89 protein-coding genes and 2 tRNA genes (1 of these 91 running past the window's edge) are annotated in these 115343 nt (G+C 66.7%); 46 read left to right on the top strand and 45 right to left on the bottom strand.

Annotation, left to right across the window (positions count from 1 at the left end):
* From AB4Z48_RS16925 to AB4Z48_RS16900, 6 genes are all read left to right on the top strand, one after another.
* Positions 1–873, top strand: partial view of a class I adenylate-forming enzyme family protein gene (locus tag AB4Z48_RS16925; protein WP_441615915.1) — the 3' portion only. It extends 705 nt beyond the left edge of the window; only the last 873 of its 1578 coding nucleotides appear in the window; its start codon lies off the left edge, out of view; it ends in the stop codon at positions 871–873.
* Positions 870–2501 carry an acyl-CoA carboxylase subunit beta gene (locus AB4Z48_RS16920; RefSeq protein WP_441615913.1) on the top strand — a complete coding sequence of 544 codons (1632 nt, stop codon included), beginning with the start codon at positions 870–872 and terminating at the stop codon, positions 2499–2501. Before AB4Z48_RS16925 ends, AB4Z48_RS16920 begins: the two co-directional genes overlap by 4 nt.
* 15 nt (positions 2502–2516) lie before the next feature.
* Positions 2517–4106, top strand: a complete 1590-nt coding sequence (locus AB4Z48_RS16915; protein ID WP_441615911.1) for an acyl-CoA carboxylase subunit beta — start codon at positions 2517–2519, stop codon at positions 4104–4106.
* Between the two features lie 41 nt (positions 4107–4147).
* Entirely contained in the window at positions 4148–5467 is a 1320-nt protein-coding gene (locus AB4Z48_RS16910; protein WP_441615909.1) for an MFS transporter, read from the top strand.
* 370 nt (positions 5468–5837) lie between these two features.
* Positions 5838–6410 carry a TetR/AcrR family transcriptional regulator gene (locus tag AB4Z48_RS16905; RefSeq protein ID WP_441615907.1) on the top strand — a complete coding sequence of 191 codons (573 nt, stop codon included), beginning with the start codon at positions 5838–5840 and terminating at the stop codon, positions 6408–6410.
* Positions 6411–6444: 34 nt separating this feature from the next.
* Positions 6445–7326, top strand: coding sequence for an NmrA family NAD(P)-binding protein (locus AB4Z48_RS16900; protein WP_441615905.1), 882 nt, complete (start codon positions 6445–6447; stop codon positions 7324–7326).
* A 207-nt stretch (positions 7327–7533) separates the two neighbouring features.
* Here AB4Z48_RS16900 and AB4Z48_RS16895 read toward each other — a convergent pair whose 3' ends face one another.
* The 10 genes from AB4Z48_RS16895 to AB4Z48_RS16850 form a co-directional block, all read right to left on the bottom strand.
* Positions 7534–8607, bottom strand: a complete 1074-nt coding sequence (locus AB4Z48_RS16895) for an acyl-CoA dehydrogenase family protein (RefSeq protein ID WP_441615903.1) — start codon at positions 8605–8607, stop codon at positions 7534–7536.
* A gap of 34 nt (positions 8608–8641) precedes the next feature.
* Positions 8642–9799: an acyl-CoA dehydrogenase family protein gene (locus AB4Z48_RS16890; RefSeq protein WP_441616498.1), complete on the bottom strand. Its 1158-nt coding sequence runs from the start codon at positions 9797–9799 to the stop codon at positions 8642–8644.
* Positions 9800–9804: 5 nt separating this feature from the next.
* Positions 9805–10578 (bottom strand): enoyl-CoA hydratase/isomerase family protein, encoded by a 774-nt coding sequence (locus AB4Z48_RS16885; RefSeq protein WP_441615901.1) that lies wholly within the window; start codon positions 10576–10578, stop codon positions 9805–9807.
* 38 nt (positions 10579–10616) lie between these two features.
* Positions 10617–11609 carry an NAD(P)H-dependent flavin oxidoreductase gene (locus AB4Z48_RS16880; protein WP_441615900.1) on the bottom strand — a complete coding sequence of 331 codons (993 nt, stop codon included), beginning with the start codon at positions 11607–11609 and terminating at the stop codon, positions 10617–10619.
* Positions 11606–13159, bottom strand: coding sequence for an acyl-CoA synthetase (locus AB4Z48_RS16875; RefSeq protein ID WP_441615898.1), 1554 nt, complete (start codon positions 13157–13159; stop codon positions 11606–11608). The genes AB4Z48_RS16880 and AB4Z48_RS16875 overlap by 4 nt, the downstream gene beginning before the upstream one ends.
* A gap of 15 nt (positions 13160–13174) precedes the next feature.
* Entirely contained in the window at positions 13175–13318 is a 144-nt protein-coding gene (locus AB4Z48_RS16870; protein ID WP_441615896.1) for a hypothetical protein, read from the bottom strand.
* 73 nt (positions 13319–13391) lie between these two features.
* Positions 13392–14372 carry a Bug family tripartite tricarboxylate transporter substrate binding protein gene (locus AB4Z48_RS16865; protein ID WP_441615894.1) on the bottom strand — a complete coding sequence of 327 codons (981 nt, stop codon included), beginning with the start codon at positions 14370–14372 and terminating at the stop codon, positions 13392–13394.
* Positions 14373–14401: 29 nt separating this feature from the next.
* A complete protein-coding gene (locus AB4Z48_RS16860) occupies positions 14402–15589 on the bottom strand; it encodes a lipid-transfer protein (protein WP_441615892.1) in 1188 nt (395 codons plus the stop codon).
* 30 nt (positions 15590–15619) lie between these two features.
* The gene (locus AB4Z48_RS16855) at positions 15620–16759 is read right to left on the bottom strand and encodes an acyl-CoA dehydrogenase family protein (protein WP_441615890.1); all 1140 of its coding nucleotides are present in this window, start codon (positions 16757–16759) and stop codon (positions 15620–15622) included.
* Positions 16760–16871: 112 nt separating this feature from the next.
* The gene (locus AB4Z48_RS16850) at positions 16872–19541 is read right to left on the bottom strand and encodes a LuxR C-terminal-related transcriptional regulator (RefSeq protein ID WP_441615888.1); all 2670 of its coding nucleotides are present in this window, start codon (positions 19539–19541) and stop codon (positions 16872–16874) included.
* 759 nt (positions 19542–20300) lie between these two features.
* On the opposite strand from AB4Z48_RS16850, the gene AB4Z48_RS16845 reads away from it, so the two are divergent.
* The 3 genes from AB4Z48_RS16845 to AB4Z48_RS16835 all read left to right on the top strand — a co-directional run bounded on the left by AB4Z48_RS16845 (position 20301) and on the right by AB4Z48_RS16835 (position 25207).
* The gene (locus tag AB4Z48_RS16845; protein WP_441615886.1) at positions 20301–23414 is read left to right on the top strand and encodes an ATP-binding protein; all 3114 of its coding nucleotides are present in this window, start codon (positions 20301–20303) and stop codon (positions 23412–23414) included.
* A gap of 121 nt (positions 23415–23535) precedes the next feature.
* Positions 23536–24921: an FAD-binding oxidoreductase gene (locus AB4Z48_RS16840; protein ID WP_441615884.1), complete on the top strand. Its 1386-nt coding sequence runs from the start codon at positions 23536–23538 to the stop codon at positions 24919–24921.
* A gap of 103 nt (positions 24922–25024) precedes the next feature.
* Positions 25025–25207 carry a hypothetical protein gene (locus AB4Z48_RS16835; RefSeq protein ID WP_441615882.1) on the top strand — a complete coding sequence of 61 codons (183 nt, stop codon included), beginning with the start codon at positions 25025–25027 and terminating at the stop codon, positions 25205–25207.
* A gap of 213 nt (positions 25208–25420) precedes the next feature.
* On the opposite strand, the gene AB4Z48_RS16830 is transcribed toward AB4Z48_RS16835, so the two are convergent.
* The gene (locus AB4Z48_RS16830; RefSeq protein WP_441615880.1) at positions 25421–26389 is read right to left on the bottom strand and encodes a LysR family transcriptional regulator; all 969 of its coding nucleotides are present in this window, start codon (positions 26387–26389) and stop codon (positions 25421–25423) included.
* 195 nt (positions 26390–26584) lie between these two features.
* Between AB4Z48_RS16830 and AB4Z48_RS16825 the strand changes: the two genes are divergently transcribed.
* On the top strand, positions 26585–27997 hold the full coding sequence (locus tag AB4Z48_RS16825) for a M20 family metallopeptidase (protein ID WP_441615878.1): 1413 nt from the start codon (positions 26585–26587) through the stop codon (positions 27995–27997).
* Positions 27998–28042: 45 nt separating this feature from the next.
* On the opposite strand, the gene AB4Z48_RS16820 is transcribed toward AB4Z48_RS16825, so the two are convergent.
* Positions 28043–28552 (bottom strand): Lrp/AsnC family transcriptional regulator, encoded by a 510-nt coding sequence (locus AB4Z48_RS16820; RefSeq protein WP_441615876.1) that lies wholly within the window; start codon positions 28550–28552, stop codon positions 28043–28045.
* A gap of 223 nt (positions 28553–28775) precedes the next feature.
* Here AB4Z48_RS16820 and AB4Z48_RS16815 point away from each other — a divergent pair, with 223 nt between their 5' ends.
* The 3 genes from AB4Z48_RS16815 to mdeB all read left to right on the top strand — a co-directional run bounded on the left by AB4Z48_RS16815 (position 28776) and on the right by mdeB (position 33666).
* A complete protein-coding gene (locus tag AB4Z48_RS16815; RefSeq protein ID WP_441615874.1) occupies positions 28776–29792 on the top strand; it encodes a 1-aminocyclopropane-1-carboxylate deaminase in 1017 nt (338 codons plus the stop codon).
* Between the two features lie 150 nt (positions 29793–29942).
* Entirely contained in the window at positions 29943–30932 is a 990-nt protein-coding gene (locus AB4Z48_RS16810) for a Bug family tripartite tricarboxylate transporter substrate binding protein (protein ID WP_441615869.1), read from the top strand.
* 31 nt (positions 30933–30963) lie between these two features.
* The gene (mdeB, locus tag AB4Z48_RS16805; RefSeq protein WP_441615867.1) at positions 30964–33666 is read left to right on the top strand and encodes an alpha-ketoglutarate dehydrogenase; all 2703 of its coding nucleotides are present in this window, start codon (positions 30964–30966) and stop codon (positions 33664–33666) included.
* 51 nt (positions 33667–33717) lie between these two features.
* Here the strand turns inward: mdeB and AB4Z48_RS16800 are convergent, their stop codons facing one another.
* From AB4Z48_RS16800 to AB4Z48_RS16770, 7 genes are all read right to left on the bottom strand, one after another.
* Positions 33718–34473: a DeoR/GlpR family DNA-binding transcription regulator gene (locus AB4Z48_RS16800; protein WP_441615865.1), complete on the bottom strand. Its 756-nt coding sequence runs from the start codon at positions 34471–34473 to the stop codon at positions 33718–33720.
* 108 nt (positions 34474–34581) lie between these two features.
* Complete coding sequence (locus tag AB4Z48_RS16795; protein WP_441615863.1) at positions 34582–35778, bottom strand: sialidase family protein; 1197 nt, start codon at positions 35776–35778, stop codon at positions 34582–34584.
* 26 nt (positions 35779–35804) lie between these two features.
* Entirely contained in the window at positions 35805–37232 is a 1428-nt protein-coding gene (locus AB4Z48_RS16790) for a sodium:solute symporter family protein (protein ID WP_441615861.1), read from the bottom strand.
* 96 nt (positions 37233–37328) lie between these two features.
* Positions 37329–39671, bottom strand: coding sequence for a 4-hydroxythreonine-4-phosphate dehydrogenase PdxA (gene pdxA / locus AB4Z48_RS16785; RefSeq protein ID WP_441615859.1), 2343 nt, complete (start codon positions 39669–39671; stop codon positions 37329–37331).
* The gene (locus AB4Z48_RS16780) at positions 39668–40837 is read right to left on the bottom strand and encodes an iron-containing alcohol dehydrogenase (RefSeq protein WP_441615857.1); all 1170 of its coding nucleotides are present in this window, start codon (positions 40835–40837) and stop codon (positions 39668–39670) included. The genes pdxA and AB4Z48_RS16780 overlap by 4 nt, the downstream gene beginning before the upstream one ends.
* A 37-nt stretch (positions 40838–40874) precedes the next feature.
* Complete coding sequence (gene dapA, locus AB4Z48_RS16775) at positions 40875–41768, bottom strand: 4-hydroxy-tetrahydrodipicolinate synthase (protein WP_441615855.1); 894 nt, start codon at positions 41766–41768, stop codon at positions 40875–40877.
* Between the two features lie 313 nt (positions 41769–42081).
* Positions 42082–42255, bottom strand: a complete 174-nt coding sequence (locus AB4Z48_RS16770) for a hypothetical protein (protein WP_441615853.1) — start codon at positions 42253–42255, stop codon at positions 42082–42084.
* A 264-nt stretch (positions 42256–42519) separates the two neighbouring features.
* Here AB4Z48_RS16770 and AB4Z48_RS16765 point away from each other — a divergent pair, with 264 nt between their 5' ends.
* Complete coding sequence (locus tag AB4Z48_RS16765; protein ID WP_441615851.1) at positions 42520–44037, top strand: CoA-acylating methylmalonate-semialdehyde dehydrogenase; 1518 nt, start codon at positions 42520–42522, stop codon at positions 44035–44037.
* Positions 44038–44136: 99 nt separating this feature from the next.
* Here AB4Z48_RS16765 and AB4Z48_RS16760 read toward each other — a convergent pair whose 3' ends face one another.
* Together AB4Z48_RS16760 and AB4Z48_RS16755 are read right to left on the bottom strand one after the other, a co-directional pair.
* Complete coding sequence (locus tag AB4Z48_RS16760; protein WP_441615849.1) at positions 44137–44610, bottom strand: VOC family protein; 474 nt, start codon at positions 44608–44610, stop codon at positions 44137–44139.
* Between the two features lie 237 nt (positions 44611–44847).
* Positions 44848–45099: a hypothetical protein gene (locus AB4Z48_RS16755; RefSeq protein ID WP_441615848.1), complete on the bottom strand. Its 252-nt coding sequence runs from the start codon at positions 45097–45099 to the stop codon at positions 44848–44850.
* Between the two features lie 36 nt (positions 45100–45135).
* Here AB4Z48_RS16755 and AB4Z48_RS16750 point away from each other — a divergent pair, with 36 nt between their 5' ends.
* A complete protein-coding gene (locus AB4Z48_RS16750; RefSeq protein ID WP_441615846.1) occupies positions 45136–45321 on the top strand; it encodes a hypothetical protein in 186 nt (61 codons plus the stop codon).
* A gap of 216 nt (positions 45322–45537) precedes the next feature.
* Here AB4Z48_RS16750 and AB4Z48_RS16745 read toward each other — a convergent pair whose 3' ends face one another.
* Positions 45538–46059 (bottom strand): universal stress protein, encoded by a 522-nt coding sequence (locus AB4Z48_RS16745; protein ID WP_441615844.1) that lies wholly within the window; start codon positions 46057–46059, stop codon positions 45538–45540.
* Between the two features lie 277 nt (positions 46060–46336).
* On the opposite strand from AB4Z48_RS16745, the gene AB4Z48_RS16740 reads away from it, so the two are divergent.
* The 4 genes from AB4Z48_RS16740 to AB4Z48_RS16725 all read left to right on the top strand — a co-directional run bounded on the left by AB4Z48_RS16740 (position 46337) and on the right by AB4Z48_RS16725 (position 50424).
* The gene (locus tag AB4Z48_RS16740) at positions 46337–48304 is read left to right on the top strand and encodes an APC family permease (protein WP_441615842.1); all 1968 of its coding nucleotides are present in this window, start codon (positions 46337–46339) and stop codon (positions 48302–48304) included.
* 118 nt (positions 48305–48422) lie between these two features.
* Positions 48423–48554: a hypothetical protein gene (locus tag AB4Z48_RS16735; protein WP_441615840.1), complete on the top strand. Its 132-nt coding sequence runs from the start codon at positions 48423–48425 to the stop codon at positions 48552–48554.
* A 121-nt stretch (positions 48555–48675) separates the two neighbouring features.
* Positions 48676–49017: a hypothetical protein gene (locus tag AB4Z48_RS16730; protein WP_441615838.1), complete on the top strand. Its 342-nt coding sequence runs from the start codon at positions 48676–48678 to the stop codon at positions 49015–49017.
* Between the two features lie 549 nt (positions 49018–49566).
* Positions 49567–50424, top strand: a complete 858-nt coding sequence (locus AB4Z48_RS16725; RefSeq protein WP_441615836.1) for a hypothetical protein — start codon at positions 49567–49569, stop codon at positions 50422–50424.
* 97 nt (positions 50425–50521) lie between these two features.
* Here the strand turns inward: AB4Z48_RS16725 and AB4Z48_RS16720 are convergent, their stop codons facing one another.
* Positions 50522–50965 (bottom strand): cupin domain-containing protein, encoded by a 444-nt coding sequence (locus AB4Z48_RS16720; protein ID WP_441615835.1) that lies wholly within the window; start codon positions 50963–50965, stop codon positions 50522–50524.
* 343 nt (positions 50966–51308) lie between these two features.
* On the opposite strand from AB4Z48_RS16720, the gene AB4Z48_RS16715 reads away from it, so the two are divergent.
* Positions 51309–52145, top strand: a complete 837-nt coding sequence (locus tag AB4Z48_RS16715) for a hypothetical protein (protein ID WP_441615833.1) — start codon at positions 51309–51311, stop codon at positions 52143–52145.
* Between the two features lie 100 nt (positions 52146–52245).
* Here AB4Z48_RS16715 and AB4Z48_RS16710 read toward each other — a convergent pair whose 3' ends face one another.
* The gene (locus AB4Z48_RS16710) at positions 52246–53415 is read right to left on the bottom strand and encodes a hypothetical protein (RefSeq protein WP_441615831.1); all 1170 of its coding nucleotides are present in this window, start codon (positions 53413–53415) and stop codon (positions 52246–52248) included.
* 399 nt (positions 53416–53814) lie between these two features.
* On the opposite strand from AB4Z48_RS16710, the gene AB4Z48_RS16705 reads away from it, so the two are divergent.
* Positions 53815–54087: a hypothetical protein gene (locus AB4Z48_RS16705; RefSeq protein ID WP_441615829.1), complete on the top strand. Its 273-nt coding sequence runs from the start codon at positions 53815–53817 to the stop codon at positions 54085–54087.
* Positions 54088–54120: 33 nt separating this feature from the next.
* Here AB4Z48_RS16705 and dinB read toward each other — a convergent pair whose 3' ends face one another.
* From dinB to AB4Z48_RS16690, 3 genes are all read right to left on the bottom strand, one after another.
* Positions 54121–55284, bottom strand: a complete 1164-nt coding sequence (gene dinB, locus AB4Z48_RS16700) for a DNA polymerase IV (protein ID WP_441615828.1) — start codon at positions 55282–55284, stop codon at positions 54121–54123.
* 290 nt (positions 55285–55574) lie between these two features.
* Positions 55575–56066 carry a hypothetical protein gene (locus tag AB4Z48_RS16695; protein WP_441615826.1) on the bottom strand — a complete coding sequence of 164 codons (492 nt, stop codon included), beginning with the start codon at positions 56064–56066 and terminating at the stop codon, positions 55575–55577.
* A gap of 375 nt (positions 56067–56441) precedes the next feature.
* Positions 56442–57299, bottom strand: a complete 858-nt coding sequence (locus AB4Z48_RS16690; RefSeq protein WP_441615824.1) for a 23S rRNA (adenine(2030)-N(6))-methyltransferase RlmJ — start codon at positions 57297–57299, stop codon at positions 56442–56444.
* A 154-nt stretch (positions 57300–57453) separates the two neighbouring features.
* On the opposite strand from AB4Z48_RS16690, the gene mnmC reads away from it, so the two are divergent.
* The 8 genes from mnmC to AB4Z48_RS16650 all read left to right on the top strand — a co-directional run bounded on the left by mnmC (position 57454) and on the right by AB4Z48_RS16650 (position 68621).
* The gene (gene mnmC / locus AB4Z48_RS16685) at positions 57454–59490 is read left to right on the top strand and encodes a bifunctional tRNA (5-methylaminomethyl-2-thiouridine)(34)-methyltransferase MnmD/FAD-dependent 5-carboxymethylaminomethyl-2-thiouridine(34) oxidoreductase MnmC (protein WP_441615822.1); all 2037 of its coding nucleotides are present in this window, start codon (positions 57454–57456) and stop codon (positions 59488–59490) included.
* Positions 59491–59718: 228 nt separating this feature from the next.
* Complete coding sequence (gene tig, locus AB4Z48_RS16680; RefSeq protein WP_441615820.1) at positions 59719–61077, top strand: trigger factor; 1359 nt, start codon at positions 59719–59721, stop codon at positions 61075–61077.
* Between the two features lie 82 nt (positions 61078–61159).
* Positions 61160–61810 carry an ATP-dependent Clp endopeptidase proteolytic subunit ClpP gene (gene clpP, locus AB4Z48_RS16675; protein WP_441615818.1) on the top strand — a complete coding sequence of 217 codons (651 nt, stop codon included), beginning with the start codon at positions 61160–61162 and terminating at the stop codon, positions 61808–61810.
* A gap of 240 nt (positions 61811–62050) precedes the next feature.
* Entirely contained in the window at positions 62051–63325 is a 1275-nt protein-coding gene (gene clpX / locus AB4Z48_RS16670) for an ATP-dependent Clp protease ATP-binding subunit ClpX (protein ID WP_441615816.1), read from the top strand.
* 247 nt (positions 63326–63572) lie between these two features.
* On the top strand, positions 63573–65984 hold the full coding sequence (gene lon / locus AB4Z48_RS16665; RefSeq protein WP_441616496.1) for an endopeptidase La: 2412 nt from the start codon (positions 63573–63575) through the stop codon (positions 65982–65984).
* 280 nt (positions 65985–66264) lie between these two features.
* Positions 66265–66340: transfer RNA gene (locus AB4Z48_RS16660), tRNA-Val, on the top strand.
* A gap of 56 nt (positions 66341–66396) precedes the next feature.
* A tRNA-Asp gene (locus AB4Z48_RS16655) sits at positions 66397–66473 on the top strand.
* Positions 66474–66671: 198 nt separating this feature from the next.
* Positions 66672–68621 (top strand): SurA N-terminal domain-containing protein, encoded by a 1950-nt coding sequence (locus AB4Z48_RS16650; protein ID WP_441615814.1) that lies wholly within the window; start codon positions 66672–66674, stop codon positions 68619–68621.
* Between the two features lie 98 nt (positions 68622–68719).
* Here the strand turns inward: AB4Z48_RS16650 and AB4Z48_RS16645 are convergent, their stop codons facing one another.
* Positions 68720–69397, bottom strand: a complete 678-nt coding sequence (locus AB4Z48_RS16645; RefSeq protein WP_441615813.1) for an arylesterase — start codon at positions 69395–69397, stop codon at positions 68720–68722.
* On the opposite strand from AB4Z48_RS16645, the gene AB4Z48_RS16640 reads away from it, so the two are divergent.
* Positions 69396–70094, top strand: a complete 699-nt coding sequence (locus tag AB4Z48_RS16640) for an ABC transporter ATP-binding protein (RefSeq protein WP_441615811.1) — start codon at positions 69396–69398, stop codon at positions 70092–70094. The genes AB4Z48_RS16645 and AB4Z48_RS16640 overlap by 2 nt on opposite strands.
* A 36-nt stretch (positions 70095–70130) precedes the next feature.
* On the opposite strand, the gene pgi is transcribed toward AB4Z48_RS16640, so the two are convergent.
* The 8 genes from pgi to AB4Z48_RS16600 all read right to left on the bottom strand — a co-directional run bounded on the left by pgi (position 70131) and on the right by AB4Z48_RS16600 (position 80521).
* Positions 70131–71762, bottom strand: coding sequence for a glucose-6-phosphate isomerase (gene pgi / locus AB4Z48_RS16635; RefSeq protein ID WP_441615809.1), 1632 nt, complete (start codon positions 71760–71762; stop codon positions 70131–70133).
* A 184-nt stretch (positions 71763–71946) separates the two neighbouring features.
* Positions 71947–72915 (bottom strand): DMT family transporter, encoded by a 969-nt coding sequence (locus AB4Z48_RS16630; protein ID WP_441615807.1) that lies wholly within the window; start codon positions 72913–72915, stop codon positions 71947–71949.
* Entirely contained in the window at positions 72912–74525 is a 1614-nt protein-coding gene (locus tag AB4Z48_RS16625) for an NAD(P)H-hydrate dehydratase (RefSeq protein WP_441615805.1), read from the bottom strand. The genes AB4Z48_RS16630 and AB4Z48_RS16625 overlap by 4 nt, the downstream gene beginning before the upstream one ends.
* A 2-nt stretch (positions 74526–74527) precedes the next feature.
* Positions 74528–75829 (bottom strand): D-amino acid dehydrogenase, encoded by a 1302-nt coding sequence (locus AB4Z48_RS16620; protein ID WP_441615803.1) that lies wholly within the window; start codon positions 75827–75829, stop codon positions 74528–74530.
* 64 nt (positions 75830–75893) lie between these two features.
* A complete protein-coding gene (locus AB4Z48_RS16615) occupies positions 75894–77204 on the bottom strand; it encodes a TRAP transporter large permease (RefSeq protein ID WP_441615801.1) in 1311 nt (436 codons plus the stop codon).
* Positions 77204–77755, bottom strand: a complete 552-nt coding sequence (locus tag AB4Z48_RS16610; protein WP_441615799.1) for a TRAP transporter small permease subunit — start codon at positions 77753–77755, stop codon at positions 77204–77206. Before AB4Z48_RS16610 ends, AB4Z48_RS16615 begins: the two co-directional genes overlap by 1 nt.
* 125 nt (positions 77756–77880) lie before the next feature.
* Entirely contained in the window at positions 77881–78843 is a 963-nt protein-coding gene (locus AB4Z48_RS16605) for a TRAP transporter substrate-binding protein (protein WP_441616494.1), read from the bottom strand.
* Positions 78844–79177: 334 nt separating this feature from the next.
* Entirely contained in the window at positions 79178–80521 is a 1344-nt protein-coding gene (locus AB4Z48_RS16600; RefSeq protein ID WP_441615797.1) for an amidase, read from the bottom strand.
* Positions 80522–80840: 319 nt separating this feature from the next.
* On the opposite strand from AB4Z48_RS16600, the gene AB4Z48_RS16595 reads away from it, so the two are divergent.
* From AB4Z48_RS16595 to purL, 3 genes are all read left to right on the top strand, one after another.
* A complete protein-coding gene (locus AB4Z48_RS16595; protein WP_441615795.1) occupies positions 80841–81443 on the top strand; it encodes a winged helix DNA-binding protein in 603 nt (200 codons plus the stop codon).
* Positions 81444–81546: 103 nt separating this feature from the next.
* Positions 81547–85191 carry a hydantoinase B/oxoprolinase family protein gene (locus tag AB4Z48_RS16590; protein WP_441615793.1) on the top strand — a complete coding sequence of 1215 codons (3645 nt, stop codon included), beginning with the start codon at positions 81547–81549 and terminating at the stop codon, positions 85189–85191.
* A 252-nt stretch (positions 85192–85443) separates the two neighbouring features.
* Positions 85444–89490, top strand: a complete 4047-nt coding sequence (gene purL, locus AB4Z48_RS16585; protein WP_441615791.1) for a phosphoribosylformylglycinamidine synthase — start codon at positions 85444–85446, stop codon at positions 89488–89490.
* 67 nt (positions 89491–89557) lie between these two features.
* On the opposite strand, the gene AB4Z48_RS16580 is transcribed toward purL, so the two are convergent.
* The 4 genes from AB4Z48_RS16580 to AB4Z48_RS16565 all read right to left on the bottom strand — a co-directional run bounded on the left by AB4Z48_RS16580 (position 89558) and on the right by AB4Z48_RS16565 (position 92290).
* Positions 89558–89800, bottom strand: a complete 243-nt coding sequence (locus AB4Z48_RS16580) for a hypothetical protein (protein ID WP_441615789.1) — start codon at positions 89798–89800, stop codon at positions 89558–89560.
* Between the two features lie 329 nt (positions 89801–90129).
* Positions 90130–90981 carry a molybdopterin-dependent oxidoreductase gene (locus AB4Z48_RS16575; protein WP_441615788.1) on the bottom strand — a complete coding sequence of 284 codons (852 nt, stop codon included), beginning with the start codon at positions 90979–90981 and terminating at the stop codon, positions 90130–90132.
* A complete protein-coding gene (locus tag AB4Z48_RS16570) occupies positions 90978–91625 on the bottom strand; it encodes a cytochrome b/b6 domain-containing protein (protein ID WP_441615786.1) in 648 nt (215 codons plus the stop codon). The genes AB4Z48_RS16575 and AB4Z48_RS16570 overlap by 4 nt, the downstream gene beginning before the upstream one ends.
* 11 nt (positions 91626–91636) lie before the next feature.
* Positions 91637–92290 carry a hypothetical protein gene (locus AB4Z48_RS16565; protein ID WP_441615784.1) on the bottom strand — a complete coding sequence of 218 codons (654 nt, stop codon included), beginning with the start codon at positions 92288–92290 and terminating at the stop codon, positions 91637–91639.
* Between the two features lie 146 nt (positions 92291–92436).
* On the opposite strand from AB4Z48_RS16565, the gene AB4Z48_RS16560 reads away from it, so the two are divergent.
* From AB4Z48_RS16560 to AB4Z48_RS16510, 11 genes are all read left to right on the top strand, one after another.
* Positions 92437–93108 (top strand): heavy metal response regulator transcription factor, encoded by a 672-nt coding sequence (locus AB4Z48_RS16560; protein ID WP_441615782.1) that lies wholly within the window; start codon positions 92437–92439, stop codon positions 93106–93108.
* On the top strand, positions 93105–94532 hold the full coding sequence (locus AB4Z48_RS16555) for a heavy metal sensor histidine kinase (protein ID WP_441615780.1): 1428 nt from the start codon (positions 93105–93107) through the stop codon (positions 94530–94532). Before AB4Z48_RS16560 ends, AB4Z48_RS16555 begins: the two co-directional genes overlap by 4 nt.
* A 575-nt stretch (positions 94533–95107) precedes the next feature.
* Positions 95108–95899, top strand: coding sequence for an ABC transporter permease (locus tag AB4Z48_RS16550; protein WP_441615778.1), 792 nt, complete (start codon positions 95108–95110; stop codon positions 95897–95899).
* The gene (locus tag AB4Z48_RS16545) at positions 95896–96558 is read left to right on the top strand and encodes an ABC transporter ATP-binding protein (protein ID WP_441615776.1); all 663 of its coding nucleotides are present in this window, start codon (positions 95896–95898) and stop codon (positions 96556–96558) included. Before AB4Z48_RS16550 ends, AB4Z48_RS16545 begins: the two co-directional genes overlap by 4 nt.
* Positions 96555–97658: a chain-length determining protein gene (locus tag AB4Z48_RS16540; protein ID WP_441615774.1), complete on the top strand. Its 1104-nt coding sequence runs from the start codon at positions 96555–96557 to the stop codon at positions 97656–97658. The genes AB4Z48_RS16545 and AB4Z48_RS16540 overlap by 4 nt, the downstream gene beginning before the upstream one ends.
* Positions 97659–97660: 2 nt before the next feature.
* Positions 97661–99382 (top strand): SLBB domain-containing protein, encoded by a 1722-nt coding sequence (locus AB4Z48_RS16535; RefSeq protein ID WP_441615772.1) that lies wholly within the window; start codon positions 97661–97663, stop codon positions 99380–99382.
* Between the two features lie 8 nt (positions 99383–99390).
* Positions 99391–100425: a galactosyltransferase-related protein gene (locus AB4Z48_RS16530; protein WP_441615770.1), complete on the top strand. Its 1035-nt coding sequence runs from the start codon at positions 99391–99393 to the stop codon at positions 100423–100425.
* A 95-nt stretch (positions 100426–100520) separates the two neighbouring features.
* Positions 100521–102587: a capsular polysaccharide biosynthesis protein gene (locus AB4Z48_RS16525; protein WP_441615768.1), complete on the top strand. Its 2067-nt coding sequence runs from the start codon at positions 100521–100523 to the stop codon at positions 102585–102587.
* Positions 102565–103983, top strand: a complete 1419-nt coding sequence (locus tag AB4Z48_RS16520) for a capsule biosynthesis protein (protein WP_441615767.1) — start codon at positions 102565–102567, stop codon at positions 103981–103983. Before AB4Z48_RS16525 ends, AB4Z48_RS16520 begins: the two co-directional genes overlap by 23 nt.
* 93 nt (positions 103984–104076) lie before the next feature.
* Complete coding sequence (locus tag AB4Z48_RS16515) at positions 104077–108606, top strand: CDP-glycerol glycerophosphotransferase family protein (protein ID WP_441615765.1); 4530 nt, start codon at positions 104077–104079, stop codon at positions 108604–108606.
* A 156-nt stretch (positions 108607–108762) separates the two neighbouring features.
* A complete protein-coding gene (locus AB4Z48_RS16510; RefSeq protein WP_441615763.1) occupies positions 108763–109998 on the top strand; it encodes a hypothetical protein in 1236 nt (411 codons plus the stop codon).
* 44 nt (positions 109999–110042) lie between these two features.
* Here the strand turns inward: AB4Z48_RS16510 and AB4Z48_RS16505 are convergent, their stop codons facing one another.
* Positions 110043–110699 carry an acyltransferase gene (locus AB4Z48_RS16505; RefSeq protein ID WP_441615761.1) on the bottom strand — a complete coding sequence of 219 codons (657 nt, stop codon included), beginning with the start codon at positions 110697–110699 and terminating at the stop codon, positions 110043–110045.
* A gap of 153 nt (positions 110700–110852) precedes the next feature.
* Positions 110853–112064, bottom strand: coding sequence for a globin domain-containing protein (locus AB4Z48_RS16500; RefSeq protein ID WP_441615759.1), 1212 nt, complete (start codon positions 112062–112064; stop codon positions 110853–110855).
* A 283-nt stretch (positions 112065–112347) separates the two neighbouring features.
* Between AB4Z48_RS16500 and AB4Z48_RS16495 the strand changes: the two genes are divergently transcribed.
* Together AB4Z48_RS16495 and AB4Z48_RS16490 are read left to right on the top strand one after the other, a co-directional pair.
* Entirely contained in the window at positions 112348–112872 is a 525-nt protein-coding gene (locus AB4Z48_RS16495; RefSeq protein WP_441615757.1) for an RrF2 family transcriptional regulator, read from the top strand.
* 160 nt (positions 112873–113032) lie between these two features.
* Positions 113033–113470, top strand: coding sequence for a carboxymuconolactone decarboxylase family protein (locus AB4Z48_RS16490; protein ID WP_441615755.1), 438 nt, complete (start codon positions 113033–113035; stop codon positions 113468–113470).
* Positions 113471–113553: 83 nt separating this feature from the next.
* On the opposite strand, the gene AB4Z48_RS16485 is transcribed toward AB4Z48_RS16490, so the two are convergent.
* The 3 genes from AB4Z48_RS16485 to AB4Z48_RS16475 form a co-directional block, all read right to left on the bottom strand.
* On the bottom strand, positions 113554–114012 hold the full coding sequence (locus AB4Z48_RS16485) for a cupin domain-containing protein (protein WP_441615754.1): 459 nt from the start codon (positions 114010–114012) through the stop codon (positions 113554–113556).
* A gap of 16 nt (positions 114013–114028) precedes the next feature.
* On the bottom strand, positions 114029–114466 hold the full coding sequence (locus AB4Z48_RS16480; protein WP_441615752.1) for a carboxymuconolactone decarboxylase family protein: 438 nt from the start codon (positions 114464–114466) through the stop codon (positions 114029–114031).
* 158 nt (positions 114467–114624) lie between these two features.
* Positions 114625–115343: aminotransferase-like domain-containing protein (locus AB4Z48_RS16475; RefSeq protein ID WP_441615750.1), on the bottom strand; the 719-nt coding region annotated here is incomplete at its 5' end.

The raw sequence follows: 115343 nt of genomic DNA, 5'->3' as shown, positions 1-115343 counted from the left end.
CGCTTCGATGCCGGGCAGGTGCTGGCGCAGATCGCCAGCGATCGCATCACCCAGTTGATGGTGGTGCCTACCATGCTGAGCCGCCTGCTTGAAGCGCTGGCCGCCAACCCCGCCGCGGACGTGTCTGCCCTGCGGCGCGTGCACTACGGCACCGCGCCGACGCCAACCAGCACGATCCATGAGGCGCTGCAGCGGCTGGGTCCGATCCTGCGCCAGCAATACGGCATGACCGAAGCGGTCCAGCCCTTGTCCGTGCTCTACCCGCACGAGCACCTGGAGCACGGCCAGCCCTCGGCGCGCATCGCCTCGTGCGGCCGGCCGACCATGAATGTCGGGATCACGGTGCGCGATGCCGACGGGCAAGCCTTGCAGACCGGTGAGGTGGGCGAGATCGCACTGGCGCACCAGGGCATCGGCGCCGTGGCGTTCTGGCGCCGGCCAGACCTGGAGCGCGAATCCATCCGTGACGGCTGGTATTACAGCGGCGACCTTGGCCGCTTCGACGACGAAGGCTTTCTCTACATCGTCGGCCGCAACAAGGACATGATGATCAGCGGCGGCTTCAACGTCTATGCGCGCGAAGTCGAGGACGCGCTGCACGCGCATCCGGCTGTAGCGGAGGTGGCGGTGCTGGGCCTGCCCGACGCCGAGTGGGGCGAGGTGGTCGCGGCATTCGTGGTGCGCCGGCCCGGACAGGGCGGCGACGCCGATGCGCTCGGCCGCCATTGCGCCGGGCTGATCGCCGGCTACAAGAAGCCACGCGTGATCGAGTTTGTCGACGCGCTGCCGCGCAACCATGCCGGCAAGGTGACCAAGAACGACTTGCGCGACGCCTACCTGGCGCGCCATGCAGAAGGAGCGATTTCCAAATGAACACGACTCAGGCAACCCAGCCCGCAACGCAGTCTCCAACCCAACCTGCAACCCAACCTGCCAATGGCGAATGGACGGACGAGCTCCATGAGCTGACACAGCGCCGCGCCATCGCGCATGCACTCGGCGGCGAGGAGCAGGTCGCGCGCCATCACGCACAAGGCAAGCTCACCGCGCGCGAACGTATCGATTACTTGCTCGACGCCGGCAGCTTCGCCGAGATCGGCGTGCTGGCCGGTTCCGTCAAATACGGCGCGGATCGCAAGCGCGAGCAGTTCACGCCCAGCAATGCGGTCGTCGGCATCGGCAAGATCGACGCGCGGCGCACGGTGGTGGCGGCCGACGACTTCACGATCCGCGCCGGCTCGTCCGAAGGCTCGGTATCGGAAAAGTGGATCTACGCTGACCGTTACGCCTGGGAGTACAAGCTGCCGATCGTGCGCATGGTCGACAGCGCCGGCGGCAGCGTCAAGCTGCTCGACAAGCTCGGCCACACCAAGATCCCGGGCTACGCCATGTTGCCGATGACGCAGCTGCTCGGCGCCGTGCCGGTCGTTGGTATCGCGCTGGGCGCCTGCGCGGGCCTTGGCGCGGTGCGGGTCGGTTCCGCCCACCTGTCCATCATGATTCGTGGCAAGAGCCAGGTCTTCGCCGGCGGGCCGCCGGTAGTGAAGCAGGCGCTGGGCCTCGACATCGACAAGGAGGGGCTGGGCGGCTACGACGCGATGCACCGATTCAGCGGCGCGGTGAGCCTGGCCGTCGAAACCGAAGAGCAGGCCCTGGAGGCCACGCGGCGTTTCCTTTCGTACCTTCCCGGCAATGTGTGGGAACAGCCGCCGCGCGTGGCCTGCGAGGATCCGGTCGATCGCTGCGACGAGTGGCTCAACCGCGCGATCCCCGCCGACAAGCGCAAGGTGTTCCAGGCGCGCAAGATCCTGAAGGCGATCTTCGATGAAGGCTCGCTGTTCGAGATGTCGCCGGACTTCGGCGGCTCGACCATCACCTGCCTGGCGCGCCTGAACGGCCATGCGGTAGGCGTGATGACCAACAACCCGATGGTGATGGGCGGCGCCCTGACGCGCGCCGCCGCGCTGAAGATGGCGCGCTTCGTCGACCTGTGCGACACCTTCCACCTGCCCATCGTCAACCTGGCCGATCAACCGGGCGTGATGACCGGCCCCGACGCCGAGCGCGAAGGCACGCTGTCCGCCGCGCTGCAGGCCATGCATGCGATCGAGCAGTCTGGCGTGCCTTGGCTGGCGATCGTGCTGCGGCGTTGCGTGGGCTTGGCCGGCGCCATGCTGAGCCCGTGGCACGGGCCGTCGGGCACCGCGCTGCCGAACCGCTATGCGTGGCCGTCGGCACGCTGGGGCTCGATCCCGGTCGAAGGCGGCGTTGCCGCGGCCTACAAGCAGGACATCGCCGCGGCCGCGGACCCGGTCGCACACCGCCTGGACCTGGAGGCGCACTACCACGCGATCTCCTCGCCGATGCGCACCGCCGAACGCTTCGGTGTGCTCGACATCATCGAACCGGCGAGCACGCGACCGCTGCTTTGCGCCTGGGTCGAAGACGCATACCGGGCCACCGCCCGCCGCCTCGGCCCGGTCGGCCGCACGATGCGCTAAGGGAGGACCACCGGCATGGACACCACGCTCGAACTTCCCGACCCGGTGACGGATACCGCAGCGGGCCCTGGCAGCTACGAGGCACAACGCGCCCGGCTCGACGCCCGTATCCGTGAGGCCCTGGCGATGGGAGGCGAAGCCAAGCTCGCCCGGCGCCGGGCCAGCGGCCATCTGAACGCGCGCGAGCGCATCGCGCAACTGTTGGACGACGGCTCGTTCAGCGAGACTGGCATGCTGGCGGTCTCGGTGCTTCCCGCCGACCGCGGCACATCGCCGGCCGACGCCAAGATCACCGGCACGGGGCGCGTCGACGGACGGCGAGTGGCGGTGGTGTCGAACGACATGACCGTCATGGGCGCGTCGTCCTCGGCGGTCAACATGCGCAAGATCGCCCGCCTGAAGGAGACGGCCACGCGCAGCGGCATGCCGCTGATCTTCCTGGGCGAGTCGAGCGGCTCGCGTGTGCCTGACAGCCTGGGCGCGGAAGCGATGGCCGGTGCCGGCCAGGACCCGCAGCAGTACTGCCGCCGGCGTGAAATTCCTTGGGTGAGCGCGGTGCTCGGGCCTTGCCTGGGCTCGTCGACCTGGTACACCTGCCTTTCCGATTTCGTGGTCATGCGCAAGGGCGCGTTCCTCGCGGTGTCGAGCGCGCGGGTCACGTCGCTGGCCATCGGCGAAGCGGTCGATCCCGGGGAACTCGGCGGCTGGAAGCTGCATGCCGAGCAGACCGGGCTGGTGGACGTGATCGTCGACAGCGACGAGGAAGCGCTGGCGGCAATCCGCCGCTTCCTCGGCTACCTGCCGTCGCACGCCGGCGTCCGCCCGCCGAGCCTCCCGGCTGCCAAGGCGACCGCGCCCGACGCGGACAGGCTCCTCGAACTCGTGCCGTCGGCGCGCAGCAAGACCTACGATATGCGCAAGGTCATCGCCGGCATCGTCGACGAAGGCAGCTTCTTCAACCTGAAGGATCGCTTCGGTCGTGCCGCGGTGACCGGCCTGGCGCGGCTGAATGGCGAGAGCGTGGGCATCGTCGCCTCGAATCCGATGTTCAAGGGCGGCGCGATGGACCCCGAGGCTTGCCGCAAGGTCACGTCGTTCCTGGTGATGTGCGATTCGTTCAACATACCGATCCTCTTCCTGGTCGACACGCCGGGCTTCCTGGTCGGCATCGAGGGCGAGCGCAAGGCTGCACCCGCGCATATCATGAACATGATTCACGCCGTGCAACTGTGCAGCGTGCCTAAGCTGTCAGTCATCCTGCGCAAGAGCTACGGCCAGGCCTACATCAACATGGGCGGCGGCCGCAACAGCGACGAGGTGGCGGCCTGGACCAGCGCCGACACCAGCTTCATGGACCCGCAGATCGGCGTCAGCGTGCTCCACGGCATCAAGCGCGAGGACGACCCGGCGCGCTTTGACCGACTGAAGGCCGAACTGGCGCGCGATACCTCGGCCTACGCACTGGCCGGCGCCTTCGGCGTACAGGCCGTGATTCCCCCGCAGCAGACCCGCGCCTGGCTGATCGAAGCATTGGCCACCCATCGCCGCGAAGGTAACGGCGGCATCGGCCAGCACGAGATGCGCGCGTGGCCGACGTACATCTGAATGCACTTCGACCAGTAGGCTTAACCCAAGGGATGCCAGACGTGAAAACCACTACCCTGTCGGCCGTAACGGCCAACACCCCCCTGAACGCGCCCGCCGGGCTGTCGCGTGCCCATGCGTGGGTCGTGTTCGCGCTCACCTTTGGCCTGATGCTGTCCGACTATCTGTCGCGCCAGCTCATCGGCGCGGTATTTCCCGCCTTGAAAGCCGAATGGGCGCTCTCCGACTCGCAACTCGGGATGCTGGTGAGCGTGGTCTCGCTTGCCGTCGGCGTGCTGTGCGTGCCGATTTCACTGGTCTCGGACCGCTGGGGACGAGTCAAGAGCATCACGCTGATGGCCTTCGTGTGGTGCCTGGCGACTATCGCCTGCGGCCTGGCGCAGAGCTATGGCCAGTTGCTGCTGGCGCGGATGTTCGTCGGCCTCGGCGAGGCGGCTTACGGTGCAGCGGGGGCCGCGTTGCTGGCCCATGTGTTTCCCGCCAGGCAGCGCGCCGCGGTGCTGGGCGCATTCCTGTCGGCCGGCTTGTTCGGGTCCGTACTCGGCGTGGTCGTCGGGGGCGCCGTGGCGGCCCAGGCGGGGTGGCGCATGGCCTTCTTTGCCGTGGGGGCGCCGGGCCTGCTGCTGGCCCTGATCTATCCCTTCGTCGTGCGCGACTACAAGACCGCCGCGTTGAGCGCCGAGGGGCAGGGGGATGCCGCGCCGGCCCGGCTGCGCCTCGGCCAGATCGCGCGCGAAGTGTTTGCCGCGCGCTCGGGCAATCTCACCTACGTCGCGAGCGGATTGCAGATGGCAATACCGGCGATCCTCATTGCATGGCTGCCGACATACCTCGGCCGCTACCAGGGCATGGACGTGAAGCAGGCAGGGCTGATGGCCGGCGTGGCCGTGCTGGCTTCCGGCATCGGCATGATCTTTGGCGGCGGTCTGGCGGACCGGCTTAGCGCCAGGCATCCGCGACGCCGGGCGCTGGTGCCCGCCGCCTATGCGGTGCTGTCGGCTCTGGTACTGATTACCGCATTCGCGCTGCCGCCCGGTCCGCTGGCCCTGGGCCTGATCTTCCTTGGCGCATTGTTCGCCGCCGCGCACGGAGGCTGTTCCGGGGCCATCGTTTGCGATGTCACCCATCCCGGCGTGCGCGCGACGGTGACGGCGATCATCTCCCTGGCCAACAACCTGATTGGCCTCGCGCCGGGCCCCCTGCTCGTCGGCGCGTTCTCGGACGTTCTCGGCCTGAAGCCGGCACTGACGCTGGCGCCCGTGTTTGCGCTGGCGGCGGCGGTCTTCTTCGTCCTGGCCTCGCGCACCTACGAGGCAGATGCCGCGCGCCATCGCACAAGCGGGACGCAAGAGCCAGCCTGACCGTATTTCGTGATCGTTCGACCCACACAGTTAGAACAGAAGACAGGGGCGGGAGGTGTGCCGCTCTTTGGCTCGCTTGTCGCCTTTCTGTCTGACCGCCGTCCCGTGCCGGGCGTTCTGGAAACGCCTGCATTGGGGGAGCGTCGGGTGTGGGCAAATCATCTGCCCTTACGCGTTGGTTTGAGACCGTCTCGATGCGACCCGCCGTGATCAACGGTCTCAAGGCCTCTGCCCAGGGCGCCACGGCCCCTGGCTTCAGGTCTACTAATCCGCACTCGCTTCGCGCAAGCTTCTCTTCTTGACTTCCATTTAGATGGTACCTACAATCTATTTAAGATTGTTAGCGACCACACACAACAGGAGCGGCGAGATGAGGAAGACGAAGGTCGAGACGGCGGAAACCCGTCGACGCATTGTCGAGGTTGCCGCGCGGGAATTCCGGCTGAACGGCATCCAGGCGACGGGGCTGAGCGACGTGATGTCTCCGTTGAACCTTACGCAGGGCGGCTTCTATCGGCATTTCGACTCGAAGGACCAGTTGGTTGCAGAAGCGTGTTCTCAGGCCATGACTGAAGTGATCGAGGGGCTGACAACGGTCGCTCGCGACAGTCAGGCTGCCAGCGGTTTCGCCGCCATGGTGGAAGCCTACGTGTCTCAGGCCCACCGCGACACACCGACCGGCGGATGCCCTCTGGCGGCAATGGGAAGCGAACTCGCCAGGGCCGATAAACAAACGCGCGCGGCCGCCGCGCAAGGTTTTGATGATCTGGTCGACGTACTGGCGAAGCAACTGGCGGACAAGCCGCCGCAGGAAGCCAGGTCGTCTGCCGTGTTCGCGCTGGCAGCCATGATCGGGGCCGTCACGATGTCAAGAGTCGTTGAAGATGCCGACGCTTCAACGGCGATTCTGGAGGATGTGAAGCAACACCTCGGGGCGATGTAAACCTGTCGGACACATTCACAGATTGGAGTAATTAATGGAACAGCGCAAATTCCTCATCACGGGCGCCACGGGCAAGACCGGCGTCTACACCGTCCGGTTCCTGCTGAAGGCGGGGCACGCGGTTCGCGCCTTCGTACACCAGGAGGATGAGCGGAGCGCAGCCCTGCGCGAAGAAGGGGCAGAGATTTTCGTCGGCGACCTCCTCGAGCACGACGACGTGATTCGCGCCATGGACGGAGTGGACGGCGCGTACCTGTGCTATCCGGTTCGTCCCGGCTACATCCAGGCCACCTCGTACTTCGCTGATGCCGCACGGCGTGCCGGCGTCGAGGTCGTGGTCGAGATGTCGCAAATCTCGGCGCGGGAAGATTCCAGGAGCCATGCCGCGCGCGATCACTGGATTGCCGAGCGCGTTCTCGACTGGTCCGACGTTCCGGCAGTCCATATTCGCCCGACGTACTTCTCCGAATGGCTGACATTTCCGTGGGTGCTCGATCCTTTGGTGCAGGAAGGCAAGATCACGCTGCCCTACGGGGAAGGGCGTCATGCGCCGATCGCAGCCGAGGACCAGGCGCGTCTGATCGCCAACATTCTCGCGGAACCCGCAGGCCATATTGGCAAGACTTACTCTCTATTCGGCCCCGTCGAGCTGAATCAGCAGGAGATCGCCAGCGAGATCAGCAAGGTGCTGGGACGCGAGATCACCTATGTGCCATCGACCCTCGAGCAATATCGCGAACATCTGGAGAAGTACAAGCTGCCTGAGTTCGTGATCCAGCATTTCCTTGAAACCGCCATCGACTATCAGAACGGAATCTTCTCCGGTACGGATGGCGTTATCGAAGAAATCACGGGCAAGGCGCCGCAGACCGTGGCTGCGTTTGTACAGGCCAATCGCCAGGTGTTCCAGGCGTAATTTCGCCAGGAACCTGCCGCCCACACAGTCCAATGATCGTGTGGGCGGACGGGCGGGGGCGCAGGTTCATGAAAGGCGGTGGTAGCACGAAATCCAATTCGAACGGTACATCCGGCATTGGCCTTGAACCGATCAGGAGAAAGAAGTGAGCATCCCTGTCACTATCGGTGGCTTGATTGCGCCCGATTCGGAACTGATACGCCCACGCTAGCCGCGACAAGGGACATACGCGCCGAAGCGCAGTTTCAGCAGTGCTTCGCTTACCACCTCCCGCCTCCCGCCTTGCTCCTCCAATAGCGTGGCTTTTCTCACAAACTCCACGGTGCCTGCTTCACTGGCCAGGAGGGCTTCCCCGACCTGGACAGACCAACACGCCTCCGATCCGTGCGCGGCCCGCCATTCGTGCAACCGCCGCGTCAGCAATTGCAGGTCATACTCCTGCGTCACCCCGATCGCCCCATGCAGACCATGCGCGCTCGCGGCTACCAGTTGCGCCGCCTCGCTGCTGCGTGCCTTCGCAATCGCCGCCGTCAGTCGCTGCGGCTGCGTGCCGTTGGTGCCGAAGGCGAGCTCGGCGGCCACCGTGGCGGCGGCGATGTGCTCGGTCATGACCGCCAGTTGATGCTGGATCGCCTGGTACTTGCCGATCGACTTGCCGAACTGCGAGCGGTCCTGGCAGTACTGGAGCGTCATCGCGCCGACGCGCGCGGCGGCCCCCGCGATCAGCGCGGCGTGGAGTGCGGCGCCCCATGCCTGGACGTCGGCGGAGGTCGCACCGGGCAGAGGCGTGGCGACATCGCCGGGCAGCCAGCGCAATGTCGCGCGCTGGCTGCCGCGCACGCCTGTGCCGATGCGCTCGGCCCCGCGGCAGTCGAGCAGATGCAAACCGTCAGCCGTGCCGGCCAGGGTGAAGTCGGCGACCGCACCGAACGGCGTGTATGCGCACACGAGCGCGCCGTTGGCCTCGCGGCGGCACGACTGGGCCAGCGTGATCATGCCGCCCGGCGCGGCGGTATCGGTGCGTGCGAGCAGCGCGCGGGCGGCGATGCTTTGCGCGAGCGGCACCGGCACGGCGTGGCTGCCGATGGTGGTGAAAATCGAAAAGAGGTCGGACAGCGACAGTCCCGCACCGCCGGCGTCTTCGGCGGCTAGCAGTTCGAGAAATCCGGCGTCGGCGAGCGCGTTCCACGCAGGCGCGGGATCGGCCCCGGCTTCGATCGCGCGAATGGCAGCCGGCGTGAATTGGTCCTGCAGGATGGCTTCAATGGCTTCTGTGAACATGGGTGGTCTCCCGTATATGGCCTGCGGGGGCGTCTCAGCGCAGGCCTAGCGCGCGCGCGATCATGCCGCGCAGGATTTCGCGCGTGCCGCCGCGCAGCGAGAAGGTCGGCGAAATCTGGCTCAGGTATGCGACCGTGCGGTACAACTCGGGGTCGGGCGGCGAGTCCGGGTCGGCGGCCATCGCGGATTCGATATAGGCCGGAATGGCCTGTTCGATCTCCGTGCCGAGGTCTTTCACGAGCGCGGCTTCGACCACCGGGCTTTCGTGGCGTGCGAGCTTGGCCGTCACGGCGACCGACATATTGCGCAGCGTGGCGATATGCGTGACGAATCGACCGAGCGCGGCAGCCTCTTCGCGCGTGGCGCCATGGCGGCGCAGGTGGTTCGCCCACAGGTCGAGCAGCACGATGCTCGAGTAGATGCGCTCCGGCCCGCTGCGCTCGAAAGCAAGTTCGGCATTGACCTGCTCCCAGCCGCTGCCTTCTTCGCCGATCAGCGTGTCGGCGGCAAGCTCGACGTTGTCGAAGACGACTTCGCAGAAATGCGCGTCGCCTGTGAGGTCGTGGATCGGGCGGATCGTGACGCCCGGCAGCGACAGATCGACGATGAGTTGGGACAGCCCTTTCTGTTTGTCCTCCGGCGCGCCCGACGTGCGCACCAGTGCGATCATGTACTGGCAGTGATGGGCATTGGTCGTCCAGATCTTCTGCCCGTTCAGCCGCCAACCCGTCCCGGTCGGCGTGGCGCGGCTGCGTACGCTGGCGAGGTCGGAGCCGGAATTGGGCTCGCTCATGCCGATGCAGAAGAATGCCTCGCCACGGCACAGGCGCGGCAGGTAGAACTGCCGCTGCGCTTCGCTGCCATAGCGCAGGATCTGCGGACCGCTCTGGCGGTCGGCGATCCAGTGCGCGGCGACGGGTGCGCCCGCGCTCAGCAGTTCCTCAACGAGCACGAAGCGGCGGAACGCATCGATCCCCGCGCCGCCATAGGCGGGCGGCAGCGTCAGCCCGACCCAGCCGCGCGCGGCGAGGCGACGGCTGAAATCGGCGTCGAAGCCCATCCACGAGCGCGCGCGGCGCTCGGCGGACGCCGCCGGCTGGTGATCTGCGAGGAATTGCCTGACTTCGGCGCGGAAGGCCTCGGCCTCGGGCGGAAGCTCGGCGAGGCGGAAGGTTTGCAGCAACTGGTTCAGCATCACTATTTCCCCGTGAATACGGCGGCACGGCGCGCGGCCGTGGCGGCCACGCCTTCGGCGAAATCGGCAGTCTGCACCTGCCATTCCTGTTCCGACGCCTCGCGGTCCACGGCGGCAGACACGGCGTCGGCCAGGCCCTGGCGCAGCGTGGCGCGGGTCGACACCACGGCCAGCGGCGCCGATGCCGCGATTTCCTGCGCGAGCATCACGGCGTGCTCGAGCACGGCGTCGTCCGGCGCCAGCACGTCGGCCAGACCGATCTCGACCGCCTCGCGGCCGGTGATCCGGCGTCCGGTGAACAACAGCTTCGTAGCCTGCTGCATGCCGATCAGGCGAGGCAGCGTGACCGACAGCCCGAAGCCCGGATGAATGCCGAGCCGGTTGAAGTTGACCGCGAAGCGCGCGGCGTCGCTGGTCACACGGAAATCGGCCACCAGTGCGAGTCCGACGCCGCCGCCGATGGCCGGGCCATGTACCGCGGCGATGATCGGCTTGCGCGTGCGAAACAGGCGCACGGCGTGCTTGTAGATCCGGCGCGGCATCTGCGGATCGGTGGGGCCGCCCGAGAAATCGGCGCCGGCGCAGAAGGCCTTGCCTTGCGCGGCGAGCACGATGGCGCGGCACGACGCATCGTCGTCGAGGCGTTCGAAGATCGCAACGAGGTCATGGATCAACGCCTCGTCGAAATAGTTGTGTGGGGGACGTACCAGCTCGACGATCGCCACGTGGCCGTCATGGCGCACGGCGATGTCCCGGGAGTCTTGATGAGATTGCATGGAGGTCTCCTGTATCGCTTCTTTTGTACAAAGTGCCATCACGACATGGTGGCACCGAGGCGCGCGGTGGCTTGCCGCGCGTCGGCCATCAGCCGTGCGACGATGGCACCGGCCGGCTCGATGCGATCGGCGAATCCGCCGGCCGGTCCGAGTGACACGATGCCCGCTTCGACATCGCCGCCTTCGTACACGCGCTCGCGCGTGCGGGCCGAGAGAATCAGGTCGCCGAACTCGGCATGCGAGCGCGCACCCTGCGCTTCGAGTTGCTGCACCGCGCGGGCGGTGTCGTTCGCCAGTACGCGCCAGGTGTCGCCGAGCGTATCGAGGATGGCGACCGAGCAATGTTCGTCGGACGCCGCGATGCGTTCCTTTAGCGCCCGATGCGCGATGATCTCGTCGGCCACCATGAAGCGGCTGCCGAGCACCACGGCGTCGGCGCCCATCGCAAGCGCAGCGGCAATCTGGCGGCCGCTGCCAATGCCGCCGCCGATCGCCAGCGGCACGCGCACGCGTTCCAGCGCAAAGGCGCCGTTGACGAACGCCGATAGCTTGTTGGCGCCGGGATGGCCGCCTTCTTCCAGTCCGACCAGCGCCACCGCATCCACGCCCAGCCGCTCTGCCGACAGCGCATGGCGCACGCTCGGGCATTTGTGGATCAGCACGCCGCCGCCGCGCTGGATCGGGCCGACCAGCTCCGCCGGCGAATTGCCGGCGCTTTCGAAATGCCGCACGCCTTCTTCGAGCGCGATGCGGACCCAGTCCTGCACGGCAGCGTTGTGGCCGGCGCGGCGCGCCAGCGTCAGGTTGACGCCAAACGGCTTGCCGCCGGTCAGTTCACGGCAACGGCGCAGGTCCTGGCGCAGCGCGTCAGGCGTGGCGAACGAGCGCGCCGTGATGAAGCCCATCGCCCCGGCGTTGACGACAGCCGCCACCACGCCGGATTCGCCGAGATGGTGCATGCCGCCGAGCAGGAGCGGGTGACGGATGCCGAACAGGTCGGTCAGGCGCGTGCGGAACCGCGCGGCCGTCATGACGGCTTCCAGTAGCGTTCGCGCAGCGAGGTCTTGTAGAGCTTGCCGGTCGGCAGACGTGGCATCGCGTCGATAAAGTCGAGCGAGCGCGGGACCATGTACTTCGCCACCTTCGTGCGCAGGTAGGCGAGCAGTTCCTCCGCCAGTTCCGGGGTCGGGCTGACGCCTGCCGCCGGCTCCACGATGGCCTTGACCTCCTCGCCCATCTCCGGATTCGGCACCCCGATGACGGCGGCGTCGCCCACACTGGGATGGATCACCAGCGCATCCTCGATCGCCTGCGGATAGATGTTGACCCCGCCCGAAATGATCATGAACGCCTTGCGGTCGGTCAGGTACAGATAGCCGTCGGCATCGACATGCCCCACGTCGCCCACCGCGGTCCAGCTCGGATGGCGTGGGTGCTGCGCGGCGCGTGTCTTTTCCGGATCGTTGTGGTAGTGGAACGGCAGCGTGTCGCGCTCGAAGTACACCGTCCCGGTCTTGCCGGCAGGCAACTCGTTGCCGTCATCGTCGCAGATGCGGATGCGGCCGAGCAGGGCCGTGCCGACTGATCCGGGGTGGGCCAGCCATTCCTGCGTGTCGAGGCTGGTCGACCCGTTGCCTTCGGTGGCGGCGTAGTACTCGTACAGGATCGGTCCCCACCAGGCGATCATGTCGCGCTTGGTTTCCTGCGGGCATGGAGCGGCCGCATGAATGGCCACGCGATGGCTTGACAGGTCGTACGCGCCGCGCGCCGCGCCATCGAGCTTGAGCATGCGGATGAACATGGTCGGCACCCACTGGCTATGGGTGACTCGATGGCGTTCGATCATGCGCAGCGCGTCTTCGGCGTCGAACTTCTCCATGAAAATGACGGTACCGCCGCCGAACTGCGTTTCCAGCCCGTAGCCCAGTGGTGCCGTGTGGTACAGCGGCGCCGGGGACAAGTACACGGTATTGGCGTCGAAGCCGTAGCGGTCGAATTGCGGGCGGCGCGCGGAGCCGGAGCCCTCGGTGACCTTGCCTTCGGCCTGGGCGCGGAGGATACCCTTCGGGCGTCCCGTTGTGCCGGAGCTGTAGACCATCGTGGCGCCGAGCCATTCGTCGGCCAGGCGCTCGGCGGGGCAGGCAGCAACTTCTGCTTCGTAGCTGTCCCAGCCAGGAATCGTGCCATCGATCATCAGCCGCTTGCGGCAGGTCGGCATGATGTCGCGCAGGGCCGTGGCCAGGTCGCGCATGGCCCAAGAGGTCACGACGACCTGGGCATTGCTGTCTTCGATGATATAGGCGGCCTCCGGGGCGGTCAGGTAGCGGTTGACCGGCGTGATCAGCAGCCCGGAGCGCAACGCGGCCCAGCACACCTCGAAGCAGCGGATATTGTTCTCCAGCACCATGGCAAGGTGGTCGCCACGGCGCAGGCCAAGCGCGTAGAGGTACTGGGCGAAGCGGTTGGAGCGTTCGTCAAGTTCTTGGTATGTGAGCAAATCTCCCGTGGTGCCGTTGATGACGGCGGGCTTGTCGGGCGTCTGCGCGGCGTGGTCGCCGAGGTATTTCGGGGTTTTCGTCATGGCTTGGGCTCGCGATCAGCGTTGCGGAATCTCGCCGGAAACATCGGCGTTGGCGGCGGCCTGGCGCACCAGTGCCGGAATCTCGGCGACCACTTCCTGCGCAGGCGCACTGGCGGCGCCAGTGACGACGACGCGGTTTTTGCAGATCTGTTGTTGCATGGTTGCTTCTCTGAGTATTCCGATGGATGCTCGATGGTCCTTCGCGGGGCGCCGCGAAGGACCGCGCCGGTGACTAGCGCGCGCTGACGTCGTAGGTCTTGACGATCGATGCGTAGCGCCCGCGCTCCGCATCGATCATCCGGCTCATTTCCTTCCCGGGCATGCCGAGTACGCCGGCGTACAGCGTCTGTGCGGCGAAGCTCTTGAACTCGGCGGAGCCGATGGCCTTGAGCAATGCGTCCTCCAGCCTGGCGACGACCGGCTCCGGCGTTTTCGCGCTGACCGCGAAGCCCACCCAGACCGTCAGCTCGTAGCCGGGCAGACCACTTTCGGCGACCGTCGGGACATCGGGCAGTTCGGGATGGCGTGCGCGGGTCGTGACAGCCAGTGGGCGCAGCTTGCCGGCACGGATGAGCGGCAGCGCGCCGCCGAGATCGAGCAGCGCCGCGTCCACGGCGCCCCCCATCACGTCGGTCTGGGCCTGAGATGCGCCCTTGTAGAGGACGTGGTTGAACTCGACCCCGGACATCTGCTGCATCTGCAGCGCGCCGAGCCGGTAGTGGTAGCTGTAGTTCGCCAGGCTGACCGAGTTCGGCGCCTTCTTCGCGGCGGCCAGAAAGTCGCCGAACGTCTTGTACGGCGACGACGGGCCCGTCACCAGTACCGACGTGGCGCGGATCGCGGCGGCGAGCGGACGCAGGTCGCGCCTGGGATCGTAGGGCAGGTGATCGTGCACCAGCGGGTTGATGACCATCGCGCTGGGCGAGATCATCAGCACGCTGTAGCCGTCGGGCGGTGCCGTGAGGACGCTCTGCGTGGCGATGATGGTGTCGGCGCCAGGCCGGTTTTCCACCACGGCCGGCTGCCCCAGCAACTTGCCGGCGCGCTCCGCCACGAAGCGGGTTACGGTGTCGGAACCGCTGCCTTGCGTGAGCGGAACGACAAAGCGCAGCGGCCGCGAAGGGTAGCTGTCGGCGGCGCCGGCCAGTGCCGGCAGCAGTATGGCGAACGTTAGCCCAAGGCCCGCCAGCCAGGTGAGTCGTGCACGCTTCATGTTTGTCTCCTCCTGCGTTCTTGTGTCGTTCAGTTCTTGCCGTACAACGTGACCACGCAGGCGCCACCCAGTCCAAGGTTGTGCTGCAGGGCCAGCCGCGCGCCTTCCACCTGGCGCTGCTCCGCCGTGCCGCGCAACTGGTGCGTCAGCTCGAAGCACTGCGCCAGCCCGGTTGCGCCGAGCGGGTGTCCCTTCGACAGCAGCCCGCCGGACGGACCCACCACCACCTTGCCACCGTAGGTGTTGTCGCCGTCGCGCACGAATTTTTCCGCGCCGCCTTCCGGGCAGAAGCCGAGCGCTTCATAGCTGATGACTTCGTTCTGGGCGAAGCAGTCATGCAGCTCGCAGACATCGATATCCTCGGGGCCGACACCGGCCTTCTCATAGACCCGGTTGACTGCGGAGCGGGTCATATGCGTGCCGACGTAGTTCAGCATCGACGGCGGGTCGAACGAGGCGAGCGGATCCGTGGTGAGCGCCTGCGCCAGGATCTGCACGTCGGTGCGCAGGCCGTGCTTGCGGGCGAAGCGCTCCGAAACGAGGATGGCCGCCGCGCCGCCGCAGGTGGGCGGGCATGCCATCAGGCGGGTGAGCACGCCGGGCAACAGCGGGGTGTCGTTCAGCACGTCCTCGGTGGTCACCACCTTGCGGAACAGCGCCAGCGGATTGTTGGCAGCGTGGCGGCTGGCCTTGGCGCGCACCGCGGCAAAGGTCGCGAGGCTCGTGCCGTAGCGTTGCATGTGCTCGCGGCCGGCGCCGGCGAAGGTGCGCACCGCTTGCGGCAGATGGGCCATGTCGGCGGTCAGGCCATGCATGATGGGCTGGAAGCGGGCGCGCGTGACAGGACGGTCGTCCCAGTGCGATTTCAGCGCCCCGGCCTGCATCTGCTCGAAGCCGAGGGCCAGCACGCAGTCGGCGTCGCCGGTGGCGATTGCCTGGCGTGCCAGGTACAGCGCGGTCGAGCCGGTCGAGCAGTTGTTGTTGACGTTGACGATGGGGATGCCGGTCATGCCGACCTCGTACAGGGCGGTCTGGCCACACGTGGAATCGCCGTAGACGTAGCCGGCAAACGCCTGCTGCACGTCGCTGTAGGCAATGCCGGCGTCGGCCAGCGCGCGGCGTGCGGCCTCCGCGCCCATTTCGGTGTAGCTTGCGCACGCGCCCGGCTTGGCAAAGGGAATCATGCCGACGCCGGCAACCAGTACTTTTTCGCTCATGGTGATTGTTCCTCGGGAAAAATGATGAAATCAGAGCTTGCGCGAGATGAGATCGCGCAGGACCTCGCTGGTGCCGCCGAAGATGCGCGTCACGCGCATGTCGACGAACGAGCGTGCGATGGGGTATTCCAGCATGTAGCCGTATCCGCCGTGCAACTGCACCATCTCGTCGAGGCACTTCCACAGCGTCTCGGTGGCGAAGAGCTTGGCAATGGCTGCCTCCTGCAGCGTGAGCTTGCGCGCCATGTGCTGGCCGATGTAGTAGTCGATCATCGTGCGCACGGCGATGGCCTGTGCCTTGACGTCGGCCAGCTTGAACTTGGTGTTCTGGAAATCCCAGACGGTCTGGTTGAAGGCCTTGCGCGACTTGACATACTCCAGCGTCAACTCGAGCTGACGCTCCAGGCGGGCGGCACTGTAGACGCCGATGATCAGGCGCTCCTGGGGCAGCTCTTCCATCAGGTGGATGAAGCCGCTGTTCTCCACGCCGAGGAGGTTGCTCGCCGGCACCCGCACGTCATCGAAAAACAGCTCGGCGGTATCGGCCGCGTGCTGCCCGACCTTTTCCAGCTTGCGTCCACGGCGGAAGCCCGGGCGGTCGGCCTCGACCATGATCAGGCTCACTCCCTTGGCGCCGGCGCCCGGATCGGTCTTGCAGACCACGACGACCCAGTCGGCGGTCAGGCCGTTGGAGATGAAGGTCTTGCTGCCGTTGATGACCCATTCGTCGCCTTCGCGCACGGCCGTGGTGCGGATCGACTTGAGGTCGGAACCGGTGCCCGGCTCGGTCATGGCGATGGCGAGGATCTTCTCGCCCCGGCAGACGGGGGGCAGCCAGCGTTGCTTTTGCTCTTCCGTGCCAAGCCGGGCGATGTAGGGCGCGGTAATGTCGGAGTGAACCGAGAAACTCGGGCCCGACACGCTGGAGCGGTGGTACTCCTCGGCGAGCACCGCCGCGTGGCCGAAGTCACCGCCGCCGCCGCCATATTCCGTCGGGACAGTGACGCCCAGCAGCCCTTCGCGGCCAGCCTTCAGCCAGATGTCCCGGCCGGCCTGGCCGGCCTGGTCCCATTCCGCCTGGCGCGGGGCACACTCGCGTTCGAAGAAGCGGCGCGCAGTGGCGCGGAACATTTCATGGTCTTCGCGATAGACGCTGCGCTGGATCTCCACTGCAGACTCTCCCAATCCGGTTGGCGGCACCAGAGCGGCACCGCGATGAAGAGAGTGTGGACGGAGCGACGAAAAGAATCCCTACACCCGTGGTGTAGGAAGGCGTCCCGGCTTACCCCAGACGAGGCGCCTGCATCTCACGCAGCCGCGCCACGGCTTCATCGCGGCCGGTCACGCCGAGTTTGGCGTAGACATTGCGCAGGTGGTACTTCACCGTGTCGAGGGAAACATTGAGCACGCGGGCAATCTTCTTGTTCGGCATGGCCTGCGTGAGCAGCCCCAATACTTCGTTCTCACGGTCAGTGAGTGCGGCCAGTGTGCCGGGAAACGCGGGCCGTGGCGCCGTGGCGGGCTGGACGTCTCGCTCCGCCTCGTCGAGCAGTCGTTGCGCATAGAAGGCCAGGATGGGGTCGAGCGCAGGATCGTGGGCGACGTCTGCAATCGCTTCGGGAGCGCGCGGGGAGACGTCAAGCATGCTGCGAACGAGCCCAAGGCGATGACCGAGACGAAGCGCGGCCACCACATGGGTGCGTGCGGTCGCCGTGTTGAGCCGTCCGGCCTCGGCGATGGCCATCAGCATGTGCAGGCTTGCCACGCGACACCAGCGGCCGCCGGCTTCCGAAAGGCGGTGAAGCGGCGTGAGACGTGCCAGCGCCGCGTCGAAGTCATTCTGATGCAGGTGCATGGCGGTGGCAGCCAGATCGGCGCAGACACGCACTTCCCACGCCGTGCTGCGCGTGGCCTCCCGGTATCGGGTTGCCAGTGCCTCCAGGGCGCGCAATGCCGTGGCGCCATCGTGCATGTTCCCGGCTTCCAGATGGAACCTTACGCGCAGCCACCAGGCAGTGGCCAGCAAGCGGTCCGTCTGGCGACGTTGCGCGTAGCGTTCGAGCCGATCGAGGCAGGCGAGCGCTTCCTGGCGGCGTCCGGCCAGCCACCCGGCGCACGACAGTGTCTGCAGCGCGCGCAATACGGTGTCCGGAATGGAGATGCGCTCCAGCACATCGATGCGCCCGGCGAGCATCTGTGCCGCGGCGTCGAAGTCGTTCAGCTCGTACTGCGCCTCGCCCAGCAACGCTGCGGCCATGCATGCGACACCCGCGTAGGTGCGGCCCTGCTGCTCCGATTCGGCCAGCACGTCGCGCAGGATGCGCTCGGCCAGCAGGACTTCGCCTTCGGCAGCGTGCGTCATGCCCGCCATGCAGCGGCCCAGCAGGAGGCCGCGCGGCGCGCCGCCGCAGGGAGCGCCATCCTCGATCACCCGGCGTGCCTCGCCGTATTCGCCGCGATAGATGTGCATCCACGACAGGATGTTGCCGCGCCCGGTGAGCGTGAGATCGTCGGCGTCCCGGGGCACGCGGTGCAGCGTGGGCAAGAGGGCGGCGACGGCGTCGGGGTCATCGCGCACAAGCGCGATGCCGCCACGAAGGATGGCGAGCATGTAGGCCCGGCGCGCCCTGGACATCTCGGGCTGATCGGGCCACGCTTCCAGCCGCCGCAGGCTGCCTTCCAGGGCATCCGCTTCACCGGCGTACATGTGCAGGTAGGCCATCGCCAGTTCCAGGCGGAAGCGGGCGGCGATGGTGGCGGGCGGCAAGCGGCGCAGCAGCGTGGCAAGCTGGCTCAGTTCGCCAATCCTGAGCCGTTCGATGGCGCGCCGTTCCACCATGTCGGCCGCGGCTTCCAGGGCGCCCGCCCCAACGGCATGGGCTACCGCTTCTTCCACCAGTCCCTTTGCCGCAAACCAGTGCCAGGCGGCGGTGTGGATGGCCTCGCGCGCCTCCGCAGGCAGGTCCGCGGCGTGCGCATGCAGGACTTCGCGCAGCAGGGGATGCAGGCGATACCACGCGTCGTCGCCGGTGCCGTCACCGATACGGACCAGGAACAGCCCGTCCAGCGCGAGACCGGCAAGACGCCGGGCGATGTCCGGCCCGGTGTCGGGCGTGTCGAGCAGCGTCGCGCCAAGGGCGCCGCAGAAGCGGTCGCAGGCGGCCAGGCAGGTGAGCAGGTGGCGGTCGGCCGGGGCCAGTCGCACCAGCACCTCGCGCTCGAAATAGCTGGCAAAGCCTTCGGCGTCGCGCACATGGACCGGTACGTAGGCGCCGCCCTGCCGCGTCCGCATGTCCACCGCGAACAGTTGCAGGCCGGCGGGCCAGCCGTCTGTCAGCTCGTGGAGCCTGCTGGCATCCTGCGGGGTGACGGCGCCAAGCTGGTCAAGCAGGAATCGCGCTGACTCGGCTCCGGAAAAGCGCAGGTCACGCAGGTCGAAGCGCGCCGCCATCCCGCGCGCCTCCAGTCGGGCCAGCGACTGCGACACGGGTTCCGGCAGCGGCAGCCGTGAAGCCAGCGCGATATGCAATTGAGGCGGGGCATAGTCGAGCAGCCAGCGCAGTACGGCCAGCGCGCCCGGATCGCGCAGAACGTGGGCGTCGTCCAGCATCAGCACCAGTTCGCGGCGGTACATGGCAATGGCGCGTACTAGCGTGATCACGCAATGCTCGGCGGCGCCTGGCGTGCCGTCGCGGCCCGCGAGTAGCTGGGCATCGCTGACGAGGACTGGGTCCACCGCGGCCAGACTGGCGAGCAACGCATCGAAGAAGCTGACCGCATCGTCGTCATCGTGGGTCAGCGACAGCCATGCGACATCGTAGTCCAGTGACAGAAGCGACTGGCGCCAGGCGACCAGGCTGCTGGTCTTGGCGCTGCCCGCCGGCCCCTGGATTGTCACGCAACGCAGGCCGCGCGCCTCGGTCAGCCGCGCGGTGAGACGCGCACGCGGCATCAGGGGGCGGGCACTGCGCGGTGGCGTGAGCTTGCTTGGCGCAATGGGAGGCGGGACGGGAGCCGTCTGGGGCGGCGTGTCCGTCACGCATGCGGCTGGGGCCATGACAGAAAATCCTCGGGGAAAGCCGGACGGCGGTACGTGTTGCCCTGCGCGGGGCTGGGTGATTATAGGAACGGTCGGCCCCGGCCGGGGAAGCTCCTGCAGCATGCAACCCGATATGGGTGGGGAGATCAGGGAACATTGCCGGCAATACATCACAGGCTACAGGTGTCCGAAGACGGTTGCGTTCCGCGAGGCGCTGCCGCTATCCGGCGCGGGCAGATCTTGAAGCGTGAGCTGCGCGCCATTCTGATCCCATGATGCGGCGCACACACAGCGTTGGGGTTGAGGCGTCTAGCGCACCTGTCAGGCCGCGAATTCATCGGCCGATATCGCTTTCGTCCCGGTGCGACAAGCTTCGGCGGCGAGCGTAGTTCGCACTAGACTGAAGAACGCAGAACTGCCATCTGGGAAAAAATTCTTTGGGAGCGACCCTGCTGAGACGCACGACACGACGGCTGGCGCCTACCCGGAATGGCGCGCCGCCTCCGCCTCCGGAGTCCATCGACATCGCCCACGCGGAAGTCCGGTGCGTGCCTGCGCGATTACGCACGTTTGCCGGGTGCGTGCGCACCGCCATCGGCAGCCCGGCGTACCGTGACGCGTGGGCCGGCCTCCACGACGCCGCCGAAGTCGCCTGGATCACCGGTGACCAGCATGGCGCCTGAAACTCGCTACTCTGTCCGCCTGTTCGGCGAGTTCCATCTCGACGGCGCCGACGCGCCGATGCCTGACGCGAATTCTCCCCGCTTGCAGGCGCTGCTTGCCTATCTGATCTTGCATCGGGACGTGCCGCAGTCGCGCCAGCAGCTCGCCTTCCTGTTCTGGCCCGATTCCACGCAGGCGCAGGCACGCAACGCATTGCGTCAGCTCCTGTTTCATCTACGCAAGTCTTGGCCGCACGCAGCCAGTTTCGTCCACGCCGACGCGCAAATGGTGCGATGGTTGCCCGATTCCGCGTTCGATCTCGATGTTGCGCAGTTTCAGTCGGCCCTGGCCACCGCGGCGCGGGCCGCAAGCAACAACGACGCGGCCACCGAGGAGGAGTTCCTGGTGCGTGCCGCGGAACTGTATCGGGGCGACCTGCTAGCCAGTTGTTACGATGAATGGATCGCGCCGCAGCGCGAGCAGTTACGCGAAGCGTGCATCGCGGCGCTCGCGCGGCTCAGCCAGTTGAGCGAGGACAGGCGCGACTACGCCAAGGCGTTGAAGCACTCGCAGCAGTTGCAGCGGCTCGACCCGTTGCGCGAGCCCACCTATATGGCGTTGATGCGCCTGCATGCCCTGAATCACGATCATGCATCCGCGCTGCGCGCCTATCGCAACTGCGTTGAAACGTTCGCGCGCGAGCTGGGCATCGTGCCTGGTGAAGCCTTGCGCGCGGCCTATGCGCGTCTTGCTGCCCAGGCTGCGCCAACCCAGCGTCGACGCCCACGGGCCCCCATGCTATCGATGATCGGACGCCACGACGAATGGCGGCGGCTTCTCGAAGTGTGGCAGCGCGGCCAGCTTGGCGACAAGCAGTTCGCGCTGATCTCGGGCGAGGCCGGCATCGGCAAGTCGCGCCTGGCGGAGGAATTGCTCGTGCACCTTTCGGGCCAGGGCTTTACCACGGCGCACTCGCGCGCGTACGCGGCCGAGGGGCAGGTCGCGTTCGCGCCGGTCACCGGCTGCTTCTTCGAAGCGCTGGCGCGCGCCGTGCTGGCGAAAGACGGGCCGTTGCTGCTGCTGCTCGACGATTTGCAATGGTGTGACACCGAGACGCTCGAATGGCTACGCTTCCTGATGCGCTTCGACGTGAGCGCGAAGCTCCTCGTTGTCGCTACGGCGCGGCATGAGGACATCACGCCATTGCACGCCGTGAGCCGGCTGCTTGACGCCTTGCGGCGCGACGACCAGCTCACGGAGATGCTGCTGGGCGCACTGGATGCCGCCGAAACGGCGAAGATCGCGGCGCAGATCATCAATCGGCCGCTGGCCGATGCGGAGGCAACCCGCCTGTTCGAGGAAAGCGAAGGCAACCCCTTGTTCACGGTCGAGATGATGCGCGCCCGGTTCGATACCGCGACGGCTGGCGGGACGCCGCACGGCCCGGTCGCGAAGTTGCCGCCCAAGGTGTACACGGTGATCTCGAACCGGCTGGCGCAACTGTCGCCCGCCGCGCGCGATATCGTCGGCGTCGCGGCGATCATCGGGCGCGCGTTCACCGCCGATGTGCTGGCCCAGGCGAGCGACGTGCGCGAGCATGCCCTCACGGGAGCGCTGGACGAACTCTGGCAGCGAGGCATCGTGCGCCAGCCGGACAGCGGGGGCCTTGCCTTTGATTTCAGCCACGACAAGATCCGTGACGTGGCGTACGCCGAGGTCAGTCCGCTACAACGCCGCGGCCTGCATCAGCGCGTGGCACGCGCGCTCGAACAGGCGCCGGGCGATGAACTCGACGCCGCAAGCGCGCAGATTGCCGCGCATTACGAGCAGGCCGGCCTGCCAACCGACTCGGCCGCTTTCTATCGGCGCGCGGCCGGCGTTGCGCAGAGCGTGTACGCCTATGACGATGCGATTGCGCTGTTGCAGCGCGGGCTGGCGCAAGCCGATCAGATCGTCGATCCGCAGGAGCGCGCCCGGCAGTCGCTGGCATTGCAACTCGACCTTGCGCCGCCGATCCGGATTTCCCGTGGCTGGGCGGCACCGGAGCTCGACACGCCGCTGCGGCGTGCTGTGGAGCTCAGCAAACAGGCGGGCGACCTCGGCCAGCAGGCGCGCGCCCAGGTCAGCCTTGCCTTCTTTCTCGTCGTCAGTGCGGAGCTTGCCCAGGCGCGGAGCCTGAGCGAGGAACTCATCGCGGGATTGGGCACGCCGGGGTGGGGTACCTACGCGTCGATGGCATGGACCAACGTCATGGGGAGCCTGATCCAGCAGGGTGACTGGGTCGCGGCGGAGCCAGCGTATCAAAGCGCGCTCGGCGCCTATGACGAAACCCAGCACGCCGAGCATGTGTCGATGATGGGCGGCAACTTCGGCGTGCTGGCGTCGGCGTGGTCGGCCCATGGATTCTGGTTCGGCGGGCTCGCCGATCAAGCCCTGCGGCGTGGGCGCGAAGCGCTGGAGGTGGCAGACCGGCTGGCACATCCGTTCTCCCAGGCGCTGGCGCTGTCTTATCTTGCAACGCAGCATGCCCTGCGCCGGGAGCACGGGCTCACGCTTCACTACGCCCGCCAGGCTCGTTCGATCGCCGCTCAGTACCACGTCGGCTACTACCTCGCCTGGGCTGACGTGCTGCTCGCCTGGGCCAATGCAAAGCAGGCGCCCGGCGCCGACGCCGTGGCGGCCATGCAGGTGGCGATCGAGGGCTTTCATGCCACCGGCGCGCGCCTGCGGCTGCCGCTGTATCTCGGCATGCTGGCGGAATGCCTGGGTGACGTGGGCGAGACTGAGGCCGCGCTTGCGGCGTTGGATCAGGCACTCGACCATGCGCAGCACACTGGCGAGCACTGGCTGGACGCGGAGCTCTATCGCCTGCGTGGCGAATTGCTGTTGCACCGCAGCGCCAACCTGGGCGAAGCCGAATCGTCGCTGATCAAGGCGGTCGAGATCGCTGCCGCCCAGCGGGCGCGCCCGCTCGAGCTGCGCGCCGCGCTGTCGCTGGCGGCGTTGCGCGAGCCACGGGAGGGTATCGGCGCGCGCCGGGTGGTCGAGTCGCCGCTCGCCCGGTTCACCGAAGGCTTCGACCAGCCTGACATCGTGCGGGCGCGCGCGTTACTGGCGCGTTAGTCATGGTCTGGCCGGTCCGGGCCAGCCGCGCCGGAGACTGGCGCATATAACGGCGCGCCTAACGCCCTCCAAACGCCGAGGTTGATACAACTCCTGCATACCAACCGGACAGGAGGCAACCATGGAAGGGGCTCTGAGTGAAACCGTCGCCACCGCGCTGAAGCCGCATTTCCGCGGGCAACTGATTCAGCCTGGCGATGCGGCCTATGAGCAGGCACGCGCGGTGTACAACGGCATGATCGACAAGCGTCCGGCACTGATCGCGCGCTGCACCGATGTCGCGGACGTCATTGCGGCGGTGAACGCCGCGCGCGACGGCGCAATGCTGCTGGCTGTGCGTGGCGGTGCGCACAATGGCGCGGGGCTCGGTACATGCGATGGCGGACTGGTGGTCGACCTCTCGCCGATGAAAGGCGTGTTTGTCGATCCGAAGCGCAACACCATCCGGGTTGGTGGCGGCTGCACCTGGGGTGACGTGGACCACGCCGCCAGCGCCTATGGACTGGCGACGCCGAGCGGCTTCATCTCGACCACGGGCGTAGGCGGGCTGACGCTCGGCGGGGGCATCGGCTACCTTAGCCGCGCCTACGGCCTGACGATCGATAACCTGCTCAGCGCCGAGGTCGTCCTGGCCGACGGGCGACTGGTCAACGCCAGCAGCGACGAGAACGCGGACCTGTTCTGGGCGCTGCGCGGCGGTGGCGGCAACTTCGGCGTGGTCACCTCGTTCGAGTTCAAGGCCCATCCCGTCGGCACGGTCTACGGCGGCCCGATGCTGTGGCCGATGGACCAGGCGCGAGCGTTGATGAAGTGGTGGCGCGATTTCATCCTGACGGCGCCGCAGGACATCAATGGCTGGTTCGGCTTTGTGACGGTGCCGCCCGGGCCGCCGTTCCCCGAGTCCGTGCACCTGCAGAAGATGTGCGCCGTGGTGTGGTGCTACACGGGCCCGCTCGATCAGGCCGAAGCGCGCTTCAAGCCGATTCGCGACGCCATGCCGCCGGCGGTGGATTTTGCCGGGCCCATTCCATGGCCGGTCTTGCAGAGCCTGTTCGACGCCCTGTATCCGCCTGGCCTGCAGTGGTACTGGAAAGCCGACTTCGTGAGCGACCTCAGCGACAAGGCCATCGACCTGCACATCAAGTACGGGCACCAGTTGCCGTCCATGCACTCGACCATGCACCTGTATCCCATCAACGGCGCGGCGCATCGCGCGGGCCCCGGTGACACCGCGTTCAGCTACCGCGATGCGAGCTTCGCCAGCGTGATCGTCGGCGTCGATCCCGACCCGGCCAACAACGACCGCATCGTGCAGTGGGCCAGGGACTACTGGCTGGCGTTGCATCCGCACTCGGCTGGCGGCGGCTACATCAACATGATGATGGACGAAGGCAACGACAACGTGAAGGCGGCCTATCGCGACAACTATGTGCGACTGGCGGAGATCAAGCGCAAGTACGACCCGGCAAACCTGTTCCGCGTGAACCAGAACATCAGGCCCGCGTGAGGGTGGGCCGAAGGTTGCGACTGCTGAAAGCATTGTGGGACTCGCCGCCCTGATTCCCGGCGACTCCCGCTCCCTTGCCTGCCGGAATCGCGAGGAGATGTTCATGAGCAAGCTGTTTTGCGCGGGGCTCGCAGCCCTGGCGCTTCTCGCTGCCTGCACTGACGCCGGGAGGAGCGTGGACTGTGCCGGCAGCATATCGATGGGTGGCGCGAGTGCGATGATGGATGATGTTGCCGCGGCTTTCCCGATGAACGGCGGGCAGTTTTCCCTCTATCTGATGCGATAGGCCAGGCCCCGCGGGAGGCCAATAAAGAAGGCGTGCCGACCACCGCGTGCCGACCACCGCGTGCCGACCACCGGTTATGCCTCGATGAATACCGATTCTCCCGCCATCCTGTCCGGCGTCTTCGACCGCCGGAATTTCGGCGACCTCCTGCTGGCGCAAGTGACGGGGCGCCTGCTGGCCGAGGCTTCTCATCATTCGCTGCGCTCGCCGCATTTATCCGGCTTTGCCGGTTGTCAACGCACCCAGGGCTTCGCACCCGATGCCACCGGGGCTCGATAGCATCGCGATCAGGAAATCCCGGAACACGCGCACCACTTCCGCGTGGGTCCTGCCCTGCAAGGTCTGGACTTCGATGCTGCGCTCGCTCATCGCCCGGTCCCGGATGGGAATGGCGCACAAGCCGCGTTCCTCCAGCAGCAGGCGCACCGAGACTTCGCTCGCCAGCGTGACGGCATCGTTGAGCCGCGCGAAGTTCAGCAGGGTCTCGACGTAGTTGCTGGTGAGTATCGGGTCGACCGTCACGCGCTGCCGGATGCAGGCGATGTCGAACACCTGGCGCACGGTGGTATCCGTGTCGGGCAGGGCCATCGGATAACCCTGCAGCTGGGACAAGGTGACCTGCCTGGACTTCGCCAGGGGATGGTCGGCGCGCATGATGGCAAGGCCGGGGGCCGGCTGGCGATGCTCCACCTTGACATCCTTCTGCCCGATACGGCTGTAGTTGAAGACCATGCCAATATCGCATTCGCCCTGGCGCACGCGGCGGGTGACTTCGGCCGGCGCATCCACCGAGAGCTGGAAGCGGATGCCGCGATACTTTGCGCGGAACGCCTCGATGACGCTCGGCAGGAACTGGATGGCGAAGCCTTCCGAGCTGGCGATGCGGACATGGCCGGAGCCCAGTCCTTGCAACGCCAGCACGTCGGCCACGACCCGTTCTGCCTCGAAGCTGGCCTTGCGGGCATGCGCGGCCAGCAGCTCGCCCGCGGCGCTGAGGACCATGCCCCGCGGCCGGCGCTCGAACAGGACCACCTCCAGGGCTTCCTCCAGGCCGGCAATCTGGCGGCTGACGGCGGAGCCCGCGACATTCAGGTGCGACGCCGCCTCGCTGATCGAGCCGCAACGGACCACTTCCAGGAAATAGCGCAGCGCAGTGCTCTGCAAGCGATGGGACTGGGGCACGGGTTCTCCGGCTGGATGGATGGGATTGCGCGGCTTGCACGGTTTGCGCGGTTTGCATGGTTTGCGAAAAAGGCAAACCAGGCATCTGAATTCTATGCTTTTCGCAATGTTTGCAAGGCACTAGGATTCAACGTCGCCGCCCGGGAAGGCACCCGGTGCGAGCGATTCGCGCAACGTTGGAAGGAATGCACAGACATGAGCCGAACACAAGCCGTCGAACTCGCGGCCCGCTACTTTGACGACGGCAGCTTCGAGCAGGTGCTCCGCCAACGCGTGGCGATGCGCACGGAAAGCCAGAATCCCGCCAGTGCCGCCATCCTTGCGGTCTACCTGACCGATGCGATCGGGCCGCAGCTCGATCGCCTTGGCTTCACGTGGAAGCTCGTCGACAACCCCGTCCCCGGCGGGGGGCCGTTCATGCTGGCGCACCGGCTGGAACCCGAGGCCGCCTTCACCATGCTGACCTACGGCCACGGCGATGTGGTGCGCGGGCAGGATGCGCAATGGCGGCCCGGGCTTGCCCCCTGGGAGGTGACGCTTGACGGTGACCGCTGGTATGGCCGCGGCACGGCCGACAACAAAGGCCAGCACACCATCAACCTGGCCGCGCTGGCCCAGGTGCTGGCGCTGCGCGAGGGCAGGCTCGGCTACAACGTCAAGATGATCCTCGAGATGGGGGAGGAAACCGGCTCGCCTGGCTTGCGGGAAGTGTGCGCAACGTACGCGGACGAACTGGCGGCGGACGTGTTCATCGCCTCGGACGGGCCGCGCGTGGCCGCCGGGCGGCCAACGATCTTCCTGGGGTCGCGCGGGTTCTGCAACTTCCGGCTTGCCGTCAACCTGCGCGAAGGCGCGCATCACTCCGGCAACTGGGGCGGCCTGCTGAGCAACGCCGGCACGCGGCTTGCGCATGCGATCGCCAGCGTGGTGGATGCCAAGGGCAGGGTGCTGGTGCGCGGGCTGTTGCCCGACGGGCTGCCGGACAACGTCCGGGCGGCACTGTGCACCATCGAGGTTGGTGGTGGCCCGGCCGATCCCGGGATCGATCCCGGCTGGGGCGAGCCCGGCTTGTCGCCTGCCGAACGCGTGTATGGATGGAACACGTTCGAAGTGCTGGCCTTCAAGACCGGGAATCCCGATGCCCCGGTGGGGGCGATTCCCGGCCATGCGTTCGCCCTGTGCCAGATCCGTTTTGTGGTGGGCAGCGACAGTGCCGGCTTCATGCACCACCTGCGCGAGCACCTGGACGCCCATGGCTTCCAGGATGTGGAGGTCCGGCCGGATGGCGAACCGATGCAGGCAACCCGCCTGGATCCGGACGATGCCTGGGTGCGGTGGGCCCTGGCGTCCGTGCAGCGCACCACGGGCGAGCCGCCGGCGTTGCTGCCGAACTTCGGCGGGTCGCTGCCCAACGATGTGTTTGCGCACGTGCTGGGCTTGCCCACGCTCTGGTTCCCGCATTCGTATCCCGCCTGCAGCCAGCATGCGCCCAACGAGCACCTGCTGGGTAGCGTGGCCAGGCAGGCGCTGCAGGTCATGGCGGGGGTGTTCTGGGATCTTGCCGAAGGCGGCGGCGCCATTGCCGGCAGCCGGCCGCGCGGCGCGTGAGGGGACGGCGGCGGCCGGTGCGCGCCTTGCCGCGCCCGTGGCGCTTCAGATCGGAAACTGCGTTGTCGACAGCACCTGCTTGAGCACCATGAACGAGCGGATCTGGCGGACCCCCGGCAGGTAAAGCAGCTGCTCCGCATGGAGGCGATTGAAGCTCTCGCTGTCCTTGGTGCGCAGCATCATGAAGTAGTCAAACTCACCCGTGACGACATGACACTCCATGCATCCCGACACCTTCTGGGCAGCCTTCTCGAACTCCGAGAAGGATTCCGGCGTGGAGCGGTCCAGCACCACGCCGATCATCACCAGCATGCCGGCGTCCAGCGCGGCCGGGTTCAGCAGCGCCACGATGCCGCGAATCAGGCCGAGTTCCTTGAGCCGCTCCACGCGACGCAGGCAGGCCGGCGGGCTCAGGCTGACCTTGGCCGCGAGTGCCACGTTCGAGATGGACGCGTCGCGCTGAAGTGCCCGCAGGATGGCTTTATCGGTGCGATCCAATGCCTCGGAAAGTGGCACGAGATGCTCGGATTTGGTGCGCAGTTTTGTTTCGTCCATGATGGTTTACAAAAAATAAAGCGACAAAAATCGGCTGTTGATATTTTTTATCGTGCACAAATATGGCTATTTTTGCAACCACGTTTCGTGCATTTTTTTCTAGGATTGAGTCCGTCGCAGCATCAACGAAAGGTGGTTCCACATGCCCGTGTTCTTCGCCAGCCTTGATGCATGGATTCCCGCCCCTGTCCCAGGAAAACCAGAAACCCAAGGAGTTGCCAGCATGAATCTCAAGCGCTTTCCCCGCCACCAACTGACGTTCGGCCCCACGCCCATCCAACCGCTCAAGCGCCTGAGCGCGCATCTCGGCGGCAAGGTCGACCTCTATGCCAAGCGCGAAGACTGCAACAGCGGCCTGGCGTTCGGCGGCAACAAGACGCGCAAGCTCGAGTACATCATTCCGGACGCGCTTGCCCAGGGCTGCGACACGCTCGTCTCCATCGGCGGCATCCAGTCGAACCAGACGCGCCAGGTGGCGGCCGTGGCGGCGCATCTCGGCCTGAAGTGCGTGCTGGTGCAGGAAGACTGGGTGAATTACTCCGATGCCGTCTATGACCGCGTTGGCAATATCCAGATGTCTCGCATCATGGGCGCGGACGTGCGCCTGGTCAGCGATGGCTTTGATATCGGGATCCGCAAGAGCTGGGAAGAGGCCATGGAAAGCGTGCGCCAGGCGGGCGGCAAGCCCTACCCGATTCCGGCGGGGTGTTCCGAGCACCCGCTGGGCGGCCTGGGTTTCGTGGGCTTCGCGGAAGAAGTGCGCGCGCAGGAAGCGGAACTCGGCTTCAAGTTCGACTACGTCGTGGTCTGCTCGGTGACCGGCAGCACGCAGGCCGGCATGGTGGTCGGCTTCGCCGCCGATGGCCGGGCCAACCGCGTGATCGGCATCGACGCATCGGCCAAGCCGGAGCAGACCCGGGCGCAGATCCTGCGCATTGCCAGGAACACCGCGCACCTGGTGGACCTGGGCCGCGATATCACCGACGACGACGTGGTGCTCGACACGCGCTACGGCGGGCCGGAGTATGGCTTGCCCTCCGAAGAGACGCTCGAAGCCATCCGGATGAGCGCCAAGTTCGAAGGCATGATGACCGACCCGGTCTACGAAGGGAAATCGATGCAGGGCATGATCGACCTGGTCCGCCGCGGCGAATTCCCGGAAGGCTCCAAGGTGCTCTACGCCCACCTGGGTGGCGCTCCGGCGCTGAGCGCCTACAGCTTCCTGTTCCGGAACGGCTGATCCGGCACGATGGCTGCACCCTGATGCCGGTGGTGCAACGCCGGCATCAGGGGGCGCTTGTCCGGCAAAGCCCCCGGTCTCGTCTTGCTCCCTGTCAGCTTCCTGTTTGCCCCCCGTTTGCCCCCCGTCGCTCAATCACAGGAGTAGCGCATGAACGTCGTTTCACGAAGCGTTTCGATGGCGGTGAAGGCGCTGTCGCTGTTGGGCATCGCCATGTGCGCCGCGCATGCGCAGCCCCAGGGATATCCCGCCAGGCCTGTCGTGCTGGTCGTGCCGTTTCCGCCGGGCGGGGCGGTAGACATCATGGGACGACTGGTTGGCAAGAAGCTGGGCGACCGCCTCGGCCAGCCCGTGGTCATCGAGAACCGCGCGGGCGCCGGCACCATCGTTGGCGCCGGCTATGTGGCAAAGGCCGCGCCCGACGGCTACACGCTGTTCATCAGTTCAGGCTCGACCTTCACGGTCAATCCCGCCATCAATGCGAATCTGCCATACGATCCGGTGAAAAGCTTCGAGCCGATCGGCCTGGTCGCGCGGGTGCCCTTGATCCTGCTGGCCAATCGCGATGTCCCGGTGGACAACCTCAAGCAGATGATGGCGACGGTGAAGGCCGCGCCGGGGAAATACGCCTACGGCTCGTTCGGCAATGGCACCACCGGCCATTTCGCGGGCGAGATGATCCTGGGCGCCACAGGCATGCAGCTCCAGCACATCCCCTACAAGGGTAGCGCCCCGGCCATTGCCGACCTGATCGGAGGCCAGATCCCCTTCTCGGTCGACACCATCGCGGCATCGCTTCCACATATCCGCAGCGGCAAGATCAAGGCGATCGCGGTCGCGGGCGCCAGGCGCGCGACGCTGCTGCCGGAGGTGCCCACCGTCGCGGAAACCGGCTTCCCGGGCTTCGATGCGGATTCATGGGTGGCGATCGCGGCCCCGCGCGGCTTGCCGCCCGATGTCAGGTCACGGCTGGAGAAGGCCCTGGCGCAGACCATGAAAGACCACGAGATCCAGGAAAAACTGGTGGCCAACGGCCTGGAGCCCTCCTATGCAACGCCGGAGCAGGTCAGCGCCATGATCGACAAGGACCTGCCGCGCATGCGGGCCATTGCCCAGAAGGCTGGCATCCAGGCAAATTGAGCCGGGCGGTTGCCGGCGGGAGGGTTTGAAGATGGCATCTCGTAACCGATTCGGCGCCATCCTGGCGAGCGCTCCGATTGTGCAGGCGGATCCGCAGGAGCTGCAGGAGTGGTGCGACGCGCTCGATGGCGTGTTGTCGGCCTGGGGCCCGGAGCAGGGCAGGGAGCGCGCCTGCGCCATCCTGGATGCGTTGCTGGCGCATGCCGGCAAGCATCGGTTGCAGTGGCGGCCGGAACAGGCCACGCCGTACCTGAACACGATCCCGGTCGAAGCGCAACCGGCCTATCCCGGCGACCTGGCGATGGAGCGGCGCCTGTCGGCGATCCTGCGCTGGAACGCGCTTGCCATGGTGGTGCGCGCCAACCAGGCGCATGGCGAGCTCGGCGGCCACATCGCGAGCTATGCCTCGGCGGCAGACCTGTTCGAGGTGGGTTATCAGCATTTCTTCCGCGGCCCCGGTGCCGCGCAAGGCGGGGACCTCGTCTTTTTCCAGCCGCATTCGGCGCCCGGCGTCTATGCGCGTGCTTTCCTGGAAGGCCGGCTGGACGAAGCGTCGCTGTGCCACTACCGGCAAGAGATCGTTGCAGAAGGCAAAGGGATTCGCGGCCTGAGTTCTTACCCGCATCCATACCTGATGCCGGACTTCTGGCAGTTTCCGACCGGGTCGATGGGCATCGGCCCGCTCAACGCCATCTACCAGGCGCGTTTCATGCGCTACCTGGAAAACCGGGGCTTGAAAGCGACCAGCGAGCGCCGGGTCTGGGGCTTCTTCGGCGATGGCGAAATGGACGAGCCGGAGTCGATCGCAGCACTGACGCTAGCCGCCCGGGAAAAGCTGGATAACTGCACGTTCGTCATCAACTGCAATCTCCAGCGCCTGGACGGGCCGGTGCGCGGCAACGGGCGCATTGTCGATGAGCTCGAGGCCTTGTTCGCGGGGGCAGGATGGCATGTCGTCAAGTGCTTGTGGGGGTCGGAGTGGGACGCGCTGCTGGCGCGTGACCACGATCACGCCATCAGCCGCGCGTTCGCGCAGACCGTGGATGGAGAATTCCAGACGCTCTCGGCCAACGATGGCGCGTTCAATCGCGAGAACTTCTTCAGCAAGACGCCGGCGCTGCGCGCGCTGGTGGCGCATCTGTCCAACGACGAGATCGACCGCCTGCGCCGGGGCGGGCACGATCCGGTGAAGATCTACGCGGCATTTGCCGACGCCGCCAGGCGCAACGGGCGTCCCTGCGTGGTACTGGCCAAGACCATGAAAGGCTACGGCATGGGCGCCATCGCGCAAGGCCGGATGACCACGCACCAGCAAAAGAAGCTCGGCCCCGAGGATCTGCTCGCGTTCAGGGACCGCTTCCAGTTGCCGCTGACCGACGAACAGGTGGCCCAGGCCGCGTTCTACCGCCCGGCGCAGGACAGCCCCGAGATTCGCTACCTGCAAGCCAGGCGCGCCGCCCTCGGCGGCTATCTTCCCGCGCGCCATCCCGGCGCCGGCCCGTTGCCGGTGCCCGGGCTGGACAAGACCGCCGCGTTCGCCCTGCATGCCAATGGCAAGGCCATGAGCTCCACCATGGCGCTGGTGCGGTACCTCGGCGCCTTGCTCAAGGATCCTGTGCTGGGCCCGCGGATCGTCCCGATCGTCGCCGACGAAGCGCGGACGTTCGGCATGGCGAACCTGTTCCGCCAGGTCGGCATCTACGCGCCGTTCGGCCAGCTTTACCAGCCGGAGGATTCGGCATCGATGCTGTCGTACCGGGAGGTCAAGGATGGGCAGATACTGGAGGAGGGCATCACGGAGGCCGGCGCGCTGTCGTCGTGGACGGCGGCGGCCACCAGCTATTCCACGCATGGCGTCACGATGCTGCCGTTCTATATCTACTACAGCATGTTCGGCTTCCAGCGCGTGGGTGACCTGATCTGGGCCGCCGCCGACCAGCGCGCACGCGGGTTCCTGATCGGCGCCACCTCGGGGCGCACCACCCTGGGCGGCGAGGGCCTGCAGCACCAGGACGGCACGAGCCACCTGGCGGCATCGACCATTCCCAACTGCCGCGCCTACGATCCGGCCTTTGCGGGGGAACTGGCGGTCATCGTCGACCATGGCATGCGGCGCATGGCCAGCGAACAGGCCGACGAGTTCTATTACGTCACCGTCACCAATGAAAGCGTCGAGAACCCGAGCCTGCCAGCCGACGCGCATGAAGGCGTGGTGCGGGGCATGTACCTGCTGCGGCGTGGCGCAGCGTTCGACCACCGCGTGCAGTTGTTCGGCAGCGGGGCAATCATGGGCGAAGTCCTGAAGGCGGCGCGCCTGCTCGAGCAGGTGCATGGCATTGCCGCCGATGTCTGGAGCGTGACCAGCTATATCGAGCTGGCGCGCGAAGGGGTGGAACGCGAACGCCTGTGGCGCCATGGCACCATTGCCGCAGTCGATAGCTGGTTCGGGCGGCAGCTCGGGGCGGGCAGCGGTCCGATCGTCGCCGCGACCGACTATGTCCGCGCGCTGCCGGAGCTGGTGCGTGCCTTCGTGCCGCCGGGGCGCCGCTATGTGACGCTGGGCACCGATGGCTTCGGGCGAAGCGATTCGCGGGCGGCGCTGCGCCGCTATTTCGAGGTCGATGCCGCGGCCATCGTCCAGGCCAGCCTGGCGGCGATGGCGGAGATCGTCGCGGGGGAGCTGGCTCGCGAGAAGCAGCACCTGGCTGACGTGATTTCCCTGGCGTCGATCTAGCTATCGACCACGCCGGCCTTGCGCTCGGCCTCGCCCCTGGGCGGGCGACGGTCAGGCCGTCATCACCGTGACTTCGCCATGCGCCGTGAAGGCGCTCAACTGGTCCGGGGTCACGGCATCGTCGGTGATCAGCGTCCATGCGCGCTCCAGCGGCGTCCAGTGCTGCTGGCTGGCCCGCCCGACCTTGTCGGCGGTGACCAGCACGAACACCTGCGCCGACTGCCTGACCACGCATTCCTTCAGGTAGGCCTGGTCCGCCGAGGCTTCGCACAGGCCGTTGCTCGCCACCACGCCGTCCGCGCCGAGAAAGGCCTTGTCCACGCTGATCCGGCTCAGCGACAGCTGGGCCAGCGGCCCCAGGGTGCTCATGCTGGAGGGCCGCACGTCGCCGCCGACCAGCGTCACCGGCAGGCCGCTCGCGGCCAGCGCCGCGACCACCAGCAGGTTGTTGGTCACCACCTGCACGGCCTTGCCGGGGAGATGGCGCGCCAGCGCCGCGGTGGTGGTGCCGCCATCGAGGAACACGGTGTCGCCATCGGCGATCAGGGTGCAGGCCACGCGGGCAATGGCGTCCTTCTGTTCGCGGCCGCTCACGCGCCGCTCCTCCAGCGGGGCCTCGGGCTCGTGGGAGCCCACTGCCGCCGCGCCGCCATAGGTGCGCAGGATGCGGCGGTCGGACGCGAGCGCGCGCAGGTCGCGCCGCACGGTGGCCTCGGACATGCCGAAGTGCTCGCACAGCGTGGCGACATCGGTCATGCCGCTCAGCACGGCCTGGTGCATTGCCTCGCGGCGCTTGGTCACTTTCATGTCTGCTGGTCCTGGGACGGTGTCAGGGCGCATGCCAGGGTGCGGCATGCAACGAGCGCTAAATGTAGCAAAGAATGCCACGCATCTGGCGCTTGCCCGCCCGGCCCGTCAGCCGCGCACCCAGGACTCGTCCACCGTCACGTACTTGATGCGCTGGCGGAAGTACGTGAAGGCGATATGCAGCGCGCCGTCCGCACCCTGCACGATGGACGGGTAGGAGTACTCCCGGTTGCGCTGGTCGGCGGAGTTGTTGGTCATGCAGAAGCCGTCGCCGATCTCCAGGTTGCGGCGGCGGCGCCAGGTCTTGCCGCCGTCCTCGGAGATGGCCAGCGACATCGGCGCGCGCGGCGCGCCCCAGAACGCAGCGCCGCGCGCCGACGCCGGCTGGTCGCGCAGCTCGCCGCTGTCTTCGGAGTCTTCGATGTCGTCGTACAGCGACGTGCGCCGCCCGGTGCTGTGGGAGGCGTCGCTTTCGTTGTAGACCAGCGCCAGGTGCCCGTTGCGCAGCGCCACGAACTGGATCGACGAGTTGTTGTTCGGCAGCGCCGTGGGTTGCGGCGCGCTCCAGTCGCGGCCGTCGCGCGAGCGGCTGGCGTAGACCGTGTCCGCCCAGCGGCTGCGATACAGCGCCAGCAGGCTGCCGTCGGCCAGCGTCTGCACGTTCATGTGCACGCAGCCGACGCTGTCGGGCACCGTGTGCTCCTGCCAGGTCAGGCCCTGGTCGCTGGAGACCATGACCGCGCTGATGTCGTCGTTGCCGACCCAGCGCTCTCCTGGCCTGGTGCGGCACAGGAACACCGGGCACGCCCAGGCGCCGTCGGGCAACACCACGAGCGGCTGGCGCACGAAGGTCCCGGCATGGTCGAACAGGGTGTCGATCGGCCCCCAGGTGAGGCCGCCATCGCTGGAGATGCGGCGGCGCACGATGGCCGTGTTCTGGTGGCCGGACAACTGCGCCGTGTAGATCAGCCACAACTGGCCCTGTGGCGTGCTGAACAGCACGGGGTTCTGCTCGGAGCGGGTGGGGTCATCGGACAGCTTGACGGCCGGCAGCCACGCGTCGCCGCCGGCGGGCAGCCGCGACATGTAGATGGACACGTCGGGGATACCTTCCTGCGTGCCGCCGAACCACACGCACAGCAGGTCGCCGTTGGGCAGGACATGCAGGTTGGCGGCATGGTTCTGCACGCAGGGCGTGGGCAGGTAGGCTTCGCGGCGGCTGGCGTCGGTGTGCGCGGGATACACGTGCGGGTCGAAGGCGATTTGCACTGCGTCGCTGGCGGGGGCCGGTTGGGTGCTGGTCATGTCTTGTCTCTTGAAATCGGGTTGATTCAGTGCGCGGCGTGCTTGGCCGGTGCGCCGCCGGCCGGCGTGCCGCTGGCGGGCGTGCTGGACCGGAAGCACAGCTTGTCGACCACCAGCACCAGCGCCGGCGTCACCAGCGCGATGTACATGTTGTCGATGCCGAACGGATTGCCCAGCAGGTACCACGCCGTGGTGGCCACCGCCGCCGCAATCAGGCCGCTGACCGCGCCGCGGTTGCTGCCGAAGAACGGCAGGTAGATACCGATCAGCGCCACGATGGACACCGACAGGCGCAGCGCGCGGGTGAAGAACGACAGCGCCAGGATCTGCGGCACGAACAGCACGAACACCAGTGGCAGGACGCCCACAGCCAGCGAGATCCAGCGCGTGGCGCGCAATTCCTGCTCGGGAGTCGGCTGGTAGCGCGGCACGTAGAAGTCCTTGACGACCAGCGACGCGATGGCCAGCGCCACCGTGCAGACGCTCACGAAGATCGATGCCACCAGCGAGGTGGTCACCACGCCCGCCAGCAGCGGGTGCATGTGCTCGAGGAAGACCGGCAGCGCATACAGGCTCTTGATGTTCGGGTACAGGAACTTCGCCGCCACGCCGATGAAGCCGAGCGCGATCGAGATCGGCACGCAGAGCGCCGCCGCGATCAGCGAGGCCTGGCGCGCGGCAGCCGGGCTCTTGGTCGAGGAGATGGCCTGGATGATGAACTGGGTGGAGAAGATCGCGCCGGCCGAGCCGATGATCCAGGCGCCGATGGTGCCGCCGCCGAGCGCGCCCTTCCAGGTGAAATAGTGCTCGGGCATGGTCTGCACCATCGGCGCGATGCCGCCGGACAGCTTCCACGCCACCGCCACCAGGATGCCGATGCCGAGCAGCTTGACCGCGCTGTGCACGATGGTCAGGCAGGCCACGCTCTTGAGACCGCCCCAGGCGAAGTAGATCGTGCTGATGATGGCCGTGATGACCGCCGCGGTGGTCAGGTTGATGTGCATCACCGTGGAGATCGCCGCGGCGCCGCTGACGTAGTTGCCCACGTTCACGAGGAGCAGCGCATAGATCATGATGGCCGAGACCACCAGCTTGGTGGTGGGGCCGTACTTCCTGGCGATGAAGCCGGAGATGGTGAACTCCCCCGAGGCATACAGGCGCTTGGCCATGAACAGCCCGAAGAGCAGGAAGCCGATCGCGGCCGAGATCACCGACCACGAGGCAGCGATGCCCACATTGAAGGCCTCCTGCGACGTACCGACCGTCGATTTGGCGCCGATGTACTCGGACATCAGCAGGACCGCCACCACCACCGCCGGCATCGAGCGGCCGGCGACCATGAATTGTTCGGTATTGCGGCTGCGCAGCCGGATGCTGGCGATGCTGGTCACGATGATGTAGACCACCACCATGGCGATGATCGTGACGGTGTCCCAGTACGAGAACGAAGTCATCTTTGTCTCCTGATGCTTGAGCGTGATTGCCCGCGGCCAGCCCGGCGTGTATCCGCCCGGTCCGGCCCGCGCCTGTGGCGCTTTGCCTTGTGGGTGTCAGGCGGCGCGTGCCGCGGCCGGTTCGTCGCGGTGGGCGGCGAGGTCGCGCGCCTGCCGGAAGGCCTCGAGCAGGCTGCGTTCGTCGGCGATGCCCTTGCCCGCGATATCGAAGGCGGTGCCGTGGTCGACCGAGGTGCGGATCACCGGCAGGCCCACCGTGACGTTGACGCCGGCTTCCAGCCCCATCACCTTGACCGGACCGTGGCCCTGGTCGTGGTACATGGCCACCACCACGTCGAAGTCGCCGCGCCCGGCGCGGAAGAACAGCGTGTCGGCGGGCAGGGGTCCCTCCACCTGCCAGCCGCGCGCCTGCAGCAGCTCGACCGCGGGCACGATCTTTTCCTCTTCCTCGCCGTAGCCGAACAGTCCGTTCTCGCCGGCATGCGGGTTGATGCCGCAGACGCCGATGCGCGGATTGGCGATGCCCGCGCGCACCAGCGTGGCGTGCGCGCGCTCGATGGTGCGCTGGACCAGGCCAGGCTCGATGCGACGGATGGCGTCGAGCAGGCCGATGTGCGTGGTCACGTGGATCACGCGCAGGTTGGGTGCGACCAGCATCATCGAGACTTCTTCGATGCCGGTCAGGTGCGCCAGCATCTCGGTGTGGCCGGGGAAGATGTGGCCGCCGGCGTGCAGCGCTTCCTTGTTCAGCGGCGCGGTGCAGATCGCGTCCAGCTCGCCGGCCGACGCGAGCTCGACGGTGCGCGCAATGAACTGGTAGGCCGCGTCGCCCGCGATCGGGGACAGCTTGCCGTAGGGCAGGTCGGCGGGAATGAGGCCGAGGTCGATGCAGTCCACCACGCCGAAGCGGAACTCGGCCTCGGCGGGCCGGGCGATGGAGCGCACCTCCAGCTTGACGCCGGCGCGGCTGCCGGCATCGCGCAGGCGCGCGGTGTCGCCGATCACCAGCGGGCGGCATTGTTCGTAGACGTCGCGGTGCGTCAGCGCCTTCATGATGATCTCGGGACCGACACCGGCGGCATCGCCCATGGTGATGCCGATGACAGGACGATAGGACATTGCAGGGATTCCTCTAGATAGATGGCGCGGTGCGGCGCCGGCAAGTCGTTGCCAGGCGGCATGGAGGGAGCCGGGCGTGCCGAAGCCGCCGGCCTTGGTAACGACCGGCAGCATGCCGCCGGGAAGCGAGGCATGGAGCAGCGGCATGCCGGTCTCGATCTCGTCGACCAGTTGCAGCGCGCCGGCGCTGGCGGCTGCCAGCAGCGCGCGCGCCGTTTCGCCGCCGGTGGCGATCAGGCCGCCGGCGTGGGGAAGGACAGGGGCCAGCAGCGCGGCCAGGCGCTGGCAGAACAGCAGCCCGTCGGCGCTGTCGCCGCGCGTGGCCTGGCTCAGCGTGACCAGCACGTGGCGGCCGTCGCGCAGGGCGTCGGCGACGGTGCGCGTGAGCACTGGCTGCGCGGTGCCCAGCGTGGCAGTGTCCAGGTCCAGGACAAGCAGGGCGGGACCCGCCGCGGCCTTCAGGTGCTCGGCCTGGCGGTGCGACACGCTGGACATGCTGCCGACCACGGTCAGCACGGGGCCGCCCGTGCTGGCTTGCGCAATGGCCGGCAACGGCGTGGCGGTCGTTGTTGCATTGGCGTCGCACAGGCCGAGCGCGTGCAGCAGCGCGGGCGCCAGGCCGGCCGAGCCGACCCAGAACGCGTGCGCCAGCCGCGCCGAGGCGTCGGCGACACGTTCGAGGTCGGCGTCGGTCTCGCAGTCGCATACCACGGCCTGGGTGCCGCCTGCCTGCAGCGCGGCAAGCCGGGCCGCCAGCGCGGTGGCGCCGGCGCGCACGTCGGCCAGCGCCAGCAGGGCGGTATCCAGGCCGTGGCTCGATAGCATGTGGCACAGGTCGGCGCGTCCGGCGATGGACTCGTTGCGCCAGACCTCGGTTTCCTCCACGGCCACGCCGCGCAGCCACTGGCGGCCGTCGCGTGTCGTGCGGCCGGCGGCAGGGAAGGCCGGCGCGACGATGGCCAGCCCGGCAAGCGGCACCAGGGCGGCAATTTCGGCTGCCACGTTGCCGCGCAGCGTCGAATCGATCTTCTTGTACAGGCGCGTGGCGGGCCCGGCCAGCCTGCGCCAGGCGGCAACCTGCCGCGCGGCGGCATCGGCCGGGCTGGCGCGGCGGGAATCGGTGTCCACCGCCAGCAAGCCGGCATCGGCGGCATCGGCGGCATCGGCGGTATCGGCGGTGCCGGGGGCGCCGGCGTCCGCGCTCAGCATCACGGTGCTGCGCAGGCCTGCGCGCACGCCGGCCACGGCGCAGTCGGCGGCGCCGGACAGGTCGTCGGCGAGGATCAGCAGCCTGGGGCCGCGGTGGACGACGGTGTTCACGGCAGCAGGCGCTGGTAGATCGCCTTGATATCCGCCAGGCTCAACGGCTTCGGGTTGTTGCCGAGCAGCCGCTTGACCTTGGCGGCGGCCTCGGCCAGCGCGTCCAGGTGCGTTTCCGACACGCCGAACGCGCGCAGGTCCTGCGGGATCTGCAGCACGTCGGTCCATTCGGCCAGGCGGTCGATCAGCTTCTGCGCCGCGGACTCGTCATCGTCGCCGTGGCCGCAGACGTCGAGCGCGCGCGCCACGGTGGCAAGGCGGCCGACGATGGCGTCCTTGTTGAAGGCCATCACGTGGGGCAGCAGCATGGCATTGGCCACGCCGTGCGTGATATTGAACATGCCGCCGAGCGGGTAGGCCAGCGCGTGGACGGCGGCGGTGCCGGCCGCGGTCAGCGCGAGGCCGCCGTACATCGAGCCCAGCATCATGGCCTCGCGCGCCTTGACCGAGCTGCCGTTTCGGTACGCCTCGACCAGGTTGGCGCCGATCAGCCGCATCGATTCCATCGCGAACATGTCGCTGACCGGATTGGCCTTGGTCGAGATATACGATTCGAGCGAGTGGACGAACGCGTCGACGCCGGTGGCGGCGGTGATCGGCTGGGGCAGGCCGAAGGTCAGCTCGGCATCCAGGATCACCAGCTGCGGCAGCAGGTGACGGCTGACAATGCCAACCTTCAGTTCCTCGTCAGGCAGCGTGACGATGGCGTTCGGCGTCACCTCGGAGCCGGTGCCCGCCGTGGTGGGCACCAGGATCATCGGCACGCCGGGCTGCTTGATCAGGTCGATGCCCAGCCATTCGCGCAGGGGCTGGTCGTTGGTCAGCCGCACCGCGAACAGCTTGGCGGCGTCGAGCACGCTGCCGCCGCCGATCGACAGGATCGCCTGCGGGGCAAACGGCGCGATCTGCTCGCGGAACACGGTCTCCACGTTCTCGATGGTCGGCTCGGGCTCCACGCCGCGCACGATGCGCGCTTCCACGTCGCGCTCGGCCAGCGCGGCCACCACGCGGCCGATCACGCCGTTCTCTTCCATCACGGGCTGGGTGATCAGCGCGATGCGCGACACGGGACGGTCGAGCAGCGCCAGCTTCTCGGGCAGCAGGGCCAGGCTGCCGGCGCCGTGGACGATATGCTTGACGGTCTGGAAGTGGTAGGTGTTGGTCATGGGCAGCTTGCTTGGGGTGTCGATGAGGGGCGGCCGGTCACTGTTGCCCGGCGGCGCGGTAGATGGACAGCGCCTCGGCCAGCCGCTCGCGGGTCTTGGGGTCCAGCGGTTTGGCGGGCGCGCGGGCCGGGCCGGCGGGCATGCCCAGCATTTCGGCGGCGGTCTTCAGCACCACGGGCATGGTGCCGAGCGCGAAGGCGTCGCGCAGTGCGCGCAGCGATTCCTGCGCGGCGCGCGCGGCGGGCACGTTGCCGGCCTGGAACTCGTTCCAGATCGACATCACCACATGCGGCACGGCATTGGTGGTGGCGGCCACCGCGCCGTCGCCACCGGCGATCAGCGTCCACAGGATCATCGAGTCGGTGCCGGTGAACACCGCGAAGTCGTCGCGGCGCAGGTTGATCAGTTGCAGCAGGCGGTCGAAATCGCCGCCGCTGTCCTTGATGCCGCGGATATTGGGGATCTCGGCCAGGCGGCGCACGGTGTCGATGGTCAGCGTGATGCCGGCCTTCGCGGGGATCGTGTAGAGCATGACCGGCAGCGTCGTGGACTCGGCGATCTGCTTGTAGTGGGTGAACAGCTCGGCCTGGGTGGCGCCGTTGAAGTAGGGCGTGATGACCGAGACGGCATCCACGCCCAGGTCCAGCATCTTGCTGTTCAGCGCAATGACGTCGCGGGTGGCATAGGCGCCGGTACCGGCGATCACCGGTACCCGGCCGCGCGCGTGTTCCACCGTGATGCGGGCAATGCGCAGCTTCTCTTCCTCGTTCAGCGCGATGAACTCGCCGTTGGTGCCGAGCACGAACAGCGCATGGACGCCGGCGTCGATCAAGCGGTCGACCAGCGTGCGCAGGCCGTCTTCGTCTACGCCTTCGTCGGCGGTCATCGGGGTAATGAGGGCGGGGATGATGCCCTTGAACTGCACTGCCATGCTTTGCTCCTTCTTGCTGGTCGCTCGTCCCGGCGGCGCCCCCATATGGAGGCCGACGATCTGGATGACGGGGATTTTGTCTGACTGAATCAGTCAAAATAGACGGATTCATCTGATCGATTGGGTCATTATAGGGTTTGGATTGACTGATGCAGTCGATGTTTACCCTAGTTTTGATTGAATCGATCACAATAGAGTGCCGCTTGAGGCGCTCCCGGGGCGGTGCATGGGCAAGGCGACCTACCGCCTTGCTGCCGGCGTTGGCAAGAAGCCTCTTTGCAGGAATGCGGGCGCGAGGGCGGGCACGAATCCCTCAGGAGCGCAGGTGGGCGTCGCGCGCCATGCCGTTGCCGTCGGCATCCATGGCGATGAAGCCGACGACGCGGCGACCGACGACCTTCTTGCCCGCGTCATACGCTCGGATATCGCCTTGTCCTGGCCGCCATGCTTGCCTGCCGCTCTCGATGTGCACGGTGCGTTCGTACATGGATCCGGCTTCGCGTCTTTGGTCATTGCGATGTGCGGAAAATCACCGTTGAGCGCAGGCGGAGAGCCTTTCGTTAAATTGCGATTCGTTCCCGACGCGCAAGACTGTTGTGTCCGATGCGGGTGTTCGAAATTAGAGCAAAGCGCCTATATTTGCGTCTATTGGAGCCGTCGGGCCGATCGGCGTTGAAGCCGAAAAACCAATGTTCGAAGACATGAGGAGGCATGGCGCGGGCGGCACCTGCATCCCCCCATAGGAGAAGGTATGAGCGAAGCAAATCAAGGCGCTGTGCGCGAGCTGAGTCATTTCATCGACGGTGAACGCGCCGCTGGTGCGAGCGGGCGGTTCGGCAATGTATTCGATCCGGCGCTAGGCCGCGTGACGTCCCGCGTGCCGGTCGCAAGCACAGCTGAAGTCGATGCCGCCGTCGCCGCTGCGAAAGCCGCGTTCCCGGCCTGGAGCGAAACCGCGCCGCTGAAGCGCGCTCGTCTGATGTTCAAGTTCAAGGAACTGCTCGAGGCGCATCAGGACGAACTCGCCGAGCTCATTACGCGCGACCACGGCAAGCTGTTTTCGGACGCGAAGGGCGAGGTGGTGCGCGGTATCGAGATCGTCGAATTCGCGTGTGGCATTCCGAACCTGCTCAAGACCGATTTCACCGATCAGATCAGCGGCGGCATCGACAACTGGAATCTGCGTCAGCCGCTCGGTGTGGCTGCGGGCGTCACCCCGTTCAATTTCCCGATGGTGGTGCCGTGCTGGATGTTTGTGATGGCGGCCGCGTGCGGCAACACCTTCGTGCTCAAGCCCTCGGAGCGCACACCGTCGGCATCGATCCGGCTTGCCGAGCTGTTCCTCGAGGCGGGCTTTCCCAAAGGCGTCTTCAATGTCGTGCATGGCGACAAGGCCGTCGTCGATGCGCTGATCGAGCACCCCGATGTGGCCGCGATATCCGTCGTCGGCTCGACGCCGGTCGCTGAATACATCTACACCGAAAGCGCGAAGCGCGGCAAGCGCGTGCAGGCCCTGGGCAGTGCGAAGAACCATCTGGTCGTCATGCCCGATGCCAATCTCGATCAAGCGGTCGATGCGCTGATTGCCTCGTCGTATGGCTCGGCCGGCGAGCGCTGCATGGCGACCTCGGTCGCGGTGGCGGTGGGGCATATTGGCGACGAGCTGATCGAGCGTCTTGCGCCGCGCGTGCGCTCGCTCAAGATCGGCGGCGGCATGGAGCCCGACCTGGACATGGGGCCGCTCATCAGCGCCGCGCATCGCGCCAAGGTGCTGGGCTATATCGAGGCGGGCGTCGCGGCAGGTGCCAAGCTCGTGGTCGATGGTCGCGGCCATACCGTGGCCGGCCACGAAGAGGGCTTCTTTCTCGGCGGCTCGCTCTTCGATGACGTGAAGCCTGATATGAGCATCTATCGGGAAGAGATTTTCGGGCCGGTCCTGTCGGTTGTCCGCGTGCCTGATCTCGCGAGTGCGATCGCACTCGTCAACGCGCACGAACTGGGGAACTGCGTATCGCTTTTCACATCCGACGGCAGCGCGGCGCGCGCATTTTCCCGGCAGATTCAGATCGGCATGGTGGGCATCAACGTGCCGAGTCCGGTGCCGCCGGCATGGCATTCGTTCGGGGGCTGGAAGCGATCGCTGTTCGGCGATCATCACGCCTACGGCGAGGAGGCCGTCCGCTTCTACACGCACTACAAGAGCGTCATGCAGCGCTGGCCAGACAGCATCGCCAAAGGTGCGGAATTCGCGATGCCCGTGGCCAAGTAAGCCGCCCCAGGCGATTGCGCTGGTCCACGGCCCGGACGAGGCTGAGATGCGCGATTATTCGGCTGGCCACAGTGGACAGCCGAATGGGAACGGTATTGCTCAGCCGCGCACGGCCGCTTCGATGGCGGCGACGTCGATCTTTTTCATCGGCATCATCGCCTCGAACGCACGCTTGGCCGCGTCGCCACCCTTGGCGAGTGCATCGGTCAGCACGCGCGGGGTGATTTGCCAGCTAATGCCCCATTTGTCCTTGCACCAGCCGCAATGGCTTTCCTGCCCGCCATTGCCGACGATCGCGTTCCAGTACCGGTCGGTCTCTTCCTGATCGTCAGTCGCGATCTGGAAGGAAAAGGCCTCGCTGTGCTTGAACCGCGGGCCGCCATTGAGACCGATACAGGGTACGCCCACGACGGTGAATTCGACAGTCAGGGCGTCGCCCGTCTTGCCGTCGGGATAGTCGGCCGGCGCACGGTGGACAGCGCCGAGGCTGCTTTGCGGAAAGGTCTTGGCGTAGAAGCGCGCGGCCTCTTCGGCATCGTGTTCGTACCACAGGCAGATCGTGTTCTTGGCCATCTTGGCTAACTCCTTTTGCCAATCAGTGAGAAAGCGGCGCACCACTCTGGCGCGGCACGCCGACGTCGGCTGCCCATTTTGGCGAGTACGGCGAGTACGGTGCCATATCGACGGTGGTCATCGAACTTCATTTATAGGACGTAGGTTGATGGTTCGCACCGCCAACCTTGTCGGACTCGCGATGGCGAGGCAGGCGGGTGGAGCGTATGGCGTTCGCCGTGGGTGGCGGAGTTAGCGTCAGGAAACGCCATGAGGGATAGCTACCCGCATCATTGCCAATGCGTGGCGCAAGCTCTTGATTTTCGGCGTTTGCGTTTCCGCTTCATTGCGCCAGAGTCCTGCTTGGCCACTTTTCTGCGTCACCCCAATGGCATGCGTTTTCCCTTGTGCAGCAAGGCTTTCCGGGCGATTTCGGAAGCCGTTGTCTTGTATTTCTCCCGCTCGCGGACTCCTTGAGATGGCCGCTTCTCCGGTGGTGCTAAGATCCATTTGCAGTTGCCTATGACAACGTCCAAGGAGACCAGGATGGCCGAAAACGAAGAGGCGGGTTGCGATGCGGCATCGTGCGTCGCTGGCGTGGCCACTGTATTGGCTGTCGGGGTATTCCTGGCCTTGGGGTACTTCTGCCTTCGCAAGGTGCGATCAGATGAGACGCGGCCCACGACCGAGAGCACGTTTGGCGGTGACTGGGCCGAGAGGGGCAACGGCTGACGGTTGGGCGGCGGATGAGTCCGGTGGTGTCCATGCCGCCAGCGTGCCGCGTGCGCGTGGAACGGTCATGCACCTGGTGTTGTCACTGCTGAGCGCACGACACACCACTGGCCTGATACGCTCTTCGCTTTTTCCCGCCCATGTGAGCGCGATGAAATCCTGGAAAGCTGCGGTGAGCATGTATGAACGCTCTCAGCCAACAGCCAGAACGGCCACTCAGAATGCAGACGAATAGACCACAAGCCGCGGGTGAGGGTGCGTCCGCTGCGGTTGTGGCTGTGCGGGCATGCTCCCTGCGGGCTGCGCCTTGGAGGCCTTGACGGCGGTCACCGGCACGCTTGATCGCCGCATGATCTTTGCGGGCATGCCGCCTCCGAAGCAGGCCTTGAACTGCGACCAGATCGTAACGCCGAGCACAATGCCGTCACAACGGTTGGCATCTGCGGCAATGGCAATCGTGCTCGCCGTGCGGCCCAACCCGATCAAGGCCACGTATCGCACATCGGAATCATCGAGAATCTCCATCGCCCTTGAGAGTGCGGACTCTCCCAGCCTGGATTCAAGCTCCCGCAATTCGGCAAGTGAATGGAATGCGCCGGCCCGGCTGCGTTCAAGGGCGGGCTGTACGTTCAGCAGTACGACCTCCGACGCGCTTCCCTCCCGGAAAAGAAAGGCTGCATGCCGGACAGCCGCCAGAGCACACTCCGAATCATCTACCGGCACAAGTATCCTGATCATCTTGATGGCTTCCCTGGATGGTGGCTGAGGCGGCGATGCGCGCGGAGACGCGCGGCTCAGGTTCCCACGCTTCAAGACTATGCGGTGCCACATACAGCGGGCATCAAAAAGCCGCCGGCGCCGTATAAAAAAGGCATAAAAATTCTCGTGGCGATGATTCCCCCTCTCGCCTGCGCCTACATTAGTCACATGGTCGGATGTGCCGCTTCCGGGGGGGCACTATCGACGAACCTGGTGCAGGCCACCCTACACGGGGGTGGCCTGCAGGGGGATGACTATGGCGGGGCGATCAAGGTGGTTGGGATACCTGGCCGGGAAGCCACTCGATCCGCTCGCGCCGGCGACGCGCCATGCGATCGCGGTCGCCCCTGTGCTGGCTTGGGTCGGACTTGGCGCCGACGGGCTGTCGTCGTCCTGTTACGGCCCGGAGGAAGCCTTCCTGGCGCTTGGAAGCCATACGCCGCTGGCGCTGTTCCTGGCCATGGCGACTGCCAGCACGGTGTTCATCATTGCTGTCGGCTACAACCAGGTCATCGAGCTGTTTCCCACCGGCGGTGGCGGCTATCGTGTCGCCACCGCGCTGCTGGGGCCGCGCCCGGGCCTGGTATCCGGCGCGGCCTTGCTGGTGGACTACGTGTTGACCGTGGCCACTTCGCTGGCGAGCGGCGTCGACGCCTTTTTCAGTCTGCTCCCGCTGGCGGCGCAGCACTACAAGCTGGCAACCGAAGTTGCCATCGTCGTCATGATGACGACACTCAATTTCCGCGGCATGAAGGAATCCATCCTGGTGATGCTGCCAATCTTCATGGGCTTTGTAGTCCTGCATCTGGGGCTCATCACCTATGGCATCGTTGCGCATGCCGACAATCTCGCCAGCGTGGTTCCGGCCGCAACGGGCGAGGCATCGACGATGTCGCACGCGATGGGACCGGTCGTCGTCATGGCGCTGCTGATGCGTGCGTTCTCCCTTGGCGGCGGTACGTACACGGGATTGGAGGCCGTCTCCAACAACGTCAACATGCTCGCCGAGCCGCGCGTGCTGAATGGCAAGTGGACCATGTTCTATATGGCAACTTCCCTGGCCTTTACGGCAGGCGGGATCATTCTCCTCTACATGCTTTGGCACGCCGCGCCCGTGGAAGGCCAGACCTTGAATGCGGTGGTTTTCAACCACATCATCGACAGCCTCCGGCTAGGCTCGCCACTTGCCAGTGGTGCCCTGCTGGTGGCAGTGCTGGCGTTCGAGGCAGGCCTGCTCCTGGTCGGCGCGCAGACGGGCTTTCTTGATGGACCGGCTGTGTTGTCGAACATGGCGGCGGATCACTGGGTGCCACGACATTTCAGGGACCTCTCCGCCCGCCTGGTACGACAGAACGGGATTATCGTGATGGGTGTGGCGAGCGCACTGATCCTGCTTTGGACGCAAGGCAAGGTGGCGCTGCTGGTGGTGCTCTATAGCATCAACGTATTCCTGACGTTCAGCCTTTCCTTGCTCGGCCTTTGCATCTACTGGTGGCGGCACCGGGTCGAAGCGCGCTGGATCGTCCGCTTTGGGTTGTCGTTCCTGGGCCTGTCCGTGACGTCAACGATACTCGTGATCACCGTGGTCGAGAAGTTCACCTCAGGTGGCTGGCTCACCATCCTGGTTACCGGTATTGTCATCACGCTCTGCGCGCTGGTGAAGCGCCATTACTCGGCTACCCGGACCGAGCTGGCACGCGTCGACGAGACGTTCGCGGGCGCCCCTCCGCATGTCGATCCCGCGCGTATCCGTCCGGTCGACCCGGCCCAGCCGACAGCCGTCGTTCTGGTCGGGAAACATCGCGGCGTCAGCATGCACGCACTGCTCTGGGTGGAACGACTGTTTCCCGGGCACTTCAAGAACTTCATTTTCGTCGCCGTGGGCGAAGTCGATGCCCAGAGCTACGAGGGGCAGGAAACGCTGCGCCACCTTCAGACGACCGTCGGGGAGGCATTGCGCTACTACGTGGCTACGTGCCAGCGGCACGGGGCCGCGGCCGACTCCCGGGCCGCATTCGGCACCAATCCCGTCGCCGAGTTCATGCGGCTGGTCGACAGTGTGATGACCGAGTATCCCAATAGCGTCTGTTTTGCCAGCAAGCTGATTTTCCGTCACGTCAACTTCCTGACAGCGTGGCTCCACAACCAGACCCCGGCCGAAATACAAGAGCGCTTGCACCTGCAGGGCAAGCAGATGGTGTTGCTGCCAATGAACGTGCAGTGACGTAGCCGATTTCTGACCTGAGAGACTCGGCATATCCCTTGCTTCATAACGGCGTACCGAGACCTACAATCCAGACAGGGGATCGGTTCTTCGCTGCATTCGCAAAGGGGGCGCCATCATGAAGCCGTTGATCCACGATTTCCACTCCGTCCATTCGCGCCACGGCAAGGGCTACTACCTGCGTCTGGCGGCTTGCTTGCTGCTCCCCGCCGCGGCCTATCTTTGTGTCCAGTTGCTGGGCAGGCACTGAACCCAGGCGTGGCGGTTGTCGGTAGAAGACCGGATGCACGGAAGGTGTGCGATCTGTCACATTTGCTGTGAGGCCAGCGGTTCTGGCCATGGTTGTAGCTGCACTGGAAGGGAGGCTACCCATGCTGCAGATTTTGGTGCTGATTCTGGTCGTCTCTGCCCTCCGGGCGTTCTACTTGCACCACCAGGTGGCAGGCCTGGCGCTGGTGCGGCGCGAGTCCTCGGGATGGCTCACCTATGAGGTGCGCAGGCGCGTTTCGCTGGTGCCCTTGCCCACGCATGTCGCTCAATACCCGGTTCCCAGGGAAGAGCGCATGCGTGTAGTCCGGCTCACCGGCTTCGTGGTCTGGCACAAGGAACTCAGCATCGCTCTGCCAGCCGATGCCTGCTCGCACCTGGGCGATATTTCGGCGCTGGAGTTCGACGGCCGCTTTCCTGCCTGGCTGCGGCTCGATGCCGCATAGCCGGGCGACGCGTACGGCGATAAAAAACCCGCCGGATGGGCGGGTGGCGCCGTCTAGCGCTTGTGGTGAATCAATCGATTCCACCAGTAGTGGAGAGGGTGCGCGTGCTCGGGATAGAGAGGGGATTTGTGGAAGAATTCGGCCCTCACCGCGAGTACATACAAGAGCACAATTGCAACGGTGAATACGATAGCTACTGTCATGGCGCCTCCTTTTGGGATGACCACACACTCAGTGTAGGACTCGGAGGACGAACAGCAAAAAGCCCGCCGGTGCTCCGATTCGAGCGGCGTCCAGCCCCGGGCGCGGTGGGTCTTCATTTGCCCATGCAGCCGCCCGCGATAATCCCGGTTCGAACACGCGTCAGCCATCCATGAAGGCCCGGTCAGCGGCGGATCAAGCCGGTACTCTGTCCGAAACCGTGCGGGAATAAGTGGGGTATCGCACGCCTCGCGCCTGCAAGGTCATCGCAAAATACAAATCGCATCCGCGCCGGGACCACAGCGCCGGATTCTCTACCTCCTTGGGGAAGACTCGATGAAAAGGCTCGTGAGCGATCTGGCCGCCGTCATTGCATTGGGTCTTTTTTCCGCCGCCGGGGTGCAGGCGTCGGAAATCGCCTGCAAGACCATGCTGCGCTCGGACTTCATCCGCTGCGAGGAGGATCCGCTGGCAGCCGGCCAACGGTGCGTGAGCCAGGAAGATCTGCGCCCGCGAGGCGAGAGTCTGATCTGTGACTACGCGATTCTCAATATCGAGTATGAGCGCATCTACGCAGACCAGGATCGGATGCTGCTGGCGGGCGCCATCCAGCATGAAGGTGTTCTTGCGTGGCGCAGGAACCGGGATGCTTGTACGTCGGTGGAGTGCCTTGACGATGCCTTCGCCAATTGGCAGCAGGACGTGGCCAGGACGCAGCCGGAGCAAGCCGTCGCCCAGCCGGGCAAACCGCTGGCCGCATCGTTGCGTCGCACGCCGGCAGTCAAGTCCGCTCGCAGCAGGCCGAGACTTGGCAATGTGAGTTGGGTCGTGACGCCGACGCAGGATCGAACTGCGCCGCCACAGGTGATTGCCACGACGGTCTCGCAGCCGGCAGTGCTTGCGCCCATCGCTGTCGCTCCGCCAGTGGCGCAGCCTCATCGAGTCAGCGTCGCTCCCAGGCAAGAGCGGACTGCCGGCGGCTGGGGATCGCTTGGCGTGCTGGCATGGTTGGGGATCTTTTGCGGCGGCCTGGCTTACCTGTGGGACCGCAGGTTGCGCCATCGGTTTCCGGGGGCGCCAGGCATCTACGGGCGCGGACGCAGAAGCATCTACCGGCCGAGACGCAGGATACCGGTGCCGCTCCTTATCCTGAGTGGCTTGCTGGTTGCGAACGGACTCGTTCTGATCTTTATCCTCGCCAGGTGACCGGTGCGCCAGTGCTGCGCTTACCTGGGTTGACCCGGCCTGGCCCTGAACGGAAACGCCGCCATGCCAAGAAAGCAGGGTGGCGCCCCCGGGAGCATCAACCGGCGACAGTCACTCCGCATTTCCCGGCAATCGCGATCAGCGCGGGAATGTCCGGGGCTCCCGCGGGGATATCCTTGTCGATCGCCGCAAAGAGTTGAGCGGCATTGCCGGTATGGCTGGTCATCGAGATCATCTCGGCGCCGCCCGGACCAAAGCGGAAACTGTGTATCGTGCCCGCCGGCACGTGAACGAATGTGCCGGGCGTGGCGGTGATGGTGTTGTCACCATAGCGAATCTCGATCTTGCCCTTCAGGATATAGAACGATTCGTCCCAGGCATGGCTGTGCGGCGGTGGTCCGGCGCCCTCGTCGCCCTGCTGCAGGAAGACTTCATAACCTTGCGTCGCGGTATTCGAGGCGAGCACCGTTATTTTTTCTCCCACCACATCGAGCGGGCGCGCGTACGTGTCCGGGGTCACCGCAAATGGTCGTGGCGTCATGGATTCTGGCTCCCTGGAATCGGCTTCAGTCGTGAACTCAGCGTAGTGGGTGGAATCAGGAGAGTCTAGCGGCAGAGGTCGGCAGAGGTCGGCAGAGGTCGGCAGAGGTGGCCATCGCCGGCGGCGGCCTGCCGCGGAACTCCGCAGTCATCGGGGATCCTCGTCAGCATGGTCGCGATCACGCTCGTGGCCGTTCAGGACTGCATTTTGTCCGAGCGCGCACCGGGATATGTGTGGTATCGCACTCCGCATTCGCGAGGCGCGGTAGCAGAATACAGGGCTGATCCGCATAGGATCCCGGCGCCGAATTCTCTAATTCCATGAGAAGACGATGAAAAGGCTCATGAGCCATCTGGCCGCCCTCATTGCCTTGGGGCTTTTCTTCGCCTTCAGTGCGCAGGCGTCGGATATCGCCTGCAAGACGTCGCTGCGCGCGGCTTCCGTCCATTGCGAGGATGCGATGGCGGGCGGCCAGAACTGCCTGAAGCGGGCGAACAAGCGTCCGCATGCCGAGAACCTGATCTGCGACTACGCGTTGCTCAATATCGGGTATGAGCGCATTTACGCCAGCCAGCTTCGGATGTTGCGTGCGGGTCTTATCCGCAAGGCAGACATCACTGCCTGGCGCAAGACCCGGGATGCATGTGGTTCGGTGAAATGCCTTGACGAGCTTTTCGCCGGCTGGCAACAGCATGCTGCCCAGAAGAAGGCAGCACGAGATACCGTCCAGCCGAAAAAGCCGCTTGCCGCGTCTGCGGGTGACACGCCGGAGGATAAGGCGGCGCGAGGCAGGCCGAGACGCGGTGAGGCGAAGTGGTCGATGACATCGACGCGGGAACCGAGCGCGCCTCCACAACGGATCTACACGCAGACCAGTGCGCAACCGCCCGTGCTGGCCCCCATGTCCGGTGCACCTTCAGAGGCTGAGCCAAGGTGGATCAAGGCGCCTCTCGCGCAAGAGCGGACTGCCTACCGCGTGGGATCGCTTGGCGGGTTGGCATGGCTAGGGATCCTCGGCGTGGGTTCGGCCTGCTTGTTCACGCGCAGGCTGGGCCAGCGGTTCCCGGGCGTGCCGGACATTTACCGACGGATCCGCAGCATGCCTGTGACCACGCTCATCCTGAGCGGCCTGCTGGTGGTGAACGCATTGTTCATGGTCCTCATGCTATTCGAGGAATAGGCCTGCGAGCTGGGGAGGCTTGCTCGCGACGGGCCGTCTCTGGCCTCTTCCTGCCTGACGAACTGGCGGTCGGTCAATCAATGAATCCAACCCCGCGCCATCATCGGTTCATACCGTCGGCATTCGTTCGCCTGACGAAATCAAGACCGACAAGCGCCATCCCCGTCATGACGCATCCGCTCAGCAGGGAAAATGCCGCTATCGCCAGCGTCCCGTGCCCGGCGCGACGCTCGGGCACGGTTGGCCCCGAGGCGAAGTGCGTATTGACGAGGTGCTTCGTTCGGAGTTCCTCTGCGATCAGGCCGATGTCGTTGAAGACTTCCCGGATGTCGTCGTCTTTCAGATCGGCGCCGTCGAACATGTTTTTCTGCAGCGCAAGGTAGACGGCGAGCATGGCCTTGCCCGAGTTGGCAGGGTCCCTCGATGCCTCCGCGCGAGCGAAGAATGCTTCGCGCAGCGTATTCTGGGCGGCTTCCCGCTCAAGCGAATCGATCGCCGTGCGAAGATCGACGATAAGGGATTCGGTTCCGACAAGCTGCGCCACCGGCGACAGATATTTCGAGCTTCCGGCATCGGATGACAGCAGTTGCCTGGATTCGAGCTTCGATGCGCCGGGGTACCTGCCGGCTATGATCTTCAGGGACTTCATCCGCGCGGTTTCCTGGCGGAGTTCGAGCCGTTTCGAAATGAGCTGGTTGTCGATTCTCTGCTTCTTGGCCTTGAACTCGGCGGCCTTCGTGTGCACGATCTCCGTCAGTTCCTGGCGCAGCATGGTGTCCTTGAGGAAGTCTCCCAGGATTCTTACCCTTGCTGTCGCTTGCGCAGGCGATGGCGCGGCAAAGGAGATGGCGAAGCCAAGGATATCCATGTCGATGGGCGTCTTGCTGTTGTTGAGATATCCCAGTTCCGCTTTTGAATAAGGCAGCACGGGTGTCACGTGCTTGCGGAGAAAACTCTCCTGCAAGGCATTTGCCAGATATTGCCCGTTGGCGTCACCTCCCAGTTGTTCGTGGCCGAGAAAGCGGCGTAGCGCGCCTTTGTCCGCGAATGCGGAGCGCTGGGTGTTGTACTCCGTCAGTTTTCGACTTGCCCTGAGGAAGCCTTCGCTCCTGTAATTTTCGCTGGCGGCGAACAGGATGGAGAACGAGATGCCTGAGACGACGGGCACAAAGATAAGCAGCCACATCCAGTGTTTGCGCAGCCAGTGCCCCGTGGCGATGAAGGAAAAGGGTGTCGCTGATGAAGTTTCCGACGATTTTATTTCCAGCATGGAGTCTCTGCGAAACAGCCGATTGGTATGTGCCAGCCATGGAGGCCGGCAAGTCAGAATCCATCGCGGCAGTGATTCGATGGTGCGGAAACATCCCAAGATGAAATGGAAACTTCTCCATTTTCCGAGTACTTGCCGAGTACTTGCCGAGTACTTGCCGGTCGGACAGTCGGAGGAAATCGCTCATCGGCGACCCGGGCCGGCAGGCCGTCCCGGCTGTCCAGCCAATCCGCCCGGGATCCCCGCATCGCCTGGCGGCAGGAACGGCAGTTGTCCGGCACACCAGCGCGCCTGAAGCGCGGCCATGTGGCCCGGGGCGCGGGCACCCCGGGCAGGCATCGGCGCGAACTCGCACGCAATGGGCGCATACTTGGCATCGCGCGAGTCGTGGGGGATGTCATGGGAAAGCTCTTCGAAGCATTGCCGGCGGACGAGCGCGCAGACTTCGAGGCCGCTTGCAGGAAGCATGGCCGGACCCGCGAAGAATTCACGGTCGTCCTTGATGAGGAGGCCCCTCCCCGGGATGCGGTGGGTCCCATTCCCCGCAAGGTGGCGGTCCAGGCCAACCTGACCGGCGCTCGCCAGTCCTATCCCGCGGCAAGCGGCACGTCCTGGACTGCCGAGTTCGAGCGGGACCTCGCCCGGGGCTTTTTCTGGGAAACCTACGACTAGGTACGGGTACGCACCGCCGCCATCGTCCCCAGCCTATTCGCCATCCCCGAACGGCAACTCGCCCTGCACCGGGAGCACGGCAAGATCTTCCCCGCCGGCCATCGTCAAGGTGCTGACGCGCACGCCCAGCAGCCGGATCCTCCGGTCCAGCGCGACACGCTTCACGCATTCCGTCGCCGCCCGCCGCAGCAATACGGCGTCGGCCGTCGGCGCGGGCATGCTCAGGTCGCGGGTCACGGTCTGGAAGTCGTCGTAGCGCAGCTTTACCCCGATCGTGCGGCCGACGTACCCCTTGCGGCGGAGGTCCTCGGCCAGGCGCTGGCACAGGGCGGTAAAGATTTCGGAGAGGGCCTGGCGGTCCTGGCGGGGGTGGAGGTCGCGTTCGAAGGTGGTTTCGCGGCTCATGGACTTCGGTTCGGAGCTGACCACGACGGGACGGTCGTCCTGGCCCTGGGCGATTTCCGCCAGCCAGGCTGAGTAGCTGCGGCCGAAGTGGCTTTGCAGCAGCCCAAGGTCGGCGCTGGCGAGGTCGCCGACGGTGGCGATGCCGAGCGCGGCGAGCTTTTCGGTCGCCTTGGGGCCAATGCCGTTGACCTTGCGCACGGGCAGCGGCCAGATGCGACGGGGGATGTCGTCGGCGCCGAGCAGGGTGAGGCCGTCAGGCTTGTCCAGTTCGGAGCCGATCTTGGCCAGGAGCTTGTTGGGGGCGATGCAGATCGAGCAGCTTAACTGGGTGGCTTCACGTACGGCTTGCTTGATGCGCGCGCCGAGATCGGCCGGTTCACCGGCGACTTCGCTGAGATCAATGTAGATTTCGTCGATGCCGCGGTCTTCGATCTGGTCGGTGAAGGTGTGGACGGCGGCCTTGAAGAGGCGGGAGTAGTGCCGGTAGGAGTCGAAGTCGGTGGGCAGCAGGATGGCGTCGGGCGCGAGTTGGGCGGCTTTCATCATGCCCATGGCCGAGAAGACGCCGAGCGCGCGTGCTTCATAGGTGGAGGTGGTGACGACGCCGCGGCCGGCGTAGTCGCGCAGGCGGGCGAAGCGCCGGCTGCCGTCCGGCAGGATTTCGGGCACGGCGTTGCGTCCGCCGCCGATCACCACGGGCATGCCGCGCAGCTCCGGGTACCGCAGGAGTTCGACGGAAGCGTAGAACGCGTCCATGTCCAGGTGGGCGATGCGGCGAGTTGCGGAAGGCATTGTCGGCTGGCAGGGATTGGCGACGCCTCCATCCGGCCATGCCGGGGCGGGGTGTCGCGATAACTGTATGCATATACAGTATATCGAACTCTGCGCCGGGCATCGATGCCGCCGGCGAACGCGCTTTCATTTTGCCTGCAAGCGCAATGCGACGATTCTCAAGACGGTGCGCGCCACCCGCGCGGACATCGGCCGGGCCGGCGGTCGGTTGTCACAAGCGGCCAGCGGCAGCCGGCGCGCGGCTCGCCACCGCCCGCTGACAGCGGTCCGAGGCTGCGCCGGAGCGGCGCTTACCGCAGCAGGAATCCGATATCGTCGACGCTGATCTGCGCTGCCGGCACGCCCCGGCGTTGCTGGAACAGCATGTGCTGCAGCACCTGGCGGCGCTGCGCGGCGAAGACCGCCAGGTCGATGGGCGACCCGGCGCGCGCGTAGTGTTCGATCAGGAGCTTGTAGGCGCGGTGTCGCATGCGCAGGGCCTCGCCGTCGGCGCGGAGCTTGCTGGTGTCTTCCGGCGCGGGGCGCTCGACATTGCGCAGCGCTTCGAGCGCATGGGCGTGCAGGTCGCGATAGCGATCGAGTTCGGCCTGGGTGGTGCGCAGGCGTTCGCGCAGGTCCCGTACCTTGCGCTGCAATTTCAGTGTCATGCCGACACCGTGCTCGATCAGCGCGACGGTTTCCAGTGCATGGCTGGCGGCGGCGATGGTGTTCTTCCAGATACCCCGGTCGGACGTGTCGGCGTCCGTTGCCCAGCCATCGCGGGCTCCGCTCAATGTCTTCATATGACCCCTTTGACCCTTGTATCGATTTCCGGCGGCCGGTCCTGTGGTTTCCGGTCCTGTCCGTGCGCATGGTGGCCGCGCTGACCTGGCGGCCTGCCATGCCGATGCAACCTCGTGCGCTTGGGTGCATCTGAGCCGGCAGCCTTGCGTCGAGGTTTTGGGGAAAGATCGTACGGTTTTACCCCGTCCGGGCCAAGTAGAAGATGCTTAGATCTGGTCTTCCCGGCGCCTATGTCGCGTAATGTCTACGGGCCTTGGCGCGGCTGCCCTTGTCATGGTGCTGACACCGGCACAGTGCGGGCGGGGAGGGGGTCAGGCTCCGCCGCCATGCCGTTGGGGTCACACGGGCGCAGGAGGCAATGGCGGGACGGTGGCTCAGCTTTCCTGGGCTTCGAGCGTGAAGCGGGCGCCGGCGTCCTGGCCCAGCAGCGTGACCAGGGTGGGCATGGCTGCTTCCAGGTTTTCCTTGAGGCGCCACGGCGGGTTGACGATAAACATGCCGCTGCCGTGCAGGCCCAGGCCGCCCGCGACCGGCTGCTTCACGGTGAGGGAGACATGCAGCCAGCTCTTGAGCGGCAGTTTTTTCAGCTGCACCGGCAACTGCACCGATTCGCGGCGTTGCACTTCGGGGTACCAGACCGCATAGATGCCGGTGGCAAAGCGCTGCAGGCCATCCTGTACGGTCCGCACCACGCGGGCGTAGTCCTGCTTGTCTTCGTAGGAGGGGTCGATCAGCACCACGGCGCGGCGCGGCGCAGGGGGCAGGATGGCATTGATGCCGGTGAAGCCGTCGCCGTCGTACAGCATGACGCGGCGGCCGGCGCCCCGGAAGTTGTCGCGCAGCACCTGGATCTCCGTGCTGTGCATCTCGAACAGGCGCAGGCGGTCGGCCTCGCGCAGCATCTGCCAGGCAAGCCAGGGCGAGCCGGGGTAGTGCCGCAGGTTGCCGTCGGGATTGAGGGTGCGCACCTGTTCCAGGTAGTCCTCGAGTAGCGTGGGCATGGGCCGCTTGGCGGCGGCGGCCTGCCACAGGCGGGCGATGCCCGTTTCAAACTCGCCCTTTTTCTGCGCGTAGGCATGGTCCAGCGCATACAGGCCGGCGCCGGCATGCGTGTCGATGTACCAGAACGGCTTGTCCTTCTGGGTCATCTGCTCCAGCAACTGGACCACGATGGCATGTTTGAGGACATCGGCGTGGTTGCCGGCGTGGAAGGCGTGACGGTAGCTGAACATGAGAAGGGGGGAAGGCGGGAATGTGGCGTGCGGCTGCCGGCCGGCGGCGCAGGGCGCTATGCTACCATCGCCCGCGTCCGGTGCCGCCTGCCTGCCCTGGCGGTACTCCCGGGATCCTCGCTTCTCCTTCCCATTGCCGACGTCCCTTCGTTTCATGTCCCGCGCCTTAGATCCCGCCGAGCCCGTCTTTTCCGATACCGGCCCGCCTTATTCGGCGCGCTATGGCGATGTCTATCACAGCGACGAGGGCGGGCTCGCACAGGCCCGCCACGTATTCCTCGCCGGAAACCATCTGCCGCAGGCCTGGGATGGCCGCGATCAGTTCGTGATCCTGGAGACGGGCTTCGGCCTGGGCCTGAATTTCCTGGCCACGTGGCAGGCCTGGCGTGCCGATCCACAGCGCTGCGGGCGGCTGCATTTCGTTTCGATCGAGAAGCATCCGTTTACGCGCGAAGGCCTGGCTGCCGTGCACGAGAAGATGCCCGGCGCCGACGAACTGGGTCCGCTGGCTGCGCAGTTGCGCCAGGCCTGGCCGCTCGCGCTTCCGGGCCTGCACCGGATGGAGTTCGAGCAGGGCGCGGTGGTGCTGACCCTTGCCTTCGGCGATGTCGACAGCATGCTGCCGCGGCTGGTGGCGGGCGTCGATGCGTTCTACCTGGACGGCTTCGCGCCCGACCGCAATCCGGAGATGTGGCAGCCGCAGCTGATGAAGCGGCTGGCGCGCCTTGCACGGCCGGAGGCCACGCTGGCGACCTACGCCGCGGCCGGCTTTTTCCGGCGCGGACTGCAGGCGGCCGGCTTCGTGGCCAAGCGTGCCACGGGCTACGGCAGCAAATGGCATATGACGGTGGCGCGCTTCCCCGCCGAACGCGGCCAGCGCCGGCATCCGCCGCCCGCGCCGGCTGCCTGGCCCGAACGCCATGCGATCGTGATCGGTGCCGGGCTGGCTGGCTGCGCGGTGACCGAGCGCCTGGCCGCGCGCGGCTGGCAGGTGACCCTGTTCGACACGCATGACGGCCCGGCGCGGCAGACCTCGGCTCACCGCGCGGCAGCCATGCATCCGCATCTTTCCTCGGACGACAGCATCCTGTCGCGGCTGTCGCGGGCCGGCAATCTGGAGTCGCTGCGCAACTGGGCGGCGCTGGCCGCGGCAGGGCACGCACCGCGCTGGCACGGCTGCGGTGTGCTGCAGACCGGCGCGGACGCGGAGGATGCGCGTATCCAGCAGGCGGCCCTCGCCGCGCTCGGGTTTCCCGAGGCGTTCGCGCGCTGGATGCCCGCCGGGGAGGCCGCGCGCCGGCATGGCGCGGGGGTGCCCCTGGGCGGGCTATGGTTCGAGCAGGGCGGCTGGGCGGCGCCGCCCGATATCTGCGGCGCGCAGCTGGCGCGAGCCGGCGCGGCGGTGGCGCCGCGCTTCGGCTGCCGCGTGGCGCGGCTGGCGCGCGAGGGCGATGGCTGGCAGGCCCTCGACGAGGCCGGCGCGGTATTGGCGCGGGCGCCGGTGGTGGTGCTCGCCAACGCCCACGAGGCGCTGCGCCTGCTGCCGCTGCGCCATATGACGATCGACCGGGTGCGCGGCCAGCTGACCACGCTCGCGCCGGCGCAGGTGGCGCAGCTCGGCACCTGGCCCGACTGCGTGGTGACCGGGACCGGCTACCTGCTGCCACGCGCCGGGGACGGGAGCGCGCGCTTCGGATCGAGTTATGAACCTGCCGGCGAGGATGCCGGCGATCTGCGCGAGCGCACCGAAGTGCATGCCGAGAACCTGGCCAAGCTCGGTGTCCTGCTGCCCGGGCTGGCCGGGGCCGCGGCCGCGCTCGATCCGGCTGCGCTTGCGGGCTATGTCGGCGTGCGCAGCGTTTCGCACAATCGCCTGCCGCTGATCGGGCGCATTGCCGACGAGGCCCGGGCTGCGCGCGACGCATCCGCCTTGCGCGGCGCGCGCCTGCGCGACGTGCCGCGCCTGCCCGGTCTCTATGCGGCCCTTGCATATGGCTCGCGTGGCCTCACATGGGCCGCACTGGGGGCGGAATTGCTGGCCAGCCAGATCGAGGGGGAGCCATTGCCGCTCGAACTCGAGCTGGCCGAGGCCGTCGATCCGGCGCGGCTGCTGGTTCGCGCCTTGCGGCAAGGGCTGGCGGCGGACGCCGGCGCGGGCTGCACGCGCGGTTCCGAGCCCGTTACCGGGTAAAAACTGCCGGAACCGAACGAAAACCGTGCGATAATCCCCGTTTTCCGTTTGCGCGGGGCCTATGCCCGGAAGCTCCCGGGGCGCGGTTCTCAGCGCGTGCCGGCGGTTTTCATGCAGAGCTTCGCACTGGCACCGGCGCTCGCCGCTGCGCATTGCCCAAGTGATGCCGGGCACGCGAGCGGAGTGCGCTTACGAACACAACAACATCTCTGGATTGGATCAACGACCATGTCGAATGTCATTGAAAACCTTGGCAAACTGGACCGCAAGGTGACCCTGGCCATTCCCAAGGCCGAAGTCGAAAAGGAAAAGCTGGAACGTCTGGTTCGCCTGTCGAAGACGGTGAAGATGTCCGGTTTCCGTCCCGGCAAGGTGCCGATGAAGATGGTCGAAAAGCAATACGGCCAGCAAGTCGAGTTCGAAGTGCGCTACGACAAGGCTGCCCGCAAGTTCTTCGACCTCACCAAGGAACAGGACGTCAAGGTCGCTGGCCAGCCCAAGTTCGAAGTCAAGACCGACGGCATCGCCGAAGACCAGGTGGCCTTCGACGCCACCTTCGAGGTGTACCCGGAAGTCAAGCTCGGTGACCTGTCGGACGCCGAAGTGACCCGCACCAAGACCGAAATCACCGATGCCGAAGTCGACAAGACCATCGACATCCTGCGCAAGCAGCGCGTGCACTACCACACCCGCGGCGAAGCCGGCGAGCACGGCGACGGCGGCGGCGAAGTGGCGGCCCAGAACGGCGACCGCGTCACGCTGGACTTCATCGGCAAGATCGACGGCGTCGAATTCCCCGGCGGCAAGGCGGACGACTTCGCCTTCGTGCTGGGCGAAGGCCGCATGCTGCCCGAGTTCGAGGCTGCTGCGCTGGGCCTGAAGGTCGGCGAAAGCAAGACCTTCCCGCTGGCTTTCCCCGAGGACTACCACGGCAAGGAAGTGGCCGGCAAGACCGCCGAGTTCACCGTCACGCTGAAGAAGATCGAGTGGGCGCACCTGCCGGAAGTCAATGACGAGTTCGCCAAGACGCTCGGCATCGCCGACGGCAGCGTCGAGAAGATGCGTGCCGACATCCGCGAAAACCTGGAGCGTGAAGTCAAGCGCCGCACCCACGCCATGCTCAAGGACCAGGTGATGGACGCGCTGCTCAAGGCCAGCGAGCTGGACGTGCCCAAGGCACTGGTCGAGCAAGACCAGGAGCGCCTGGTCGAAATGGCCCGCCGCGACCTGGAACAACGCGGCATGCCGAACGCCAAGGACATGCCGATTCCGGCCGAGATGTTCACCCAGCAGGCCGAGCGCCGCGTCAAGCTGGGCCTGATCCTGGCCGAGATCGTCAAGGCCCACGGCCTGGACGCCAAGGCTGACCAGATCAAGGCCGAGATCGAGGACTTCGCGAAGAGCTACGAAGACCCGAAGGAAGTCATGCGCTGGTACTACGGCGACCAGCAGCGCCTGGCCGAGATGGAGGCCTACGTGCTGGAAAACAACGTGGTAAATTTCGTGTGCGACAAGGCCAAGGTCACCGACAAGACGGTGTCCTTCGAGGAACTGACTGCCGAAGGCAACCAGCCCCAGCAGGCCTGAGCCTGGCCCATGGCCGGCGCGCCGCTTCCAGCGTGCGCACCGGCCGCGGCCTTGTCTCTCACCGAACTCCAGGAGAACTTGCATGACCCGCAATGATTTGCTTGACCGTCTGGCCACCACGCAGGCCTCCGCCCTGGAAACGCAGGGACTCGGGCTGGTGCCGATGGTGGTCGAGCAGTCCGGTCGGGGCGAGCGCGCCTATGACATTTACTCGCGCCTGCTGAAGGAGCGCGTGATTTTCATGGTGGGCGAAGTCAACGACCAGACCGCTAACCTGGTAGTGGCACAGCTGCTGTTCCTGGAGAGCGAAAACCCCGACAAGGACGTCTCGCTCTACATCAACTCGCCGGGTGGCTCGGTGTCGGCTGGCCTGGCCATCTACGACACGATGCAGTTCGTGAAGCCCGACGTGTCGACGCTGTGCATGGGCATGGCCGCCAGCATGGGCGCCTTCCTGCTCGCAGCGGGCGCCAAGGGCAAGCGTTCGGCGCTGCCCAACTCGCGCATCATGATCCACCAGCCGCTGGGCGGCGCGCGCGGCCAGGCCTCGGATATCGAGATCCAGGCGCGCGAGATCCTGTACCTGCGCGAGCGGCTCAACGGCATCCTGTCGGAAGTCACTGGCCAGTCTGTCGAGAAGATTGCCCGCGATACCGATCGCGACAACTTCATGAGCGGCGACCAGGCGGTGGACTATGGCCTGATCGACAAGGTCATCGCCCGCCGTAGCTGATAAGCCGTCCCGGGCGCGCTGGCGGCCGGGCGGTGCCGGACCGGGACCTTCGGGAACCCGGGGCCGGCGGAATGACGAAGGCTATGCAGAAACGAGGCCTGGCGCCTCGTTTTTGCTTTTGCCCCACAGCGTAGGGGTTCCACCGCCGCGCCAATTGTTTTGGCGTATGATGCGTTTGAAGCGTATCCCCGCAGCGCTCTTGGCCCTGCGGCACGCACACTGCTAATGTGACTGATTCCTATGGCGGATAAAAAAGGTTCATCGAGCGAGAAGCTCCTTTACTGCTCGTTCTGCGGCAAGAGCCAGCACGAGGTAAAGAAGCTCATCGCTGGCCCGTCGGTGTTCATTTGCGACGAATGCATCGACCTGTGCAACGAGATCATCCGCGACGAGGCAGCCGCATCCGACAAGGATGCAGGTGGCGCGGCCAAGTCTGATCTCCCCACGCCGCACGAGATCCGCGAAAGCCTGGATCAATACGTGATCGGGCAGGAGCAAGCCAAGAAAATCCTGGCGGTAGCGGTCTACAACCACTACAAGCGCCTGAAGCATCTCGGCAAGAAAGACGACGTCGAACTGTCCAAGAGCAATATCCTGCTGATCGGGCCGACCGGCTCCGGCAAGACGCTGCTGGCGCAGACGCTGGCGCGCCTGCTCAACGTGCCGTTCGTGATCGCCGACGCCACCACGCTGACCGAGGCCGGCTATGTCGGCGAGGACGTGGAAAACATCATCCAGAAGTTGCTGCAGAACTGCAACTACGAGGTGGAGAAGGCGCAGCGCGGCATCGTCTACATCGATGAGATCGACAAGATCTCGCGCAAGTCGGACAACCCGTCCATCACGCGCGATGTGTCGGGCGAGGGCGTGCAGCAGGCGCTGCTCAAGCTGATCGAGGGCACCATGGCCTCGGTGCCGCCGCAGGGTGGCCGCAAGCATCCGAACCAGGACTTCCTGCAGGTGGATACCACCAATATCCTGTTCATCTGCGGCGGTGCATTCGATGGCCTGGAAAAGGTCATCATGCAGCGCTCGGACAAGACCGGCATCGGTTTTGCCGCGCAGGTGCAGAGCAAGGAAGAACGCGACGCCAGCGAAGTGCTGCCGCAGACCGAGCCGGAAGACCTGATCAAGTTCGGCCTGATCCCGGAACTGATCGGCCGCCTGCCGGTGGTCGCCACGCTGGCCAAGCTGGACGAGGCCGCGCTGATGCAGATCCTGGTCGAGCCCAAGAATGCGCTGATCAAGCAATACCAGAAGCTGCTGGCGATGGAAGGCGTCGAGCTGGAAATCCGCCCGGCGGCGCTGTCGGCGATCGCCCGCAAGGCCATCCGCCGCAAGACCGGTGCGCGCGGCCTGCGTTCGATTCTCGAGCAGTCGCTGATGGATGTGATGTATGACCTGCCCAACTACAAGGGCGTGCAGAAGGTGGTGATCGACGAGAACACCATCACCGGGGATGCTCCGCCGCTGCTGATGTACGAGGATCAGCCGAAGGTGGCTGGTTCGAACTGACGCGGACGCCGGCTTGATGTTGAATCACAGGCCGGCAGCGAGTCCGAAAGGCCGCTCGCGAAAAGCGAGCGGCTTTTTTTCTTCATTTTCGTAAAACGAAGGGGAGGAAACGGGGGTATGCTGTTTGGACGGGTCCTGCAAGTGAGGCAAGCAGCATTTGCACGGGGTCATGAATCGTTGGCGACGCCTGTCTTGCAATCGATTCATGCGACCCAATTTACGCCTAAATGACTGACTGGGGAAAATGATGTCCGGAACACAACTCCTCCCGGCTGAGCCGATTCGCCTCCCACTGTTGCCGTTGCGCGACGTGGTGGTGTTTCCGCACATGGTGATCCCACTGTTCGTGGGACGTCCGAAGTCCATCAAGGCGCTTGAAACTGCGATGGAGTCGGGCAAGAGCATCATGCTTGTAGCCCAGAAAACGGCGGCCAAGGATGAGCCGACCGCCGACGACCTCTACGAGGTAGGCTGCATCGCCAATATCCTGCAAATGCTCAAGCTGCCCGACGGCACCGTCAAGGTGCTGGTGGAAGGCACGCAGCGCGCGAATATCCGCGAAGTGAGCGAAGACGACTCGCACTTCATGTGCGAAGCCGTGCCCGTGCCGCCGGGCCCGGTCGAGACCGCCGAGACGGAGGCGCTGCGTCGCGCCATCGTGTCGCAGTTCGACCAGTACGTGAAGCTGAACAAGAAGATCCCGCCCGAGATCCTGACTTCGCTGTCGGGCATCGACGAGCCTGGCCGCCTGGCCGACACCATCGCCGCGCACCTGCCGATCAAGCTCGAGCAGAAGCAGAAGATCCTGGAGATGGTGAACGTCACCGAACGCCTGGAAAGCCTGCTGTCGCAACTCGAAGGCGAGATCGACATCCTCCAGGTCGAGAAGCGCATCCGTGGCCGCGTCAAGCGCCAGATGGAGAAGAGCCAGCGCGAGTACTACCTGAACGAGCAGGTCAAGGCCATCCAGAAGGAACTGGGCGAGGGCGAAGAAGGCGCCGACCTGGAAGAACTCGACAAGCGCATCAAGGCTGCGCGCATGCCGAAGGAAGCCAAGAAGAAGGCCGACGCCGAATTCAAGAAGCTCAAGCTGATGTCGCCGATGTCGGCCGAAGCCACCGTCGTGCGCAACTACATCGACACGCTGGTCAACCTGCCGTGGCGCAAGAAGAGCAAGGTCAACAACGACCTCGCCAACGCCGAGCGCGTGCTGGACGAAGACCACTATGGCCTGGAGAAGGTCAAGGAACGCATTCTCGAGTACCTCGCAGTGCAACAGCGCGTGGACAAGGTGAAGGCGCCGATCCTGTGCCTGGTCGGGCCTCCCGGCGTGGGCAAGACCTCGCTCGGTCAGTCGGTGGCGCGCGCCACGAACCGCAAGTTCGTGCGCATGGCGCTCGGCGGCGTGCGCGACGAGGCCGAGATCCGCGGCCATCGCCGTACCTACATCGGCTCGATGCCGGGCAAGATCCTGCAGAGCCTGTCCAAGGTCGGCGTGCGCAACCCGCTCTTCCTGCTCGACGAAATCGACAAGATGGGCATGGACTTCCGCGGCGACCCGTCGTCGGCGCTGCTCGAGGTGCTGGACCCGGAACAGAACCACACGTTCCAGGACCACTACATCGAAGTGGACTTCGACTTGTCGGACGTGATGTTCGTGGCGACCTCCAACTCGCTGAACATCCCGCCGCCGCTGCTGGACCGCATGGAAGTGATCCGCCTCTCGGGCTACACCGAAGAGGAAAAGGTCAACATCGCCCAGCGCTACCTGCTGCCCAAGCAGATCAAGAACAATGGTCTGAAGGCAGGCGAGATCGAAGTCAGCGAAGAAGCCCTGCGCGACATCATCCGCTACTACACGCGGGAAGCGGGCGTGCGTTCGCTCGAGCGTGAAGTGTCGAAGATCGCCCGCAAGGTGGTGAAGCTGCTGCTGCTCAAGAAGGAATCGGGCACGGTCAAGGTAGCCTCGGAGAACCTGGACAAATTCCTCGGCGTGCGCAAGTACGACTTCGGCCTGGCCGGCAAGGAAAACCAGGTGGGCCAGGTGACCGGGCTGGCGTGGACGGAAGTGGGCGGCGATCTGCTGACCATCGAAGCCGCGATCATGCCGGGCAAGGGCAACATCACCCGCACCGGCTCGCTGGGCGACGTGATGAAGGAATCGGTCGAGGCAGCACGCTCGGTGGTGCGCTCGCGGGCACGTCGTCTGGGCATTACGGACGAGATGTTCGAGAAGCGCGACATCCACATCCACGTGCCCGAAGGCGCCACTCCCAAGGATGGTCCTTCGGCCGGCGGTGCGATGACCACGGCGCTGGTATCGGTACTGACGGGCATTCCCGTGCGTGCCGACGTGGCCATGACCGGCGAGATCACGCTGCGCGGCGAAGTGCTGCCGATCGGCGGCCTCAAGGAGAAGCTGCTGGCGGCCCATCGCGGCGGCATCAAGCTGGTGCTGATCCCCGAGGAGAATGTGAAGGATCTCGCGGAGATTCCGGACAACGTCAAGAACGCCATCGAGATCGTCCCGGTGCGCTGGATCGACAAGGTCCTGGAACTCGCGCTCGAGCGCAAGCCCGAGCCGCTGACCGAAGATGTGGCCAAGCCCGCCGACGTGGCGGACAAGGCTGCTGCCAAAGTCGAGATGATCCACCACTGAGATCTCACCGGGATCGCCGGGGCTCGCCGTTCGGGGCCTCGCAGGATGGCAGCAATGGAAGACGCCGCGGGTCACGCCCGCGGCGTTTTTTCATTGCGCGCCGACCCCTGTTTTCAGGGGTATTCATGCGGCCTTCGCGCTGTTCGACGCTAGCGCGAAGAATGCTTGGCAAAAGGCCAAAGCCTGTATTACACTTGCGGCCTCGCAACGCAAACAGCAGTAAATGCTCTGATATGTGCGCGGCGATGCTTGCAGCATGCAGTGTGGCTGCGGTACGAGCGGGTGCTTAGCTCAGTTGGTAGAGCGGCGCCCTTACAAGGCGTAGGTCGGGGGTTCGAGCCCCTCAGCACCCACCATCGCTCCTGCCGCAAGACAAGCCACACCACCGGCGCATGCAGCCGCACCGAATCCAGGAGTGGTAGTTCAGTTGGTTAGAATACCGGCCTGTCACGCCGGGGGTCGCGGGTTCGAGCCCCGTCCACTCCGCCAGATATACGCAGTCAGCAAAACGGGCCCTTCGCGGCCCGTTTTGCTTTTCTGCGCCTGCCGCCTTCGCGCAAACCTCCATTCGCCGCGCGCTGCCGTGATGCGCCAGGCGAGCGCGGCACCCGCAAATCACGTGAAGCCTGCCGCTCCTGATAGAATCCCGGAGTTTGCCGTTCGTACCAACCCTTTTCCTGAGTCAGCATGCTTGATTTCGTTCGCAACAACCGGCGCTTGATGCTTTTGCTGCTGCTGGTGCTTGTCTTCCCGTCGTTTGTGTTCTTCGGCGTGGAGAGCTACTCGCGTTTCATGGACAGCTCGCACGACGCAGCCAAGGTCGACGGCCGCGCGATCACCACGCAGGAAGTCGACAACGTGGTGCGCGACCAGAGCGAGCGCATGCGCCAGGTGCTCGGCACCAACTATGACCCGCGCCAGTTCGAAGGCACGCAGGCCCGCCAGCAGGTGCTCGACCAGCTGATCCTGCAACGCGTGGTGGCCAACGAGGTCGCCAGCAAGCACCTGACCGTCTCCAACGAACGCCTGTTCGAGAGCATCAGCAGCATCCCGGCCATCGCGCAGTTGCCGAAGAAGAAGGACGGCACCATCGACGACAAGGCTTACGTCGCGCTGCTGGCCCAGCAGGGCATGACGCCCGAGCAGTTCGACGCGCGCATGCGTTTCGATCTCGCCACGCAGCAGCTGGGCGGCTCGATCGGCGGTACCGCCTTCGTTCCCAAGTCACTGCTCGACCGCCTGATCGCCATCCGCGACCAGCAGCGTGATGTGCAGGTGCTGCAGTTCAAGCCCGCCGACTTCGCCGCCAAGGTCAACCCGGACGATGCCGCGCTGAAGGCGTTCTACGAAAGCCACAAGGCCCAGTTCGCCGTGCCCGAGCAGGCCAAGGTCGACTACCTCGTGCTGTCGGCCGATGCGCTGGCCGCGTCGCTGGCGGTCACGCCCGATGAGCTCAAGTCCTACTACGACAGCAATATCGCGCGCTTTCGCACCGACGAGCAGCGCCGCGCCAGCCATATCCTGATCGCCGCCGCCAAGGATGCCCCGGCGGCGGACCGCAAGGCCGCCAAGGACAAGGCCACCAAGCTGCTGGACGACCTGCGCAAGCACCCCGAATCCTTCGCCGACGTGGCCCGCAAGGAATCGAAGGACCCGGGCTCGGCGGAGAAGGGCGGCGACCTCGGCTTCATGGGCCGCGGCGCGCTGGTCAAGCCGTTCGAGGACGCCATGTTCGCGCTCAAGGACGGCCAGATCAGCGACGTGGTGGAGACCGACTACGGCTACCACATCATCACGCTCACCGGCATCAAGGCGGCCGAGACCAAGCCGCTCGACCAGGTCCGCACCGAACTGGAAGCCGAACTGCGCAAGCAACTGGCCGCCAAGAAGTTCACCGAGCTGGCCGATTCGTTCGGCAACACGGTTTATGAACAGTCGGACAGCTTCAAGCCGGCGGCCGAGAAGTTCAAGCTGGCCATCCAGAGCGCCGACAACGTGACGCGCGAGCCCAACCCGGCGCTGGGTGCGCAGAGCCCGCTCAACAACGAGAAGCTGCTCAAGGCCCTGTTCAGCGACGACTCGATCAAGAGCAAGCGCAATACGGAAGCCGTGCAGGTGGCGCCCAACACCCTGGTGGCGGCGCGCATCGTCGACTACCGTCCGGCCACCACGCGCAAGTTCGAGGAGGTGCAGGCCAAGGTGCGCGAAGGCTATATCGCGCAGCAGGCAGCCGAGCTGGCCGACAAGGAAGGCGCGGCCCGCCTCGAGGCGCTGAAGAAGAGCGCAAGCGCCGAGGGCTTCGGCGCCGCGGTCACGGTCTCGCGTGCCAAGGCCGGCGGCCTGCAGCCGAAGGCGCTGGAGGCCGTGATGCGCGCCGATGTCGCCAAGCTGCCCGCGCTGGTCGGGGTGGACCTGGGCGCGGATGGCTATGCGATCTACCGCATCACCAAGATCAGCCAGCCCGCGCAGGCCGACGCCGCGCAGCGCCAGGGCGAAGCCCAGCAACTGGCCCAGATGGCCGGCCAGACCGAACTGGAAGCCTTCTACGACAGCCTGAAGGCCCGTGCGAAGGTGAAGGTCCTCAAGCCCGCGGCGGCCGCGGACGCAGGTTCAGCCAGCGGTGCCGCCGCGCAGTAACACCGGCATCGCAGCAAACGAGAAGAGGCGCCCATGTGGCGCCTCTTCTCGTTTCAGGCGGCCCGGCGCTGCGCGCAGGCCCGATGCCACGGCAATCCCTAGCGTCCGGCGGTGCGCGCCGCGGGCCCTTTGAGCAGGGGCCTGAGCTGCGGCCACACCGTATCGAGCAAGGTGCCCTGGGCCTGCGCGGTGGGATGGATGCGGTCCTGCTGGAACCAGTCCGGCTTGCTCACCACGTGCTCGAGCAGGAATGGCACCAGCCGCGTCTTGTACTCGCTGGCCAGTCTGGGATAGAGCGCGAAGAAGCGCTCGGTATAGTCCGGCCCGTAGTTGGGCGGGATGCGCATGCCGACCAGCAGCACGCTGGCCTTGGCCTGCTGCGCGCCGCTGACGATGCTGCGCAGGTTGGCCTCGGTGGTCTGCAGCGGCAGGCCGCGCAGCGCATCGTTGGCGCCGAGCTCGACGATCACCACGGCCGGATGGTGCCGGGCCAGCAGGTCGGGCAGGCGGGTCTTGCCGCCCACGGTGGTCTCGCCGCTGATGCTGGCATTCACGACGCTATAATCGAGACGCTCTGTGCGCAGCCGCGTTTCCAGCAGCTTGACCCAGCCCGCATCGCGCGCGATGCCGTATTCGGCGGACAGGCTGTCGCCCAGCACCAGGATGGCCGGCGCCTGCGTTGCCGCGTGCGCCACCGATGCGGTGACGGGCAACACCGTGGCAGCACATAGCGCCAGCGCCAGCTTGCGCCAACCGCACCAGAACTTCTTGCTCATGTCTTCTTCCATTCTTGCTGTCGAGTCACTAGGAAAGACCGTTGCCGACACGACCGGTTCGCTGACGATTTTGCATGACGTCACGTTTTCCGTCACGCCCGGGGAGACGCTGGCCATCGTCGGCGCTTCCGGCTCGGGCAAGTCGACCCTGCTGGGCCTGCTGGCTGGCCTGGACCTGCCCACCACGGGCACCGTCAGGCTCAACGGGCAGGACCTGTTCGAGCTCGACGAAGACCAGCGCGCGGCGCAGCGCGGACGCCATGTGGGCTTTGTGTTCCAGTCGTTCCAGCTGGTCGGCCACCTGAACGCGCTGGAGAATGTCATGCTGCCGCTCGAACTGCGCGGGGAAACCACCAGCGTGCGCGAACGCGCCGCCGACATGCTGGAACGCGTTGGCCTGGGCGGGCGGCTTTCCCATTATCCGCGCACGCTGTCCGGCGGCGAGCAGCAGCGCGTTGCACTTGCGCGCGCCTTCGTCGCGCGGCCCGATATCCTGTTCGCCGACGAGCCCACCGGCAGCCTCGACACGGCCACCGGAGAGGCTGTGATCGCCCTGATGTTCGAGCTGAACCGCGACGCCGGCTCGACCCTGGTGCTGGTGACGCACGACCGCTCGGTGGCGGCGCGCTGCGGGCGCATCCTGACCATCGAGGCAGGGCGCGTGGCCAGGGACGAATGGATGAGCGCGCCGGTCTGACCCCGCGCCGCGCGCAGGCCGGCCGGCAGGCGCGGGCTAGGGCTGGCCCAGCGCGGCGCGCGCCCGAGCGATCAGGTTGCTGGTGGAGGCATCGTGCTGCGCCGGCGCGGCCGCGGTGCCTGTCAGCTCTGCCTCGATCGGCTTGGCCAGGATCTTGCCAAGCTCCACGCCCCACTGGTCGAACGAGTTGATGTTCCAGACCACGCCCTGCACGAAGGTGCGGTGTTCATAGAGGGCGATCAGCGCGCCCAGCGTATGTGGCGTGATGTCTTCGATCAGCAGCGTATTGCTGGGCCGGTTGCCCTCGAACACCATATGCGCGATCCGCAGCTCGTCGCGCATGCCGCCGGCGCGCAATTCCTCGGCGCTGCGCCCGCGCATCAGCGCCTCGCCTTGCGCGAAGCAGTTGGCCAGCAGCTTGGCATGGTGGCCGGGCAGCTCGCGCGGCGGCCGCAGCGGCGCCACGAAATCCACCGGCACGATCTGCGAGCCCTGGTGAATCAGCTGGAAATACGCGTGCTGGCCGTTGGTGCCGGCCGAACCCCAGACCACGGGGGCGGTATGCGCGCGCACATTGCGCCCATCCAGCTGGACCGACTTGCCGTTGCTCTCCATCTCCAGTTGCTGCAGGAAGGCGGGGAACAGTTCCAGCGAAGTGGAATAGGGCGCCATGCAACTGGTCGGCATGCCGAAGAAGTTGCGGTACCAGATGCCGAGCATGCCCAGCACCACCGGCATATTGCGTTCCAGCGGCGCGCTGGCGAAATGCGCGTCCATGGCGCGGCCGCCGGCCAGCAGGTCGGCGAAGGCGTCGAAGCCGACCGCCAGCGCGATCGACAGCCCCACCGACGACCACAGCGAAAAACGCCCGCCGATCCAGTCCCAGAATTCGAACATATGGGCCGGGTCGATGCCGAAGGCGCGCACCGCTTCCACATTGGTCGACACCGCGGCGAAATGGCTGGCCAGTTGCGCCTGGTTCACGCCGCGCGCGAGGAACCACTCGCGCGCGCTGTTGGCGTTGGCCATGGTCTCGAGCGTGGTGAACGTCTTCGAGCAGACGATCACCAGGGTCTGTTCCGGGTCCAGGCGCTCCAGCGTCTCGGCCAGTTCGGTGCCGTCCACGTTGGAGACGAAATGCATGCGCGGCCCGCCGCCGGCCAGGTGCGACAGCGCCCGGCACACCATGCGCGGGCCCAGGTCCGAGCCGCCGATACCGATGTTGATCACGTCCGTGATGCGCTTGCCGGTGGCGCCGGTCCACTCGCCGCTGCGCACGCGCCCGGAGAAGGCGCGCATGCGCTCGAGTACGTCATGGATCGCGAACATCACCGGCTTGCCGTCGACCTTGAACGCAGAGTTGCATTCGGCGCGCAGCGCGATGTGCAGCACGGCGCGGTCTTCGGTGGCGTTGATGTGGTCGCCTGCGAACATGGCGTCGCGGCGCCCGGGGACGCCAGCCTCGTCGGCCAGCTGCATCAGCAGGGCAACGGTCTGCGGCGTGATGCGGTTCTTGGAATAGTCGAGATACAGGCCGGCCGCTTCCAGTGAGAACTGGGCGACACGCTGGCCTGCATCGCCGGCCGCAAACCAGTCGCGCATCGGTGTTTCGCGGATCGCTTCATGATGCTGCAGGAGAGAGTGCCAGGCGTGGAGATCGGTGGGCATGCGTGCGTGATTCTCTGGAGATTCTTGGGTATGCAGTACGGAGACCGGCCGGCGGAAGCCGCTTTCAAGTATAGCGCTCCCGCTTGACGCGGCTTTGGCAAATAGCGGGAATAGACAGCATTGCTGCGGATTCGGAAACACTACCAAATGGGGGTATGGCGCGCTGTCGGCGCCTGGCTGACACTCACTGCGCGCGTCCAAGCCGCCGCGCCACCGCGCGCAGCGCCGATTCGCCGCCGGCCACGCAGACGCCGCCGACGCAGATCACCGCCACGCCCAGTGCCGTGATCCAGTCCGGCAGCTGGCCGAAGGCCAGGTAGCCGATGGTGGTGGCCGACAGGATCTGCAGGTACAGGAAGGGGCTGAGGAACGACGCATCCGCATACTGGAACGCGCGGATGACGAAGTAATGTCCGACCGAGCCGGTGATGCCGGTACTCAGCAGCAAGACCGCCTGCAGCGGCGTGGGCGCGGCGTCGAACCAGAAGAAGGGCACCAGCACGGTGGTCAGGGCCGCGCCGGTGAAGCCGCTCTGGATCAGCGTGGTCATGGGGGCGTCATGCGCGGCGATGCGCCGCGTGAGCATCTGCATCAGCGCAAACACCAGCGCGGACAGCAGGCCCAGCGCAATGCCGGTCGCGCTCAGCTCGCCACCGGGGCGCACCACCACCAGCATGCCGGCAAAGCCGATCGCCACGCCGGTCCAGCGGCTGGCGCGGGCATGGATGCCGGGGCGCTCGCCCAGCAGCCACGGCGACAACGCCACCACGAACAGCGGCGCGCAAAAGTTCAGCGCGGTGGCCTCGGCCAGCGGCATCAGCTTGAGCACGCTGAAGAACACCAGCGTGGAAACCAGCATCAGCCCGCCGCGCAGCCATTGCAGGCCCGGCTTTACCGGACGCCATTGCGCGCGAAAGCGTGCCGGCCCCAGCAGCAGGAAGATGGCAACCACATGCCCCACGTAGCGCACCCAGGCCACGCCGACCACCGGCACGCCCTGATGGGTCAGCGTCTTGCTGCTGGCGTCGAGCAGGCTCAGTATCCACTGGCCCAGCACCAGCAGCGCAACGCCGGTGAGCAGCTGGCGCCGGGCCGGGGAGTTCGCCGGAGCCGGCGGGGCCAGGCGTGCGCCGCGATCGGTGGCGTTGTTCATGCGCGGCGCGGCTCCCGCAGCAGGGCGTTGAACAGGCTGCGCAGCGGTATGTAAAGCTCGCTGGCGGTCAGTCCCGCGGGGCCGGTGCCCTCGGCCACCAGAAAATCGGCGGCACGCCCGTGCAGCCATACGGCTGCCTGCGCGGCTTGCAGCGGCGGCATGCCCTGCGCCAGCAGGGCGCCGATCATGCCGGCCAGCACGTCGCCAGTGCCGGCGGTGGCCAGCCCGGCGTTGCCGGTCGGATTGATCGACAGGGCCTGGGTGCTCCCTGCGTCGGGAGGTGCCGCGATCACCGTGCCAGAGCCTTTGAGCACCACCACCGCCTGCCATTGCGCCGCCAGCGAGCGCGCCGCCGCGAGGCGGTCGCGCTGGATCTCGGCCACGCTCAGGCCGGCCAGGCGTGCCGCCTCCAGCGGGTGCGGCGTCATCACGCGGGGCAGCTGGCTGGCCGCCAGCATGGCAGCCAGCGCGGGGTCGGCGGCCAGCATATTGAGCGCGTCTGCGTCCAGCACCAGCGCGGGCGCGCCGGTGGCCGCGGCGCAGCCGTGCAGCAGTTGCGCGAACTGCTTGCGGGCCGCGGCGCCGGTGCCCATGCCGGGGCCGATCACCAGCGCGGACATGTTCGCCAGCTCGATATCCGCGAGCGGGTGCAGCATCAGCTCCGGGTGCACGGGATCGAGCAGCGGGGCCGGTTGCGCCAGGAAGGCGATATGCACGCGCCCGGCACCGAGGTGCTGCGCGGCGCGCGCGCCAAGCAAGGGCGCCCCCGTCATGCCGATGCCGCCGCCGATCACGGCCAGCGAGCCGAAGCTGCCCTTGTTGGTGGCGTGCCGGCGCGCGGGCAGCGCTGCGGCGAACGATGCCGGCAGGCCGACCATGGCGCAGGGCGCTTCGGCCGGCGGGTAGGGCAGGCCCAGCGGGGCGATGTCGACCTCGCCCGCGCAGTCGCGGCCATCGAGCGTGAGCAGGCCGGGCTTGGCGCCGATGAAGGTCAGCGTGCGGCAGGCCCGCACCGCCGGCGCGCCGGCGCCGGTATCGGCGAACAGGCCGCTGGGGATGTCGAGCGCGAATACCGGCAAGCCAGCGTCGTTCGCCTGGACGATCCACTGCGCCATGTAGCCGTCGGCGGCGCGGTTCAGGCCGATGCCGAGCAAGCCGTCCACCAGCGCGCGGGTGTCGGCGGGGAACGGCGGCAAGCCGCCGCGGCAGGCGGATTCGGGCACCGCATGCAGCGGCACGCCGGCCGCGCGCGCCTCCAGCCACGCGCGTGCCGCATCGGCGGGCAGGCGGTCCGGGTCGGCTGTCAGCCATGCCTGGACCTTGCGGCCGGCCAGGTGCAGGCGGGTGGCGGCCACCAGCGCGTCGCCGCCGTTGTTGCCGGGGCCGGCCAGCATCAGCAGCGGGCCGTCCGGCGCTTGCCGCGCCAGCCAGTCCGCCGCGGCCGCGCCCGCGCGCGACATCAGCTCGAATGCGGGCAGCGTGGCCATGGCGCTGGCCTCGATGCGGCGGATGGCGGCCACGTCGTAGAGCGGGATCTCGCCGTGGCTTGCGGCGTCAAGCGCCAGCCAGGCATCGGCCGGCCGGGAGGGCAATGGCAAAGGTGTCTGCATGATCAGCGCGGGCCGAGCCCGTAGCGGGCCGGCGTCAGGCCGTCCAGGTCGATGGCGGGGCGGTTGCCGGCGATCAGGTCGGCGGCGACGCGGCCCGAGCCGCAGGCCATGGCCCAGCCGGTCGAACCGTGGCCGAGATTGAGGAAGAGCCCGGGCACGGCAGTCGCGCCGATCAGCGGCGGGCCGTCCGGCAGCATGGGCCGCGCGCCGGCCCAGAGCGTGGCGCTGCCGTAGTGGCCGGCCACGGGAAACCAGTCACGCGCGACCTTGAGCAAGGTATTGATGGCGGCGGGGCGCAGGTCGAGGCGGCGCGAACCGAGTTCGGCCGTGCCGGCGATGCGCAGGCGGTTGCCCATGCGCGTGATGGCCACCTTGTACGATTCGTCCATCAGCGCGGCCAGCGGTGCCTGCAGCTCGTCGCTGACCTGCACCGTGGCGGAGTAGCCCTTGACCGGATAGAGCGGAATGCGCAGGCCGAGCGGGCGCAGCAGCGCCGCGCTGGCGACGCCCGCGCACACCAGCACGCGGTCCGCCGCAAGCGTTTCGCGCACGCCGCCGGCCTTGATGCTGCCGGCGCCGCCGCCGGCATCGCGCAAGTCCAGCGCGAGCTGCCCGCCCGGCAGCGGCCGCAGGGCGGCGGCGTCGCTGTCCATGACGAAGCGCACGCCCGCGGCTTCGGCCAGCACGCGCAGCCGGCGCACGAACATCGGGCAGTTGCCCGACTCGTCCTCGGGCAGGTGCAGGCCGCCGGCCAGCGGGGTGTCGGTGGTCAGCCCGGGTTCGATGCCCCGGCAACCCGCGGCATCGACCAGGCGATGCGGGACCTCGTGCTCGCGCAGCAGCGCCAGGGCGGGCCCTGCCAGGTCCAGGTCGCGGCGGGTACGGAACAGTTGCAGATAACCCTGCGATTGCTCGTAGTCGATCTCGAGCCGGCCGCGCAGCTTGTGCAGGCACTCGCGGCTGTAGAAGGCCAGGCGCTGCATGCGCACCTTGTTGACGCGGTAGCGCTCCAGCGTGCATTCGCCCAGCCAGCGCAGGATCCAGCGCCACATGGCCGGATCGGCGCTGGGCCGGAACAGTACCGGCGAGGTGCTGGCGAAGAGGTTGCGCAGCACCTTGCCCGGCATTCCGGGCGCGGCCCATGGCGTGACATAGCCCGGCGCGATCACGCCGGCATTGCCGAAGCTGGACTCCTGCGCAGGTGCGGCGCGCCGCTCCACCACGGTCACTTCGAAGCCCGCTTCGCGCAGGTACCAGGCCGAGCAGACGCCGATCACGCCGGCGCCGATGACGATCACATGCATGGCACTCCGTTGGGGGCCGCGGCCCCCGCTGCATTGCAATGCTGCCGGCAGCGCGGGGCGGCCGTCACTTCAGTTCTTTCTGCATCACCACGTCGGGCAGCCATGTGACCAGGTCGGGCCACACGGTGATGATGCCGATGGCTACCACCATCATCATGAAGAACGGCAGCGATACCCGCGCTATGTAGTTGCTGTCCTTGCCCGTCATGCTCTGCAGCACGAACAGGTTGAAGCCCACGGGTGGCGTGACCTCGGCGATCTCGACCAGCAGCACGATGAATATCCCGAACCATACCAGATCGAAGCCCGCGGCCTGCACCATCGGCAGCACCGTGGCGGTGGTCAGCGCGATCATGGAAATGCCGTCCAGCGCGGTGCCCAGCAGGATATAGATCACCGTCAGCACGGCGATCAGCGACCACGGCGACAGGTGCATCGAAGCCACCCATTCGGCCAGCGCGCGCGGGATCCCCGTGAAGCTCATGGTCACCGACAGGAACGAGGTGGCGCCCAGCACGAACATGATCATGGCGGTCAGCCGCGTGGCCGACATGAGGCTTTCCCAGAACGCCTTGCGCGTCAGCGAGCCGCCCATCCACGCCAGTCCCAGCGACGCCACCACGCCGTAGGCGGCCGCCTCGGTGGCGGTGGAATAGCCGGTGATCATGATCCAGGTGATGAAGGCGATCAGGATCATGCACGGCATCAGCTGGCGCACCGAGGCCAGGCGCGAGCGCCAGTCGAAGCGCTCGGCCGGCGGTGTCTTGTCCGGGTTGGACAGCGCCCACACCACGATATAGCCGGAGAACAGCAGCATCAGCAGCAAGCCCGGCAGGAAACCCGCCAGGAACACCCGGATGATGGAGACGTCGGCCGACACCGCATAGACCACCATGGTGATCGACGGCGGGATCAGGATGCCGAGCGTGCCGGCGCACGACAGCGAGCCCAGCGTCACGCGCTCGTCATAGCCGCGCCGCGTCAGTTCCGGCAGCGCGGACTTGGCGATGGTGGCGCAGGTGGCCGCCGACGAGCCCGAGACGGAACCGAAGATGCCGCAGCCCAGGATATTGACGTGCATCAGTCGCCCGGGCAGCCAGTTCAGCCATGGCGACAGGCCGTTGAACATCTGCTCGGACAGCTTGGTGCGGAACAGGATCTCGCCCATCCATACGAACAGCGGCAGCGAGGCCAGGGTGTAGGAGGCGCTCGACGACCACCATGAGTTGGCCAGGTTGACCAGCGCATCGTGGTCGGCGAAGACCACCAGGCCCACCCAGGAGGTGACGGCGATGGCCACCGGGATCCACGCCCCGATCACCAGGAAGACGATCATCACCACCAGCAGGACCAGGGAAACAAGGATGGTGCTCATCAGACGGTCTCCCCGAAATCGCCGGCGGCCAGCTTGGCTTCCTGCGCCAGCTGGTAGCGGGGCTTCTGGCGGCGCGCCACGCGCAGCCACTCGTCGAGCACGGCCAGCGTGAAGCCGGCGCAGCCCAGCACGGCAAAGCTCTGCGGAATCCACAGGGGCACCACGATCTGGCCCTGCGAGACATCGCCGATTTCCCAGCTCTGCCAGGCGAAGCTGAACAAGGCCCAGGTGGCATAGGCCGCGAAGGCGGCGCAGATGGTCAGCGAAAGCAGTTCGAGCCACCAGCGCTGGCGCGGGCTCACGGCTTCGAGCAGCATTTCCACGCGCACGATGCCGCCGTGCTGGAAGGTCTGGCCGAGCACGAGAAAGGCGGAGGCGGCGCAAAGCCAGGCGACGATGTCGTCGCCGCCCTTGAAGATGATGGTGGTCTCGCGCGAGAAGGACATCAGGATCATGACGATGCAGACCCCGAGGATGCACAGCGCGCCGAGCACGGCGAGCAGGTCAAGCAGCCGGTCCAGCCAGCGCTTGTTGACAGCAGGAGCTTCCATGGCGGGTGAGGAGGGATGATGCGGTGAAAAGAGACGCGGGCCGCGGCGGCTGGAACGCTGCCGCGGCTACATGGGGGGCGCTTGCCGTTGCGCCGCTGCCCGCTGGTTTGTCGCCGGAAGCCGGCTTACTTCTTGTAGGCTTCGAGGATGGCCTTGCCGTCGTCGCCGGCGCTCCTGGCCCATTCGTCCACCATCGTCTGGCCAACCTTCTGCATGTCCTGCCTGAGCTGCGGCGAGGGCGGCTGCACGGCCATGCCGTTCTTGCCGAGCACGGCCAGGTATTCGCGCGTCTTTTGCTCGGAGACCTGCCAGCCGCGCTTCTCGGCCTCGGCCACGGTCTTGAGCACGGCGTCCTGTGTCGGCTTGTCCAGCGCGGCGAAGGCCTTCTTGCTGACCACCAGCATGTTCTTTGGCAGCCAGGCGTCCACCGTATAGAAGTACTTCACGCTCTCCCACACCTTGGTGTCGACGCCGGTGGCGCCGGAGGACATGAACGAGTTGACCGTGCCGGTGGCCAGCGCCTGCGCCAGGTCGGCGGCCTGGATGGTTACCGGCTGCGCGCCCACCAGTTCGGCGATCTTGGACGTGGCGGGGTTATAGGCGCGCCACTTCAGGCCCTTCATGTCGGCCGCGGCGTTGATCGGCTTGTTGGCGTAGATGCCTTGCGGCGGCCAGGCCACGGCGTAGAGCAATTTCATGCCTTGCTTGTCGAGCACCTTGTCGGTGACCGCGCGCGACGCCTGCCACAGCTTGTAGGAGTCCTGGTAGCTGGTGGCCAGGAAGGGCACCGCGTCCACGCCGAACACCGGGTTCTCGTTGGCCAGCAGCGACATCAGGATCTCGCCCATCTGCACCTGGCCGGTCTGCACGCCGCGCTTGATCTCGTTGGCCTTGAGCAGCGAGCCGTTGGGATGGATCACGATCTTGAGCTTGCCGCCGGTGGCCTTCTCCACATCGCTGGCCATCTGCTGCAGGTTCTCGGTGTGCAGGTTGTTGGTGGGGTAGCCGGTCGGCAAGTCCCACTTGGTCTGCGCCTGCGCCACGGGGGCCAGCATGGACGCGGTGGCGAGCACCCCGCCCAGCAGCATGTACTTCAGTGTTGCCTTCCCTTGCATCGATCTCTCCTGGTTTGTCGTTGCGGCTCGTTCTGTTTTTTTGCTGCTTCGGTGCTACCTGGGTTCTGCTTTGGCTCTGCTTCGGTTCTGCTTCGGCTCTGCTTCGGTTCTGCTTTCGGGTGCTGCCTTCGGGTGCTGCCTTCGGGGGCTGCCTTGTCCTGCGCGCGCCTCGCGCAAGTCCCGTGCGCGCAGGGCCTTTGTCTTTTCCTTGTCTTTGCCTTGTCTTCCCGTTGTCCTGTCTCTGTCTTGCCCGCGCGGACTGGCTCAGGGGCCACGCGGGCAAGCGCCTTGTCACGGTGCGGGCGCCTCAGGCGGCCGGCTTGACGATGTTCTCCAATGCAATTGCCGTGCCCAGCAACTGCGCGTCGCGCAGCGCGCCGTGCGAGAGCATGAGCCCGACCGGCAGTTCGTCCGGCTGGTGGCAGGGCAGGGAGATCGAGCAGCCGTCGAGGAAATTGAAGGCCGAGGTATTGCGCAACAGCAGCGCGTTGGTGCGGAAGAAAAGCGCGTCGTCTTGCGCCAGCGGCGCGATCGCGGGCGCCACCATCGGCACCGTGGGGCAGGCCACCGCGTCGAAACCGTCGATGCGCGCCAGCACGCGCGCGATCCAGCCGGCGCGCACGCGCATCAGGTCCACATAGTCGGCCGCGCCCATGGCGGCGCCGCGTTCGATGCGCATGGCCACGCGCGGATCGTATTGTTCGCGCCGGCTGGCCAGCGTGCCGCGATGGATGGCGTAGGCCTCGGCAGCCGTGAAGCCGCCGGCCGCGTTGATCGCGGGCAGCTCGGCCAGCTCCGGCAGGTCGATCTGTTCGATCCGCACGCCGGCCGCGGAAAGGCGGGCCAGGGTCCGGTCGAAGGCGCGCGCCACGGTGGTGTCCAGGTCGTCCAGCAGGTACTGGCGCGGCACGGCCAGGCGAATGCCGGCCAGGGCCTTGCTGGCCGGCACCACGGCCTGGTCCGCGATGACGCTGTCCACCAGCGCGCAGTCATGCACCGAACGGGCCATCGCGCAGGCCGTGTCGAGCGTATAGGACAGCGGGAAGGCCCCGTCGAGCGGCACCCGCCGGGCGGTCGGCTTGAAGCCGGTCAGCCCGCAGAGCGCCGCCGGAATGCGGATCGAGCCGCCCGTGTCGCTGCCCAGCCCGGCAACCGCCAGGCCCAGCGCCACCGACACCGCCGCGCCCGACGACGAGCCGCCGGGAATGCGCGCCACGCCGGCATCGGCCGGATTCACCGGCGTGCCGAAATGCGGGTTGATGCCGACGCCGGAGAAGGCGAACTCGGTCATGTTGGTGCGCCCCACCAGCGCCGCGCCGGCCTCGCGCAGGCGGCGCACCACGGTCGCATCGGCCGTGGCCGGGGCCGCGTCGGCGCGCACCGGGGAGCCGGCGCGGGTGGTCTGGCCGGTGACGTCGAACAGATCCTTGACGGACACCGGCAGGCCGGCCAGCGGGTGCAATGGCTGGCCGGCCTGCGCGGCGGCATCGGCCGCGCGCGCGGTCTCGGCCGCGGTGTCGAAGGTGGGGTGGAGCAGGACGGCTTGCGCCGCGGGTTGCCGCGCCAGATGGGCGGCTTCGGCAATCACGCCGGCACGCGATGCGGTGCCGTCGCGAAGTTTTGTCTGTAATGTATGGATATCCGTGGGCATTTGGCTCGCGATCAGTTGCGCTTGGCAGGGTTCGGATCGAGTCTAGCCAGTGCGCCGGCGCGGCGCAACCAGGCTGCGCAAGGGTTGTCCGTTGTCCCCGCGATAGTGCGTAAACGGTTTTGCCTGCCCTCTCTTCGTGCAGAATCCACTGCCACGTCCCCGATGTTTTGCTTGGATTTATTTGGCGTTTATCCTCATAATTTGTTAATAAACTGTCAAGCCAAATCTGTGCGCGAGGCCATCGGGGATATACCTAGTCGCTCCGGATTGCCCGTGTCACGCCGGCTCATGGAATCAACAACGAGAGAGGAGTGAAGACATGGCTCGTAAGCCAGCCGCCGGCCAGGTACCGGCCGAGCACGACAATGCCGGGCAGCAGGGCGCCGCCAGGGCGGAAGCGGGCGCGCCGCCGCGCGCGCTCGGGCCCAATATCGTCTCGTCTTCGCACCTGGTGTCCGAGCGCAGCCCCGAGTTGTCCGAGTTCGAGTTCGGCCTGAATACGGCCTATAACGCCTACAGCCGCTGGGTGGTGCGCTGCATGGGCGCCTCCGGCGTGCGCGACCTGACCTTTCTGGACGTGCTGGTGCTGCATCACGTCAACCACCGCGCCCGGCCCAAGCGGCTGGCCGATATCTGCTTCGTGCTGAACGTGGAAGACACGCACCTGGTGACCTATGCGCTGAAAAAGCTGCAGGGCATCGGGCTGGTCGAGGGCGAACGGGTCGGCAAAGAGGCGACCTACACCACCACGCCGGCCGGCACCCAGGCCTGTGCCCGCTATCGCGAGATCCGCGAGCAATGCCTGACCAGCAACTTCACGGCGGGCAGCGCGGAGAACATCGAGATCGGCGAGCTGGCACGGCTGCTGCGCGTGCTTACCGGCCTGTACGAGCAGGCCGCGCGCTCGGCCACATCGCTGTAGCCCCGGCCGCCAGCGAGCGCTCCTGCGCGCACGGCGGCTTGCGCTGCCGGCGTGCCGCCCGCGTACCCGACATTTCCACCACGATAAACAAGGAAGCCACCGCATGTCGCAGCCATCCTCCGCCGCCTTCGTCCCGGACCGCCGCCGCTGGCAATTCTGGATCGACCGTGGCGGCACCTTCACGGACGTGGTCGGGCTGCGCCCCGACGGCACGGTGGTCACGCACAAGCTGCTGTCCGAGAATCCGGAGCAGTACAGCGACGCCGCCGTGGCCGGCATCCGGCACCTGCTGGGCCTGGCGCCCGGCGAGCCGGTGACGCCGGCGCTGGTGGAGGTGGTGAAGATGGGCACCACGGTGGCGACCAACGCGCTGCTCGAGCGCAAGGGCGAGCCGCTGGCGCTGTTCATCACGCGGGGCTTTCGCGATGCGCTGCGCATTGCCTACCAGAACCGGCCGCGCCTGTTCGACCTGAACATCGTGCTGCCCGAACTGCTCTACCGCGAGGTGGTGGAAGTGGGCGAGCGGATCGATGCCCAGGGCAATATGGTCACGCCGCTCGATGAAGCCGCGCTGCGCGCGGACATGCAGCGCGTGTTCGCCGGCGGCACCCGCGCCATCGCCATCGTGTTCCTGCACGGCTACCGCGAGCCGGCGCACGAGCGGGCCGCGGCGCGCATCGCGCGCGAGACCGGCTTTACGCAGATCTCGGTCTCGCACCAGGTGTCGCCGCTGATGAAGCTGGTCTCGCGCGGCGACACCACGGTGGTGGACGCCTATCTCTCGCCGATCCTGCGCCGCTACGTGGAGCAGGTCGAGCAGCAGATGCCGGGCGTGCGGCTGCAGTTCATGCAAAGCAGCGGCGGCCTGACCGACGCGCACCGGTTCCAGGGCAAGGACGCCATCCTGTCCGGCCCGGCCGGCGGCATCGTCGGCATGGTGCGCTCGTCGCAGAGCGCCGGCTTCGGGCGCATCATCGGCTTCGACATGGGTGGCACCTCCACCGACGTGTCGCATTTCAATGGCAGCCATCCCAACGATTTCGAACGCGTGTTCGAGACCAGCGTGGCGGGCGTGCGCATGCGCGCGCCGATGATGAGCATCCACACGGTGGCCGCCGGCGGCGGCTCGATCCTGCATTTCGACGGCAGCCGCTTCCGCGTGGGCCCGGATTCGGCCGGCGCCAACCCGGGGCCGGCCAGCTACCGGCGCGGCGGCCCGCTGGCCGTGACCGACTGCAACGTCATGCTGGGCAAGATCCAGCCGCGCCATTTTCCGAGCGTATTCGGGCCCCGCGCCGACGCGCCGCTGGACCGCGACGCCGTGCTGGCCCGCTTCGGCGAGCTGGCGCGGGCCGTCAGTGCCGCCACCGGCGACGCGCGCAGCCCCGAACAGGTGGCCGAAGGCTTTATCGAGATCGCGGTGGGCAATATGGCCAACGCGATCAAGCAGATCTCGGTGCAGCGCGGCCACGACGTGACCGGCTACACGCTCACCACCTTCGGCGGCGCCGGCGGCCAGCATGCCTGCCTGGTGGCGGACGCGCTCGGCATGCAGACCGTCTTCGTCCACCCGCTGGCCGGTGTGCTTTCTGCCTACGGCATGGGGCTGGCCGACCGCACCGCGATGCGCGAGCGCGCGGTGGAAGCGCGGCTCGACGCCGATGCCCTGCCGGCCCTGCAGGCCACGCTCGACGCACTGGCCCAGCAAGCGCGCAACGAACTGCTGGAGCAGGAAGTGGCCGACGCGCAGATCGACGTGGTGCGCCGCGCCCACCTGCGCTACGAGGGCACGGACTCCGCGCTGGTGGTGCCGTTCGGCACCTTGCCGGCCATGCAGGCCGCGTTCGACGCCGCCTACCGCCAGCGCTACGCCTTCCTGATGCAGGGCAAGCCGCTGATCGTGGAAGCCGTGTCGGTGGAAGCCATCGGCAGCAGCGAGCCGCCCGCGGAAAAACTGCCCGAGCCGCTGCCGCGCAGCGGCGGACCGGTGCCGGCCGAGCAGGTGCGCATGTTCAGCGGCGGCTCCTGGCACGACACGGGCTTGTTCCCGCGCGACGCGCTGCGCCCCGGCGACGTGCTGCCCGGCCCGGCCATCATCGCCGAGCGCAACGCCACCACCGTGGTGGAGCCCGGCTGGCAGGCCGAGCTGACCGCGCGCGACCACCTCGTGCTGACGCGCGCGGTGCCGCGCCCGCAGCGCCGCGCCATGGGTACCGATGCCGACCCGGTCATGCTGGAGGTCTTCAACAACCTGTTCATGTCGATCGCCGAGCAGATGGGGCAGCGGCTGCAGAACACCGCCTACTCGGTCAACATCAAGGAGCGGCTCGACTTCTCCTGCGCCATCTTCGACGCCGACGGCAACCTGATCGCCAACGCGCCGCACATGCCGGTGCATCTTGGCTCGATGGGCGAGAGCATCAAGACCGTGATCGCACGCAATGCCGGCGGCATGGCCGACGGCGACGTCTACGTGCTCAACGATCCCTACAACGGCGGCACGCATTTGCCCGACGTGACGGTGATCACGCCGGTATTCGACGAGGCCGGCGCCGGGATCCTGTTCTACGTGGGCTCGCGCGGGCATCACGCCGACATCGGCGGCATCACGCCGGGCTCGATGCCGCCGGACTCCACCGTGGTGGAAGAAGAGGGCGTGCTGATCGACAACTTCCCGCTGGTCACGGCCGGCGTGCTGGACGACGCCGGCATGCGCGCGCTGCTGGCCGACGGGCGCTACCCGGCCCGCAATATCGACCAGAACATGGCGGACCTGCGCGCCCAGGTGGCGGCCAATGCCAAGGGCGTGGAAGAGCTGCGCAAGATGGTGGCGCAGTTCGGCCTGCCGGTGGTGCGCGCCTATATGGGCCACGTGCAGGACAACGCCGAGGAAGCCGTGCGCCGCGTCATCACCGCGCTCAAGGACGGCAGCTACGACTACCCGCTCGACAACGGCGCGCGCATCCAGGTCAAGGTGACGGTGGACCAGGCCCGGCGCGAAGCCGTGGTGGACTTCACCGGCGCCTCGGCGCAACTGCCCAACAACTTCAACGCGCCGCGCGCGGTGTGCATGGCGGCAGTGCTCTACGTGTTCCGCACGCTGGTCGACGAGGACATCCCGCTCAACGCCGGCTGCCTCAAGCCGATCAAGGTCATCATCCCGGAGGGGTCGATGCTCAACCCGCGCTATCCGGCCTCGGTGGTCTCGGGCAATGTGGAGACCTCGTCCTGCATCACCAACGCCCTGTATGGCGCGCTGGGCGTGGTGGCGGCCAGCCAGGGCACCATGAACAACTTCACCTTCGGCAATGCGCGCTACCAGTACTACGAGACCATCTCGGGCGGCAGCGGGGCCGGCGACGGCTTCGACGGCTGCGACGTGGTGCAGACCAATATGACCAATTCGCGGCTGACCGACCCGGAAGTGCTGGAATGGCGCTTCCCGGTACGGCTGGAAAGCTACGAGATCCGCCCGGGCTCGGGCGGGGCGGGGCGCTGGCACGGTGGCAGCGGCGGCATCCGCCGGGTGCGCTTCCTGGAGCCCATGACCGCGTCGATCCTCTCCAACAACCGCCTGCACGCGCCGTTCGGCATGGCCGGGGGCGCGCCCGGCGCCACCGGGCGCAACTACGTGGTGCGGCGCGACGGGCGGGAAGAGGCGCTCGGCCACGTCGGGCGCTGCGAGATGGAGGCGGGCGACCTGTTCGTGGTGGAAACGCCCGGGGGCGGGGGCTTCGGCGAGGCCTGAGCGTGCCGCGTTGCGGGCCGCCGAAGCGGCCCGCGCGTGGTGTCGCGGGCCGTGAGTGGTCCCGGCGCCGCTTCGCGCCCAGATCAACCGGGTAGCCGGGTAGCCGGGTAGCCGGGGCGTCGCCGGCTCTGCTGCAACGCGGGAAAGGTCCGCCGACAAGGTATAATGCCGGTTTCCCGCCAGCACGGCGCCCCAACCAGCGGCGCCGGCCGGTAGCAGCCCCTACCTCCTGCCCTCCCGACCGCTCAGACCATGGCGCATTTCTCGTGCTTCCCCGGCGCATTGGCCCTTTCTGCCTTCCGCCAGCAACGCCTGCTCACCGCCCTCAAGCAGATCGACGCCGACATCGAGTCGGTTCACGGCCAGTTCCTGCACTTCGTCGATTCCGATGTGCCGCTGTCGCAGGACGACAGTGCCCGCATCGGCGCGCTGCTGACCTACGGCGCGCCGTTCGAGCCACAGGCCGAAGGCGACCGCTTCGTGGTGATCCCGCGCTTCGGCACGATCTCGCCGTGGGCCAGCAAGGCGACCGATATCGCGCATAACTGCGGCTTCGCCAGCGTGCACCGCATCGAGCGCGGCATCGAGATCACCGTGATCTGCAAGAAGGGCCTGCTGCGCGGGCGCAAGACGCTGGACGCCGGCACGCGCGCCGCCGTGGCCGCCCATCTGTTCGACCGCATGACCGAGGCCGTGGTGGCCGCGCGCGAAGACGCGGCCGGCCTGTTCCAGGAACTGCCGGCCAAGCCGCTGCGCTTCATCGACATCTCGGGTGGCCGCGCCGCGCTGGCGCAGGCCAATACCGAGATGGGCCTGGCGCTGTCGGAAGACGAGATCGACTACCTGGTGGACGCCTACGCCCGGCTGGGCCGCAACCCGACCGACGTCGAGCTGATGATGTTCGCGCAGGCCAACAGCGAGCACTGCCGCCACAAGATCTTCAACGCCACCTGGACCATCGACGGCGTGCAGCAGGACAAGTCCCTGTTCGCCATGATCCGCAATACGCACCAGCTCAACCCGCAAGGGTCGATCGTGGCGTACTCCGACAATTCGGCGGTGATGGAAGGCGGCGTGGCGGAGCGCTGGTTCCCGCGCGGCAGCGAGCAGAAGTACGGCCGCCACGAGGCGCTCACGCACACGCTGATGAAGGTGGAGACCCACAACCACCCGACCGCCATCTCGCCGTTCCCCGGCGCCTCCACCGGTGCCGGCGGCGAGATCCGCGACGAGGGCGCCACGGGCCGTGGCGGCAAGCCCAAGGCTGGCCTGACCGGCTTCACGGTCTCCAACCTGATGCTGCCGGATGCCGTCGAAAGCTGGGAAAACGCGCGCGATGCCGCCCAGCCGGTGGCACACCGCAATCCCGACGACAAGCCCGCGGTCACCGGCAAGCCGGACCGCATCGCCTCGCCGCTGCAGATCATGACCGAAGGCCCGCTCGGCGGCGCCGCCTTCAACAACGAATTCGGCCGTGCCAACCTGGGTGGCTACTTCCGCGTCTACGAGCAGAACGTGGGCGGTACCGTGCGCGGCTATCACAAGCCGATCATGATCGCCGGCGGCATCGGCGCGATCGATGCCAGCCATACCCACAAGAACCCGCTGCCCGCCGGCACCCTGCTGATCCAGCTGGGCGGCCCGGGCATGCGCATCGGCATGGGCGGCAGCGCCGCCAGCTCGATGGCCACCGGCACCAACACCGCCGACCTGGACTTCGATTCGGTCCAGCGCGGCAACCCGGAAATGGAGCGGCGCGCGCAGGAAGTCATCAACGCCTGCTGGCAGCTCGGCGACGACAACCCCATCCTGTCGATCCACGACGTCGGCGCGGGCGGTATCTCCAATGCCTTCCCCGAACTGGTGGACGGCGCCGGCCGCGGCGCGCGCTTCGACCTGCGCCAGGTGCACCTGGAAGAGTCCGGCCTGAGCCCGGCCGAGATCTGGTGCAATGAATCGCAGGAGCGCTACGTGCTGGCCATCGCGCCGGATTCCTTCCCGCTGTTCCAGGCCATGTGCCAGCGCGAGCGCTCGCCGTTCGCGGTGGTCGGCGTGGCCACCGAAGAGAAACAGCTGCAGCTGGTGGACGCGCACGTCGACGCCTCGCTCAAGGAACACTACGCGGTCGACATGCCGATGGAAGTGCTGCTCGGCAAGCCGCCGCGCATGCACCGCGACGTCCGTCACGTGGAGCAGGCGCTGCCGCCGGTGGACGTGACCGGCATCGCGCTGGAGCAAGCCGTGCGCGACGTGCTGCGCCACCCCACCGTGGCCAGCAAGTCCTTCCTGATCTCCATCGGCGACCGCACCGTGGGCGGCATGAACGCGCGCGACCAGATGGTCGGTCCCTGGCAGGTGCCGGTGGCCGACGTGGCCGTGACCACGCTCGACTACAAGGGCCGCGCCGGCGAAGCCATGACCATGGGCGAGCGCACCCCGCTGGCCGTGATCAACGCCCCGGCCTCGGGCCGCATGGCCATCGGCGAGGCGCTGACCAACCTGGCCGCCGCGCCTGTCATGGACCTGGGCAAGGTCAAGCTGTCCGCCAACTGGATGGCCGCGTGCGGCGTGGACGGCGAGGACGCCAAGCTCTACGACACCGTGCACGCGGTGGGCATGGAACTGTGCCCGGCGCTCGGCATCAGCATCCCGGTGGGCAAGGATTCGCTGTCCATGCGCACCAAGTGGGAAGAGAACGGCATCGCCAGGGAAGTGGTGGCGCCGGTCTCGCTGATCATCTCGGCCTTCGCCGCGGTGGACGACACCGACCGCACCCTGACGCCGCAACTGCGCACCGATGCCGGCGACAGCGTGCTGATCGCCATCGACCTGGGCCGCGGCAAGAACCGCCTGGGCGGCAGCATCCTGGCGCAGGTCACGCAGCAGGTGGGCGACGCCGCGCCGGACGTGGACAGTGCCGAAGACCTGAAGAACTTCTTCAACGTCATCCAGCGCCTGAACCGCGAAGGCAGGCTGCTGGCCTACCATGACCGCTCCGACGGCGGCTTCCTGGCGGCGCTGGCGGAAATGGCCTTTGCCGGCCACTGCGGCCTGTCGCTCAACGTCGACATGCTGGCGCTGGACCCGCAGCAGGAGCAGGACTACGGCGACGCCAAGAACTGGGCCCAGCAGATCGGCGAGCGCCGCAACGACCAGACCCTGCGCGCGCTGTTCTCGGAAGAACTCGGCGCGGTGATCCAGGTGCGCCTGGAAGAGCGCGACGCCGTGTTCGGCGTGCTGCGCGAAGCCGGCCTGTCCGCCTGCAGCCACGTGGTGGGCAAGCCCAACACGACCGACCAGATCGAGATCTACCGCGACGCCAAGAAGGTGTTTGGCGCCGCCCGCGGCGAGCTGCAGCGCAACTGGAGCGAAGTCAGCTGGCGCATCGCGCGCCTGCGCGACAACCCCGCCTGCGCCGACAGCGAATACGACCGCCTGCTCGACGCCGCCGACCCCGGCATCTCGCCGGTGCTGACGTTCGACCCGGCCGAGGACATCGCCGCGCCGTTCGTGGCCACCGGCGCCCGTCCGCGTGTGGCCATCCTGCGCGAGCAGGGCGTCAACTCGCAGATCGAGATGGCCTACAGCATGGACCGCGCGGGCTTCGACGCGCACGACGTCCACATGAGCGACCTGATCGCCGGGCGCGCCAGCCTGGCCGATTTCAGCGGCTTCGTTGCCTGCGGCGGCTTCAGCTACGGCGACGTGCTGGGCGCCGGCGAAGGCTGGGCCAAGACCATCCTGTTCAACGCGCAGATGGCCGAGCAGTTCGCCGCCTTCTTCAACCGCCAGGACACCTTCGCGCTGGGCGTGTGCAATGGCTGCCAGATGATGAGCAACCTCGCCCCGATCATCCCGGGCGCGGGCGCGTGGCCGAAGTTCACGCGCAACCAGTCCGAGCAGTACGAAGCACGCTTTGTCACCGTGGAGGTGCAGTCCTCGCCGTCGATCTTCTTCGCCGGCATGGAAGGCAGCCGCATCCCCATCGTGGTGGCGCATGGCGAGGGCTTTGCCGACTTCTCCCAGCAGGGCGACCAGAAGCAGGCCCAGGTGGCGCTGCGCTTCGTGGACAACCACGGCGCGCCCACCCAGACCTACCCGCTCAACCCGAACGGGTCGCCCGAAGGCATTACCTCGGTGACCACCGTGGACGGCCGCTTCACCGTGCTGATGCCGCACCCGGAACGCGTGTTCCGCACGGCCACGATGAGCTGGGCGCCGGATGCGTGGAAGCAGATCCCCGATGGCGGCAGCCCCTGGATGCGCATGTTCAGGAATGCCCGCAAGTGGGTGGGGTGATCCGCTCGCGCGTCGACGACATGCAAAACGGGCCCTTCGGGGCCCGTTTTTCATTCCCGGCGGCCAATCATCCGGCCAGCGTGCTCCACGCCTGGTAGACGTAGTAGAGCGGTCGTTGCGGATCGGAGCGTTGCGCCGCGTCGGGTGCGGCGCCGCGTAGCTGCATGGTGACCAGCACCATGCGCGCGGCCTTCACGGGGGAGTAGCGGTCGCGTAGCGGAAGCATGGGCAGCACGGCCCGCCACTCGGGCGGCAGGCCGTCGTGGCTGAAGGTGCCGAGCGCACAGTAGCCCCAACCTTCGGAAGTCATATGCCAGAGTTGCCGGGATGCGCTGCCTGATGCCATGGTCTCCCTCGTCTGTTGCGGGGCCCGCGGCGGGAGGTGATGTGCGGGTGTGAGCCATGCGCGGCCGTGCGCGCATCGAGCGGCGGCGGCCGGGCGGATGCTCTCGATCTTACGCACGAGTGACCGCGCTGGGAATCCTTGCTGGCCCCGGACGGCGTGTCTTTGGTGATAAATGTGTGCGTAGCGCCATATTTGGCGGCGGGCGCGTGGCTGTCTGGCGCGGGGAACCGCCTGTGCGTCACCTGCCGCTAGTCACTTTTTCAGGTCCGGGCCAGGTCCTGGGCCAGGCTCTCTCAGATCCCGCTGAACCAGTTGTAGCCCTGGTCTTCCCAGTAGCCGCCGGGATTCTCGTTGGTCACGAACAGCGCGGCGATATGCTTGGGGTTCTTGAAACCGAGCTTGGTCGGCACGCGCAGCTTGAGCGGATAGCCGTACCTGGCAGGCAACGGTTCGCTGCCGAAATCCAGCGCCAGCATGGTCTGCGGGTGCAGTGCGGTTTCCATGTCGAGGCTGGAGTAATAGCGGTCCGCGCACTTGAAGCCGACATAGCGCGCGGTGGTGTCCGCGCCGATACGCTGCAAGAAGGTCCGCAACGGCACGCCGCGCCATTCACCGACGGCGCTCCAGCCTTCGATGCAGATATGGCGGGTGATCTGGCCAGCCTGCGGCAGCGCGCGCAATTGCGCCAGGCTCCAGCTGCGCTTGTCGGCGACCAGGCCGGAGACTTCCAGCTGGTAGTCGTTGCCGTCTACCTCGGGTACGTCGAACTCCTGGTAGAAGGCGTTGAAGGGGAAGGGCTGCGTGATCTGGCTGCGCGCATAGGTGGGCGCCAGCCGGTCGCGGCTGAACAGCCAGGCCTGCACGCGGTCGTTCCAGCGCGACATGGACCATAGCACCTTGTCCACGGTGTCGCCGTCCTGCAGCGTGCAGCCGGCCAGCATGGATACGGCACCGAGCGAAAGCGATGAGCGCAGGAACATGCGCCGCTGCAGCCGCGGCTTGAAATCCGCCGCGCTGATGCGCTCCCGCGAGGGCGTGGCGATGGCGGCGCCTGCCGCGCGCGGTTCGCCTGCGGAGCGCGCGGTGGCGGGGATATCCTGGGTAACGGGACGCGCGATCCGCGTCTTTCCGGACGGCTCGCTCATGCTTCGGCTTCTCCATGATGACCGCGCCCCGCGCGGCCCGTGAACATCGGCAACAGGGTCGACGGTACCGCGATGACGAGCACCAGGTGCACCACGACAAAGGCGACGATCCCGGCCATGGCGCCGAAGTGCACATAGCGGGCCGTATCGAAGCCGCCGAACAGGTTCGCCAGCCAGTACAGCTGCACGGGCTTCCAGATCGCCAGGCCGGAGGCCACCACCAGCGCGCCGAGCAGGAGCACCGCCACGTACATCAGCCTTTGCACCGCGTTGTACACGCCGGGCCGGTGCGGCAGGCGCAGGCGCAGCGCAAGGCCCGCGTCGCGCAGCGCGGCGCGCGCGCTCAGGGGCAGGAAATGCCGGCGGAAGTGCCGCGTGGCGAAGCCATGGCCGAGGTAGAGCAGGGCATTGGCGCACAGCAGCCACATCGCGGCGAAATGCCAGGCGATGGAGCCGCCCAGCCACCCCCCCACCGTCGCCCACGCAGGAAAGCGGAAGGCGAACAAGGGCGACGCGTTGTAGATGGCCCAGCCGCTCATCACCATGCACGTCATGGCGAAGGCGTTGATCCAGTGCGCGGCGCGCACGGCCAGCGGGTGGACGATGGCACGCCGCGCGGCGCGGGCGGGGGTTGGCTTGTGCATGGCCGGTGACCTTACATCGGCGGCACGACGCCGTTCTTGCCGGCCGAGATGAAGCGCGCGGTCAGCGCGCCGTCCGGTGCCTTGGCGGCGAACAGCACGACATGCGTGCCCGGCACCAGCAGCGAGCGGTCGCCGGGTTCGAGATTGACGATAGGCACGTCGACCGGGATCACGATGCGCTTTTCGCCTTCGGGATACTTCACGGTAATGGTGCGGCCGTTGCTGACCACCACGCTGCCGACCGTGCCGTTGGTCATGCTGCTGTTCTTGCCCAGGTCCCATGCGCGATGGCCTTCGCCGCTGCCGCGCATGCTGGGCGGGAACACGTGTACTTCGAGCGCTTTGAGCGAACCGTCGGCCTGTGGCACCGCGGCCGAGCCGATATAGCTGCCGGCCTTGATCTCGTCGATCTTGGCGAGGGTCACGCCGCGCACCGCGGTGTCCTTGCCCAGGCCGATGTCGAGCTCCTGGCCCGAGCGGGTGCGCACCTTCAGCGTGTCGCCGGCAAAGGCCGTCACGGTGCCGCGCACGCCGGTGGGCGCGCTGGCCGGGGCGGCGGCCGGGGCCGCTTGGGCCAGCGCCGCGGGGGCGCCTGCAATCGCGGCGCCGGCCAGCATGGCGGCGGCCAGTACGGTACGCGTCAACTTGCTCGAAACGATCTTCATTCTGGCACTCCGTGCAGTGAAAGGTGCGGGCCAGATTAGGGCTCGAAAGCGGTCGTCCGAGTGACCGTTTGATGACAAAAATGTCATCAGCGGCGGGCTCGCGGTGGCTAGAATGGCAGCACACCAGCCGAACCGATTTGCGCATCATGAGCATCCTCGTCATCGAAGACGATCCCAAGACCGGCGACTACCTCAGGAAAGGGCTGCGCGAAAGTGGCTATGCCGTGGACCTCGCGCGCACTGGCACCGACGGGCTGCACATGGCGCTGGAGCACGCCTACGACCTGATCGTGCTCGACGTGATGCTGCCCGGCATCGATGGCTGGGAGATCATGCGCACCTTGCGCGCGCGGCGCGACCTGCCGGTGATCTTTCTGACCGCGCGCGATCATGTCAATGACCGCATCCACGGCCTCGAGCTCGGCGCGGACGACTATCTCGTCAAGCCGTTTTCGTTCATCGAGCTGGTGCTGCGCATCCGCACGCTGCTTCGGCGCGGCGTGGTGCGCGAAGCCGAGCTGTTCGAGTTCGCCGACCTCAAGCTCGATGTCATGCGCCGCAAGGTCACCCGCCAGGGCGTCGAGATCGCGCTGACCAACAAGGAGTTCCTGCTGCTGCACCTGCTGGTCAAGCGCCAGGGCGAGGCGCTGTCGCGCACGCTGATCGCCTCGGAAGTCTGGGACATGAACTTCGACAGCGACACCAACGTCGTCGATGTGGCGATCAAGCGGCTGCGCGCCAAGGTGGACCAGCCCTTCGAGAAGAAGCTGATCCATACCGTGCGCAGCATCGGCTACACCTTCGGCGACAGCGCATGAACGCCCGGCCCAGGCGGGCGCCGTCGCTCACGGCGCGCACCACGCTGTCGTTCGCGCTGATCGCCTGCGTAGTGATCGGCGCGCTGGGCGCCTATTTCTACCAGTCCGTCAAGACCTCGATGGAAGCGCGCGCCGATCTCCAGCTGATCGGGCGTGTCACGCATTTCCGCCGGCTGGCCAGCAACGTCTATACGGTCTCGGAACTCAAGGACCGTCCGCTGCTGTTCGAGACCATGCTCGGCGCCGAGCGCGACGTGCTGATCTTCCGCAAGCCGGGCGAGCCGCCGTTCATCCACGTCAACCCGGATGGGCTCGAAGTGCCGGCGGAACTGGGCCCGCTGATGCCGGGCGACGGCGTCGGCCTCACGCCGGACAGCATCCTGCGCACGCGGCTGGCCAACGGCGTGCCGATCCACTGGGCGGCGGCGCGCGCGCGTTCGAACGAAGACGGCAGCGTGGTCGAGGTGATCGCCGCGCATCCGCTGGGCAATGAAGTGCAGATGCTCGCCGCCTACCGCGACCGCGTGCTGCTGGGCACGCTGGTGGGCATGCTGGCGGCCACGGCGCTGGCCGTCGTTGCCATCCGGCGCGGGCTGCGGCCGGTGGGCAGCATTGCCGCGCGGGCCGCCGAGATCGGCCCCGCCAGCTTCACCGTTCGTCTCGACGAGCACGGCGCGCCGGCGGAACTGCACGGCCTGGTGCGGGCATTCAACGCGATGCTGGACCGGCTGGGTGAAGGCTACGAACGCCTCTCCCAGTTTTCCGCCGACCTCGCGCACGAGATCCGCACGCCGGTGGGCGCGCTGATCGGGCAGACGCAGGTCACGCTGAGCAAGGCGCGCCGGCCCGAGGAATACCAGGAACTGCTCGAATCCAACCTGGAAGAACTGAGCCGCCTCGGCAATATCGCCGAGAACATCCTGTTCCTCGCGCAGGCGGACCACGCGCGCCTGACCATCGAGCATGCAGCAGTGCCGCTGCAGGCCGAACTCAACAAGATCGCGGAGTACTTCGAAGGCCCGGCCGACGAAAAAGGCATGCGCTTCGAGATCGCGGCGGAGGGCACGCTCTGGGCCAATCCGCTGCTGTGCCGCCGGGCCATCAACAACCTGGTGGTCAACGCCGTGCGGTACGGCACCCCGGGCACCGTCATCCGTCTGAGCGGCGTGCACCAGGCCGGTGGCACCGTCGTTGCCGTGGAGAACCAGGGCGACGACATTCCGCAAGAGCAGTTGCACCGCCTGTTCGACCGCTTCTACCGCGGCGACGTGGCACGCAGCCAGGTGGCCGAATCCAACGGACTCGGACTCGCCATCGTCAAGGCCATCATGACCCTCCACGGCGGCCAGGCCGAAGCGACTTGTCCCGCGCCGGGACGCCTGCGCTTTGCGCTGCATTTCCCGCCCGCTTCGCCCACCGCATAGGCGCTTTCCGCGTTCCCGCGGGCCAGCCGGGCCCTGCGCGCATCTCGCGTTCCTTTCCCGCACCGGTCGTTCGCCAGTCCGCTGCCGACCGGCCCGGGGCGGCCTTGATACGTCCTGAGACGTCCTGATGCGTCCCTGATGCGTCCCTGATGCGTCCTCCCGCGCGCCCCTGACGCATTCCCTGCCGCGCCATCGCCGGGCCGCCACCAGCTCTCGCGCGATCCTGCCTATCAGACCATGCCGTATGGTCTGCGGGAAACTTGCCATATCTCGTTCGGACGTTTCCGCCCCTCAGACGGCCTCCGCGCTTGTACCATTTCTTCGGTCGCCATCGCGTGATTGCCGTGGCGAATTTCCGGAAGATCGCGGTGACGAAGCCGGGCGCCTCTTGCGCCAGGCTGAAGCAACGTTTCGTCTTAGCTACTGAAGTCCACCGGGCGTCCGGCAGCTTGCCGCGCGCCGCAGGCATTTCCCGACGCACCGTCCCCCTGCGCCGAAGGCTAGCGCGCTCCCGCGGCATTCTTCCGGGAAACCTTCCTGGCCGCCATTCGGTCCGGGGTCATTCTTGAGTCGGCATGCCTTCAATTCGTCTTCGTTCCCGGTTTTCCGTCGCCATCTCGGTATGGCACGCGCTGTTCCTGCGCGAGGCCAATGCGCGCCTGGCCACCGGCCGCGCCGCATGGCTGTGGCTGCTGCTCGAGCCCGTCATCCATATCGGCTTCCTGATGCTGCTGTTCGGCGTGGTGCGTCACGTGCTGATTCCGGGTATCGCGGCCAGCCTGTTCATCATGATCGGCATCCTGGGGTTCTTCCTCGTGCGCAACGTGGCCAGTCGGGGCGCCGAGGCCGTCAAGGCCAATGCCGCGTTGTTCGCGTATCGGCAGGTAAGGCCGGTCGATACGGTGCTGGTGCGTACCGCGCTCGAAGGCCTGCTCTACGGACTGGTGTTCGCCGTGCTGCTGGCGGCGTGCAGCCTGGCCGGGGTGGACGCGCTGCCGCGCGATCCGCTGCAAGTGCTGCTGGCCGCCGCGCTGCTGTGGCTGCTGGGCGCCGGGCTGGCATTGAGCCTGTCGGTGCTCGGCACGCTGGTGCCGGAGTTCGGCCGCATCGTCGGCCTGTTCTTCGCGCCGCTGTATTTCGTTTCGGCGGTGATGTACCCGGTCGCCAGCGTGCCGCGTCCGGTGCGCGACTGGCTGTTGCTGAACCCCATCCTGCACGGGCTCGAAGCCATGCGCGGCGGCTTTTTCTCGGCTTATCGGGGGCAGGACTTCGCCAGCCTGTCCTATCTCGCGGCCTGGTCCCTGTGCTCGGTCCTGTGTGGGCTTGCGTTGCAGCGCCGCTTCGCAGCGCGGCTGGTGGCGCAATGATCAGGATATCCGGCTTGCACAAGCGCTATCGCGGCGCGGCGGCGGACGCCTGGGTCCTGCACGATGTATCGCTGGAAATTGCCAGGTCCAGCCGCGTCGCGCTGATCGGCAGGAATGGCGCGGGCAAGTCCACGCTGCTGCGCCTGATCGGCGGGACCGACACGCCCAGCCGCGGCGAGATCGACCGGCGCTGCCGGGTGTCGTGGTCGCTCGGGCTTTCCGGTGGCTTCCAGGGATCGCTGAGCGGGCGGCAGAACGCCAAGTTCGTCTGCCGCATCCATGGCGGGCGGGCAGGCCTGGCAGACAAGCTTGCCTTCGTGCGGGACTTTGCCGAGCTGGGCGCGGCATTCGATGCGCCGGTCAAGACCTACTCCTCGGGAATGCGTTCGCGGCTGGCTTTCGCGCTGTCGATCGCGTTCGAGTTCGACGTGTACCTGGTGGACGAGCTGACCGCGGTCGGCGACGCCGCTTTCAACGCCAAGTCCCGCAAGGCCTTCGAAGCGCTCGCGGGCCGCGCGGGCCTGGTGATGGTGTCGCACAGCGAATCGACCTTGCGCGGCTTTTGCGACTCCGCGATCTGGCTGCACGAGGGCCAGGCCTACCGCTTCGACAGCGTGGACGAAGCCATGCGGGCATACAAGAAGAGCATGACAAGGTGAACAAGCTGTTGAGGGAAATCAGGCAGTGCGGCTGGCCGTGGCGCATCGCCATCGCCGCATCCATCCTGGCGATCGTCTACTGGGGCGTGGTTGCCGCCGACCGCTATGTGTCCGAAGCCAAGGTGGTGGTCGAGCGCAGCGATGCGGTAGGCGCCACCACGACCGACTTCTATGCTTCGCTGCTGGGCGCCAATGCGCCGCCGCGCGATCTGCTGCTGCTGCGCGAGTACCTGCTGTCCGTCGACATGCTGAACAAGCTCGATGCGACGCTCGCGCTCAAGGGCCACTACAGCGATCCGCGCCGCGACGCGCTGTCTCGCCTGTGGCCGGCGGATGCGTCGCTCGAACGCTTCCACGATTACTACCTCGGCCGGGTGAGCGTCGAGTATGACGACTACTCGCGCACCCTGGTCGTGCGCGCGCAGGCCTTCACGCCGGCGATGGCGCAGGCAGTGACGCGTGCGCTGGTAGAGGAGGGCGAACGCTTTATCAACGACCTCACGCATCGTGTGGCAGAGGAACAGGTCGTCTATATCGAGCGGCAGGCGCGCACGCAGGGCGAGCGCATGAAGGCCGACCGCCAGGCCCTGCTGGCGTACCAGAACGCCAACGGCATTGTCTCCCCGCGCGGCGACGTGGAGAGCCTGTCCGGCGTGGTGGCGGCCGCGGAGTCCGAGTTGGCGGACCTGCGCGTCAAGCGCGCCGCGCTCAAGGATGTCTATACCCCGCAGTCGCCGGCCATCCAGCAGCTCGACGCGCAGATCGTCGCCGTGCAGGCCCAGATCGGTGCCCAGCGCGCGCGCATGACCTCGTCGAGCGGCAAGGCGCTCAACCGGGTAGCGGAGCAGCAGGAACGCCTGCAGGCGGCGGCCGGGTTCAGCGAGGACCTCTACAAGACCGCGCTGAGCGTGCTGGAGAAAGCGCGCATGGAATCCACGCGCAAGCTCAAGAACGTGGCGGTGGTGCAAAACCCCACCCTGCCCGAATACCCGTTGCAGCCGCGCCGCCTCTACAACATCGTCGTGTTCGTGCTGGGCGCCCTGATGCTGGCCGGCGTGCTCCAGTTGCTCGGCGCCATCATTCGCGATCACCGGGACTAGCCATGCATCGTTTCCTCCTTGTCCTTCTGCTCGCCACGGCCATGCAAGGCGCGCACGCCCAGTCCGGCACGCGCGTCGACACCGGGCCCGGCTTCGCCGCCATGGCCGCGCAGGGCGGCCTGCCGCCGGCGGGCGCCACCGGCATGCCGGTGCAAGCCGCCACGCCCATGGTACCGGCGCATCCCGCGCAAGCCATGCCCGACAGCGCGCCGCAGAACGCCGACTACGGTGCCAACCTCGCCAGCGACGCCTTCGGCGCGCAGCTCTTCACCGGCGCCTTCAGCCGCGAGAGCGCAGCGGTCTTCAACCCCAGCCACGTCATCTCCGTGGGCGACCGCATCCAGCTGCGCATGTGGAACGGCTACAACCTCGACACCGTGCTCGCGGTGGATGCCGGCGGCAACATCCTGCTGCCCGAGATCGGCCCGTTCCGCGTGCAGGGCATCACCAACGCCAACCTGCAGGCCGCCGTCACCGCGGCGCTGCGCCGCGTGTTCGCCGGCCGCGTTTCCATCTACGCCAGCCTGCTGGCCGCGCAGCCGGTGCGCGTCTACGTCACCGGCGCCGTCTATCGACCCGGCATGTACGACGGCACGTCCAGCGACAGCGTGCTGCGCTACCTCGACCAGGCCGGCGGCATCGACCCCGAGCGGGGCTCCTTCCTGGACGTCGCCATCAAGCGCGGCACGCAGACCCTCGCCGTCGTCAATCTCTACGACTTCCTTCTCAAGGGCGAACTCGCCACCCGCCAGCTCAACAATGGCGACGTGATCTTCGTCCAGCCGCGCAAGCGCACCGTCAAGGTCGGCGGCCTGGCCGAGAACGCCAAGCGCTTCGAATTCCAGGGCGAGCAGGCCCGGCTCGACCAGATCGCCCGCCTGGCCAAGCCGCTGCCGCAGGCCACCAACGTGCGCGTGGTGCGCAACACCGGCACCATCCGCAATGTCGAATACTTCCCGATCTCCCAGGACCAGGAAATCATCCTGCACGACGGCGACGAAATCGAATTCACCGCCGACAAGCGCCCCGGCACCATCACCGTGCGCGTGGAAGGCGAGCACGCCGGCCCGCAGGAATTCGTGCTGCCCTACGGCAGCCGCATGGGCGAGCTGCTCAGCCAGGTCGCCTTCACGCCGCAGTCCGACGCCGACAGCATCCAGCTCTACCGACTCAGCGTCAAAGCCCGCCAGAAAGTGCTGCTCGGCACCGCGCTGCGCAGCCTTGAGTCCAGCGTGCTCACCGCCCGCTCCGGCACCGCCGACGAAGCCCAGTTGCGCAAGGAAGAAGCCGCGCTCGTGCTGCAATGGGTGGAACGCGCCCGCAAGATCGAACCCACCGGCCAGACCCTGATCGCCAAGTCCGGCACGCGTGACCAGCTGCTGCTGGAGAACGGCGACATCCTGCGCGTGCCGGTCAGGGACGGCCTCGTCATCGTCAACGGCGAAGTCCTGTTCCCCAACGCCGTCGCCTTCGATTCCGGCATGAGCGTGGCCGACTATATCGAGCAGGCAGGCGGCTACTCGCAGAACGCCGACAGCGCCCGCGTGATCGTCGCCCACCGGGACGGCAGCTTTACGGAAAGCAAGTGGGGCACGCAGGTGCGCTCCGGCGACGAGATCCTGGTGCTGCCGAGGGTGGACATGAAGACGCGGCAGTTTGCCAAGGATGTGTTCCAGATTCTTTATCAGTTGGCGATTTCGGCCAAGGTGGTGTTGGGGTTGTGATGGAGGTCATGCAAAAGCATCAGAGCGCCGATTCCTTGCTCTCCGCGGTGATACCGGTGGATCTGCTACGCCGGCCCGCGAGCTTGAAGGGCAGGGTGCTGGACCTGGCCCGGCATCCGGGCATGGCAAAGCTGAGGATGGTGGTCGCGCATAACGATCGTGGCAGTCGCCACGACCGGACGCTGGTCCGGAAGCTGGCGGCGTTTCCTCATGTCACGTTGGTATCGCGCGCCTTCCACGATGGCGCTGTCAATAGCGGCCTGCTGCGCAACCGTGCCGCCGAGCACGTCGATTCGGCCACGATGTTGCTGCTCGACGCCGATCTGTATCCGCTTCCCGACCTGTTCCTCGATAGCGCCCGCCTCGTCGCATCGGGGGCCGAGAAGCTGGTGGTGTTGCCGTGCCTGTACCTGACGAAATGGGCGAGCAGCCGGCTGCAAGCCGGCAGAGAGACGCCCGGCACGATCCTGGACGGCTATCTGTCGTTCCGTCGGCGGTATTTCCAGCACATGGCCAATCCGTCGTCGGTGGTAGTGCTGCGTACCAGGGACTACCGGGACCTGGGTGGCTTCGACGAGGCCTTCCACGGGCATGGCTACGAGGATTTCGATTTCATGCTGCGCCTGGCGATGCGCCACGAGCTGATTCCGCGCACGGAGGATCTGCTGAAGAACAAGAGCTTTCGTGCGCCGCTGCTGGCAGAGGGCTTTCGCAAATACCTTGGCAGGCTGAGCCTGCCGCGCCTGCTGGACAGGCAGGTGGTGTTTCACCTCTACCACGACAAGCCGCGCGGCGACGCCTACTACCACGCCCGCGCCGAGAATGCCGAACGGCTGCTGGGCAAGCTGAGGGCGTGGGTGGGCGGCGGCAATGTCACCGACACGGCGGCGGGCCATTTCCTGATCGAGGAGTTCTTTGCATGCTGCGGCGAGCGAGGTCTCGCGGCACAGGATTTTTTTGTGTTGTTCGACACTCGCCCTGGGCATGTGGACCGGCTCGGCGGCTGGATGGACCGGGCCAGGTACCTGCTGGGATTTCACTGATGGATGTCGAGCTGCGCCGCCGACAGCGTGGACGCGCCGATGGGAGAGGAACGATGGGCGGAACTGGCGGATGGGAAGGCAGGGCTGGAGAGAGCGTGGGCATCGTTTCGCCCGGGATTCTCATGATTCCCCACCTGGCGGCTTTTCTCGGCAAGCCATGCCGTGCCGTGCTGCGCCGGCGCCACGAAACCGGCGCGCTCGCCGCGGTAGCGGGCTGGGGCAGGCGGCCCAGCGCGCAGCGGGCGGTGCGGCTGGCGCGGGAACTGGAGCTGCCATACCTGGCGCTGGAGGATGGCTTCCTGCGTTCGGTCGCGCCGGGCAGCCGGGAGGCGCCCTTGTCGCTGGTGGTGGACGAGGCCGGCATTTACTACGACGCTCGCCAGCCGTCGCAACTCGAACTGTTGATCCGCGACACCGCGCCAGACCAGCCGGCGCTGGCCGAGGCGCAGCGCGGCCTTGCCCTGGTGGTGCGCCACCGGCTTTCCAAGTACAACCATGCGCCGGTGTTCTCCCTGCCACCGCGCAGCGTGTCGCGGCGCGTGCTGGTGGTGGACCAGACGCATGGCGACATGTCCGTGTTGCTGGGCGGCGCGGATGCCGAGACGTTTGCGGCCATGCTGCGGGCGGCGCTCGACGACGACCCGGGGGCAGAGGTTTGGGTCAAGACCCATCCGGAGGTCGTCTCCGGGCACAAGGCAGGCTATCTCGCACAAGGCAGCAGCGAGAATTCGCGGATACGCTGGCTGGCGCGGGATTGTTGTCCGCTCTCCTTGATCGAGCAGTTCGACCGCGTCTATGTCGTTACATCGCATATGGGCTTCGAGGCCCTGATGCTCGGAAAATCCGTCGTCTGCTTCGGCAAGCCGTGGTACGCGGGCTGGGGACTCACGGACGACCGGCACCCGGAGGGCGCCGCATTGCGCGCGCGGCGCGCGGGCCGCGACGGACAGCGTCCGCTCGCGCATTTGTTCCTGGCGGCCTACCTGCGCTACGCGCGTTATGCCCATCCTGTCAGCGGCCGCCCCGCCACGCTGTTCGACGCCATCGAATGGCTGGCGCGCAACAAGGCTGCGAACGAGCAGTGCCGGGGCACGTTCTATTGCGTCGGCATGAGCGCGTGGAAGCGCGCCATGGTCCGGCGCTTCCTGGATACGCCGTCGAGCCGGCTGAAGTTTGCCCGGGATCTTGCAGAAGATCAGATTGCGCGTTTGCCGGCCGGCGCGCGGCTTGTGGTGTGGGGCAGCCGCAATCCCGCACTGCGGGCATATGCGGCCGCGGCGGCCATTCCCGTATTGCGCGTGGAGGATGGTTTCGTCCGTTCCGCCGGGCTCGGCTCCGACCTGCACGGCCCGCTATCGCTGGCGCTGGACGGGCCGGGCATCCATTACGACCCGCGGGAGCCGTGCCTGCTCGAAACCATGCTGGCCACGGTCGCGCTCGGCGAGGCCGAGTGGCTGCGGGCGATGCGCTTGCGTGAAAGCCTGGTGCGCCAAGGTATCAGCAAGTACAACGTGGGCGGGGGCTTCTCCCTGACCCCGCAGAGCGCCGGACGCAAGGTGCTGCTCGTGGCCGGGCAGGTGGAAGGCGACGCATCGCTGCTGGACGGATCGCCGGCGATCCAGCGCAATCGAGATCTGCTGGCCACGGTGCGCGCGGAAAACCCGCAGGCGTGGATTGTCTACAAGCCGCATCCCGATGTGGTGGCCGGGAATCGCCCGGGCCGCATCGATGCCGATGAACTGCACGCGCTGGCCGATCAGACCGCCGCGCAGGCAAGCATCAATGCCTGCATCCAGGCAGCGGACGCCGTGCATGTCATGACATCGCTGGCCGGATTCGAAGCCCTGCTGCATGGCAAGGAGGTGCATTGCCATGGGCAGCCGTTCTATGCAGGCTGGGGCTTGACGGTGGACAGGCTGGCGATATCCCGGCGGTCTCGCCGCCTGTCGGTGGAGCATCTGGTCTATGTCGCGCTGTGCTGCTATCCGCGTTATCGCCTGCCCGGCATCGACGGCTTCTGCGCGGCCGAGGACGTGGTCGCACACCTGGCGGAGCGCTCGCGGGGCCCGCGGGCGATCGGCAGCCACTGGCTTTGGCGGCAGTGCCGCAAGGCACGTGAACTGGCGAAGACATTCAGGTTTGCCTATCGCGGTGGATGGTAGCCGGTGCGGGATTCCGGTGGCAGCAAGTATGGGGAGTAAAGCTATGTATGCATCTCGGTCAGGGAGAGAATATTCAGGCGGTGCGCAGGCGCAGCCCGCCCGGGCTGCCTTCCAGCGGCTGGCGCAGTATCGTCGCATCCTGCTGCTGCAGGGACCGAACGGGCCGTTCTTCGCGCGCTTGCGGGATCAACTCGCCGCTGCGGGCTGCGAAGTCTGGAAAGTCAATTTCAACGGTGGCGACGACCTCTTTTACCGCGGCCGCAACGTCCTTCGCTTCCGCGGGGCCATGGCGTCGCTGGCAGGTTTCCTGCAAGCCACGCTGCGGGAAAAGCGCATCGATGCCGTCATAGCGTTCGGTGACTGCCGGCGTCCGCACCGCATCGCCGCGCGCGCTGCCGCGCAGGCAGGCATTGCCTTCTGGGTGTTCGAAGAAGGCTATATCCGGCCGGACCACATCACGCTCGAAGCCGGTGGCGTCAACGCGCGCTCGGGGCTGGCGCCGATGCGGGCGCAGCAGATGCCGGCCGTGCGGATGCCCGCTGCGGGACGCCACTTCCGCCATGCCTTCGCCTGGATGGCCTGGTACTCGTTCTGGTATTTCGCCGCCGGCGTGGTCGCCTCCGCGAATTATCCGCATTACCGCCATCACAAGCCGTTTGGCATCAGGGAACTGGCTTGCTGGATAAGGGCCGGATACCGCAAGCATGCGTACCGGTGGCTTGAGCGGCCTCAGGTGCGACACCTGTTTTCGGGCGAACCGGAGCCATTCTTCGTCGTGGCACTGCAGGTCTACAACGACAGCCAGATCCGCGCCGCCAGTCCGTGGCGGCGCGTAGGCGATTTTATCGAGTGGACGATGTTCTCGTTCGCCAGGCATGCGCCGCGGGACAGCGTGCTCGTCTTCAAGCATCACCCGATGGATCGTGGCCATACGGACTATGCGGGCACGATCCGCAGTTGCGCGCGCCGCTTTGGCGTGGAAGGGCGGGTGCGCTATGTCCATGATGCGCACTTGCCGACGTTGCTGCAGCGTTGCCGGGGACTGGTGACGATCAACTCGACCACTGGTTTGCAGGCGCTTTTCCACGGTGTGCCGGTGATCGCGCTGGGGCGCTGCTTCTATGCAAAAGAGGGCGTGACCTTCCAGGGCGCGCTGGACCAGTTCTGGTCGGCGTCCAGGCAGGTCGACGTGGCCGCCTGCCAGCGGCTGCGCGGATACGTGGCCTATGCCTCGCAGATCAATTCCTCGTTCTACGCGGACACGACGCTGGATGAATACGCGGTGCCCGCCGCCCGGACGAGACGGCTCGGCGCGCAGTTGGGGTGCCTGGCCAGCCTGCTGATACTGGATCTGCTGAGCGGGCCGGCAAGGGAGATCCTGCCCGGCATCGGATAGCCGCGCGGCCCGGCACGGGAATTTGGAAACGGGACGGGGAGCCGAGCGAGGCTCGGCATCGGCGGGGAAGCCAGAAAGACTTGAGTAAGAGAAATGATCAATAGGAAACTGAGGAAGTTGCGGCGGGACCCGAGGTTGTTTTTCGTCGACATGTATCTGAAGCGGGCGCGCGGCATGCGCAAGTACATGCGGGACCTCGGGCTCGTGCAGCCGAGGCGCCAGCCCGGGCACGACCGGTACACCGTTGTGTCGGCGGTCTACAACGTGGGCAAGTACCTGGACGAGTATTTCGCCAGCCTGGTCAATCAGGAACTCGACTTCATCCGCCATATCGATGTGGTCGTGGTGGACGACGGCTCGACCGACGACTCCGCCACGAGCATCGAAAGATGGCGCAGGCGGTATCCGGGCAACATCCGCTACATCCACAAGGAAAACGGCGGCCAGGCTTCGGCCCGCAACCTTGGGCTTCAGCATGTCCGGACGGACTGGGTGACGTTTCTCGATCCGGATGATTTCGTCGATTCTCGCTTCTTTCTCGAAGCCGATGATTTTCTGCACCGCCATCGCAACAGCCGCGTGAAGATGGTCGCGTGCAACCTGGTTTTCTATCACGAGAGCGGGAAGCAATACAGCGACACGCATCCGCTGCGCTACCGCTTCGCCGCAGGCGAGCAGATACTGGACCACCATGACCTGAAGAAGAATTTCCAGTTGTCGGCAAGCTCGTCGATCTTTTCGGTACAGGACATCAGGAAAGCCGGGTTGGCGTTCGACGAGTCCGTCAGGCCGAACTTCGAGGACGGCCTCTTTATCGGGCTGTTCCTCGCCAGCTTGCGACAAGGAACGGTGGGATTCCTGCCGAAAGCGATCTACTACTATCGCAAGCGCGAGGACGGCAGCTCCACGCTGGATTCCTCGTGGACCCATCCCGGCCGCTACGGAGCCGTGCTCCAGAACGGCTATCTCAAGTTGCTGGAAACCTGCATGCGGGAACTGGGCCATGTTCCGGTCCATGTGCAGAGGACGATCGTCTACGACATGGTCTGGTATGTCCGCCAGATAGTCGATCGACCCGACGTCGTCGGGTTCCTCTCGCCCGAGCAGAAATCGCGCTTCGAGGAACTGGTCCGCGCAGTATTTCGCCATATCGACAGAAAGACCATCCAGGATTTCGAGCTGGCCGGCTGCTGGTTCTATCACAAGGTGGGCATGCTTGCGTGCTTCAAGGGCTTGCCGCCGCAGCAACAGATCGCCTATGTCGAATCGTTCGATGCCCCCAAGAGGCAGGTCCAGATCCGTTACTTCTGCCATGCGCAGGATGTCGAGATCGTCACGCTGGACGGCGTGGAGCGGATTCCGGCCTTCGCCAAGTCCGTCGGGCACGACTTCGTGAACAGCAGTTTCGTTTGCGAGCGGCGGTTGTGGATCCACCTGCCTCGGGATACGGGTACGCTCAGGCTGCATGTGGGCGACCAGCAGGCGCGCATCAACCTGGCTGGTGCGCAGCACCGCGACGGCGTGCCGGCAAGCGCCATCGTTGAGCATTTCGCGGCGGCTGCGGCGAAGCCGGATAGCGGCAACGCCTATGCCGGGGCCTGGCTGGTGATGGACCGGGACATTCAGGCCGATGACAATGCCGAGCATTTCTACCGTTATCTGTTGCACGCGCGCCCGGAGCGCGAAGCCTATTTCGTGTTGCGCAAGGACTCGCACGACTGGCGGCGCCTGCAGCAGGACGGGTTCCGGCTCCTGGCCTTCGGCAGCGAGGAACACAAGCGGGCGCTGCGCACTTGCGCCAAGCTGATCAGTTCCCACGCGGATGTCTACGTCACCGACTACCTCGGGCCGAAGACGCTGGACGGCAAGCATTTCGTCTTTCTCCAGCACGGTGTCATCAAGGACGACCTGTCGGGCTGGCTGAACCGCAAGCGCAGGATCGACTGCTTCGTCACCACGAGCCGCTTCGAGTACGAGTCCATCGCCGGGGATGGCTCTCGCTATAAGTACGGACGCAAGGAAGTGGTGCTGACCGGGCTGCCGCGCCATGACAAGCTGTTGTCCTGCGCGCGCGAGGACAAGATGATCTTGATCATGCCGACCTGGCGCAAAAGCGTCGTGGGCCAGTCCACCGTGGCCGGCAGCGCGCGTGGCCTCAATCACGATTTTTCCGAGACACGCTTTGCCAGGGCATGGGGCGGCCTGCTGCGCAGCGAGGCGCTGCGCCGGCTCAGCGAGCAGTATGGCTACGCCGTGGTGTTTTTCCCGCATGCCAATATCCAGCCGTACATGGCGCAATTCCACATACCCGCCTTCGTCAAGGTGATCGGGCATGCGGCCGCCGGCATCCAGCCATTGCTTGGTGCGGCGTCGCTCATGATCACCGACTATTCCTCGGTCGCGTTCGACATGGCGGTACAGGGCAAGCCCACCATCTACTACCAGTTCGACGAGGATGAGATATTTTCCGGCCTGCATACCTATGCGCCGGGCTACTTCGACTATCGGCGCGACGGCTTCGGCCCGGTGGCCGTCAGCGAGGCGGCGCTGCTTGAGGCACTGGGACGGATGCTGGCCAGCGGATGCCGGCCGGATCCGGAGGTCAGCGCCCGGATCGACGCGACCTTTCCGTTTCGGGACGGCCGCAACTGCGAGCGGACTTATCAGGCGGTGGTGGCGCTGGACCAGCCCTATGACGAAGCGCAGGCCGATCCGCACACGTTGCGGGGCTATGCCGCGCAGGCCAGCGCAGGCAGGCGATGGCGGTTGGCCGAGCAACGCTGGTCGGCGTTGCTACAGCACGACTGCGGCAGCATGCGCGCCGCCGCACGGCTAGCGCTGGCGCAGGCGCTCAGGGAGCAAGGCAAGCTGGGCCGGGCACGAGCGGTTATCGAGGCCGATTCCGCCGGCGATGCCATCCATTCAGCGCCCGGGCGGCGCGAGCGGGCGGAACTGCTTACCGCCGAACACGACTGGGCGTCCGCCGCGCAGGCGTGGCAGGCATTGGTCGCAGACGATGCATCGGCACTGGCCGGATTGTTGATCTGCCATGTGCCGCAACGCCGGGGGCATGAGGCGGCCCGGCTTCTGTCTTCCCCGGCCTATGGCCAGCTTTCTGCACACATGCAATTGCTGTGCCGCGCGTTGGCCCACGCGGCGGGCGGTGACTGGCGGCAGGCGGCCGAGGCCCTGCGATCGGCAATGCCGGCATTCTCGCTCACGGAACTCCGGCGCTACAAACCCCATCTGGTGCTTGCGCAGGCCTACCGGCACGAGAAGAACTTCGACCGCGCGCATCAGCAATTGGTCGCCTACGAAAAGCATACCGCGAGCGATCCGGCCTGCCGCTGCGAGATCGCCCGCCTGGCCAGCGTGCGGGGCAACTGGGAGAAAGCTGCCCGTCAGATCGCCCTGGCTTTCCCCGACATTGCTGACATGCCGCTCAGCCTTGCCGTGCGCTACGTCCAGGCATTGCGCAAGAGCAGCAAGATCAATTCCGCGCGTGAAGCAGTGGCGCTCTTGCTGCCGCGGCGCCGCGACAGTGCCGCACTGCGTGTCGAACATGCCGAGGTGGCCATGGCGGCGCAGCGTTGGGACGAGGCGGTCGAGGCCTGGCAAGCGGTGCAGTCGGACGTGGAAGACGTTGCCTGCAGGCTGGCGCAGGCGTACGAGGCCGGCGGGAAGCCGGAGCAGGCATGGAAGGCGCTGGCCGCGCCGCAGGCCACGCGAGCTCGGACGCTGGACGAATGGCGGCTGGTGGCACGGCTGGCTCCGCCCGGTGGCGAGCGCTGGGCGTGCCTGATGGGGGAGCCAGGGATCGCAGAGAGCTTGCCGCTGGCGTTCCGGATTGGCAACCAGGCTGGTGTGCTTGCGCAGCAACAGCGCTGGCCCGCGCTCATAGCGTGCTTGCGCAATGAGATCGACGGGCTTGCCGATGCAGAGATCAAATCGTTCGGCTTGCGTGGGCTGCTGGCGCGGGCTTACCGCAACATGGGGGATCCGGACGCGGCACAGGCACAGCTGCTGGCGGGCGAGAGACAGTCCCCGGGCGACGCCGTGTGCCAGCTGGAAAGCGCGATGCTGGCATTCGACCGCAAGTCATGGTCGAAGGCCGTCGCGGGATTCGAACAAGCGTTCCCGGACGCGGCGGTAATGCCGGAAGCCGTTGCCTGTGCCTATCTGCGGGCGCTGCGTTATCAGAATCAGTTCGACAAGGCGCGGGCGGTGCTGTCGATTCTGCTGGCGCACTATCCCGATAGCGCGGCGATGCAGATGGAGGACGGCGAACTCGCTCTCGCCCGCCGTGACTGGGAGCGTGCGGTCGCGGTCTGGAAGTCGCTGCTCGACGGGCCCGAGGTGGCACCGTACCGGCTGGCGCGGGCATACCGCATGACCGGTCGCGTGGAGGACGCCATGAAGGTTCTGCGCCGGCGCGGAGTGCGGGGACCGAATTGCGCGCAGGAGTGGCTGCTGCGCGCGGAAGTCGCTCAGCTTACGAGGAACTGGAGCGAAGCGGCCGCAAGCTGGTCTGCCTTGCTCAGGTTTCACGCCGACGAGGCACCCGCGCACAGCTGGGACCAGCTCAACGCCTCCAACCTGTTGAGCGCGATGAAACGGGCGTGAAGGCGACATGGCGCAAGTCCGGGGCGGGAAGCGTCCGGCAGCCGGGAGGCGCTGCCGCGGGATGACTCGATCCGGCAGCGGCCGCCAGAGCGTGCGAGCCGGGATGGCGGCGTAGTGGAATTGTGGGAGGAACTGGAAACTTTGCGAGGACAGGACATGAAAGAGCAGAAGCGCATGGTGGACGGCATCGAGGTCACCTTCAGGCGCAAGCGCCGCAAGTACGATGCCAGGCATCTCATCGTGGTGTTTTCCGGCTTCGGGCTTGGCGAGTTCACCTATGATTTCGAGCACGCGTTGCAGGACTGTCCGGCCGACGTATTGTGGATCAAGGACCAGTTTGACGGCCATTGTGCGTACTACGTGTGCAAGGACATGGATTTCAGCATCGAGGCGGCGGTATTCGCGCTGATCGACGCCGTGCTCGACGAGCTTGGGCTCACGAAGAACCAGTGCACGCTGGCGGGATTTTCCAAGGGAGGCTCAGCCGCCCTGTACTTCGGCATGAAGCACGGGTTCGACAACATTGTTGCCACCGTGCCGCAGTTTCGGATCGGGTCGTATATCGCGCGCAACTGGCCCGTCGTGGCCGCCCATATGATGGGGGAGGCGGATGAGGAGAAGGTCCGGGTGCTGGATCGCCTGCTGCCCGAGGCGCTCGCCGGCGCCGCCTGCGACAACAAGAACGTCTACCTGCTGACCTCGCCGTCCGACCCGCAGTTCGCCGCGGAAATCGTGCCGAACCTGGGCGGCTTTGTCAGATGCTCGAACTTCAACCTGCTGGTCTCGCGTTCGCGCCTGGTGCGCGAGCACAACCAGGTCACCCAGCATAATGTCCCGCTGCTGCTCGGCATCTTCTACAGCCTGGCGGCGGGCGCCGTACCGCGCTTTGGTTATACGGAGATGATCGGAGACGATGCCGGGCCACCGACGTATCCGGAGGTGACGCCGATCGCCGCGCTGCGGCGCGTCCGCATCGAGGGCGGCAGGTTATTTCCCGAAGGTGTCGCCGTGCTGCGTGGCCTTAGCTGTGGCGAGTACCAGGACATATCTTCTTTTCTGATACTCCACGGCGGCCCTGGCGACATCGAGATTCCGCTTGCCAAGGCCAATCGGCCGGGCTTGACACGCGAACTCTATGATGGCGGCTTCGTCAACTACGACAAGGGCTGGTTCTGCACCTACCAGCACAAGGGCGTGGACTTGGCGGAGGTGCCTGCGGGCGAATACAGGGTGTCGCTGCGGATCCATTGCCAGGGCGTGACGCGAACCAGCGCGATGATGTCGGCTGCGCAGGTCGATGTGCAAGGACCCGCCGGTACGCATTTGCTGCGCCTGTTCACGAGCGGGGGCCTGGTTCATTTGGTGAAGACCCCGCTGGCCGGCACGCCGTAAGAAGGACAACGGCGCCCGCCTCAATCGTCCTTGGTGCGATGCCACTATGGAGATTTGTCGACGGCATGCACATTCGGCTTGTAGTACGGCTTGCTTAGGGTCAGGTGGGGTCGCTCCCAGGCGCAGTTGCGGCGAATGACCTTGGCGGGGATACCCGCCGCCACGCAGTTGTTCGGGATCGTGCCCTTGACCACGCTACCCAGCCCGATGACGCTTCCGTCTCCGATCTGCGCGCCGCCCAGAACCACGGAGCGCGCGCCCAGCCACACATGGTCGCCTATGTGGATGGGGCGCGGGAGGTTGATACGCTCGCCGCTATCGACATCGAAGATGGGGTGCGCGTCGTCGGCCCGGATCTCGATGCCGGAGGCGAGCATGCAGTCATTGCCAATGGCAACGGTTGCATACTCGGCGGTCGAGATATAGCAGTCCGAAGTACACGTGACGTGGTCGCCTATGGCGACCTTGCTGTAGTGTCCGACGCGGATTGTTCCTTTGAATGCGTTGTTGCCTATTTCGCAGTACCCATGATCGCAGTCAAACATGATCGTCAGACCCGGCAGCAGGGCGTCAGGTTTGACGACCAGCGTATTGTGCTGTCCCCTGAACAGGACCTTGACGCCGCGATCCAAGGTCTTCTCGTAGCGTACTGTGTTGCCGGCGTCGTCCTGGTAGTTCTCAAGTCTGGTAAGTGTTCGCATCGGGAGATCTGGCTTGGTGTCCTCTGGTCTCCCGATTAGATGCTGGATGCCCCGGGCAGATGGTCGGAAAATTTTGATTCGCCGCCTGGATCGTTCCGAAAATTGCCTGCGCGCCGTAGCCGGCCATCGCCAGCATCGGCCCGGGCCATCCCCTTACAACAACCCGTCCAGCAGATCCGGCCCGAACACCTCGCGGTGCACGCGCTCGGCCTTCACGCCGCGCGCTTCCAGCGCGGCGCGTTGCGCCTGCATGAAGGGCAGCGGGCCGCAGAGGTAGAAGTCCGCGTCGGCGAGGTCGTCGCCGGCGAAGATGGCGTCGATGTCCATGCGGCCGGGCAGGGCGGGCTGGGCCAGGAACTCGGCTTGCTCTCCGGATTCCAGGAAGAAGTGCGTGCGCAACTGGGGCAACTGGCGTGCGGCGTGCCTGACGTCCTTGATATGGGCGACGTGCGAGACCATGCGCGCGGCGTGGCCGAAGACGACCTTGCGGGCGGGGTTGCGCTGGGCGACGGCGTTGAGCGCCGAGATCATGGGCGTGACGCCGACGCCGGCGGAGAGCAGCACGATCGGGGTGCTGGGCTCGATGCTGGGCGCAAAGTCGCCGAAGGGCTGGCTGACCATCAGGACGTCGCCTACCTTGGCGTTGTCGTGCAGCCAGCTGGAGACCGCGCCGGCGGGCAGGTCGGCACCGTCGCCGCGGTCGCGCTTGACGGAGATGCGCCAGGTGCGGCCGTTGGGCGCGTCGGACAGGCTGTACTGGCGCTGCTGGAAGACGCCGTGCGACAGTTCCACCACCACGGAGATGTACTGGCCGGGCAGGAAGTCGACCAGCGTGGTGCCGCCGACGGCTTCGAAGGTGAAGGATGTGATGTCGGCGCTTTGTTCTTCGCGGGCGATGATGCGTACCGGCTGGCGATGGTCGGGGCCGGTGTTGGCGCGCTCGTACAGGCGGGTCTCGGCGGCGATCAGTTCGGCGGCGAGCAGCCAGTAGGCTTCGTCCCAGGCGGCGACGAGTTCGGGCGTGGCGGCGTCGCCAAGCACTTCGCCGATGGCGCCGATCAGGTGGCGGGCGACGACGGCGTAGTGGCTGGGCTTGATGCCGACCGAGGCGTGCTTGTGCACGATGCGGCTGACCACGGGGGCCAGCGCGCTGTTGTCGCCATAGTTGGCGGCATAGGCGAACACGGCGGAGGCGAGCGATTGCTGCTGCGAACCATTGGCCTGGTTGCCCATGTTGAACAGGTTGGTCAGCTCGGGCCTGTCGGCGAACATATTGCGATAGAACGTGGTGGTAATGGCAAGGCCATGTTCCCGCAGGACGGGTACGCTCGCATCGATCAGGGGTCTCGATTTTTCGGACAGCACGGCAACCTCCAAAGATATACAGTTAATGCAACAAATAAGACGAATGGGTCCGCAACGTTGGGCGGTGGTGGCGTGCGATCTCGATCTGTTCGCGACGCCCTGGAACCCATTTTATTAAACATGCATTTGCTGTGCAACATAAATTTGCGGCATTGCAAAAGATGCATGAAGTGTCCATGTTAGACTGCGCCTGCCGTCACCCGAGGGCGCAACGCCCGCAGCAGGCGCTTCCTGGCTGCCACGCAAATCGCATCACGATCCGCACGGCGGAGGAGCACTTTCCATGAGACTGACCGACTACACCGACTACAGTCTGCGGACCCTGATCTACGTCGCGGTCTACCCGGGCGAGCTCGTCACCATCCAGCGTATCGCCGATGCGTTCGACATTCCCAAGAACCACTTGATCAAGATCGTGCAGAAGCTTGGGCAGGCTGGCTTCCTGCACACCGTGCGCGGGCGCGCGGGCGGCATCGAGCTGGGCCGGCCCGCGGCCGAGATCAACGTGGGGGAGGTGATCCGCACCATGGAGTCGGACTTCAGCCTGGTGGAGTGCTTCCAGGGCGACGACAACCATTGCGTGATCACGCGCGTGTGCGGCCTGCGCGGGGTGCTTTCCGCGGCGCTGCGGGCCTACTTCGAAGTGCTGGACTCCTATAGCCTGCAAGACCTGGTGGAGAAGCCCGCGGCGCTGAGCCGGGCGCTTGGCCCCGACGGCGCGGACACGGTGGTCGGCATTCCCGTCAAGAGCGTGACGCGCAAGGCGCGCGCCGCGCCGGCGGTGCCCGGCGAGAACGGTCCCGCCTAGCCGGCGCCGCCTGCCGGGCGGCGGTGCCGCGGGCAGCTGGCACTGGCTACCCCAAATGGCCACCAAATGGCCACCAAATGGCTATTGTCGACGCGGCCAGCCGAAACTAGGCTGTGCCATGGGTCCGGCCGTCCGGCCGGGCCGCGCAGGGGAGACAGGGATGGCATTGCGCCTCGACAGTTACCGGGCCAACCGGACCAGCACCGAACTATTGCTTCGCCTCGACCGGCGCAGCGAGCGCTACCGGCTCGAGCATTCGCTGGCGGACCTGGTGCGCCTGCGGGTATCGCAGATCAACGGCTGCCCCTATTGCATCGATCTGCACTCCGCGCGAGCACGCAAGGACGGCGAGATGGCGATACGGATCGATTTGCTGGAAGTGTGGCGCGAGACGACGCTCTATACCGACCGCGAGCGGGCGGCGCTGGCGTGGGCCGAGGCGGTGACGCGCGTGGCCGACACGCATGTGCCGGACGAGGTCTGGGATGCGGTGCGGCCGCAGTTTTCCGAGCGGGAGATGGTGGACCTGACCTTGCTGGTCACGGCGGTCAATAGCCTGAACCGCTTCGGTATCGCGTTCCGCCGCGCGCCCGCCTAGGCGTGGCGAGGGCGGCAGGCAAGCGATGCGCGGGCGTGATGGGCCGGACGGCGGCTCCCCCGCGCGCAGCCCGTTCCCGCGGCTTACTGAGGTAGCGGGCGCTTGATCGGCTCGCCTTCGGCGGCGATGGCGAATACCAGCAACCTGGCCGGCCTGGTCTTGCTGGCGTTGCGCGTGACGAGGTGCTGCGCGCCGGGCGGCTCGTACCAGCTCTGGCCCCTGGCGTAGGTCTTGGCCGGCTCGCCGCCGAGCTGCGACACCACTGAGCCTTCGAGCACGTAGGCGAAGATCGAGCCTGGATGGACGTGCGGCGTGGATTCCTGGCCGGGCGCGAAGGTGACCGTGGCCAGCAGCACGTTCTTGCCGCCTGCTTCCGGAATCGCCTGCTTCATTACCGGCTGCACGCTTTCCTCGGCGTGGCCGGGCTTGCCGTCCGGCGTGTGGGCGCGGGCCTGGCCGGCGCCGGCCAGGGCCAGCATGGCCGGCACGAAGGCGGCGATGATGAGGCGGGGCATCGCCCGCCCGCTGTTCGAACGGGTCATGATCGGCGTCTCCCGCTCAGGCCGGCAGCTTGCGGAACGAGATGGCGAAGCGGTTCCAGCTATTGATGGCGGAGATCAGCAGTGTCAGGTCGACCAGTTCGGCATCGTCGAAGTGCGGGCGCACGGCGTCCCAGGCAGCGTCGGGCACATGGCTTTCGGAGACCAGCGTGACGGCCTCGGTCCAGGCCAGCGCGGCCTTCTCGCGCTCGCTGAAGAACGGGGTTTCGCGCCAGACCGACAGGGTGGCCAGGCGGCGGTCGTCTTCGCCGCCCTTGCGCGCGTCGGTGGTATGCAGGTCGACGCAGTAGGCGCAGCCGTTGATCTGCGAGGCGCGCAGGCGCACCAGTTCCACCAGCGGTTTTTCCAGCCCGCTCTTGGCGATGCGCTCTTCCAGGCCGATCAGGGCCTTGATGGCGGCGGGGCTGGCTTTGTAGAAGTCGAGACGTTGTTCCATGCTTTGCTCCTCGTTTGCGCCGCCGGGATGGGGCGCGACAGGAACAAGATTAGGACGCGTACTGGCTATTCAAAAGAGCCAGTTTTCTGTAATTTGAGGTAACCAGTGGCGCGGCCGGGCGGTACACGGACCACGTGCCGGCCGCCCTCACGCCGCCATCACGCCGCCATCACGCCGGCCAGCTTTTCCATGCCGGCATGGATGTCGGCGACGCCGATGCCGCCATAGCCGAACAGCAGCCCCGGCTCGGCCTGGCGCCCGGCGTACATGCCGGAGATGCCGTACAGGCCGATCGAGGCCGCCGCGGCGCGCACGATCAGCGCGCGCTCGTCCTCGCCCGTCTTCAGGTGGGCGGCCAGGTGGATCCCCGCGGCTGGCGCATGGGCCGTGAACCACGGCGCCAGCGGGCCGTTTAGGTGCGCGAGCAGGGCCTCGCGGCGCGCGGCGTATTCCTTGTGCATGCGTCGCAGGTGCTTGGCGAAGTAGCCGTCGAGCATGAACTTGGCCAGCGCCGTCTGGGTCATGGTGCAGCTGTGCCAGTCGCCCGCCTGCTTGGCGCGGCGCATGGCGTTGCCGAGCGGGGCCGGGGGGATCACGTAGCCGATCCGCAGCTCGGGGAAGATGGTCTTGGAGAAGCTGCCCACGTAGGCCACCACGCCGGCGTTGTCCAGGCTCTTGAGCGACTCCATCGGCCGGCCCATGAAGCGGAATTCGCCGTCGTAGTCGTCTTCCACCACCAGCGCGCCGCGCCGCTGGGCCCATTCCAGCAACGCCATCCGGCGCTCCAGGCTCATCGCCATGCCGAGCGGGAACTGGTGCGAGGGCGTCACATAGACGATGCGCGCATTGTCCGGCAGCGCGTCCACGACCAGCCCGT

This window comes from Cupriavidus sp. 2TAF22 (assembly GCF_052115045.1).
Classification (GTDB): Bacteria; Pseudomonadota; Gammaproteobacteria; order Burkholderiales; family Burkholderiaceae; genus Cupriavidus.
This window is presented reverse-complemented; position numbering and strand designations above follow the sequence as displayed.

Excerpts from the sequence above, each read along its gene's own strand:
- AB4Z48_RS16825 (WP_441615878.1), top strand. The coding sequence starts at position 26,585 with ATGAGCCGAACACAAGCCGTCGAACTCGCGGCCCGCTACTTTGACGAC.
- AB4Z48_RS16840 (WP_441615884.1), top strand. The coding sequence starts at position 23,536 with ATGGAAGGGGCTCTGAGTGAAACCGTCGCCACCGCGCTGAAGCCGCAT.
- AB4Z48_RS16875 (WP_441615898.1), bottom strand. The coding sequence starts at position 13,159 with ATGACGAAAACCCCGAAATACCTCGGCGACCACGCCGCGCAGACGCCC.
- AB4Z48_RS16740 (WP_441615842.1), top strand. The coding sequence starts at position 46,337 with ATGGCGGGGCGATCAAGGTGGTTGGGATACCTGGCCGGGAAGCCACTC.
- AB4Z48_RS16595 (WP_441615795.1), top strand. The coding sequence starts at position 80,841 with ATGGCTCGTAAGCCAGCCGCCGGCCAGGTACCGGCCGAGCACGACAAT.
- AB4Z48_RS16885 (WP_441615901.1), bottom strand. The coding sequence starts at position 10,578 with ATGCAATCTCATCAAGACTCCCGGGACATCGCCGTGCGCCATGACGGC.
- AB4Z48_RS16760 (WP_441615849.1), bottom strand. The coding sequence starts at position 44,610 with ATGGCCAAGAACACGATCTGCCTGTGGTACGAACACGATGCCGAAGAG.
- AB4Z48_RS16870 (WP_441615896.1), bottom strand. The coding sequence starts at position 13,318 with ATGCAACAACAGATCTGCAAAAACCGCGTCGTCGTCACTGGCGCCGCC.
- AB4Z48_RS16490 (WP_441615755.1), top strand. The coding sequence starts at position 113,033 with ATGGCATTGCGCCTCGACAGTTACCGGGCCAACCGGACCAGCACCGAA.
- clpP (WP_441615818.1), top strand. The coding sequence starts at position 61,160 with ATGACCCGCAATGATTTGCTTGACCGTCTGGCCACCACGCAGGCCTCC.
- AB4Z48_RS16605 (WP_441616494.1), bottom strand. The coding sequence starts at position 78,843 with ATGCTGCTGGGCGGGGTGCTCGCCACCGCGTCCATGCTGGCCCCCGTG.
- AB4Z48_RS16915 (WP_441615911.1), top strand. The coding sequence starts at position 2,517 with ATGGACACCACGCTCGAACTTCCCGACCCGGTGACGGATACCGCAGCG.
- AB4Z48_RS16800 (WP_441615865.1), bottom strand. The coding sequence starts at position 34,473 with ATGAAAGTGACCAAGCGCCGCGAGGCAATGCACCAGGCCGTGCTGAGC.
- AB4Z48_RS16545 (WP_441615776.1), top strand. The coding sequence starts at position 95,896 with ATGATCAGGATATCCGGCTTGCACAAGCGCTATCGCGGCGCGGCGGCG.
- AB4Z48_RS16510 (WP_441615763.1), top strand. The coding sequence starts at position 108,763 with ATGAAAGAGCAGAAGCGCATGGTGGACGGCATCGAGGTCACCTTCAGG.
- AB4Z48_RS16750 (WP_441615846.1), top strand. The coding sequence starts at position 45,136 with ATGGCCGAAAACGAAGAGGCGGGTTGCGATGCGGCATCGTGCGTCGCT.
- AB4Z48_RS16795 (WP_441615863.1), bottom strand. The coding sequence starts at position 35,778 with ATGACCAGCACCCAACCGGCCCCCGCCAGCGACGCAGTGCAAATCGCC.
- AB4Z48_RS16790 (WP_441615861.1), bottom strand. The coding sequence starts at position 37,232 with ATGACTTCGTTCTCGTACTGGGACACCGTCACGATCATCGCCATGGTG.
- dapA (WP_441615855.1), bottom strand. The coding sequence starts at position 41,768 with ATGGCAGTGCAGTTCAAGGGCATCATCCCCGCCCTCATTACCCCGATG.
- AB4Z48_RS16630 (WP_441615807.1), bottom strand. The coding sequence starts at position 72,915 with ATGAACAACGCCACCGATCGCGGCGCACGCCTGGCCCCGCCGGCTCCG.
- AB4Z48_RS16895 (WP_441615903.1), bottom strand. The coding sequence starts at position 8,607 with ATGTTCACAGAAGCCATTGAAGCCATCCTGCAGGACCAATTCACGCCG.
- AB4Z48_RS16575 (WP_441615788.1), bottom strand. The coding sequence starts at position 90,981 with ATGAGCGAGCCGTCCGGAAAGACGCGGATCGCGCGTCCCGTTACCCAG.
- AB4Z48_RS16650 (WP_441615814.1), top strand. The coding sequence starts at position 66,672 with ATGCTTGATTTCGTTCGCAACAACCGGCGCTTGATGCTTTTGCTGCTG.
- AB4Z48_RS16690 (WP_441615824.1), bottom strand. The coding sequence starts at position 57,299 with ATGTTCAGCTACCGTCACGCCTTCCACGCCGGCAACCACGCCGATGTC.
- AB4Z48_RS16845 (WP_441615886.1), top strand. The coding sequence starts at position 20,301 with ATGGCGCCTGAAACTCGCTACTCTGTCCGCCTGTTCGGCGAGTTCCAT.
- AB4Z48_RS16615 (WP_441615801.1), bottom strand. The coding sequence starts at position 77,204 with ATGAGCACCATCCTTGTTTCCCTGGTCCTGCTGGTGGTGATGATCGTC.
- dinB (WP_441615828.1), bottom strand. The coding sequence starts at position 55,284 with ATGCCTTCCGCAACTCGCCGCATCGCCCACCTGGACATGGACGCGTTC.
- AB4Z48_RS16580 (WP_441615789.1), bottom strand. The coding sequence starts at position 89,800 with ATGACTTCCGAAGGTTGGGGCTACTGTGCGCTCGGCACCTTCAGCCAC.
- AB4Z48_RS16745 (WP_441615844.1), bottom strand. The coding sequence starts at position 46,059 with ATGATCAGGATACTTGTGCCGGTAGATGATTCGGAGTGTGCTCTGGCG.
- AB4Z48_RS16820 (WP_441615876.1), bottom strand. The coding sequence starts at position 28,552 with ATGGACGAAACAAAACTGCGCACCAAATCCGAGCATCTCGTGCCACTT.
- AB4Z48_RS16705 (WP_441615829.1), top strand. The coding sequence starts at position 53,815 with ATGGGAAAGCTCTTCGAAGCATTGCCGGCGGACGAGCGCGCAGACTTC.
- mdeB (WP_441615867.1), top strand. The coding sequence starts at position 30,964 with ATGGCATCTCGTAACCGATTCGGCGCCATCCTGGCGAGCGCTCCGATT.
- AB4Z48_RS16905 (WP_441615907.1), top strand. The coding sequence starts at position 5,838 with ATGAGGAAGACGAAGGTCGAGACGGCGGAAACCCGTCGACGCATTGTC.
- AB4Z48_RS16865 (WP_441615894.1), bottom strand. The coding sequence starts at position 14,372 with ATGAAGCGTGCACGACTCACCTGGCTGGCGGGCCTTGGGCTAACGTTC.
- AB4Z48_RS16780 (WP_441615857.1), bottom strand. The coding sequence starts at position 40,837 with ATGACCAACACCTACCACTTCCAGACCGTCAAGCATATCGTCCACGGC.
- clpX (WP_441615816.1), top strand. The coding sequence starts at position 62,051 with ATGGCGGATAAAAAAGGTTCATCGAGCGAGAAGCTCCTTTACTGCTCG.
- pgi (WP_441615809.1), bottom strand. The coding sequence starts at position 71,762 with ATGCCCACCGATCTCCACGCCTGGCACTCTCTCCTGCAGCATCATGAA.
- AB4Z48_RS16600 (WP_441615797.1), bottom strand. The coding sequence starts at position 80,521 with ATGCCCACGGATATCCATACATTACAGACAAAACTTCGCGACGGCACC.
- AB4Z48_RS16765 (WP_441615851.1), top strand. The coding sequence starts at position 42,520 with ATGAGCGAAGCAAATCAAGGCGCTGTGCGCGAGCTGAGTCATTTCATC.
- AB4Z48_RS16880 (WP_441615900.1), bottom strand. The coding sequence starts at position 11,609 with ATGACGGCCGCGCGGTTCCGCACGCGCCTGACCGACCTGTTCGGCATC.
- AB4Z48_RS16620 (WP_441615803.1), bottom strand. The coding sequence starts at position 75,829 with ATGCATGTGATCGTCATCGGCGCCGGCGTGATCGGCGTCTGCTCGGCC.
- lon (WP_441616496.1), top strand. The coding sequence starts at position 63,573 with ATGTCCGGAACACAACTCCTCCCGGCTGAGCCGATTCGCCTCCCACTG.
- AB4Z48_RS16555 (WP_441615780.1), top strand. The coding sequence starts at position 93,105 with ATGAACGCCCGGCCCAGGCGGGCGCCGTCGCTCACGGCGCGCACCACG.
- AB4Z48_RS16755 (WP_441615848.1), bottom strand. The coding sequence starts at position 45,099 with ATGGATCTTAGCACCACCGGAGAAGCGGCCATCTCAAGGAGTCCGCGA.
- AB4Z48_RS16860 (WP_441615892.1), bottom strand. The coding sequence starts at position 15,589 with ATGAGCGAAAAAGTACTGGTTGCCGGCGTCGGCATGATTCCCTTTGCC.
- AB4Z48_RS16715 (WP_441615833.1), top strand. The coding sequence starts at position 51,309 with ATGAGCCATCTGGCCGCCCTCATTGCCTTGGGGCTTTTCTTCGCCTTC.
- AB4Z48_RS16560 (WP_441615782.1), top strand. The coding sequence starts at position 92,437 with ATGAGCATCCTCGTCATCGAAGACGATCCCAAGACCGGCGACTACCTC.
- AB4Z48_RS16610 (WP_441615799.1), bottom strand. The coding sequence starts at position 77,755 with ATGGAAGCTCCTGCTGTCAACAAGCGCTGGCTGGACCGGCTGCTTGAC.
- AB4Z48_RS16720 (WP_441615835.1), bottom strand. The coding sequence starts at position 50,965 with ATGACGCCACGACCATTTGCGGTGACCCCGGACACGTACGCGCGCCCG.
- AB4Z48_RS16835 (WP_441615882.1), top strand. The coding sequence starts at position 25,025 with ATGAGCAAGCTGTTTTGCGCGGGGCTCGCAGCCCTGGCGCTTCTCGCT.
- AB4Z48_RS16530 (WP_441615770.1), top strand. The coding sequence starts at position 99,391 with ATGCAAAAGCATCAGAGCGCCGATTCCTTGCTCTCCGCGGTGATACCG.
- AB4Z48_RS16485 (WP_441615754.1), bottom strand. The coding sequence starts at position 114,012 with ATGACCCGTTCGAACAGCGGGCGGGCGATGCCCCGCCTCATCATCGCC.
- AB4Z48_RS16480 (WP_441615752.1), bottom strand. The coding sequence starts at position 114,466 with ATGGAACAACGTCTCGACTTCTACAAAGCCAGCCCCGCCGCCATCAAG.
- AB4Z48_RS16495 (WP_441615757.1), top strand. The coding sequence starts at position 112,348 with ATGAGACTGACCGACTACACCGACTACAGTCTGCGGACCCTGATCTAC.
- AB4Z48_RS16515 (WP_441615765.1), top strand. The coding sequence starts at position 104,077 with ATGATCAATAGGAAACTGAGGAAGTTGCGGCGGGACCCGAGGTTGTTT.
- AB4Z48_RS16645 (WP_441615813.1), bottom strand. The coding sequence starts at position 69,397 with ATGAGCAAGAAGTTCTGGTGCGGTTGGCGCAAGCTGGCGCTGGCGCTA.
- AB4Z48_RS16535 (WP_441615772.1), top strand. The coding sequence starts at position 97,661 with ATGCATCGTTTCCTCCTTGTCCTTCTGCTCGCCACGGCCATGCAAGGC.
- AB4Z48_RS16900 (WP_441615905.1), top strand. The coding sequence starts at position 6,445 with ATGGAACAGCGCAAATTCCTCATCACGGGCGCCACGGGCAAGACCGGC.
- AB4Z48_RS16730 (WP_441615838.1), top strand. The coding sequence starts at position 48,676 with ATGCTGCAGATTTTGGTGCTGATTCTGGTCGTCTCTGCCCTCCGGGCG.
- AB4Z48_RS16550 (WP_441615778.1), top strand. The coding sequence starts at position 95,108 with ATGCCTTCAATTCGTCTTCGTTCCCGGTTTTCCGTCGCCATCTCGGTA.
- AB4Z48_RS16590 (WP_441615793.1), top strand. The coding sequence starts at position 81,547 with ATGTCGCAGCCATCCTCCGCCGCCTTCGTCCCGGACCGCCGCCGCTGG.
- AB4Z48_RS16695 (WP_441615826.1), bottom strand. The coding sequence starts at position 56,066 with ATGAAGACATTGAGCGGAGCCCGCGATGGCTGGGCAACGGACGCCGAC.
- purL (WP_441615791.1), top strand. The coding sequence starts at position 85,444 with ATGGCGCATTTCTCGTGCTTCCCCGGCGCATTGGCCCTTTCTGCCTTC.
- AB4Z48_RS16810 (WP_441615869.1), top strand. The coding sequence starts at position 29,943 with ATGAACGTCGTTTCACGAAGCGTTTCGATGGCGGTGAAGGCGCTGTCG.
- AB4Z48_RS16735 (WP_441615840.1), top strand. The coding sequence starts at position 48,423 with ATGAAGCCGTTGATCCACGATTTCCACTCCGTCCATTCGCGCCACGGC.
- AB4Z48_RS16710 (WP_441615831.1), bottom strand. The coding sequence starts at position 53,415 with ATGCTGGAAATAAAATCGTCGGAAACTTCATCAGCGACACCCTTTTCC.
- AB4Z48_RS16570 (WP_441615786.1), bottom strand. The coding sequence starts at position 91,625 with ATGCACAAGCCAACCCCCGCCCGCGCCGCGCGGCGTGCCATCGTCCAC.
- AB4Z48_RS16815 (WP_441615874.1), top strand. The coding sequence starts at position 28,776 with ATGAATCTCAAGCGCTTTCCCCGCCACCAACTGACGTTCGGCCCCACG.
- AB4Z48_RS16770 (WP_441615853.1), bottom strand. The coding sequence starts at position 42,255 with ATGTACGAACGCACCGTGCACATCGAGAGCGGCAGGCAAGCATGGCGG.
- AB4Z48_RS16625 (WP_441615805.1), bottom strand. The coding sequence starts at position 74,525 with ATGCAGACACCTTTGCCATTGCCCTCCCGGCCGGCCGATGCCTGGCTG.
- AB4Z48_RS16565 (WP_441615784.1), bottom strand. The coding sequence starts at position 92,290 with ATGAAGATCGTTTCGAGCAAGTTGACGCGTACCGTACTGGCCGCCGCC.
- tig (WP_441615820.1), top strand. The coding sequence starts at position 59,719 with ATGTCGAATGTCATTGAAAACCTTGGCAAACTGGACCGCAAGGTGACC.
- AB4Z48_RS16505 (WP_441615761.1), bottom strand. The coding sequence starts at position 110,699 with ATGCGAACACTTACCAGACTTGAGAACTACCAGGACGACGCCGGCAAC.
- AB4Z48_RS16920 (WP_441615913.1), top strand. The coding sequence starts at position 870 with ATGAACACGACTCAGGCAACCCAGCCCGCAACGCAGTCTCCAACCCAA.
- mnmC (WP_441615822.1), top strand. The coding sequence starts at position 57,454 with ATGTCCCGCGCCTTAGATCCCGCCGAGCCCGTCTTTTCCGATACCGGC.
- AB4Z48_RS16640 (WP_441615811.1), top strand. The coding sequence starts at position 69,396 with ATGTCTTCTTCCATTCTTGCTGTCGAGTCACTAGGAAAGACCGTTGCC.
- AB4Z48_RS16850 (WP_441615888.1), bottom strand. The coding sequence starts at position 19,541 with ATGCCGCGTGCGCGTCTCACCGCGCGGCTGACCGAGGCGCGCGGCCTG.